Raw genomic sequence first — 114,938 nt, 5'->3', positions numbered from 1 at the left:
TACGCTGGAAGATGCCACCGAAATGGTCAACCTGTACCGCGATGCGCTGGATGCGGGTGAGTGTGTGGTCGCCGAATGGCGTCCGATGAATATGCACTCCTTTACCTGGTCGCCGTACCTCAACCACGAGTGGGATGAGAGCTACCCGAACAAGGTGGAAATGAAGCGCTTACAGGAGCTGGCAAAACGCATCAGTACGGTGCCGGAAGCCATCGAAATGCAGTCCCGCGTGGCGAAAATTTACGGCGACCGCCAGTTGATGGCGAGCGGCGAGAAATTGTTCGACTGGGGCGGCGCAGAAACGCTGGCGTATGCCACGCTGGTGGATGAAGGGATCCCGGTGCGTTTGTCCGGTGAAGACTCCGGCCGCGGCACCTTCTTCCATCGCCATGCGGTGATCCACAACCAGGCGAACGGTTCCACCTATACGCCGCTGAGCCATGTACACAATTCACAGGGGGCGTTCCGCGTATGGGACTCCGTGCTCTCTGAAGAAGCGGTACTGGCCTTTGAATATGGTTATGCCACGGCAGAGCCGCGCACGCTGACCATCTGGGAAGCGCAGTTCGGTGATTTCGCCAACGGCGCGCAAGTAGTTATCGACCAGTTCATCAGCTCCGGCGAGCAGAAATGGGGCCGTATGTGCGGCCTGGTGATGCTGCTGCCGCACGGCTATGAAGGGCAAGGCCCGGAGCACTCCTCCGCGCGTCTGGAGCGTTATCTGCAACTGTGTGCTGAACAAAATATGCAGGTTTGCGTGCCGTCTACGCCAGCACAGGTTTACCACATGCTGCGTCGCCAGGCACTGCGCGGTATGCGTCGCCCGCTGGTGGTGATGTCGCCGAAGTCGCTGCTGCGTCATCCGCAGGCGGTTTCCACGCTCGATGAGCTGGCGAACGGCACCTTTATGCCAGCGATTGGCGAAGTGGATGATCTTGATCCGCAAGGCGTTAAGCGCGTGATCCTGTGCTCTGGTAAGGTCTATTATGATCTGCTGGAACAGCGTCGTAAAAACGACCAGAAAGATGTCGCGATTGTGCGTATTGAACAGCTTTACCCGTTCCCGCACCAGTCGGTGCAGGAAGCGCTGAAACCTTACGCTCACGTACATGATTTTGTCTGGTGCCAGGAAGAGCCGCTTAACCAGGGCGCATGGTACTGCAGCCAGCATCATTTCCGTGATGTGATTCCGTTTGGGGCCGCTCTGCGTTATGCAGGTCGCCCGGCCTCCGCCTCTCCGGCGGTGGGATACCTGTCCGTTCACCAGAAACAGCAACAAGATCTGGTAAATGACGCGCTGAACGTCGATTAATTAAAGGATAAATAATGAGTAGCGTAGATATTCTTGTTCCCGATCTGCCCGAGTCCGTTGCTGACGCGACCGTTGCGACCTGGCACAAAAAACCAGGCGATAGCGTACGACGCGACGAAGTGTTGGTCGAAATCGAAACTGACAAAGTGGTACTGGAAGTACCGGCGTCGGCAGACGGTATTCTGGACGCGGTGCTGGAGGATGAAGGCACCACTGTGACTTCCCGGCAGATCCTTGGTCGCCTGAAAGAGGGCAACAGCTCTGGTAAAGAGAGCAGCGCCAAATCTGAAGAGAAAGAGTCCACGCCGGCACAGCGCCAGCAGGCCTCGCTGGAAGAGCAAAACAATGACGCCCTGAGCCCGGCGATCCGTCGCCTGCTGGCTGAGCACAACCTTGAAGCCAGCGCTATCAAAGGCACGGGCGTCGGTGGTCGTATCACGCGTGAAGATGTTGAGAAACATCTGGCGAAAGCGCCGGTGAAAGAAGAGAAACCGGCTGCTGCTCCGGCGAGCGCCCCGGTGGCACCGCTGGCTGGCCGCACCGAAAAACGCGTGCCGATGACCCGTCTGCGTAAACGCGTTGCTGAGCGTCTACTGGAAGCGAAAAACTCCACCGCCATGCTGACCACGTTCAACGAAGTCAACATGAAGCCGATTATGGATCTGCGTAAGCAGTACGGTGATGCCTTTGAAAAACGTCACGGTATCCGCCTGGGCTTTATGTCTTTCTACGTGAAAGCCGTGGTTGAAGCGCTGAAACGCTATCCGGAAGTGAACGCGTCCATCGATGGCGATGACGTGGTTTACCACAACTACTTTGATGTCAGCATGGCGGTTTCCACGCCGCGTGGTCTGGTTACACCGGTGCTGCGCGATGTCGATACGCTGGGCATGGCTGATATCGAGAAGAAAATCAAAGAGCTGGCGGTTAAAGGCCGTGATGGCAAACTGACCGTTGACGATCTGACCGGCGGTAACTTCACTATCACCAACGGTGGTGTGTTCGGTTCGCTGATGTCTACACCGATTATCAACCCGCCGCAGAGTGCGATCCTCGGCATGCACGCCATTAAAGATCGCCCGATGGCGGTTGATGGCAAGGTCGAGATCCTGCCGATGATGTACCTGGCGCTCTCTTACGACCACCGTCTGATTGACGGTCGCGAATCTGTTGGTTTCTTGGTAGCCATCAAAGAGCTGCTGGAAGATCCGACTCGCTTGCTGCTGGACGTCTAGTGTCCTTAGCCCGGCGGCGTCAGTTGCCGGGCCACTATAACGAACACCTGCTTTGTAGGCCGTCATCCGGCGTGACAAATTAAATGAAGGATGGATAGAACACATGAACTTACACGAGTATCAGGCGAAACAACTGTTTGCCCGGTCAGGTCTGCCGACTCCGGTTGGTTACGCCTGTACTACCCCGCGTGAAGCAGAAGAAGCGGCATCCAAAATCGGCGCAGGCCCGTGGGTGGTAAAATGCCAGGTCCATGCAGGCGGCCGTGGTAAAGCGGGCGGCGTAAAAGTCGTCAACAGCAAAGAAGATATTCGCGCCTTCGCGGAAAACTGGCTGGGCAAACGCCTGGTGACCTACCAAACAGACGCGAACGGCCAGCCGGTAAACCAGATCCTGGTTGAAGCGGCGACCGATATCGACAAAGAGCTGTATCTGGGCGCGGTGGTTGACCGTAGTTCTCGCCGTGTCGTGTTCATGGCTTCTACCGAAGGTGGCGTGGAAATTGAAAAAGTGGCGGAAGAGACCCCGCACCTGATCCACAAAACCACCATCGACCCGCTGACCGGCCCGATGCCGTATCAGGGACGCGACCTGGCATTCAAACTGGGTCTGGAAGGCAAGCAGGTTCAGCAATTCACCAAAATTTTCATGGGACTTGCGACCATTTTCCTTGAGCGCGATCTGGCGCTGATTGAAATCAACCCGCTGGTTATCACCAAACAGGGCGATCTGATCTGCCTCGACGGCAAACTGGGCGCTGACGGCAACGCCCTGTTCCGCCAGCCGGAACTGCGCGAAATGCGCGACCAGTCGCAGGAAGATCCGCGCGAAGCGCAGGCAGCACACTGGGAGCTGAACTATGTTGCGCTGGATGGCAACATCGGTTGTATGGTCAACGGCGCAGGTCTGGCGATGGGCACCATGGACATCGTGAAACTGCACGGTGGCGAACCGGCAAACTTCCTGGATGTGGGCGGCGGTGCGACCAAAGAGCGCGTGACCGAAGCGTTCAAAATTATCCTTTCCGATGAAAACGTGAAAGCGGTGCTGGTTAACATCTTCGGCGGTATCGTGCGTTGCGACCTGATCGCTGACGGTATCATCGGCGCGGTAGAAGAAGTGGGTGTTAACGTACCGGTGGTTGTGCGCCTGGAAGGTAACAATGCTGAACTGGGCGCGAAACGCCTGGCAGACAGCGGCCTGAATATTATTGCAGCGAAAAGTCTGACGGATGCAGCACAGCAGGTTGTTGCCGCAGTGGAGGGGAAATAATGTCTGTTTTGATTGATAAGAACACCAAAGTTATCTGCCAGGGCTTCACCGGAAGCCAGGGGACTTTCCACTCCGAGCAGGCAATTGCCTATGGTACGCAGATGGTTGGCGGCGTTACGCCGGGCAAAGGCGGCACCACGCACCTCGGTCTGCCAGTTTTTAACACCGTGCGCGAAGCGGTTGAAGCGACTGGCGCGACGGCTACCGTTATCTATGTTCCGGCACCGTTCTGCAAAGACTCGATCCTTGAAGCTATCGACGCGGGCATTAAACTGATTATCACCATTACTGAAGGTATTCCGACGCTGGATATGCTGACGGTGAAAGTGAAGCTGGACGAAGCTGGCGTGCGCATGATTGGCCCGAACTGCCCGGGTGTTATCACCCCTGGCGAGTGCAAAATCGGTATCATGCCAGGCCACATTCATCAGCCTGGTAAAGTTGGTATTGTTTCCCGTTCCGGTACGCTGACCTATGAAGCGGTTAAACAGACCACGGATTACGGTTTCGGCCAGTCCACCTGCGTGGGCATCGGCGGTGACCCGATCCCGGGTTCAAACTTTATCGATATCCTGAAACTGTTCCAGGAAGACCCGCAGACCGAAGCGATTGTCATGATCGGTGAGATCGGCGGCAGCGCGGAAGAAGAAGCGGCGGCGTATATCAAAGATCACGTGACCAAACCGGTGGTGGGTTATATCGCTGGCGTGACCGCGCCAAAAGGCAAACGTATGGGCCACGCTGGCGCCATCATTGCCGGTGGTAAAGGCACTGCGGACGAGAAATTCGCTGCTCTGGAAGCTGCAGGCGTGAAAACCGTGCGCAGCCTGGCCGACATTGGCGAAGCGCTGAAATCTGTTATTAAATAAAACCTCATTGCTCCTCCATGTAGGGGAGCAAGTATCCTTTCGACATGGTTGGCCGCTCCCGTAGCGGCCTTTTTTATGGCTGCAGTTTACGTACCTGCGTGTTTGCCGCACTCAGGATACGCCCGTCTGCCGCCTGCGGTTGCATCGGCGCAATAGCTTCGCCGCTTTGGCTATCAATCAACACGGAATGCGGTTCGTTCGGCGCGAAAAGATGCTGTTCGCCCCACTGGCGCAGCGCCACGACGACCGGAAACAACGACTCACCTCTTTTTGTCAGCACATACTCCTGATACGCCGTGCCGTCTGATGCCGGCTGCGTGGTGAAAATACCCGCTTCCACCAGTTTGCGTAGTCTGTCGGTAAGAATATTGCGCGCCACGCCAAGGCCACGCTGAAAATCGCCAAAACGGCGCGCACCATCAAAAGCGTCACGCACGATAAGGAGTGCCCAGCGATCGCCAATCAAATCGACAGAACGTGCGACGGGGCAAGGTTGAGTATTCAGTGGCATGGTGAATCTCCGGTTAAGGATTTTGGTTGCATTTTAAAACTGGATTGTCTACGCTTCAACCAGTTTCGTTTTGCAACCAGGTTGCTGCTATGAATAAAAATACACAGGCGACACCGCGCGCTTTAATCGCACTGTTTGCGGTCGCCAGCGGTTTATGTGTGGCGAATGTCTATTATGCGCAGCCGTTGCTGGATGCACTGGCGCAGAGCTTTGCTATCAGCCAGGCGGCTGTCGGCGGCGTGGTGACGGCCACACAAGTGGGATCGGCGCTGGCCTTATTGTTGTTGGTACCATTGGGCGATGTTGTTGAGCGACGCAGGTTATTGTTGGTGCAGTTGCTGGTGTTAGTGGTTGCGCTCGCCGTTGTCGCGCTGGCGCAATCGGCAACTGTGTTGCTTGTGGGTATGCTGGCGACGGGGTTACTGGGCACGGCGATGACACAAGGATTGATTGCCAGTGCGGCCAGCATCGCTAACGAACAAGAGCGGGGCAGGGTAGTGGGTGCGGCGCAAGGCGGCGTTTTTATCGGCCTGCTATTAGCACGAGTTTTTGCTGGTGTTATTAGCGATTTAGCGGGTTGGCGCGCGGTTTATGGCGTTTCAGCATTGCTGATGATGGTGTTATTGCTGCTGCTCTGGCGGCGGTTACCTGTGATGGGTAGCGCGATGATTTCTGTCAGCTGGTTACGTTTGATGGCCTCAATGCTGGGGCTGTTACGCACAGATCGCGTACTGCAAGTCCGCGGCGTATTGGCGTTGTTGATGTTTGCCGCTTTTAACATTTTCTGGAGCGCAATGGTGTTGCCGTTAAGCGCGGCACCGTTTGGTTTCTCCCATACGGCTATTGGCTTGTTTGCCCTGGCGGGTGTTGCGGGCGCGCTGGTGGCGGCAAAAGCCGGGCGCGAAGCGGATCGTGGCAATGCGCAGCGCACAAGTTTGCTGGCGCTTTTTTTGTTGCTGCTGGCCTGGTGGCCACTGTCACAGCTACAACACTCTCTGTTGTTGTTTATTTTTGGCGTTATTTTGCTCGATCTTGGCGGTCAGGCGCTACATGTCACCAATCAGAGCCTGATTTTGCGTACCGACGCATCTCAGCACGGCAGACTGGTGGCGTTGTATATGCTGTTTTACGCCCTCGGCAGCGGGTTGGGTGCGATGACAACGACGGCGGTTTACGCTGTTTTCGGCTGGCAGGGTGTTTGCTTACTTGGCGCAACAGTGACGTTGCTGGCGCTTATCGTCTGGGGCGCGACCCGGCGCTGGATGCTTGTCAGTAATAACCCATAAAATAAAAGGGTATTAGCGTGCCAGAAAATATAACGAATAATCACTGCGCGGTGTTAAGTATGATAATCGCGGAAGTGAAATAATTGTAAAATAAACAAGATAATCACCCGCTTTAATTTTACGTCCCTCTTTAGATGTAACGTGTGTCTCATTTTTTAGATGAATGCTAAACGTTAAATAAAGTCGCCATTATTTATCGTTACTCGCCGATTGATAACCATTGATAGCGTTAAAATGAACATGCTGTTAACAATGTTTTTACTGCAGTTATACACCGGATACAAAATTAACAATGCTGAATAAAATTGATTTAAATCAATATTTAAAAGCTTGGAAAAGATGTTGAAAATCGTTAAATTGTCGCCGATCAAATTGGTGCAAAAGTGGTAAATTCGCTATAAATTGATCACTGTCGAAAAACGTAAAACTAACTCAATAAAAACCTTTTTATTGTAAGGGTTTTGCGGAGTAATATATGCGTGAGATCAATTCGAGTTTTTTATTAACCTGGTTGTAACTTTTTTCATTCATTGTCACGCTTTATGTGATGTGAATAAAACAGTGCAGCAATTTTGTATTGGGGCATGCGTGTGAACCTTCGCTAACGGGGTTTACTCTCGGAGTCTTCATGCGATGAGCAAGGAGTCATAATGTTAGATATAGTCGAACTGTCGCGCTTACAGTTTGCCTTGACCGCGATGTACCATTTTCTGTTTGTGCCACTGACGCTCGGTATGGCGTTCCTGCTGGCAATTATGGAAACGGTCTACGTCCTCTCCGGCAAACAGATTTATAAAGATATGACCAAGTTCTGGGGCAAGTTGTTTGGTATCAACTTCGCACTGGGCGTGGCTACCGGTCTGACGATGGAGTTCCAGTTCGGGACTAACTGGTCTTACTATTCCCATTATGTTGGGGATATCTTCGGTGCGCCGCTGGCCATTGAAGGTCTGATGGCCTTCTTCCTCGAGTCTACGTTTGTAGGTCTGTTTTTCTTCGGTTGGGATCGTCTGGGCAAAGTACAGCACATGGCAGTGACCTGGCTGGTGGCTCTTGGCTCCAACTTGTCCGCACTGTGGATTCTGGTCGCAAACGGCTGGATGCAAAACCCGATTGCTTCTGATTTCAACTTTGAAACCATGCGCATGGAGATGGTGAGCTTCGCTGAGCTGGTGCTTAACCCGGTTGCACAGGTGAAATTCGTTCACACTGTGGCGTCTGGTTACACCTGTGGTGCGATCTTTATCCTTGGCATCAGCTCCTACTACCTGCTGCGCGGGCGCGACATCGCCTTTGCTAAACGCTCTTTTGCTATCGCTGCCAGCTTCGGTATGGCTGCGGTGCTGTCTGTTATCGTGCTGGGTGATGAATCCGGCTACGAAATGGGCGACGTGCAAAAAACCAAACTGGCTGCGATTGAAGCCGAATGGGAAACTCAGCCTGCACCGGCGGCGTTTACCCTGTTTGGCGTACCGGACCAGGATAAGCAAGAGAACAAATTTGCTATCCAGATCCCATACGCGCTGGGCATCATCGCCACCCGTTCTGTTGATACGCCGGTCATTGGTCTTAAAGATCTGATGGTGCAGCACGAAGAGCGCATCCGTAACGGTATGAAAGCGTATCAGTTGCTGGAGCAACTGCGCGCAGGCTCTACCGATCAGGCCATTCGTGACCAGTTCAATAACATCAAAAAAGATCTTGGTTATGGCCTGCTGCTGAAACGCTATACGCCGAACGTGGCAGACGCGACAGAAGCGCAGATCAAGCAAGCGACTAAAGACTCCATCCCACGCGTTGCACCGCTGTACTTCGCGTTCCGCTTGATGGTGGCCGCTGGCGTGCTGATGCTGCTGATTATCGGTGCCTCTTTCTGGACCGTGATTCGTAACCGCATCGGTGAGAAAAAATGGCTGCTGCGTGCTGCGCTGTATGGCATCCCGCTGCCGTGGATTGCTATTGAAGCGGGCTGGTTTGTTGCAGAGTACGGCCGTCAGCCTTGGGCGATTGGTGAAGTGCTGCCGACCGCAGTTGCGAACTCATCGCTGACCGTTGGCGATCTGCTGTTCTCCATGATTCTGATTTGCGGCCTTTATACGCTGTTTATGGTGGCGGAAGTGTTCCTGATGTTCAAATTTGCTCGCCTTGGGCCGAGCAGTCTGAAAACAGGTCGCTATCACTACGAGCAGTCCACCGTGGCTTCTCAGCCGGCACGCTAAGACAGGAGTCGTCAAATGATTGATTATGAAATATTACGTTTTATCTGGTGGCTGCTGGTTGGCATTTTGCTGATTGGTTTTGCGGTCACCGACGGCTTCGACATGGGCGTGGGTATGCTTACCCGCGTGCTGGGTCGTAGTGACACCGAACGCCGCGTGATGATTAACTCCATCGCGCCGCACTGGGACGGTAACCAGGTTTGGCTGATCACCGCTGGTGGCGCGCTGTTTGCCGCCTGGCCGATGGTTTACGCCGCCGCGTTCTCCGGTTTTTATGTGGCGATGATCCTGGTGCTGGCTTCACTGTTCTTCCGTCCGGTGGGTTTTGACTACCGCTCGAAGATTGAAGATATGCGCTGGCGCGGCATGTGGGACTGGGGCATCTTCATCGGCAGCTTTGTTCCGCCGTTGGTGATTGGTGTGGCATTCGGCAATCTGTTGCAGGGCGTGCCGTTCCACCTCGATAACGATATGCGTTTGTTCTACACCGGTAACTTCTTCCAGTTACTGAACCCGTTTGGTCTGTTGGCGGGCGTGGTAAGCGTGGCGATGATCCTGACTCAGGGCGCGACTTACCTGCAAATGCGCACCGTCGGCGAACTGCATCTGCGTGCTCGTGCCACGGTGCAGATTGCTGCGTTGGTTACGCTGGTTTGCTTCGCACTGGCTGGCGTGTGGGTGGTTTACGGTATCGACGGTTACGTGGTGACTTCCGTTATGGATCATCATGCTGCGTCTAACCCGTTGACTAAAGAAGTAGCGGTTCAGGCGGGTGCATGGCTGACTAACTTCAACAACATGCCTGTGCTGTGGCTGGTGCCGGCGCTGGGCGTAGTGTTGCCACTGCTGACCGTGCTGACGGCGCGTCTGGATAAAGCCGCGTGGGCGTTCGTGTTCTCTTCACTGACGCTGGCGTGCATCATCCTGACTGCTGGTATCGCGATGTTCCCGTTCATCATGCCGTCAAGCACTATGCTGAAAGCAAGCCTGACCATGTGGGATGCAACATCGACTCAGCTGACGCTGAACCTGATGACGTATGTGGCGCTGGTCTTTGTGCCGATCATTTTGCTGTACACCACCTGGTGTTACTGGAAAATGTTTGGTCGCATCACCAAAGAGCACATTGAAAGCAATACCCACTCTATGTACTAAGTAAGGAGCAGAATATGTGGTATTTCGCATGGATTTTAGGAACGCTTCTTGCCTGTGCTTTCGGAGTGATTACCGCGTTGGCGCTGGAACATGTTGAAGCGACCAAAGCCGGGAAAGAAGAACACTGATGGATAAAATTATCGCAAAACTGTATGCGGTAATGGATAAGGGCCCGTTAAGGGCCCTTTCCTTAATCATGGCATTACTGCTGGCGGGCTGTATCTTCTGGGATCCCTCCCGTTTCGCGGCTAAAACCAGCGAGCTGGAGATTTGGCACGGGCTGTTATTAATGTGGGCGGTGTGTGCCGGTGTGGTTCACGGTGTCGGCTTTCGCCCGCGCGCAATTCATTGGCAGGGTTTTTTCTGTCCGCCAGTCGCTTTTCTGGTCATGCTTGCGGGGCTTGTTTTTTTCTTCTTTTGAATAAGAAATATCCGTTATCCTCATGGGCTTGCAAAAGCCCATAAATTTTTACTCTCCGTTTACCTCAACCCATTCCAAAGCATCTTGCCCGCGCGTATAGTAGCGAAGTTTAAAAGCTCTAACTTTTTTTGCATTACCGGGATGTAAAGTGAATACAACGCTGTTTCGATGGCCGGTTCGGGTTTATTACGAAGATACCGATGCCGGTGGCATGGTTTACCACGCCAGCTACGTTGCTTTTTATGAAAGAGCCCGCACTGAGATGCTGCGCCACCATCACTTTAGCCAACAGGTTTTGTTGGCTGAGCGCGTTGCATTCGTGGTACGCAAAATGACGCTGGAGTATTTTGCACCCGCCAGACTCGACGACATGCTCGAAGTCCAAACGGAAGTTACATCAATGCGCGGAACCTCGATGGTTTTCTCGCAGCGGATTGTCAACGCAGAGAATAAAGTGCTGAACGAAGCTGAAGTGCTGATTGTCTGTGTTGATCCACTCTTAATGAAGCCTCGTGCGCTTCCCAAGTCTATTGTCGCGGAGTTTAAGCAGTGACTGACATGAACATCCTTGATTTGTTCCTGAAGGCTAGCCTTCTGGTCAAACTTATCATGTTGATTTTGATTGGTTTTTCTATCGCATCCTGGGCAATCATCATCCAGAGAACGCGCATCCTCAACGCAGCAGGGCGCGAAGCAGAAGCCTTCGAAGACAAGTTTTGGTCCGGCATCGAACTGTCTCGTTTGTATCAGGAAAGCCAGGGACGCCGCGATAATCTAAGCGGCTCGGAACAAATCTTTTATAGCGGTTTCAAAGAGTTTGCCCGCCTGCACCGCGCTAACAGTCATGCGCCAGAAGCGATTGTTGAAGGGGCATCAAGGGCGATGCGTATTTCGATGAACCGCGAGCTGGAAACGCTGGAAAACCATATTCCTTTCCTTGGGACCGTCGGTTCTATCAGCCCGTATATCGGCCTGTTCGGTACGGTATGGGGGATCATGCACGCCTTTATCGCGCTGGGTGCGGTGAAGCAGGCGACGTTGCAAATGGTTGCGCCAGGTATCGCCGAAGCGTTGATCGCAACAGCTATCGGTCTGTTTGCTGCCATTCCAGCGGTTATGGCTTACAACCGACTGAACCAGCGCGTGAACAAACTGGAACTGAATTACGACAACTTTATGGAAGAGTTCACGGCTATTCTGCATCGCCAGGCATTTGCCAGCAGCGACAGCAACAAGGAGTAAGCCATGGCCAGATCGCGTGGACGGGGCCGTCGTGACCTCAAGTCTGAAATCAACATCGTACCGTTGCTGGACGTGTTGTTGGTGCTGCTGCTGATCTTTATGGCGACGGCACCGATCATTACGCAAAGCGTAGAGGTTGATCTGCCGGATGCGACACAGTCGCAAACCGTCAGCACCAATGACGATCCTCCGGTCATTATTGAGGTTTCCGGTGTCGGACAGTACAGCGTGGTGGTGGAAAAAGATCGTATGGATCAACTGCCGCCGGAGCAGGTGATTGCGGAGGCGCAGCGTCGCCTGCAATCCAATCCGAAAACCGTGTTCTTAATCGGCGGGGCGAAAGATGTGCCGTACGATGAAATCATTAAAGCGCTGAACCTGTTACATAGCGCGGGTGTGAAATCAGTTGGCTTGATGACGCAGCCTATCTGATCACCGGCTTAACAGGCGGACAGTTTTTGGGAACCGAGAGTGTCAAAGGCAACCGTACAAAACGACAAGCTTAAGCGAGCAATAATCATTTCAGCTGTGCTGCATGTAATTCTTGTAGCGCTGCTGATCTGGAGCTCGTTTGATGAGCATATTGATGCTTCTTCAGGCGGTGGCGGTGGCTCTGCGATTGATGCGGTAATGGTCGATCCAGGCGCTGTGGTGGAAAATTACAATCGCCAACAGCAGCAGCAAGCTAGTGCGCAGCGCGCTAAAGAGCAGCGTGAAAAACAGGCGCAACAGCAAGCGGAAGAGCTGCGTGAAAAGCAAGCTGCCGAACAGGAGCATTTAAAACAGCTGGAGCAGGAGCGTTTGCAGGCGCAGGAAGCGGCGCGCGAACAGGCTGAACAGCAGAAAAAAGCGGAAGAGGCGGCAAAACAGGCTCAACAGCAGCAGAAACAAGCTGAAGAGGCTGCCGCGAAAGCCGCAGCTGACGCAAAAGCAAAAGCGGATGCGCAGGCAAAAGCAGCGGAAGAAGCGGCGAAGAAAGCCGCTGCTGACGCGCAGAAAAAAGCGGAAGCCGAAGCCGCTAAAGCTGCCGCAGACGCACAGAAAAAAGCCGAGGCCGAAGCGGCCAAAGCGGCTGCCGATGCGAAGAAAAAAGCCGAAGCCGAAGCCGCGAAGAAAGCGCAGGCTGAAGCGGCTAAACAAGCCGCCGCCGAAAAAGCGGCAGCGGAGAAAGCCGCAGCAGCCGAGAAGGCCGCCGCTGAAAAAGCAGCTGCCGAGAAAGCAGTGGCTGAAAAAGCGGCCGCTGAGAAGAAAGCCGCAGCGGCAAAAGCGGCAGCCGACAAAAAAGCGGCTGCAGAGAAGGCCGCAGCAGCCAAGAAAGCCGCAGCAGAGAAAGCGGATGCCGCTGGCGTTGACGATCTGTTTGGCGATTTAAGCTCCGGTAAGAATGCACCGAAAACGGGTGGTGGAGCGAAAGGGAATAATGCAGCTCCCGCTGGTTCTGGTAACACTAAGAACAATGGCGCGTCCGGTGCAGACATTAATAACTATGCAGGGCAGATTAAATCGGCTATCGAAAGCCGCTTCTATGACGCCTCCTCTTATGCGGGGAAAACCTGTACGTTACGTGTCAAACTGGCACCAGACGGTATGCTGTTAGATATTCAGTCGGAAGGTGGCGATCCGGCGCTTTGCCAGGCTGCGCTTGCTGCAGCCAGACAGGCAAAAATGCCGAAACCGCCAAGCCAGGCTGTATATGAAGTGTTCAAAAATGCGCCGCTGGACTTTAAACCTTAAGGTACACTTTCCTTCGCAATCTGCGGGGGAGATCGTGCAGAGGGTGTCCTGACGCGTGTAGTTTTGTCTTATTGAGTTTGTTAAAATTCTGCTAAATTATCGCGGGTTTTCCGCCCGGATAAGGGAGATATGATGAAGCAGGCATTACGTGTTGCATTTGGTTTTCTGATGCTGTGGGCAGCTGTGCTGCACGCAGAAGTACGTATCGAGATCACCCAGGGGGTGGACTCGGCGCGCCCGATCGGCGTCGTGCCTTTCCAGTGGGGTGGCCCTGGCGCTGCGCCTGAGGATGCTGGCGGTATCGTTGCTGCGGATCTGCGCAACAGCGGCAAATTCAATCCACTTGACCGTTCACGTCTGCCGCAGCAGCCTGGCAGCGCTCAGGAAGTGCAGCCCGCTGCATGGTCAGCACTGGGCATTGACGCAGTGGTTGTCGGCCAGGTGACCCCGAATCCTGACGGCAGCTACAATGTCGCTTACCAACTGGTGGATACCGGTGGCGCACCGGGAACCGTTCTGGCACAAAATTCCTTTAAAGTGAACAAACAGTGGCTGCGTTACGCCGCTCACGCTGCCAGTGACGAAGTATTCCAGAAACTGACCGGCATTAAAGGCGCGTTCCGTACCCGTATCGCTTATGTTGTGCAGACGGCTAACAGCCAGTTCCCGTATGAACTGCGCGTTTCCGACTATGACGGTTACAACCAGTTCCTGGTGCATAAATCTCCGCAGCCGCTGATGTCTCCGGCATGGTCACCAGATGGCTCCAAACTGGCATACGTTACCTTTGAAAGCGGCCGTTCTGCACTGGTTATCCAGACATTGGCTAACGGCAGTGTTCGCCAGGTTGCTTCGTTCCCGCGTCACAACGGCGCACCGGCGTTCTCACCGGATGGTTCTAAACTGGCGTTCGCACTGTCGAAAACCGGTAGCCTGAACATTTACGTCATGGACATCGGCTCTGGCCAGATCCGCCAGGTCACCGATGGTCGCAGCAACAACACGGAGCCAACCTGGTTCCCGGATAGTCAGACTCTGGCTTTCACCTCTGACCAGGCTGGGCGTCCGCAGGTTTATAAAGTAGGCATTAATGGCGGCGCAGCACAGCGTATCTCCTGGCAGGGTTCGCAGAACCAGGACGCAGATATCAGCAGCGACGGCAAATTTATGGTGATGGTTAGCTCTGACGGTGGTCAGCAGCACATCGCTAAACAAGATCTGGAAGCGGGTGGCGTACAGGTTCTGACGTCAACGTTCCTGGATGAAACGCCAAGTCTGGCACCTAACGGCACAATGGTAATCTACAGCTCTTCTCAGGGGATGGGATCCGTGCTGAATCTGGTTTCTACAGATGGGCGTTTCAAAGCGCGTATTCCGGCGACTGATGGACAGGTTAAATTCCCTGCCTGGTCACCGTATCTGTAATAATAAATAATTGATTATAAAGGAATCAAAGAAATGCAACTGAATAAAGTGCTGAAAGGCCTGATGCTGGCTCTGCCTGTAATGGCGATCGCTGCATGTTCTTCTCACAAGAATGCAAGCGACCAGAGCGGCGAAGGCATGATGGGTGCTGGCACTGGCATGAACGGTAGTGGCAACATGTCCTCCGAAGAACAAGCGCGTCTGCAAATGCAACAGCTGCAGCAGAACAACATTGTTTACTTCGATCTGGACAAGTATGACATCCGTTCTGACTTCGCAGCGATGCTGGATGCTCACGCTAACTTCCTGCGTAGCAACCCGTCCTACAAAGTTACCGTTGAAGGTCACGCTGACGAACGTGGTACTCCGGAATACAACATCTCCCTGGGCGAACGTCGTGCTAACGCCGTTAAAATGTACCTGCAGGGTAAAGGCGTTTCCGCTGACCAGATCTCCATCGTTTCTTACGGTAAAGAAAAACCTGCAGTACTGGGTCACGACGAAGCGGCTTACGCTAAAAACCGTCGCGCCGTACTGGTTTACTAAGAGAATTGCATGAGCAGTAACTTCAGACATCATCTGTTGAGTCTGTCGTTACTGGTTGGCATAGCGGCCCCCTGGGCCGCTAATGCTCAGGCGCCAATCAGTAGTGTCGGCTCAGGCTCGGTCGAAGACCGTGTCACTCAACTCGAGCGTATTTCCAATGCTCACAGCCAGCTTTTAACTCAACTCCAGCAACAACTTTCCGATAATCAGGCCGATATTGATACGCTTCGTGGGCAAATCCAGGAAAATCAGTATCAACTGAACCAGGTGGTTGAACGCCAACAGCAAATTTTGCAGCAGATAGGCAATCTTAGCAGTGGCGGTGCGACGGGGCAGACGCAGCAGACGTCCGGCGATCAGAGCGGTGCGGCAACGCAGACTCCGGTAGCGGATTCTGGTGACAACACGGGGGCGGCAAACACTGGCGCGCCCGTACAAAGCGGTGATGCCAATACCGATTACAATGCTGCGGTTGCGTTGGTACAGGATAAATCCCACCAGGATGAAGCGATCGCCGCATTCCAGAATTTCGTCAAAAAGTATCCTGATTCAACCTACATCCCGAATGCCAACTACTGGCTCGGTCAGTTGAATTACAACAAGGGTAAAAAAGACGATGCTGCTTATTATTTCGCTTCTGTTGTGAAAAATTTCCCAAAGTCGCCTAAAGCGCCAGATGCTATGTACAAAGTCGGTGTGATTATGCAAGACAAAGGAGATACAGCAAAAGCGAAGGCGGTTTACCAGCAGGTGGTCAGTAAATACCCTGGCACCGAAGGCGCGAAACAAGCGCAAAAACGTCTTGGTTCGATGTAATGCATAGCACATGACCAGAAATCGAGCTTTTTCTGGTCTTGTCGCATGAATCATAAGCAGTTAAGTGATATTCATCGAAATTGTTGTTGCGCTCAATTCTTAAATCAGTAATATATGCCGCCGTTGCCAAGGGATATCGCACAACCAGAAGCAGCGCAAAAGTGGGTCGTTAGCTCAGTTGGTAGAGCAGTTGACTTTTAATCAATTGGTCGCAGGTTCGAATCCTGCACGACCCACCACTTAAAGTAGTATCCAGCGCAGTATCGGGTGATTAGCTCAGCTGGGAGAGCACCTCCCTTACAAGGAGGGGGTCGGCGGTTCGATCCCGTCATCACCCACCACTCGGGTCGTTAGCTCAGTTGGTAGAGCAGTTGACTTTTAATCAATTGGTCGCAGGTTCGAATCCTGCACGACCCACCAATTTAACATCCTGCGATGGTGTTAAACGTGAAGGATAACGTTGCGTCAGCAGCATTCGGCTAAAAGCGAGCCATCCAGCACGATCAACCACTTAATGTGGTCACAATAAAATTATCTTCGAAGTCGCTACCCGTATGGGTCGTTAGCTCAGTTGGTAGAGCAGTTGACTTTTAATCAATTGGTCGCAGGTTCGAATCCTGCACGACCCACCAATTTAACATCACATTGGCGCCGGTTAACTTCGAAGTACAATCCTGAAAGGGGTCGTTAGCTCAGTTGGTAGAGCAGTTGACTTTTAATCAATTGGTCGCAGGTTCGAATCCTGCACGACCCACCAATGTAAAAAAGCGCCCTAAAGGCGCTTTTTTGCTATCTGCCCTATTTAAAGATTCGAATCTGCAGCAGGTTCGGTTCGAACGCAGTGAGACAACGGAGCCGCTTGCGGCGACGGCCCGAAGGGTGAGCGAAGCGAGTCATCCTGCACGACCCACCAATATAAAAATGGCGCTGGCGGCGCTTTTTTGCTTTCTGCTATTCCACACAAATTCCCCACGACATTTTTTGTCCAATCAGCTATCTTGTTTAGTATATAAAACACCGGTGCGCTAATGACGTCACGCATTTGCGTTGTTCTGGTAATTAAGTTAAGCAAGCAAAACGAGTAAGCATGATGAGCGTAATGTTTGATCCTGAAACCGCAATCTATCCGTTCCCGCCCAAACCCACACCGCTAAACCTGCATGAGAAGCAGTTTTACCGCGAGAAAATCAAGCGCTTGCTCAAAGAGCGAGATGCGGTGATGGTTGCGCACTACTATACCGACCCGGAAATTCAGCAACTGGCGGAAGAGACGGGCGGTTGTATCTCTGATTCGCTGGAGATGGCGCGTTTTGGTGCCAGACATTCCGCCTCAACGCTGCTGGTAGCAGGCGTACGTTTTATGGGGGAAACGGCCAAAATCCTCAGCCCGGAAAAAACCATCCTGATGCCGACATTGCATGCGGAATGCTCGCTTGATCTCGGTTGCCCGATCGAGGAGTTCAGCGCCTTTTGTGACGCGCACCCGGATCGCACTGTGGTGGTTTACGCTAACACCTCTGCGGCTGTGAAAGCGCGTGCCGACTGGGTTGTGACCTCAAGCATCGCGGTAGAGTTAATTGAGCATCTCGACAGCCTTGGCGAGAAAATTATCTGGGCGCCGGATCGCCATCTCGGTAACTATGTACAAAAACAGACCGGCGCGGATGTGCTGTGCTGGCAGGGCGCGTGCATCGTGCATGATGAATTCAAAACGCAGGCGCTGACGCGCATGAAAGCGCTCTATCCTGATGCTGCCATCCTCGTGCATCCTGAATCGCCGCAGGCAGTCGTGAATCTGGCCGATGCTGTCGGCTCAACCAGCCAGCTTATCGCAGCCGCAAAAACACTGCCGAATAAGCAACTTATCGTCGCGACCGACCGCGGTATCTTTTATAAAATGCAGCACGCCGTGCCAGAAAAAGAGTTGCTGGAAGCGCCTACCGCAGGTGAGGGAGCAACGTGCCGCAGCTGCGCGCACTGCCCGTGGATGGCGATGAACGGTCTGAAAGCGATCGCTGACAGCCTGGAAAACGGTGGCGCGGAGCATGAAATCCACGTTGATGCCGCGCTGCGAGAAGGCGCGCTGCTGCCGCTTAACCGTATGCTCGATTTTGCGGCTACACTACGTTCTTAGTGAATAATCAATGCGTAGCAATACGCTGTGGGGAAAGAATGGATTTTTTTAGTACACAGAACATCCTGGTGCATATCCCGATTGGCACCGGTGGGTACGATCTTTCATGGATTGAAGCCACAGGCACACTGGCAGGCTTATTGTGCATCTGGCTCGCCAGCCTTGAGAAGATCAGTAATTATGCGTTTGGTCTGATCAACGTGACGCTGTTTGCGATTATTTTTTTCCAGATCCAACTGTATGCCAGCTTATTGCTGCAGCTGTTTTTCTTTGCCGCCAACATTTACGGCTGGTATGCCTGGTCGCGGCAAACCTCGCAGAATGAAGCCGAATTGCATATCCGCTGGTTGCCGTTACCCAAAGCGATGAGCTGGCTGGCGGTATGTGTGGTCGCGATTGGCTTGATGACCTTCTTTATCGATCCGGTCTTTGCCTTTCTGACGAAAATCGCCGTTGCCGTCATGCAAGCGTTGGGGCTGAACGTGGTCATGCCGCAGTTACAGCCCGATGCGTTCCCGTTCTGGGACTCCAGCATGATGGTGCTCTCCATCGTGGCGATGATCCTGATGACGCGCAAATATGTTGAGAACTGGTTACTGTGGGTGGTGATTAACGTGATAAGTGTGGCGATCTTCGCACTGCAGGGCGTCTGGGCGATGTCGCTGGAGTATCTGATCCTGACCTTTATCGCGCTTAATGGCAGCAGGATGTGGATTAACAGCGCGCGTGAGCGGGGCTCTCACGCGCTTTCGCATTAATGCGAGTGTGAATGGTGGTGCTCAGGCTGCGTCTCGCCCAGATGGCAGTCTGGCCCGTTACAGGGCTGGTACTCCATCTGCACCGTCGCATGTTCAATCTCATAATGATGTGCCAGAAAGTGGTGGATCTCACCTAGCAGCTTGTCATGGTCGCGCGGAGGGATCACCTGCACATGCAGCGTCATGAGCGGTTTTTCACCGACCAGCCAGACATGCACATGGTGAACATCACGCACCTCAGGGATAGCGCGTCGCAGATGTCGCTGCAGCGCGCCAATATCCATCGAGCCCGGTGCACCTTCCAGCAACTCGTTAACGCTCTCTTTCATTAGCCGCCAGGCGCTACGTAATACCAGCGCGGAAACCAGCACCGAGAGTATCGGGTCAATTGGGGTCCAGCCGGTGAACAAAATCACCAGTGCCGCAGCGATGGCACCCACAGAACCGAGTAAGTCACCCAGCACATGCAACGCGGCGGCGCGAACATTCAGGTTCTTCTCTTCGCTCCCACGATGCAGTAACCAGAAGGCCAGCACGTTAGCCACAAGCCCGGCTATCGCAATCAGCATCATGGTTAAGCCTGCAACGGGCTGCGGATGGGTGAAACGCTGAATCGCTTCCCAGACAATCCACACGGTAATCAGCACCAGTGCTAGTGCATTGATAAATGCTGCAAGCGTAGTCAGACGCAGCCAGCCAAACGTCCGGCGAGTGCTGGGCGGCTGGCGCGCAAAATAGACCGCTAATAACGCAAAAAGCAGCGCGGCGGCGTCCGTCAGCATATGGCCGGCATCGGCAAGCAGCGCCAGAGAGCCGGAAATCAGGCCGCCGGCCACTTCGATGACCATAAAAACGGCGGTAACAATAAACGCCAGCAGCAGGCGGCGGGCGTTGGCATCTGCGGGAGTGTGCGAGTGTGAATGCGCCATAGGCGGGTCGTTCCTTGTAATTATTTTAACGCCTTACATCATTACAGATTTTTCAGTTTGCGGGGGAGATTGGAGAGAAAAAGTAAGGAGAGCCGAAGCTCTCCCTGATGATTAATGCACCGGATTTTACTGGGTTGTGCCGTCGGTTTTCTTATCGACGCTATGGTTGTTACCGCTTTCGGTTTCAACCTTTTTGTTCACATCCGGGCAGCGGCCATCTTTACACATGGTGTTTTTATGCACCTCATCTTTGCTCATATGCTGCTTGGAGTTGTGCTGAGTAGTGGAGTTGGTATTCATGCTACCGCTGTTGATCTGGCTGTTATCCACATTGTTTGGTGCAACATTCTGTTTTGCGTCCGGTGCCGGTTGACCAGCCGCTGCTGCGGCATTGGCATCGCCGTTACTGTCGCTGGAAGATGCTGCGTCGGCCGCGTAGGCTGCGCCACCTGCGAAAGTCAGCGTCGTCGTCAGTAAAAGTGTCGCTAATTTATTCATTTTCATCATGATGCTCCTGTTCCGGTCGTTTTTACCGCCGTTGAGGCCGATAAAAGCAGCGCGAACGAATTATCACGCTCAGTGGTTAAAGATACCATTCATGTGCGATATAGCAGCATGGAATAGCGATAAAATGAAAAATGGAAGTGTTAACAGTTAAAAAGTGTAGCGCTGATATCTCCGCTCGCTACTTTTTAACGCGATTTGACCTTAATCCAGGAATTATCCGGGCGAAGTGTAAAATCGCGTTTACACTTCGCCGCCGACGAGATAGATTGGAAAGATTGCATTCATCAAAAAAAGTATGGCCAGACTGGAACGAACATGAATTATCAGAACGACGATTTACGTATTAAAGAGATCAATGAGTTATTACCTCCTGTAGCACTCCTTGAAAAATTCCCCGCCACTGAAACCGCCGCCAAGACGGTATCTCATGCCCGTAAAGCGATTCATAAGATCCTGCGCGGAAATGATGATCGTCTGCTGGTGGTTATCGGTCCGTGTTCCATTCACGATCCTGCGGCGGCAAAAGAGTACGCTGCGCGTCTGCTGGCATTGCGCGAAGAGCTCAAAGACGATTTAGAAATCGTTATGCGCGTTTACTTTGAAAAACCGCGTACCACAGTGGGCTGGAAAGGGCTGATTAACGATCCGCACATGGATAACAGCTTCCAGATCAACGACGGTTTGCGTATTGCGCGTAAGCTGCTGCTGGAAATCAATGACAGCGGTTTACCGGCGGCGGGGGAATTCCTCGATATGATCACCCCACAATACATGGCCGATCTAATGAGCTGGGGAGCGATTGGCGCGCGTACGACTGAATCTCAGGTGCATCGTGAGCTGGCTTCCGGTCTCTCATGTCCGGTGGGGTTCAAAAACGGCACCGACGGCACCATTAAAGTCGCCATTGACGCGATTAACGCTGCAGGTGCGCCGCACTGCTTCTTGTCCGTTACCAAATGGGGCCACTCCGCCATTGTGAACACCGCTGGTAACGGTGATTGCCACATCATTCTGCGCGGCGGTAAAGAGCCAAACTACAGCGCGAAGCATGTCGCAGAAGTAAAAGTCGGCCTGCAAAAAGCTGGTCTGGAGCCGCAGGTGATGATCGACTTCAGTCATGCTAACTCCAGCAAACAGTTCAAGAAACAGATGGAAGTGGGCGCGGATGTGTGCCAGCAGATCGCCGGGGGTGAAAAAGCCATTATCGGTGTGATGATTGAAAGCCATCTGGTGGAAGGCAATCAGAGCCTGGAGAGCGGTGAACCGCTGGTGTACGGTAAAAGCGTTACTGACGCCTGCATCGGTTGGGGCGATACCGAAACGCTTTTACGCCAGCTCGCGGCGGCAGTGAAAGCGCGACGCAGTTAACGGTTGCACAAATGAAAAAGCGTGGACTGCTCCACGCTTTTTTTATGGGCGAAAACTTACTTCGCTTTACCCTGGTTTGCTACCGCAGCAGCTTTCGCGGCTATCTCGTCCGCGTTACCCAGATAGTAGTGTTTCAGCGGTTTGAAGTTTTCGTCGAACTCATACACCAGCGGTACGCCAGTCGGGATGTTCAGTTCAAGGATCTCTTCTTCGCTCATGTTATCGAGGTATTTCACCAGCGCGCGCAGGGAGTTACCGTGCGCGGCGATGATCACGCGCTCACCGCTTTTCAGGCGCGGCAGAATGGTGTCGTTCCAGTAAGGAATGACGCGATCGATGGTCAGCGCCAGGCTTTCGGTCTGCGGCAGCTCGGCATCGGTCAGTTTTGCGTAACGCGGATCGTGGCCCGGGAAACGTTCGTCATCTTTGGTCAGCGCCGGCGGTGTAACAGCAAAGCCGCGACGCCACTGTTTAACCTGCTCGTCACCGTATTTTTCAGCGGTTTCAGCTTTGTTCAGACCCTGCAACGCACCGTAATGACGCTCGTTGAGTTTCCAGCTTTTCTCTACCGGCAACCACGCCTGATCCAGCTCGTCCAGCACGTTCCACAGCGTATGGATGGCACGTTTCAGCACAGAGGTATAAGCAAAATCGAAGGTGTAGCCTTCCTCTTTCAGCAGTTTGCCTGCCGCTTTTGCTTCGCCAACGCCTTTTTCGGACAGATCAACATCGTACCAACCGGTGAAGCGGTTTTCGTTGTTCCACTGGCTTTCGCCATGACGAACCAGAACCAGCTTAGTAACAGCCATACACTTACTCCTGTGAGCCTGATTGAATGATAACAATTCTCATTATATTGCCGTGAAGGTGCTCCCGGCAACGGTTACCCATAACCATAGCGAAAATAGCCGCCGAGTGTAAGGTGCTTGTGAATCAGGGGTTATGGTTTTGTCGATAAGTGGCGCATATTTCAGCAAAACGGGTAAAAAAAGCCCTCCGGAAGGAGGGCGGGGGGATTTACTGCGCAATAAAGTGGTATTCCGTCAGGCTGACATAAACGTCGCCAGGCAATAAGAAGCAGTCTGGTTGCGGGAAATCCGGGCGGTTCGGGCTGTCGGGCAAAAACTCGCTCTCCAGCGCCAGTCCTTGCCACGCGTTATAGATTTTACCGCCGCGTGCTGGCGTTCCTTCCAGATAATTACCGGAATAGAACTGGAGCGCAGGCGCGCTGGTATACACCGTCATTTGCAGCTGTTTGTCCGCCGACCACAACTGCGCGGCGGGCTGACTGACGTCGCCTTTTGCCTGCAATAAAAACGCATGGTCGTAACCTTTCACCACGCGCTGGTCTTCTTCAGCCAGAAAATCCTGTGCCACGGTTTTTGGGATGCGGAAATCAAAACTGGTCTGCTCAACGTCTTTTAACCCGTCTGTCGGAATGCCCATCTCATCCACCGGCAGGTAAGCATCCGCCAGCAGTTGCAACGTGTGGTTGCGAACATCCGACTGCTCACCATCAAGGTTGAAATAAGCGTGGTTAGTCAGGTTGACCGGGCACGGTTTGTCGGTGGTTGCACGGTACTCAATAGCGAGCCGGTTATCATCGCCGAGGCGGAAATGCGCGCGGGTATGAACGTTTCCAGGGAAACCCTGGTCGCCATCCGCTGAATTCAGGACAAATACCACTTCGTTATCATTTTGACGTTCTATCAACCAGCGCCGCTTATCGAACCCATCCGGGCCGCCATGCAACTGGTTTTCACCCTGGCTTGGCGTCAACGTATAGGTGTGACCATCCAGCGTGAAACGACTTTTAGCGATACGGTTGGCGTAACGGCCTACCGACGCGCCCAGATACGCGGTCTGTTGCAGGTAGTGTTCCGGCGTGGCGCAGCCCAGCAGCGCTTCACGCACGGAACCATCTTTTAGCGGCACGCGCGCGGATAACAGCGTCGCGCCCCAGTCCATCAATGTCACCACCATCCCGGCGCTATTGCGCAGGGTGATCAGGCGAAAGGGCAGCCCGTCCGGGGCTGCTGCAGAAGCTTCGTTTAGCACTGTCCTGCTCCCTGTGAAGGTTTGCAAACATAGAAGGTTTCTTTGATACCGGTTTTGGCTTCGTACTGGCTTTCTACAGCTTGTTTCACCGCCGGTACCAGCGCTTCCGGCACCAGCGCGACGATGCAGCCACCGAAACCGCCGCCGGTCATGCGCACACCGCCCTGGTCACCAATGGTCGCTTTGACAATCTCGACCAGCGTATCAATCTGCGGGACGGTAATTTCAAAATCATCACGCATTGACGCATGGGATTCAGCCATCAGCACGCCCATACGCTGCAGATCGCCTTTCTCCAGCGCTGCCGCGGCCTCCACGGTACGGGTGTTTTCGGTCAGCACATGGCGTACGCGTTTGGCGACCAGCGGATCCAGCTCATGCGCCACCGCATTGAACTGATCGATGCTGACATCGCGCAGCGCTTTTTGCTGGAAGAAGCGCGCCCCAGTTTCGCACTGCTCGCGACGCGTGTTGTACTCGCTGCCCACCAGGGTGCGTTTAAAGTTACTGTTAATGATGACGATCGCCACGCCTTCCGGCATCGACACCGCTTTGGTGCCAAGCGATCGGCAATCGATAAGCAGTGCGCTGCCTTTTTTACCCAGCGCCGAGATAAGCTGGTCCATGATGCCGCAGTTACAGCCGACAAACTGGTTTTCCGCTTCCTGACCATTGAGAGCAATTTGCGCGCCATCCAGCGGCAGATGATAAAGCTGCTGGAACACGGTTCCGACCGCCACTTCCAGCGAGGCAGAAGAGCTCAGGCCTGCGCCCTGCGGCACATTACCGCTGATGACCAGATCCGCGCCGCCGAAACTGGCATCGCGTTTTTGCAGATGTTTTACCACGCCGCGCACGTAGTTCGACCACTGCTGACTGTCGTGGGTCACGATTGGCGCATCCAGCGAGAACTCATCGCTCTGGTTGTCATAATCGGCGGCAATCACCCGAACAATGCGGTCAGTACGCGGTGCGCAACTGATCACCGTTTGGTAATCAATAGCGCACGGCAGAACAAAACCATCGTTATAGTCGGTGTGTTCGCCAATCAGGTTCACACGGCCCGGTGCCTGGATTGTGTGGGTGGCAGGGTAGCCGAATTTTTCAGCAAACAGGGATTGTGTGTTCTCTTTCAGACTCATTGTTATTCTCCGGATTCGCGAAAATGGATATCACTGACCGCGCGCAGGCGTTCGGCGGCTTGCTCCGCCGTCAGGTCACGCTGGGTTTCGGCCAGCATTTCATAGCCGACCATAAATTTACGCACCGTGGCGGAGCGCAGCAGCGGCGGGTAGAAATGCGCGTGCAGTTGCCAGTGATCATTCTCTTCGCCGTTAAACGGTGCGCCGTGCCAGCCCATCGAGTAGGGGAACGAGCACTGGAACAGGTTGTCATAACGGCTGGTCAGTTTTTTCAATGCCAGCGCTAAATCACGGCGCTGTTCATCGCTTAAATCAGTGATGCGCTGCACATGCGCTTTCGGCAGCAGCAAGGTTTCAAACGGCCACGCCGCCCAATAAGGAACCACCGCCAGCCAGTGCTCCGTTTCCACCACGGTACGGCTGCCATCGTTCAGCTCGCGCTTTGCATAGTCCAGCAGCATAGGGGACTGATACTGAGCGAAATAGTCGCGTTGCAGGCGATCTTCACGATCCACTTCATTCGGCAGGAAGCTGTTGGCCCAGACTTGCCCGTGCGGATGCGGGTTGGAACACCCCATCGCCGCACCTTTGTTTTCAAACACCTGTACCCACGGGTACTGCTGACCCAGCTCAGCGGTTTGCTGTTGCCAGGTTTTTACTACTGATTCCAGCGCATCCACGCTTAGTTCCGGCAGCGTTTTGCTGTGATCCGGCGAGAAACAAATCACCCGGCTGGTGCCGCGCGCACTCTGGCTGCGCATCAGCGGATCGTCGCTCACCGGCGCGTCCGGCGTGTCGGTCATCAACGCGGCGAAATCATTAGTGAACACATAAGTACTGGTGTAATCCGGGTTTTTATCCCCGGTTACGCGGGTATTGCCCGGGCAGAGGAAACAGTCCGGATCGTGCGCCGGCAGGGTTTGTTTCGCAGGCGTCTCTTGCGCCCCCTGCCAGGGGCGTTTTGCGCGGTGCGGCGAAACCAGGATCCACTGGCCGGTCAGCGGGTTGTAACGGCGATGCGGGTGATCGACCGGATTAAATTGCGTCATTACCATTCCTTTAATCGGGATAGCCCTGCGGGTGGCGAGACTGCCAGCGCCAGGTATCTTCTGCCATTTCGTCAAGTGTGCGGGTTACGCGCCAGTTCAGCTCTTTGTCTGCTTTGCTGGCGTCTGCCCAGTAAGCCGGGAGATCGCCATCGCGGCGCGGCGCGTAGTGCCAGGCCACCGGTTTGCCACAGGCTTTACTGAAGGCGTTCACCACATCCAGCACGCTGCTGCCGACGCCCGCGCCGAGGTTATAGATATGTACACCTGGTTTACCGGCCAGTTGTTGCATGGCCGCGACATGACCGTCCGCCAGATCCATCACGTGGATGTAATCCCGCACGCCGGTGCCGTCTGGCGTCGGGTAATCACTGCCGAAAATTGCCAGCGAATCGCGGCGACCAACGGCAACCTGGGCGATATACGGCATCAGGTTGTTCGGGATGCCCTGCGGATCTTCGCCCATATCGCCTGACGGATGCGCGCCAACCGGGTTGAAGTAGCGCAGCAGCGCAATGCTCCACTCCGGCTGCGCTTTTTGCAGGTCGGTGAGGATCTGTTCCACCATCAGTTTGCTTTTGCCATAGGGGCTTTGCGGCGTGCCGGTTGGGAAGCTTTCCACATAAGGGATTTTCGGCTGGTCGCCGTAAACGGTGGCGGAGGAGCTGAAAATGAAGTTTTTAACATTCGCGGCGCGCATGGCGTTAATCAGGCGCAGCGTACCGTTAACGTTGTTGTCGTAATACTCCAGCGGCTTCGCGACGGATTCGCCAACGGCTTTCAGCCCGGCGAAGTGAATCACCGCTTCAATGGCGTGATCGTGCAGGATCTCTGCCAGCAGCGCTTCATCGCGAATGTCGCCTTCGACGAACAGCGCGCTTTTTCCGCCAAAGCGCTCGATCTCATTGAGCACGCTGCGCTTACTGTTACAGAGATTGTCGAGGATGATAACGTCGTGGCCGTTTTGCAGCAGTTGCACGCAGGTATGACTTCCAATGTAACCGCTACCACCTGTAACCAGAACTCGCATATTTCCCTCCATAAAGCATTTGATATGAACAAACCTTAGCATAACAGAGAGGTGAAAACTGTGACATGGGATAAATTAGTGGAATCGTTTACACTCAATTTTCTGCTAGCCGGTTTGTGGGGTAAACGCCAGAAAAACCCCGCAATAGCGGGGTTCATCCGACGCAAGTAAAAAGTCTTAAAAATGGTGTCACTGCGGTGCAGCAACGCAGGCGGCGTCAGCGAAAGCCGGATAACGCCTCGTGGAGGTTATAAGTCATCAGGGAGAGCCAGGCAATCAGCCCGAAGTACAAAAGCGTATATTCCAGACGTTTGCCAGGGGTCAGTGTGTCGAGATTCGGTTGATCATGGCGCCGCGCCCAGATTTGTGATGCCGCGAGAAAGCACACCAGCAGTAACAGCGGGCTCGGGTGAAGGTAAAAGAAACCCAGCAGTACGGGAATGCCCAGATACCAGATCTTGCGCGAGATGGCGACCGTAATGCGCCCGCCATCCAGCGGCGGCACGGGGATCAGGTTAAAAAGATTAAGGACAAAACCGGAATAGGCCACCGCCATCAGCAGCGAACTGTGGAAATACTCCGCCAGATAGTAGCAACCGAGGGCGGCAAGCGAACCGAGCAGCGGGCCGGCAATGCCGACCCAGGCTTCGGTTTCCGCATCTGGCAGCTCATCTTTCAACGCGATCCAGGCACCCACAAAGGGGATAAACATCGGTAATCCCGTCGCTAACCCGCGTTGACGCGCCGCCAGATAATGCCCCAGCTCATGGCAAAACAGCAGCACCACAAACCCGGTCGCATACGGCCAGCCGAAGGCAAGCGCGTAAGTGGCGATCGACAGCAGCATGGTGGCCCCGGAAAGGAAAAACTTCCCGAGGCTTGCCCCTTTAAGCAGCAGCAAGAGCATGCTCATGGCTTACTCGGCTTTTTTGCGAAACAGCATTTTTTTCACGCCCATACCGAATGCCGCCACGGCGATCAGGCCAAGTTTCCAGAACTTCAGCAACGTCACGCCGATAAGCGCCAGCAGGCCCAATTTTTTCGCCGCCAGACCACCAATCAGCGCCGCCAACCCATATTCGGCAATCTTGTCGGTAGAGGCATTAAAGTCGCTGTATTTTTTGCCGTCGTTAAAGGTCACGGCGTTGAGTAACGTTTTGGCGAGTGGTTTTTCCTGCTCAACGGCGCCGCGATCGGTCACCAGGTTTAACGACAGATAACCTTCCCGACCCAGCAGGTAGGTGTTGTAGTTAACCCCTTGTTCTTTTTCCGGCACGTTGCTGCCAATATCGCGGATTGCCGCAGACCAAATCAGGCGATGAGTGGCCGCCTCGTAGGTGGGTTTTTCTACCCAACCCAATACCTCAATTGGCGGGATACCTTTTTCGCTACGCTCTTTATTGCCCGCTTTGGTCCCTTCCTGCAAATTACTCAGCAGTTGGTCGGCGTCCCAGTCTTTGGCATCGTCATCTTTGATATAACCGGCGTCGGCATATTCAATAGAAACAAAGCCAGAAATATCATTGCTGAATATCAGACCATAAAATGAGTTGTTATCAACATGGTTGCCCAGCGCGCGCATAAATACCGCTGCCTGCTGCGACGGAATATAAGCGAAGCCTTCGGGCAGGTTCAGAATCGCCTGATTACCGAGATCAATTTTATGCGGGCCGTGAATACTGGCACGCTGCATATTTTCAACGGCTTGCTTTAATTGTGCTTCCTGCCCGGAAGCTGGTGTTTGCGCACTCTCATCGGCGAAAGCGACACTGCAGAAACCCAGTGACAGCGCCGCAACCAGAGAAATGGCGCGGGTCATGCGGAGGAATTGATTCATCATAGTCCCGTAATTTTTTACCCGGCGTCCATCGACGGGCTTTTTTCTTGCCATAACAAAAACTGGCCGCCGACAATTTTATGTTGCCAACTGACCAGTCAGAGATCGTTATTATGTTGCTTATTTAAAACAGTGCTATTACATCATATCCGGCGAAATGGAACCATCCCCCTAATTATTGTGGTGTAAGTTGATAACGATATCCGTCGCCCTCTGGTACAAATTCAAGCCGGTGGGTAATACACGCGGGCGCGTCTCCGGCATGATGCGAAACAAATAACAGTTGGGTTTCGCCTTCGCTAATTAATACATCAACAAAGCGGCGAATAAGCTGGCGGTTTAAAGGATCAAGACCTTGTAACGGTTCATCAAGAATGAGCAGCGTCGGGTGCTTGACCAGCGCACGCACAATCAGTGCCAGCCGCTGCTGACCCCAGGAAAGGCTACTAAACGGCGCGTCGGCGGTGCGTGCATCGAAACCTAAAATATCCAGCCAGCGCTGTGCCAGTTTGTGTTGTTTGTCCGATACCGCCTGGTAAATACCAATCGAGTCGAAATAACCAGAGAGGATGACATTGCGCACGTTGGTGCTGACGCGGTAATCCAGATGCAGGCTGCTGCTGACATAGCCAATATGCTTTTTGATATCCCAGATGGTTTCACCGCTGCCGCGACGTCGGCCAAACAGCGTCAAATCGTTGCTGTAGCCCTGCGGATGATCGCCGGTTATCAGGCTGAGCAGCGTGGATTTGCCCGCACCGTTCGGGCCGACGATCTGCCAGTGCTCGCCGGGATTTACCGTCCATGAAAGGTGGTCGATGATTGGCCGGTCGTTATAAGAGACGACGCCATCGTTCAGCACAATAAGCGGCGCGTCTGCGTTCAATGTTTCACGTGCGGGCGGCGCGTCCGGTTCTGGTAATGCGATACCAGATAATTTTTCGCTGTGGGCTAACTGGGCGATCAGCGCTTGTTGCAACAGGGCTGCTTTTTCTCCGGTCTCTGTGAGCGAGCAATCCACCAGAACCCCGGCGTGTTGCACAAAGTCCGGTATTTCATCAAAGCGGTTCAGCACCAGCACCAGCGTAAAGCCGTCGGCATTGAGGCGCGCGAGCAGCTCCGCCAGTTGCTGGCGTGAGTGAACGTCAAGCCCATCGAAAGGCTCATCCAGGATTAGTAAATCCGGTTCGGACATCAGGGCCTGGCACAGCAGTGTTTTACGGGTTTCGCCAGTCGAGAGGTATTTAAAGCGTCTCTCCAGCAGATGCGAGATGCCAAACTGCGCCGCCAGTTGCGCACAGCGCTGCGCGTCTTGCACTTCATCCTGAATAATCTCGGCGGTAGTTCGCCCGGTATCCTCTTCATCGGGGCTGAGCATATCGGTGTTATTGCGCTGCCACTCGTCGATGACCAGCTTTTGCAACTGCTCAAAAGAGAGGCGGGTGAGGCGGGTAAACTGACACTGGCGTTCACCTTTCAGTAAGGTCAACTCCCCCGCCAGCGCGCGAGCCAGCGCTGACTTGCCGCTGCCATTCGCGCCGACAAAAGCCCAGCTTTCGCCAGCGCGTAGCGCTAAGTGTTCAATATGCAGCGTTCGGGTGTCGCTAAGACGAAACGTACCTTGCGAAATTTGCAATGACGACATGATGTATCCCATTTTTTGCAGCGTAGAAACTCAGGGATACGTGCAATGGGCTAGCTTGTCAATGCGATTAGCATAACGTGGCGATAATCACGCGATCGGCATTAAAATATGCGGTCACTTCGCTCTGTTCCTGCAAATTATCCATCTCTTGCGTCGGCACGGTGGCGCAGAGCAACTGGCCGTCAGGCAGCGTCATCAGCACCTCACTTTGCTGCTCGCCGCGCTCAATATGGCTGATGCGCCCGGTAAGCTGGTTATCCGCCTGCGCGGCGCGTTTGGCATCCTGCGTAATGCTCACCCACGGCGCTTTCAGCAGCACCAGCACCTCTTTGCCTTCATCAAGGCCCAGGCGTTCGCCGCTTTGTGCGGTAATGGCGACTTTGAGACGTGTTTCACCGTCCGCCAGCAGCACGTCGACATGTTGCTGCACGTGGTTGTGGTCGCGCGCTGTGATGGTGCCAAACCACTGATTGCGCGCGCTGGTCTGCAACGAGAAACGTGAAATCGCCGCCAGCAGACTGTTTAACGGCAGGGCGTCATCATCACTTAACACGTCAAACGCTTTTTGCTGGATTTGCGCCAACAGATCGTAAAGCTGGATTAAGCGCTGCCCGTAACGCGTCACCACCGCACCGCCGCCGCCTTTACCGCCGGTCGCGCGGTCAACCAGCGTTTGTTCACTGAGTTGATTCATCTCATTAATGGCGTCCCAGGCGCTTTTATAACTGATGCCGGCGTTCTTCGCGCCCTGGCTGATAGAGCCGGTTTCAACAATCTGCTTGAGCAGGGAGATGCGGCGCGGATCGGCAAATAGGCGCTGCTGGAGTTTGAGTGTGAGAAGAATTTCAGCCTGCATTATGCAATGTCCTGGCAAAAGAACTATTGTGAAGGAAAACCGTCACTAAGCCTAGCCTGATGCGGGTGAATGCGCGTAAAGCTGCGAGGCGAATCGCACAAAAGGCGAGTGTTTTTCACCTGAATCAGGCTAGAATGCCCCGTTCACATTTTCTGGAGACGACTATGTTTGAGTTGTTGAAAAGCTTGGTGTTTGCCGTCGTCATGGTGCCTGTCGTGATGGCGATTATCCTGGGGCTGATTTATGGCCTGGGTGAAGTGTTTAATGTGTTTTCCGGCGTCGGTCGCCGCGACCAAAGCCGTCAGCAACGCTGATCCTCTCTTGCAAACGCCCGCTTTCGCGGGCGTTTATCTTTCAGATATTCAAGATTTCCCCACTTCCTGCCGATATATTTAAATAGGTCGCTAATTCTTGATGGGTATTACCTAACCGCCGGGAAACTCTGGTAATATCGTTATGTTTTTACGTATATAACGACACTCACAGGAGTTCCAAATGACACGTACAGGGTTACGCCTTTTTGCCGGGGCGACATTAATACTCTCCGTTGCCGGGCAAGTTCTGGCGGATGAAGGTAAAATTACCGTTTTTGCAGCAGCATCACTGACCAACGCAATGCAGGATATCGCGGCGGCCTATAAAAAAGAGAAAAACGTCGAGGTAGTCTCCTCGTTTGCTTCTTCTTCTACTCTGGCGCGCCAGATTGAAGCGGGGGCGCCGGCGGATCTGTTCATTTCTGCCGATCAGAAATGGATGGATTACGCGGTAGAGAAAAAATCTATCGATACCGCAACCCGCGCAACACTGCTCGGTAACAGCCTGGTGGTTGTGGCTCCTAAAAGCAGTGCGCAGGGCGATATCGTCATTAATGCTAAAACCGACTGGAACAGTCTGCTGAAAGGCGGACGTCTGGCCGTTGGCGACCCGGAACATGTTCCGGCGGGGATTTATGCCAAAGAAGCATTGACCAAACTGGGCGCATGGGAAACCCTGTCGCCGAAGCTGGCTCCGGCGGAGGACGTGCGCGGGGCGCTGGCGTTGGTGGAACGCAGCGAAGCGCCGCTTGGCATTGTCTACGGCTCTGACGCGGTTGCCAGTAAAGGGGTGAAAGTGGTCGGAACCTTCCCGGAAGATTCACACCAAAAAGTTGAGTACCCGCTGGCTATTATCGACGGTCATAAAAACGCGACGGTAACGGCGTTTTATGACTACCTGAAAGGCCCGCAGGCTTCTGAAATCTTTAAACGTTACGGATTTACAACGCACGAATGATATTGACGGATCCCGAATGGCAGGCGGTATTGCTGAGCCTGAAAGTCTCATCCCTGGCAGTGGTTTTCAGTTTGCCGTTTGGGATCTTCTTTGCCTGGCTGCTGGTGCGCTGCACGTTTCCGGGCAAAGCGCTGCTCGACAGTTTGCTGCATCTACCGCTGGTGCTGCCGCCGGTGGTGGTGGGGTATTTGCTGCTGGTGGCGATGGGGCGACGCGGTTTCATTGGTCAGTGGCTGTATGACTGGTTTGGCATCACCTTCGCCTTTAGCTGGCGCGGTGCAGTGTTGGCCGCAGCGGTGATGTCGTTCCCGCTGATGGTGCGCGCCATCCGTCTGGCGCTGGAGAGCGTTGATACCAAACTGGAGCAGGCAGCCCGCACGTTAGGTGCCGGGCGCTGGCGCGTTTTTCTGACCATAACGTTACCGCTTACCTTGCCGGGGATTATCGTCGGCACCGTGCTGGCCTTTGCCCGTTCACTGGGCGAATTCGGCGCGACGATCACTTTCGTTTCCAATATTCCTGGCGAAACCCGCACCATTCCCTCTGCAATGTACACCCTGATTCAGACGCCCGGCGGTGAAGGCGCGGCGGCGCGGTTATGTATTATCTCGATCGTACTGGCACTGGTTTCGCTGTTGGTTTCCGAATGGCTGGCTCGCATTAGCCGCGAAAGGACAGGGAGGTAAGTCATGCTGGAACTCAATTTCACCCAGACGCTGGGGACGCATCGCTTACGCATTGCTGAAAAGCTGCCCGCCAGCGGCATCACTGCGATTTTTGGCGTTTCGGGTGCCGGGAAAACCTCGTTAATCAACGCGATTGGCGGCCTGACTCATCCGCAGCAAGGGCGGATTGCGCTGAATAATCGCGTGCTGTTTGATACCGAAAGCAAGATTTGCCTGCCGCCGGAGAAGCGGCGTGTCGGCTATGTTTTCCAGGATGCGCGGCTGTTTCCCCATTACAAAGTGCGCGGCAACCTGCGTTACGGCATGGCCAAATCCATGGCTGGCCAGTTCGACAAGCTGGTGGCGTTACTCGGTATTGAACCGTTGCTGGATCGTTTACCTGGTGGGCTTTCCGGTGGCGAAAAGCAGCGAGTGGCGATTGGCCGTGCGCTGTTAACCGCGCCGGAACTGATGTTACTCGATGAACCGCTGGCGTCGCTGGACATTCCACGTAAGCGCGAACTACTGCCGTATCTGCAACGACTGGCGCGCGAGATCAATATCCCGATGCTCTATGTCAGTCACTCCCTGGATGAAATCCTGCATCTGGCGGATAAAGTGATGGTGCTGGAGGCGGGAGAAGTGAAGGCCTTCGGTAGTCTGGAAGATGTCTGGGGCAGCCGCGTGATGAACCCGTGGTTACCGGCGGAGCAGCAAAGTAGCGTGTTGAAAGTGGTGGTGCTGGAGCACCATCCGCACTATGCGATGACGGCGCTGGCGCTCGGCGATCAGCATATTTGGGTTAACAAGGTCGACCTTCCGCTGCAAAGTGTGTTGCGGATCCGTATTCAGGCGACCGATGTTTCGCTGGTGCTGCAACCGCCAATGAATACCAGTATCCGTAATATTCTGCGTGCGAAAGTGGCGCAATGTTTTGATATCGACGGCCAGGTGGAAGTGCAACTGGAAGTGGGCAGCCGCACCCTGTGGGCGCGCATCAGTCCGTGGGCCAGAGATGAGCTGGCCGTGAAGCCTGGCCAGTGGTTATATGCGCAAATCAAAAGTGTGTCGATAACCGCGTGATCGGCGGATTTGCCGCCTGCGATTCAGTGTGGACTGTTATCATCCCGCACTATGTATTAGCCCCTGCGTCAGGGGCGTCATCTTTTCACCAGTGAACCTGGGCAGGCGTTTACAGCAGTTCTTTGTAGATAAATTGCGCAATGCTGTCGACGGTGTTGTCGCCAATCACCACGTTAGCATGGGCTTTTACCGCGTCATCGGCATTGCCCATCGCCACGCCGACACCGGCGGCTTCCAGCATGCTGATATCGTTATAGTTATCACCAAATGCCACCACGTCTTTCATCGATAGCCCCTGTGACGCCACCCATTCGCGCAGACGTTTGCCTTTGCTGTTGCCCGCGCGGGCGATATCGACCTGATCATGCCATGACCATTCGCACTCCAGCCCTAGTGTTTGCTCCACATGGTGGGCAAAATTTTTCAGTTTCTGCGTGTCTTCATCGGTGAGCGCGAATTTCCAGATAGCCTCCACCTCCTGCGCCGCTGTGCGCAGGGACGTCACTTGCTGGAAGACCGGGCGCTGCTCTGGCGGTAACTGTTGCGCCCAGGTGTTGGTGCGCTCAACATGACCGGTTGGTTTTTCATACAGCATAGCGTTGTCGACATACATCAGGCCGTGAACCGCATGCTCATTAAGCAGTGTGATCAACTGCTGGGCCTGTAAAACCGGTAACGGATCGGCGCTTAACACTTTTTTTGCATGATAATCATACAAATAAGTGCCATTACAGCAAATTGCAGGTGTATCCAGCGCCAGTGCCTGATAAAAAGGGTGGATGGCAACATGATGCCGACCTGTCACGATAATGAGTTGATGTCCGGCGGCTTTTGCGCGAGCCAGTGCTTCAAGGGATGAGGGCAGAAGCGTTTTTTTCGGGGTCAGTAGCGTACCGTCTAAATCCAGTGCAATCACGCGCGAAGCCATATCGTATTCCGTGGTCGATGTTGAAATTCAAATGTCCGGGGATGGTACACCGGGTCACCGGCTGCGCAAAATCTCCGGGTAAAATTCAGCATCAACCAACAAAAGCAGCTATCCTGGTTACTTAATGCAAAAAAGAATTAGAGGAAAGGAGCGTTCATGAAACAAACCGTTTATACCGCCAGCCCGGAAAGCCAGCAGATCCACGTCTGGCGCCTGAACTCTGAAGGTAGCCTGACGCTTGTACAGGTGGTGGATGTGCCAGGCCAGGTGCAGCCGATGGTCGTCAGCCCGGATAAACGTTACCTCTATGTCGGGGTTCGCCCTGAATTTCGCGTTATCGCGTATCGCATCGCGCCGGATGATGGTGCCCTGACTTTCGCGGCGGAATCTCCACTGCCGGGCAGCCCGACGCATATTTCGACCGATCGCAGCGGGCGCTTCCTGTTCAGCGCATCCTACAACGCGGGCAGTGTGAGTGTCGTTCGTCTGGAAGATGGCCTGCCGACCGGGATTGTTGATGTGGTGGAAGGGCTGGAAGGGTGCCACTCAGCGAATATCTCCCCTGACAACCGTACGCTGTGGACACCGGCACTGAAACAGGATCGCATTTGCCTGTTTACCCTGGCCGATGATGGTAACCTGACGGCGCAGGAACCTGCGGAAGTCACCACCGTTGAGGGCGCTGGCCCGCGTCATATGGCGTTTCACCCGAACCAACGTTTTGCCTACTGCGTCAATGAACTCAACGGCTCAGTGGATGTCTGGCAGCTCAGCGACGCGCACGGCAACATTGAGTGTGTGCAGACGCTGGATATGATGCCTGCGGATTTCAGCGACACGCGCTGGGCGGCGGATATTCATATCACGCCGGATGGCCGCCATCTTTATACCTGCGATCGCACCGCCAGCATTATCACCGTGTTCAGCGTTTCGGAAGATGGTAGCGTGCTGGCTATCGAAGGTTTCCAGCCAACAGAAACGCAGCCGCGTGGCTTCAATATTGATAATCGCGGTCAATACCTGATTGCCGCCGGGCAGAAATCGCACCATATTGCGGTGTACGAGATTGGTGGCGAGCAAGGGCTGCTGACCGAAAAATCCCGTTATGCCGTAGGCCAGGGGCCGATGTGGGTGGTGGTTAACGCTTTCTGATGCTGCATTTCGCACATAAAAAAACCTCGCCGCGGCGAGGTTTTTTTATTATCAGGTGCGACTTATTTTTTCGGCATCGCCACAACCTGGCTACCCACGCCGCGGTTGTTGAACTCCCACATGCGGTTGAACTGCGGGTTGTTCAGCTCGCGCTGCACGTTGCCTTTATCGTCAACGGTTCCGGTGTTACCGGCATAAGCACGGCCGGAAACGGCGGCATCGGCCCACGGTTTCGCCACATTAAAGCCTTCGTTGATCACGCTATCGCGGATCACCACCTGGCCGTTGGTGTTGCCATCAACGTCCAGCGAACGGCCGAGCTGCGCAACACCGTTACCGGCGGCGTTAAAGCGGCTGTTCACGGCGAGGAAACCGTAATAAAGATTAGACAGGGTGGCGGGTGCGAACACGTAACCTTCCTGCTGGGTGCGCGAGTTCACCACGCGGAAGTCGGTATTATCAAATACCACCGCGCCGCGACCGGCCACGATATCGACATCGCCTTCAAGATAGCTGTTGGTCACCAGCGTACGGGTCTGACGATCGGTACGCAGGGCGTTATCCACGCCGCTGTTGGTGACAAAGAAGGTGTTCTGGCGGCCCAGAATATTAACGTTGTTGATCTGCACTTTATCGCCATCGCTGCGCAGTGCCACCGCCTGGTGGTTGCCCGCGTCAACGCTGTCACCCAGCGTATTTTCAATGGTCAGGTTTTGCAGTTGCAGGCCGTTATTCTGTGACCAGAAGACCGCAGAACACATTACGCCGACAGTTGCAGTACGTTTGCTCTGGCAGTTATCAAACATATACCACGCCGGTTTGCCCGGCATGTATTTGCCCGACGGATTGACCAGACGACGCCAGCTATTCGGATCCATTTCGGCATCAATAGCCTGTTTGATTTTCACATCCAGCGCTTTCTCGCCGGTACCGTAAATAGTCACGCTGCCGGACGCGGCAGGTACATACACCGTGCCTTCATATTCGCCCGGCATCACCGCGATGTACTGACGATCGCTGGCGTGTTTGTTGATTGCCGCATCAACCGCAGCCTGAATGGTGGTGTGCGTCACACCCGGCGTACCGGCAGGGCCAACCACGAAGTTCGCTTTTTCCGGCAGGCGGATGGCGACCGGTTTCCATGCCGCGTTATCCGGCGTCATGGCGGTAAAATAGCGGTCCGCTACAAAGTTTTTCGCTTCACCTGCGCTGAGGATTGGGCGCGCGGCGGTGCCAGGCGCTTTCTGTTCAGACGGACGTTCCGCTGGCGGGGTTGAGCTACAGGCGGTCAGTGTCACGCCAAAAGCGAGCGCCAGCGCCAGACGGGAAACCGATGATGTGTTCAAGGGGAGCTCCAGACTATGCAAAAGTTGAAAGAGGACTTCAAAGCCTGCTTTTTTATACTAAGTTGAGCGAAACGGGAAGCCGATTTGTACAATCGGCTGTAAATCCCGTGAATTTCAGCTAAAAAGGGCGGTGATCGAGGCGCTGGAAAGCGCATGGAAGTGGACATTAAAACCGACCATCGCGCCGCTGGCGTTTTCGTCGACCTCAATGCGCTCTACGTCCAGAGCATGTACGGTAAAAATATAACGATGGGTTTCACCTTTTGGCGGTGCCGCGCCGCCGTAACCGGCTTTGCCGAAATCGGTACGTGTCTGCACCGCGCCATCCGGCAAAGCCGCCAGACCGGAACCCGCGCCTTGCGGCAGAACGCGCGTATCGGCGGGAAGGTTCGCTACCACCCAGTGCCACCAGCCGGAGCCCGTTGGCGCATCCGGATCGTAGCAGGTCACAACAAAACTTTTGGTGCCGGCAGGAACCTCATCCCACGCCAGATGCGGGGAGATATTGTCGCCGTCGTAGCCCATACCGTTGAACACCTGGCGATGCGGCAGCTTTTCGCCGTCGCGTAAATCATGGCTGACCAACTTCATATGCACTCCTTCTGCGTTTCATGCGTGCCGGGAAGTGTAGCCGATCCCTGGCAAAATCTCAGGCAAAAAGCTCATCGCGCAGCACGGCGGCATTGACGGCGCGGGTCAAACGGGAGAGCTGCTCCGGGGTAATGATATAGGGCGGCATCAGGTAGATCAGCCGGCCAAACGGACGCACCCATACACCTTGTTCAACAAAGAAGCGTTGTAGCGCTGCCATATTGACTGGCGAACGGGTTTCCACCACACCGATGGCCCCCAGCACGCGCACGTCGACAACATTGACCGCTTCGCGCGCGGGTGCCAGCTCCGCGTTTAACTGCGTTTCAATCGCCGCCACCTGCGTTTGCCACGCGCCACTTTGCAAAATCCCGAGACTGGCGTTGGCGGCCGCGCAGGCCAGCGGATTACCCATAAATGTTGGCCCGTGCATAAAGCAGCCTGCTTCGCCGTTGCTGATGGTGTCGGCCACCTTACGCGTGGTGAGTGTTGCCGAAAGCGTCATTGTGCCGCCGGTCAGCGCTTTGCCAAGGCACAGAATGTCCGGGGCGATCCCGGCATGTTCACAGGCAAACAGCTTGCCGGTGCGGCCAAAGCCAGTGGCGATTTCATCAGCAATCAATAGAATGCCTTCCCGCTCGCACATTCTACGGATGCGCCTCAGCCATTCCGGATGATAGAAGCGCATGCCGCCCGCGCCCTGCACGACTGGCTCTACAATCACCGCCGCAATCTCATGGCGATGCGCTGCCATCAGACGCGCGAAGGCCACCATGTCACGTTCGTCCCACTCGCCGTCAAAGCGGCTTTGCGGCGCGGGGGCAAACAGGTTTTCCGGTAAATAGCCTTTCCACAGGCTGTGCATGGAGTTATCCGGATCGCAGACCGACATCGCGCCAAACGTGTCGCCGTGATAGCCGTTACGGAAGGTAAGAAAACGCTGTCGCGGCTCACCTTTCGCCTGCCAGTACTGCAGCGCCATCTTCATCGCCACTTCCACCGCCACGGAACCGGAGTCGGCCAGAAAAACGCACTCCAGCGGTTCTGGCGTCATCGCGACCAGCTTGCGGCACAGGTCAATCGCCGGCTGGTGGGTGATGCCGCCAAACATCACGTGGGATACCGCGTCGATTTGCGCTTTCATCGCCGCGTTAATCGCCGGATGCCCGTAGCCGTGGATTGCCGCCCACCAGGAGGACATGCCGTCTATCAAGTGTTCGCCGCTGCTGAGTATCAGCTCGCAACCCTGTGCGGACTGCACCGGGTAAACGGGCAGCGGGGAGGTTATGGAGGTGTAAGGATGCCAGATATGTCGCGTGTCAAAAGCGAGATCGTCCAGGGTCATAATCGACTTGTAAACCAAATTAAAAAGTTTTAGGTTTACGAGTCTACACCGAATAACGATTTAACAACACCTTTTGGAGACGCCCGATGGCTCACCACGCACGCTGGACAATGTCGCAAGTCACTGCGCTGTTTGAAAAACCCCTCCTTGAACTGCTGTTTGAAGCACAGCAGATCCATCGCCAACATTTCGATCCGCGCCAGGTTCAGGTCAGCACTTTGCTGTCGATTAAAACCGGTGCCTGCCCGGAAGATTGCAAATACTGCCCGCAGAGCGCGCGGTATAAAACCGGGCTGGAGTCCGAACGGTTAATGGAAGTTGAACAGGTGCTGGAGTCCGCCCGCCAGGCGAAACGCGCGGGATCGACGCGTTTTTGCATGGGCGCGGCGTGGAAAAATCCGCACGATCGCGATATGCCGTACCTCGAAAAAATGGTTGAAGGGGTGAAAGCGATGGGGCTGGAAGCCTGCATGACGCTGGGCACGCTTAATGAAAACCAGGCGCAGCGGCTGGCTTCCGCCGGGCTCGATTACTACAACCACAACCTCGATACCTCGCCGGAGTTTTACGGCAACATCATCACCACCCGCACCTATCAGGAGCGCCTCGACACGCTCGATAAAGTGCGCGACGCGGGCATCAAAGTTTGCTCCGGCGGCATTGTTGGTCTTGGCGAAACGGTCAACGATCGCGCCGGTCTGTTATTGCAACTGGCGAACCTGCCAACACCGCCGGAAAGCGTGCCGATCAATATGCTGGTCAAAGTAAAAGGGACGCCGCTGGCGGATAACGAGGACGTCGATGCCTTTGATTTTATCCGCACCATCGCGGTCGCGCGCATCATGATGCCGACTTCGCATGTGCGTCTCTCTGCCGGACGCGAGCAGATGAACGAGCAGACCCAGGCGATGTGTTTTATGGCCGGGGCGAACTCCATTTTCTACGGCTGCAAACTGCTTACCACGCCGAATCCGGAAGAGGATAAAGATCTGCAACTGTTCCGTAAGCTCGGCCTGAACCCGCAGCAGACGGCAGTGCTGAACGGCGACAACGAACAACAGCAGCAGCTTGAGCAACAGTTGTTACATGCCGATACCGACCAGTATTACAACGCGGCAGCCGTATGAGCTGGCAACAGCGTATAGACGCCGCATTGGATGAGCGCCGCGCGGCAGATGCGCTGCGCACACGGCGTGCCGTCTCGCAAGGCGCGGGGCGCTGGCTCACGCTTGGCGAGCAGCACTTTTGCAACTTCTCCAGTAATGATTATCTCGGTTTAAGCCAACATCCCGCCGTGATCCGCGCCTGGCAACAGGGCGCGGAGCGTTATGGCGTGGGCAGCGGCGGTTCCGGGCATGTGAGTGGTTACACCACCGCGCACCAGGCGCTGGAGGAGGAACTGGCCGACTGGCTCGGTTACTCGCGCGCGTTGCTGTTTATCTCCGGTTTCGCTGCTAATCAGGCGGTGATTGCTGCGCTGACGGGCAAAGAGGACAGGATTGTCGCCGACAAATTAAGCCACGCCTCGCTGCTGGAAGCCGCCAGCCACAGCCCGGCGCAACTGCGACGTTTCGCGCATAACGATGTCGGGCAACTGACCACGATGCTGGCAAAACCGCTTACCGGACAGCAACTGGTGGTGACCGAGGGCGTATTCAGCATGGATGGCGACAGCGCACCACTGGCGGCCATTGATAATGCCACGCGGGAAGCGCAGGCCTGGTTGATGGTGGATGATGCACACGGTATTGGCGTGGTGGGGGAGCAGGGGCGCGGCAGTTGTCATCTGCATAGCATCAAGCCGCAAGTGCTGGTGGTGACCTTCGGCAAAGGTTTTGGTGTCAGCGGTGCGGCGGTGTTGTGCAGTGACACGGTGGCGGATTATCTGCTGCAATTTGCCCGCCATCTGATTTACAGCACCTCGATGCCGCCGGCGCAGGCCGTGGCGCTGAGCGCGGCATTGCAGGTTATTCGTAGCGACGACGGTCATGCGCGGCGTGAAAAACTGGCGGCGCTGATTACCCATTTTCGCACTAGCGTGGCACACGCATCCGTCACGATGACGGATTCCATCAGCGCAATCCAGCCGCTGATTGTCGGTGAAAATAACCGCGCACTGCGACTGGCAGAACGCTTGCGTCAGCGCGGCTGTTGGGTGACTGCGATTCGACCGCCCACCGTACCGCCGGGTACGGCACGTTTGCGCCTGACGCTGACCGCAGAGCACCAGTTCGACGATATCGACCGTTTGCTGGAGGCCTTGCATGACAGTGAATAAACAGGCGGTCGCCGCTGCTTTTGGCCGCGCGGCACAGAGTTATGCGCAGCACGACGAATTGCAGCGCCGGAGCGCCAGTTTGCTGTTATCTAAGTTGGGTACTCTCACGCCTGGTCAGGTGCTGGACGCTGGTTCTGGGCCGGGCGCAATGAGCCGCTACTGGCGCGGGCAGGGCGGCGAAGTAACGGCGTTGGATCTCTCAGCGAATATGCTTGATGAAGCGCGCCGTCAGCACAGCGCGCAACGCTATGTCAGGGGCGATATTGAAGCCATGCCGCTGGCGGATGCGCAATTTTCACTGGTCTGGAGCAACCTGGCGGTGCAGTGGTGCGATGATTTGCGCCAGGCTGTCGGTGAGTTGTATCGCGTCACCCAACCCGGCGGTTGTGTTGCCTTTACGACACTGGTCGCGGCCTCACTGCCGGAGCTGAACGAAGCGTGGCGCGCGATTGATGACCATCCGCACGCCAACCGTTTCTTAACCTTGCCAACCATCAAACAGGCTTTGCACGGCTGGCGTCTGCGTAGTGGCGTCGAGACCATAACCTTGCATTTTGACGATGCGACCGCCGCGCTGCGTTCGCTAAAAGGTATTGGCGCAACACATTTACATGTGGGCAGGCAGCAGGGGCTGACACGCGGCAAACTGCAACGCTTGCAGCTGGCCTGGCCGCAGCAGCAGGGCAAATGCCCGCTGACATACCATCTTTTTTGGGGAGTGATCGTCCGTGATTGAACGCTATTTTGTGACCGGTACGGATACGGAAGTCGGGAAAACTGTCGCCAGTTGCGCGCTTTTGCAGGCGGCAAATCTGCGTGGTTTACGCAGCGCGGGTTATAAACCGGTGGCCTCCGGGAGTGAGATGACCGCAGAGGGGCTGCGCAACAGCGATGCGCTGGCACTGCAACACCACAGCAGCCTGCCGATGGCGTATAAGACCGTCAATCCGTATACCTTCGCAGAACCCACATCACCGCATATTGTGAGTGCAGATGTGGGTGAGCCCATTGACGCACAGGTAATGTCCGCCGGGCTGCGCACGCTGGAAGTACAAGCGGAGTGGCTGCTGGTTGAAGGTGCAGGGGGCTGGTTTACGCCGCTTTCAGAGACGTTCACTTTCGCCGATTGGGTGGTGCAGGAACAGCTGCCGGTGATTCTGGTCGTTGGCGTAAAACTTGGCTGTATCAACCATGCCATGTTAACCGCGCAAGCGGTTCGCCAGGCGGGGTTACGGCTGGCGGGCTGGATTGCCAACGATGTGGTGCAGCCAGGCAGACGACACCCGGAGTATCTGGCAACGCTTCGGCGCGTGATGCAGGCTCCGCTGATTGGCGAAATTCCCTGGTTTGCCCACGCACCGGAAAAAGAAAAAACGGGTCATTATCTTGATCTCAGTGTCCTGACTCCGGTGTCATCCACTTTGAGAGCAGCGGATCATCAAGCAGTTTAACGTCGCCCTGCGCGACATTGCGCCCGCGGTGCAGCAGGCAGAAACGGTCGGCGACCCGGCGAATAAATGACAAGTGCTGTTCAGCCAGCAGAATGGTCATGCCAAACTCCTGGTTGAGCCGCACGATCAAATTGCCAAGTTTATGAATAAAAGCCTGCCCCAGACCGCGCGTTGGCTCATCGAGGATCAACAGCCGTGGGTGCGTAACCAGCGCCCGCGCCATCGCTAACTGTTGTTGATTATCCTCTGACAACTCCGCGCCACGTACCTGGCGCAGCTCATACAGTTCGGGGAACAAATCGTAAATATCCCGCCGCACTGCGCTGCCCGGTTCACTGCCGGCGCGCATCGCGACGTGCAGATTTTCCTCAATGGTAAGTTGCGAAAAAATCCGCCTGTCCTGCGGCACATAGCTGATGCCGATGGCGCTGCGGTGTTCAGCTTGCAAAGAGAGCAAATCGCGCGGCGGTGCGCCCACGTCCTGCCAAATCATGCTGCCGCTTTCAATAGGTAAATAGCCAGTGATGCAATTCACCAGTGTCGTCTTGCCCATGCCTGGCAACCCAATAACTGATGTGCAGACCCCGGGGGATAAATCGAGGTCGACATTCCACAATGTATGCTGATTACCGTAATACTGGTTTACTGCCCGTAAGCTCAACATTGTCCGCTCCTTGTTTCGGATCTGATGACCACGATGATTCTGCAAAAGGCTTGCCAGAACATAAAAAAGGCTTTTTTTTCGGATGCCGCTGAGAAAAGTGGCTTTTAAAACGTGAGGAGGGAAGAAGCCAGGTAAAAATTCTGCACTTTGCCAGTGCTTGCAGTGTTGAGTTGTGGTGCAGCAATCGCTGGATCTGTGAGAATGATCTCATGCGGATCCTGCGTTTCGTTTGCCGATAATTATCAAAAAGAAAAGATAATAAATTTTTAGCGCCACCCGCCTGGGACAAAATGGGATTTGGCGGGAAGGCTAGGCATCCGGCCTGGCGGCAGTTATCCACTATTCCTGTGGATAACCTTGTGTATTAGAGTTAGAAAACATGCGGCAAGCGAGAGAGGACGCGGGTTGCGCCTGAATTGGTGTTAAACACGTCTTTTTGATATTAACTTTAATAATCAATTGGTTATATAAAAGCAATGCCTGTAAGAAAAGTGTCACCCGCTGCCACAAAACTTTCAAAGGCTTGCTTGACAAATGTTAAAAGAGGAAAAATTTTGGGGATAACCTGAAAGGGTTAGTGTTTTATCTTGTCCGCGCAGAAATTTGAGGGGAGAAGCGGTGCCCTAACGGGGAGTAGTACAGATTGCCTGTTTCGCTACTGTTTTTTCATCCAGTGTTATTTATTGGCAAAAGTGAACAGGGTGAGTAAAATGTGTTACCTGCCCGCTCATTCCTTCATCAGGTAGCCGTTCATGAGTAAACCGTTCAAACTGAATTCCGCTTTTCGTCCTTCCGGCGATCAGCCTGAAGCTATCCGCCGCCTCAAGGAAGGTCTGGAAGACGGCCTGGCGCACCAGACGCTGCTCGGGGTGACGGGTTCAGGGAAGACTTTCACCGTCGCCAATGTGATTGCCGATCTCCAGCGCCCGACAATGGTGCTGGCACCGAACAAAACGCTGGCCGCGCAGCTGTATGGTGAAATGAAAGAGTTCTTCCCGGATAACGCGGTGGAGTATTTTGTCTCTTACTACGATTACTACCAGCCGGAAGCGTATGTACCAAGCTCTGACACTTTCATTGAGAAAGATGCCTCGGTGAACGAACATATTGAGCAGATGCGTCTGTCAGCGACGAAGGCGCTGCTGGAGCGTCGCGATGTAATTGTGGTGGCCTCCGTTTCCGCGATCTACGGTCTGGGCGATCCGGATCTCTACCTGAAAATGATGCTGCACCTGACTAAGGGCATGATCATCGATCAACGCGCGATCCTGCGCCGCCTGGCGGAGCTGCAATATACCCGCAACGATCAGGCATTCCAGCGCGGCACTTTCCGCGTACGCGGCGAAGTTATTGATGTGTTCCCGGCAGAATCTGACGATCTGGCGCTGCGTATCGAATTATTCGATGAAGAAGTCGAGCGCCTGTCGTTGTTCGACCCTCTGACCGGTCATATTGAGTCGGGCATTCAACGCTTCACCATCTACCCGAAAACGCACTACGTGACGCCGCGCGAGCGGATCGTGCAGGCGATGGAAGAGATCAAAGTTGAGCTGGCAGAACGCCGTAAGTCGCTGCTGGAAAATAATAAACTGCTGGAAGAGCAGCGGCTCAGCCAGCGTACCCAGTTCGACCTGGAAATGATGAACGAGCTGGGCTACTGCTCGGGGATTGAAAACTACTCGCGCTATCTTTCCGGGCGCGGGCCGGGCGAGCCGCCGCCGACGCTGTTCGACTACCTGCCCGCCGATGGTCTGCTGGTAATCGACGAATCACACGTGACTATTCCGCAGATCGGCGGGATGTATCGTGGTGACCGCGCGCGTAAAGAGACGCTGGTGGAGTATGGTTTCCGTCTGCCGTCGGCGCTGGATAACCGACCGTTAAAATTTGAAGAGTTTGAAGCGCTGGCACCGCAGTCAATTTATGTTTCGGCAACGCCGGGCAATTACGAGCTGGAGAAATCGGGCAGCGAAGTGATTGATCAGGTGGTGCGCCCGACCGGTCTGCTCGATCCGGTGATTGAAGTGCGCCCGGTGGCGACCCAGGTGGACGATTTGCTCTCTGAAATTCGCCAGCGCGCCGCCATTAACGAACGTGTGCTGGTGACGACGCTGACCAAACGCATGGCGGAAGATCTCACGGAGTATCTGGAAGAGCACGGCGAACGGGTGCGTTATCTGCACTCGGATATCGACACGGTTGAACGTATGGAAATTATCCGCGATTTGCGCCTTGGCGAGTTCGATGTGCTGGTCGGCATCAACTTGCTGCGTGAAGGGCTGGATATGCCGGAAGTCTCGCTGGTGGCGATTCTGGATGCCGACAAAGAGGGCTTCTTGCGTTCTGAACGCTCACTTATCCAGACGATTGGCCGCGCGGCACGTAACATCAACGGTAAAGCGATTCTGTATGGCGACAAGATCACACCGTCGATGGCGAAAGCGATTGGCGAAACCGAGCGTCGTCGTGAGAAACAGCAACGCTATAACGAAGAGCACGGCATTACCCCGCAGGGCCTGAACAAGAAAGTGGTGGATATTCTGGCGCTTGGCGAAGGGCTAGCGAAGACGCGCGCGAAAGGGCGTGGTAAAACGCGTACACCTGCTCAGGTGGAAGCGGCTGAACTGGCGCTCACACCAAAAGCGCTGCAGCAGAAAATCCACGAACTCGAAGGCCAGATGATGCAGCATGCGCAGAACCTGGAGTTCGAAGAGGCGGCGAAAGTACGCGACCAGTTGCACCAGCTGCGCGATCTGTTTATTGCCGCATCCTGAAATCAGCGCGGTGATATGACCGCACAAAATAGCAAAAAAGAGAGCCTGTCCGGGCTCTCTTAATGTTGGCTTAACCTACGCCTGACACACTGCCCACCGGTATTCTGGAGGGCAATCTGATGCAACAATTTAAGGTTCGTGAGTTTTTCGCTGTCGCTTTCGTGCTGGCGCTAGTGATTGGTTTTGCCCGTCTGTGGGTGCTGACTTACTGATTTACGCCTGGCGGGCACCGGGGAGAAATTTTACCCACGCCCGTACGCCAGATTGCGTCAGCCGGTTGTGCAAAAAGAACTGCGCGTCATGCAGTTGTGCGATACGCGACACAATGCTTAATCCCAGGCCTGCGCCGCCGTAGCGGCTGTCCATACGCACGAAGGCTTTACTGAGCTCTCCGCTGCGGCTTTCATCAATACCCGGCCCTTCATCTTCCACCGCCAGTACCGGTGTTGCAGCGTTTTCGATACGTACGGTAATGGTCGATCCTGTCGGGCTATAGCGGTGGGCGTTTTCGACCAGGTTTCTCACCAGTAACCGCAGCAGCGTGGCATCACCGGCGACCGCAATGTCCTTTTCTGGCTCTGCAATTTCCAGCATCTGTTGGCGCGCGGTCAGCATCTGTTCCAGTTCACTGCGAATGGGTTGCACCACATCCTGCAACAGCATCACCTGCTGGTAACTACCGGCGGAGAATGACTGCCCGACGCGTGCCAGCAGCAACAATTGAGCAATGTTTTCCGTCATTTGCTCAAGTCGTTGCACCAGTGGGTCGACGTTGATACCGCTGGTTTTCGCCATCAATTCCAGATGCAGACGTAACCCGGCCAGCGGCGTACGCAGCTCATGGGCAACGTCGGCGGTAAACAATCGCTCCCTGTCGAGGGTTAGCGTCAGGCGGGAGACCAGCTCGTTAATCGATGAGGTCACAGCTTCCACTTCGCTGACGCTATTGTTCAGCGTGATGGGTTGCAGGTTGTTCGGCGTGCGTTTATTCAGTTCTTCCTGCAACTCAAGCAGCGGACGGGTAATGGTTTTTACCGCCTGCATACAGAGCAGCAGCGCCAGTCCGATGATCAGCAGGCTTGGTACCAGCAGGCTGGCCACCGCTTCGCGGACTTCATGCTCGATATGTTTGCGATTGTTGTGGTTATGAATGGCTGCCTGCACCAGCAGCTGTATTTGCTCTTCGCTTTCATGCCACAGCCAGAACACGCTGACCAGCTGGCAAAACACCAGAATGCCACCAATGGTGAGTAACAAACGGCGGCGCATACTCCAGCGCCTGAAGTTGAAGAGCGCCATCAATCAGCTCCGTTCCTGCGGTTGCACCAGCATATAACCAAACCCACGCACTGTGCGGATACGCGATTTGCCGATTTTGTCGCGCAAATTATGGATATGCACTTCCAGCGTGTTCGTCGACGGTTCGTTATCCCAGTTGTAAATATCGTTATAGAGGATCTCCCGGTGTACCGGGCTTTCGGCTTTCAGCATCAGGCGCGACAGCAGGGCGTACTCTTTTGGCGTCAGCTCCAGCAACTGTTCATCCAGCCACGCCTGGCGGCGTGTTACATTCAGCGTCAGATTACCGTGGCTGATTTCGTTATCGCCCTGATTATTATGGCGGCGCAGCAGCGCGCGAATGCGGGCGTTCAGCTCGTCCAGCGCAAAGGGTTTAACCAGGTAGTCGTCTGCACCGGTATCCAGCCCCGCAACGCGATCTTCAAGCGTATCGCGGGCGGTGAGGATCAATACCGGCAGCGTATATTTTTCGCGGCGCAATCGGGTGAGCAGATGTAAACCGTCTTCATCCGGCAGACCCAAATCGAGCACCAGCAGGCTGTAATGACCGTTCGCCAGACACAGCGCAGCTTCATGTGCGGTAGAAACGCCATCGCAGGCGTACCCTTCGCTTTGCATCGCCAGAATCAACCCCTGCAACAGCAGAGCATCATCCTCAACCACCAGAATCTTCATTTCAACTGCCCCCGGCACGCGGTTAAAAGATCGTCTTCAGCACGGTACTCTTTCGTGCTGACACCCAGTATACCCAACATCGTCGGGAAGAGGTTGTCCTGTGAAACCGCCTTCTCCCGCGCATTTTTTTGCAGACACTGGCTGTTCACGGCATAACGCGCTTGATACTCCTGCGACAGCCAAATCAGCAGCGGAACATGTTTTTGTGTTTCCGGCGCGATGGAGTACGGCAGGCCGTGTAAATAAACGCCATTTTCGCCAAGCGACTCACCGTGATCGGAGAGATAAACCAGGCTGGTGGTGAATTTATCCTGCTTCGATTGCAGCAATTTTATCGCTTTATCAACAATATAATCGACATACAAAATGGTATTGTCGTAGGTATTTATCAGCTGCTGCTGTGAGCAGGTCTGAATTTCATTGGTATCGCAGGTCGGTGTAAATTTACGGAACTGCGCCGGATAGCGGTTGTAATACGTCGGCCCATGGCTGCCAATGGTGTGTAATACAATCATCCCGTCGCCCTGCAATTTATCGATATAACTGGCGAGATCGTGGAATAAGATCTCATCCTGGCATTCGCCTTTAATACAGTAATCCGGCAAGTTTAATTGCGTCATATCCTGATGCGGAACACGATCGCACGCGCCTTTACAGCCGCCGTCGTTCTCATTCCATAGCACGTTAATTCCGGCGCGTTGGATAATATCCAGCAACCCTTCCTGATGCGCCGCCAGTTGATCGTCATAATGGGCGCGCGTCATGCCGGAGAACATACACGGTACGGAGACAGCGGTCGCGGTCCCACAGGAAGCCGTGTTCGGGAAGTAAATAACATTATCCTGTTTTAACAACGGGTTGGTTTCACGCTCATAACCGCCGAGCGAAAAGTTCGCTGCACGCGAGGTTTCACCCAGAACCAGAATGGTGAGATTTTTGTGCGGACCGTGCTGCATTTCCGGGCGTTGACGCGCATCTTCGCCAATTCTCACCAGCGGCAGGTTGGCGGTGCGGTTATGGGAATACCAGGAAAGTGACGCGGTAATTGAGTTTGACGGGCTGAGTGATTTCACCAGCTCTTTATTATTGCGAAACAGCGAGGCGTAATCTTTATAAAACAGCAACGCCACCGCCACGATAACCAGCACAGAAATTACGATGCTGGCAACGCGCAACATTACACTGCGTAACGCGGAGCGGGCCGGTTTTATTTTAATCCACCAGGCGATAGCTATCGCCAGAATGCCTGTCAGCAGCAGCGTCAGCACTAATTTTGTCGACAACAGGGCGAAACTTTCTGCCGGGGTGGTGTCCAGAATATTGGTGATCATCGAACGGTCGATAATAATGCCAAACGTCGAAATGAAATATTGCGCCGCCGAACTCACCAGCACAAAGAGTGAGATAACCAGGCGATCAAGACGCACAAACGACGCCAGAGACAACACAATATTAATGACGCTAAAAGCGACCAGCGGCATGGAGAGAAAAACCAGCCAGTTATGCAATGAGTTCACCGGCAATAAAATGAATGCCTGGTGATAAAACGTAATATTCAGGCCCAGCGCAATATAAGCGGCAAAGAGCAGAATAAAGTGGAGGCGGCTTAAGGTTGGCCGACGAAGGTGAAGCATACGCATACTCGGATCCAGCAATGAAAGTAGCGCTATGCTGACAGCCGATTTTTAAGACAACCTTAAGAAATTAAGCAAAGTGCTGGCGGGAGAAAAAATTCCCGCCGCCTGCGTTTTAACCCAGATGTTGCACCGCTTTTTCCAACGCTACGCGCAGCAGATGCCGGTCGTGGCGGTAGGGAATATCGCTGGCTTCCAGCACTTCCTGAATGATTAACCGATCGCTAACATCCCGCGTATCGACTTTCGGACCAACAATGGCGGCATCAATGATTTTTTTGCCGACGTACTGCTCCATAATCGCCAGTTTGTCTGCCAGCGTCAGGCTGGCGGCGGCGGGGCTGAGTTCTTTACCGAGGTTGCCAATGTAAACGACCGGTGCGGGTGTACGGCGTAATGCCTGCGCCAGATCGTCCAGCAGCAGTAACGGTAGCAGGCTGGTGTAAAAGCTGCCTGGACCGATGATAATCAAATCCGCTTCTGCGATAGCCTGTACCGCTTCGCGAGTGGCATGGACCTTTGGAAACAGCATTAATTCCTGGATTGGTGCATGAAGCTGGTCGATGTTGACCTCGCCATAAACCTGATGCCCTTCGCTGTCGGTAGCCATCAAATCGACCGGTTGCTCAGACATCGGGATTAAAAACGCGTCCACTTTTAATAAATTGCGAATTAAATTGATCGCTTCAAGAGGCCGCACACTGAGGTGATCGAGCGCCTTTAACATTAAATTTCCGAGGTTATGCCCGGAAAGTTCGCCATTACCGCTAAAACGGTACTCAAACATCGCCGAGGCTACGCTCGGTTCGGTAATGAGCTGGTTTAAACAATTACGCATATCGCCCCAGGCGATCCCGCCTTCAGAGCGGCGAATACGCCCGGTTGAACCGCCGTTATCGGTGGTGGTGACAATGCCGGTAAGCCGCGATCCCAACGAGGCCAGCGAAGACATCACTCGCCCGAGGCCATGCCCGCCGCCGAGGGCGACAACACGATCCAGGTCTGCAAGTGTGCGATTACGCATAATGGTTCCTTATGAAAATTTACCGCGCTACGTTAGCCTAAATACCACCAAAAGACGATGCCGCGCAGAGAGGAAAATGACACATATCAAAGCAAAAAGGCGATTTTCACGTACTCTGTAGCGAAAGTGCACGATCATGTCGCTATGTATGAGTTTATATAGCGATGATCGTGATAGCGAAAGCCCGACGTTCGCGCTACTATCGCTTAAGCAATTTTAGCGTTACTGACAAAACATACACTCAAGCCTAAGCAACCTAACTCTCACGACATGGTGCTTTGGCCGTAGCAAACCGAACGGTTCTGCTGCCAGGGTGCAGGAAGAAATGACTGCATCTCCCGTACTTGGAAAGGTGTACATGGCCTCACAACTTACCGATGCGTTCGCGCGTAAGTTCTATTACTTGCGTTTATCGATCACCGATGTGTGCAATTTCCGTTGCACTTACTGTCTGCCTGACGGCTACAAGCCGAGCGGCGTCAACAATAATGGCTTCCTGAGCGTCGAAGAAATTCGCCGGGTTACGCGCGCGTTTAGCGCCATGGGCACAGAAAAAGTGCGCCTGACCGGCGGGGAACCCTCCCTGCGCCGCGATTTCACCGACATCATCGCCGCAGTGCGTGAAAACAGCGCCATCCGCCAGATTGCCGTCACCACCAATGGCTACCGCCTGGCGCGCGACGCTAAACAGTGGCGCGACGCTGGCCTTACCGCCATCAACGTCAGCGTCGACAGTCTCGATGCGCGTCAGTTTCACGCTATTACCGGGCAGGATAAATTCCGCCAGGTGATGGACGGCATTGATGCCGCCTTCAGCGCCGGGTTTGCCAAAGTCAAAGTTAACACCGTGCTGATGCGTGACGTGAATCATCATCAGCTCGACACCTTTCTGGCGTGGATCAAATCGCGCCCCATCCAGCTACGCTTTATTGAATTGATGGAAACCGGCGAGGGCAGCGAGCTTTTCCGCAACCACCATATCTCAGGCATGGTGCTGCGCGATGAACTGCTTAAACGCGGCTGGATCCACCAGTTGCGCCAGCGCAGCGACGGTCCGGCACAGGTTTTTTGCCACCCGGATTACGAGGGTGAAATCGGCCTTATCATGCCGTATGAGAAAGATTTCTGCGCCAGTTGCAACCGTCTGCGCGTCTCCTCGACCGGTAAACTGCATCTGTGCCTGTTTGGCGATGGCGGCGTGAATCTGCGCGATCTGCTGCAAGACGATGCGCAGCAGGCGATGCTTGAACAGCGTATTGCAGTAGCGTTAACGCACAAAAAGCAGACGCACTTCCTGCATCAGGGCAATACAGGTATTACGCAAAATCTTTCATACATCGGCGGTTAAACCGCAAGGAGAATGACATGAGCCAGGTCAGCGCGGAGTTTATTCCGGTCAGGCTAGCTATTTTGACGGTCTCCAGCCGTCGCGGTGAAGAAGACGATACTTCCGGTCACTGGCTGCGCGACGCCGCGCATGAAGCCGGTCACCAACTGGTCGATAAAGCCATCGTCAAAGAGAACCGTTACGCCATTCGCGCCCAGGTTTCCGCGTGGATCGCAAGCGATAATGTGCAGGTTGTATTGATCACCGGCGGTACCGGTTTAACGGAAGGCGATCAGGCACCGGAAGCGTTATTGCCGCTGTTCGATCGCGAAGTCGAAGGGTTTGGCGAAGTGTTCCGCATGCTCTCTTTTGAAGAAATAGGCACCGCGACGCTGCAATCCCGCGCGGTTGCCGGTATAGCGAATAAGACATTAATTTTTGCCATGCCCGGTTCGACCAAAGCCTGTCGCACCGCATGGGAAAATATTATTGCGCCGCAGCTGGATGCGCGTACGCGCCCGTGTAATTTCTACCCCCATCTTAAGAAATAAGTTATGTCACAACTGACCCATATTAACGCCGACGGCGAAGCGCACATGGTGGATGTCTCCGCCAAAGCGGAAACCGTCCGTGAAGCACGCGCTGAAGCGTTTGTCACCATGCTGCCGCAAACGCTGGCGATGATCGTCGACGGTAGCCACCATAAAGGCGATGTCTTTGCCACCGCGCGTATCGCCGGGATCCAGGCGGCGAAACGCACCTGGGAATTGATCCCCCTGTGCCACCCGCTATTGTTGAGTAAAGTCGAAGTGCTGTTGCAGGCGGAGCCGGAACATAACCGTGTGCGCATCGAAGCTGTGTGCCGCCTGAGCGGCAAAACCGGCGTGGAGATGGAAGCGCTGACCGCCGCTTCGGTGGCCGCGTTAACTATTTACGATATGTGCAAAGCGGTACAAAAAGATATGGTGATTGGCCCGGTGCGCTTGCTGGCGAAAAGCGGCGGCAAATCCGGTGATTTCAGGGCGGATAGCAATGATTAAAGTCCTTTTTTTCGCGCAGGTGCGCGAGCTGGTCGGCTGCGACAGCACTACCATCGATACCGTTTTCCCTTCCGTTGAGGCGCTACGCCAGCATCTGACCGCACAGGGCGATCGCTGGGCGCTGGCGCTGGAAGAAGGCAAATTGCTGGCGGCGGTCAACCAGACGCTGGTCAGCTTTGATCATCCGTTGCAAAGCGGCGATGAGGTCGCTTTCTTCCCGCCGGTCACCGGGGGCTGAAATGAGCGAAACGCGAATTTGCGTCGATCATGCGACCTTCTGCGTCGGTGATGAGTACGCCTGGCTGGCGGCGCGCGATGAAGACGGCGCGGTAGTGACGTTTACTGGTAAAGTGCGTAATCACAATTTAGGTGACAGCGTCAGTGCGTTAACGCTGGAGCACTATCCGGGCATGACGGAAAAATCGCTGGCGGAGATCGTTGATGAAGCGCGCAGCCGTTGGCCGCTCGGGCGCGTCACCGTCTATCACCGCGTGGGCGAATTGTGGCCAGGTGACGAAATTGTCTTTGTTGGCGTAGCCAGCGCGCACCGTAGCAGCGCGTTTGACGCCGGGCAATTCATTATGGATTACCTGAAAACCCGCGCGCCGTTCTGGAAACGCGAGGCGACGCCGGAAGGCGATCGTTGGGTGGAAGCCCGCGACAGCGACAAGCAGGCGGCGGAACGTTGGTAATCCGTTGAGCAGAGATGTGTTAACCTTAAAAGGCTAACCCATCAATCTGGAGTGATTATGGACCGTTTCCCTCGTTCTGATTCTATTGTTCAGCACAGCCGTACCGGCTTACAAACGTATATGGCGCAGGTTTATGGCTGGATGACCTGCGGCCTGCTGCTGACGGCGTTTGTCGCCTGGTACGCCGCGCGCAGCGAAGCCATCATGTCGTTTGTGTTTTCCAGCCAAATAACCTTCTTTGGCCTGGTGATTGCGCAACTGGCGGTGGTATTTGTGCTTTCCGGGCTAATTCATAAGCTGAGCGCCGGGCTGGCAACCACGCTGTTTATGCTCTATTCGGCGCTAACCGGGCTGACGATTTCCAGTATTTTGCTGGTCTATACCGCGCAATCTATCGCCGCCACCTTTGTTGTCACCGCCGGGATGTTTGGCGCGATGAGCCTGTATGGGTACACTACCAAACGCGATCTCAGCGGTCTCGGCAGCATGCTGTTTATGGGGCTGATTGGTATTCTGCTGGCCTCACTGGTCAACTTCTGGCTGAAGAGTGAAGCGCTGATGTGGGCGGTGACCTATATCGGGGTGGTGATTTTTGTTGGTCTGACCGCCTATGACACGCAGAAGCTGAAAAATATCGGTCAGCAAATCGATGTTCGCGACGCGTCGCAGCTGCGTAAATCCTCCATTCTCGGCGCGCTGACGCTGTACCTCGACTTCATCAACCTGTTCCTGATGCTGTTGCGTATTTTCGGCAACCGCCGTTAATATCCCGCTTCACGATCCCGGCATTTGCCGGGATTTTTTTGCCTTGCGGACAGCCGCTATTCAGGGAGGAACCCGGTGAAACCCTTTGGCTGGATCCAGCCTGCACAGGTCGCGCCTGCCGAGTTGATGGTCAATATTTGCTTATGGCTGGCGGCAGGGATGGCGCTGAGTATCGCAACGGCCTGGCTGGTGCTGGATGTCATGGCGCTCCGCACGTTTACCGAACACAGCGCGATCATTGTGCTGCTGGCGATCCTCTGGTTTGTCGTCGCCCTGGTGCTCAACGTTCTTTTTGACCGCTTCAATACTTGGTCGGCGTTAGCCGGTCTGGCGCTGATGAGTATCCTCTCGGGCTTGCTGCTCGCCAGCCTGTTTCCACTCGGCGGGATCGTCGTGCATCTGGCGATAACCGACGGCATGTATCTACTTGGCGCGGCGATTGCCCATTTTGCCGGTTCATCCCTGCGCGGCAGCGGTTACTACTGGCTGATGGCGCTGGCGGGTCTGTTACTGGCGATAGCGGTAAACAGCCTGCGTCACAGCGGTCCGCTGCTGTGGTTCGGTAGCATAATGGCGGTGCTGTTCTTTAGCGCGGTAAGCGCCTACAAAAGCAAATCCATTGCTGTGAGCGCGCGTAAGCTCTACGCCCGCGACTTTACCACCGTGCAGAGCAGTGCGATCCGTGGCGCACTGGCTATCTGGCTTGGGGTCATCACCGCCTTTTTCAGAACGCTGGAACTGCTGTCGTATCTCTTGCCGGGCACCAACTCGCGCTAAAAACTTACTGCTGCGCCAACGCTTTTTCGTTTTTCGCCCGCAGCTTTTTCGCCCGGCTTTCCAGCAACAGGTAGCAAACCAGCGCCAGCAGCAGTGGCAAGAAGTAGTAAAGTACACGGTAGGCGAGCAGGGCGGCGATAATCATGCCTTGTGAAACGTGTTCGCTGGCGAGCAGGGCGATGAACACCGCTTCGAGCACGCCGATCCCCGCCGGAATATGCACAATGACGCCCGCGATACTGCTGACCAGCAACACGCCAAGCACGAAGAAGAAATCGGCCTGCATGCCCATCAGCAGCCAGATAATCGCCCCCATGGCTATCCAGTTGGCGCTGGAAATAGCCAACTGTGCAACGGCAAATTTCCACGATGGCAGCACCAGCTTGTGGCCTTTAATCGTCAGATGACGGCGTTTGGCGAACGCGCAACCCCACAGGTAGACCGCAATCACCAGCAGCAACACCACGCCAACGATGCGCAGCGTCGTGTCGTCGATATACCAGTGCGCCGGGATCTGCACCACGCCGAAGGTAAAAATCACCCCGCCAAGCAAAATGTAGCCCAGCCAGTTGGTGGTAATACTCAGCGAGAAAATGCGCGTAATCGTGCTGCCCGGCAGACCAAGACGTGAGTAAAGCCGATAGCGCATACCGATGCCGCCCACCCATGTACTGAGCGTCAGGTTAAAGGCATAACAGATAAATGACACCAGCATCACCTGGCGTTTTGCCAGCTTGTGCCCGCAATAAGCGCGGCCGAGCAAGTCATAGCAGCCGTATAACAGGTAACTTACCACCACCAGTGCGACGGCGCTAAGCAGCGCGGTGCGGTTATAGTCGCGAATGACTTTCCAGACATCATCCCAATTCACTTTTTGTGCATACAGCACCAGCAGCACTGCAACAGCAACAAAAAACAGTACCGTGAGGATCCTTTTGGCCAGCCGCCAGCGCGGATGTGAGCGTGATGTCATGGTTTCACCCCTGAGTGCTGCGCTTCAGTCCGATCCTGGGTTTCGATTTCGGGCTGAACGGGCGGCTCCACCTCGGCCAGCCTTGGCGTGTGTGCCGGTAACCAGCCGACCATTGCCGGGAAGTGGCGTAAAAAGTGGAACACCACCACGCTTTTTCCGAGGTTCCACCACGTTCGTTTCGGCGCCATTGACTCATTTACCCGCACACAGTCGTTATTAATCAGCCCCAGCAAATTGTCGCGCAGCGTCTGGTTAAACACACGGTCATGAATAATCAGATTGGCTTCGAGATTGAGTGACAAACTTAGCGGGTCAAGATTGCTGGAGCCGATAGTGGCCCAGTGATCATCCATCAGCGCCACTTTGCCATGCAGCGGGCGGCGGCGATATTCATACACCTGAACCCCGCCCTTCAGAAGATAGTTATAAAGCAGCTCCGCACCGACTTTCACAATCGGCATATCCGGTTCACCCTGCACAATCAGTTTCACCGTGACGCCCCGCCGTGCGGCGCTGCGCATGGCGTGCAGCAAACGGTAGCCGGGGAAAAAGTAAGCATTGGCGATAATCACTTCGCGGCGCGCGTTCGCCAGCATTTTCAGGTAGTGGCGTTCAATGTCGTCGCGGTGATCATCATTGTCGCGCCAGACAAACAGCGCCTGCGCTTCGCCTGGTTTGCGGTTTTCCTCCGGGCGATGGCGACGCTTGCGCCACCAGCGTTTAACCGGTGCGTTATCCGGCAAGTTCTCCAGTTCAAATTGCAAAATATCGAGCACCACCGGGCCTTCAACCCGCACGGCGTAATCTTGTTTCGCTTCCGGGCCGTAGCTGGTGACGTGCTCTGCCGAGTAGTTAATGCCGCCAACAAACGCCACCGTATTATCGATCACCACGATTTTGCGGTGCATACGTCTAAAGAGATTGGTGCGCATACCGAACAGCCGTGGGCCGGGATCGTAGTAACGGAAAATTACCCCGGCTGAGGTCAACGCACTGACAAACGGTTCGCTCAGATCCGGCGAACCGTAGCCGTCCAGCAGCACTTCGATGCTGATCCCGCGCTGGGCGGCGCGCAACAATACCTGCTGCAACTGACACCCGACATCGTCTTCAAACCAGATAAAGGTTTCCAGAATAACGCGCTGTTTTGCATGATCGATGGCGTCAAACAGCGCGGGGTAATAGTTATCCCCGTTTTCCAGCAACTGAATGCGATTACCTTCCCGCCAGCTACATTTCATAGATGGATCTCCGCGCTCAGTGGGGCATGATCGGACAAATGACGCCAGTTACGCAGCGGCAACGCGGTCGGTGCGCTGGCGTTCGCGTTTTTCACATAAATACGATCGAGGCGCAGCAGCGGCAGGCTTACCGGAAACGTACGGGCAGGGCGGCCATGCGCGCGGGTGAAGATCTCCTCCAGCCCGGCCTGCGTTTTCAACGGGTGATTGGCTTTTTGCCGCCAGTCGTTAAAGTCGCCAGCGACCACCACCGGTTCGTTTTCCGGCAGTGAATTGACCCACTCCGCCAGCATCGTCAGTTGTGCCTGGCGGTGCGCTTCCCGCAGCCCCAGGTGGACACAAATCACATGCAAAGCGTGACCGAGATCCGGCGGCACAATCCGGCAGTAGAGCAGGCCGCGTTTTTCGCTGCCGTCAACGGAGACATCGCGGTTTTCATAGTGCTCAATCGGAAAGCGGGAGAGCACCGCATTACCATGATGCCCTTCCGGATAAACCGCATTGCGCCCGTAGGCGTAATCGCTCCACATAGTATCGGCAAGGAATTCGTAATGGGTGGTGTCCGGCCAGTTTTCCACATGCAACGGGTGAACTTCATGCGCGCCCATCACCTCTTGCAGGCAGACGATATCAGCGCTAACGGTGCGCACTGCGTCGCGCAGCTCGGGCAAAATAAAGCGGCGGTTAAACGCGGTGAAGCCTTTATGGGTATTAATGGTGAGTACTTTTAATGAAAAATTTCGCGCGTGTTGGGTCATAACTCTCCTGCCAGCGTCACTCTCCTCGTGAAAATAAATTGTAGTCCCTGTCACAAAAAAGGGCGGGTTACGGAATTTTCCGTAAATACGAGTACGCTTCATACAGATAAAAATCCTCCAGGAGAGAAACCATGAAGTGGCAACAACGTGTTCGTGTCGCGACTGGCCTGAGTTGCTGGCAGATTATGTTGCACGTACTGATTGTAACGTTGCTGGTGATGGGCTGGATGAGCGGCACGCTGGTGCGTGTTGGCTTAGGGCTGTGCGTACTGTATGGCATTTCCGTGTTGCTGATGCTGTTTCTCCAGCGTCACCATGAAGCGCGCTGGCGCGAGTTCGGCGATGTACTGGAGGAGTTGACCACCACCTGGTATTTTGGCGCCTCGCTGATTGTTATCTGGCTGCTCTCCCGCGTATTGCAAAATAACTATTTGCTGGCGGTGGCCGGGCTGGCGATCCTTGCGGGACCGGCGGTGGTGTCGCTGCTCACCAAAGAGAGAAAACTTCCCGCTAAATCTTTCGGTCTGCATCAACGCAGCAGAGCAGCCAGTCCGCACGATCACCGCTAATGCAGTAAAACAGACGGGCAAACAAACCTGCCCGTACGCCAGCCGAAAAACGAATCACATGATTTTGCGTCTGAACAGCGCATACGCCGCTGAACCGGTGGTCGCCGCGATCACCAGTAGTGGCCACAAACTCTGCCAGACAATCGTAAAGCTGGCGTCCTTCAGGTAAATCTGCTTGGTAATATCGGTAAAGTGGCGGATCGGATTCGCCCAAGTGAGATCCTGCAACCAGACCGGCATATTCTCCACCGGCGACACATAACCGGAGAGCAAAATCGCTGGCATCATAAAGACAAACACGCCAATAAACGCCTGCTGCTGGGTCGAGCAGAGCGACGAAATCAGCAAGCCAAAACCGACCAGCGACAAGCCATACACCAGCATGGTGAAATAGAACAGTAGCAGCGAACCGGCAAAGGGGATTTTGTACGCCAGAATGCCCACGCCAAGCACAATCGTTGCCTGGAATGTGGCGACAATCAGCGCCGGCACCGCTTTACCGACAAAGATTTGCCACGTTGCCAGCGGTGAAACCAGCAGTTGATCGAGCGTACCTTGTTCACGTTCACGCGCCACCGACAGCGAGGTGACAATCATCACGCCAATGGTGGTAATCATCGCGATCAGCGACGGCACCACAAACCATTTGTAGTCGAGATTTGGGTTATACCAGTTGCGCACGACCAGCTCGCTGTTGTTCGGTTTTTCCCGTCCGCTGAGCAGCTCCTGTTGATAATCTTTGACGATCTGCTGCAAATAATTGGCGGCGATTTGCGCGCTGTTCGAGTTACGCCCATCCAGAATCAACTGCATCGGCGCGGTAACGCCGCTGTCGAGATTGCGCGAGAAATCCGCCGGGAAGCGCACCAGTAACAGCGCTTTTTGCGTGTCGATGATTGGGCGAATTTCTTGCGGGCTGTTCAGCAACAAAACGTGGGTAAAGGCTTTCGCACGGGCAAAACGCTGGGTCAGTTCGACGGCGTGTTTGCCGTTATCTTCGTTGTAGATAGCGATGGTGGCGTTGGTCACTTCCAGCGTGGCGGCGAAAGGAAACAGCAGCACCTGAATCAGCACCGGCAGGATCAAAATGGCGCGGGTTTGCGGCTCGCGCAGCAGCGATTGCAACTCTTTGCGGATAAGCGTCAGTAAACGGTAAAACATGGCTTTTCCTTAATCCAGTCTGCGTTTGGTTTTCAGCCACGTCAGGCCAATAAACATCACCGCCGAGGCAACTAAAAACAGCACGTTCACTACCAGCACTATCGGGATATTGCCCGCCAGAAACAGGCTTTGCAGGGTGCTGACAAAGTAACGTGCCGGAATAATGTACGTCACCACGCGAATAATGGCGGGCATGCTGTCTATCTGGAAAATAAAACCGGACAGCATAATCGACGGTAAAAACGCGGCGTTAAGCGCCACCTGCGCGGCGTTAAATTGATTACGTGTGACGGTGGAAATCAACAGCCCCATGCCTAAGGTGCTCAGCAAAAACAGGCTGGTAATTAAAAAGAGGATCAGCAGCGAGCCGCGATACGGCACACCGAGAATAAACACCGACACCAGCATGCACAGCCCCATCGCCAGCATGCCAAGAAAGTAATAGGGAATGAGTTTGCACAGCAGCAGTTCCGCACGGGTGATCTCGGTGGAGAGCAGCGCTTCCATGGTGCCGCGTTCCCATTCGCGCGCCACCACCAGCGAGGTGAGGATCGCGCCAATCACCGTCATGATAATGGTCACCGCACCAGGGATAATAAAATGCTGGCTGATAGCCGCCGGGTTAAACCAGTAGCGCGTCTGCACATCAATCAGCGGCTTAAACGTTTCTCCGTTATCTTCCGCGCGTTGCTGTTGCCAGAGTTGCCAGATGCCTTCGACATACCCCTGCACAAAGTTGGCGGTGTTCGGTTCGCTGCCATCGGTTATCACCTGAACCGGCGCGCTGTCGCCAGGGCGTGCCATTTGCGCGGCGAAGTTCGCCGGGATCACCACCAGCCCGCGAATGCGCCCGGCCTGCATCATCTGAATCAGTTGCTGGCGGTTATCGCTGATGGTGGCATCAATATAGGGCGAACCGGTCAGCGTATGGGTAAAATCCAGCGCCTCTTCGCTGTGCTGTTCAAGCAGTACGCCAACGCGCAGTTTGCTGGAATCGAGGTTAATACCGTACCCGAAAATAAATAGCAGCAGCAGCGGGATCACCACCGCAATCAACCAGCTACTCGGGTCACGCACAATCTGGCGCGTCTCTTTCACGCATAACGCGCGCACGCGCCGCCAGGAGAGGGCTTTAACGCTCATCGTGATGCTCCTTATCCCAGTTATGGATAAGCGTGATAAACGCGTGCTCCATGGTCGGGTCCGGGTGATCCGCATCGGCGGTTTGCGCTTTCAGCGCGTCCGGCGTACCGCTGGCGATTAACTTCCCGCGATAGACCAGCCCAATGCGATCGCAATACTCCGCTTCATCCATAAAGTGGGTGGTCACCATCACGGTGACCCCTTTTTCCACCATGCTGTTGATATGCAGCCAGAACTCGCGGCGCGTTAGCGGATCAACACCGGAAGTCGGCTCATCCAGAAACAGAATGTCCGGTTCATGCATCAGCGAGCAGGCCAGCGCCAGCCGCTGCTTAAAGCCGAGCGGCAGTTCGTCGGTGGCATGACTGGCGATACTTTTCAGCCCAAAAGCCTCGCTCATGCGGTCGATTTTCTCGTTCTGCGCCCGCCCGCGCAGGCCGTAGACGCCGGAAAAGAAGCGCAGGTTTTGTTCCACCGTCAGGTTGCCGTAAAGGGAGAACTTCTGCGCCATATACCCCAGGTGCTGGCGCGCTTTGCCGGAGCTGACTTTCAGATCCATATTCAACACCAGCGCCTGGCCATCAGTCGGCACCAGTAAACCGCACATCATTTTGAAGGTAGTGGATTTCCCCGCCCCGTTCGGGCCGAGCAGGCCAAAAATCTCTCCGCGTTTGACGGCGAAATTGACATTATCGGTCGCGGCGAAATCGCCAAACTTTTTGGTCAGAGATTTGGCTTCAATTACCGTCTCTTGCGCGCTGCCTTCCACCGTATGCAGAATCGCCCCCAGCGGTGATTCGGAGGTGCCCGCGCCGCCAAGCAGGTCGATAAAAGCATCTTCAAAGCGCGGCGCAGTCTCCTCGATCTCCAGAGCGGGCATCTTTTCTGCCTGTCGCAGATCCTCGGGCTGCGCCCCTTTTTTCAGGATCATACGCACCGAGCGGCCCTGGATCATGCCGTCGCTGACCTGCGGCTGCCGCAGGATACGCCGCAGCAGACGGCGGTTGTTCTCCTCTGAACTGGTGACGAGGAAGCTACGCCCGGCCATGGTTTGCGTCAGTGCTTTCGGCTCGCCCTGATACAGCAGTTCGCCTTCGTTCATCAACAACACATCGCGGCACTGCTCGGCTTCATCAAGATAAGAGGTGCTCCAGAGGATCAGCATGCCGTCGCCTGCCAGCTCATGCACCATCTGCCACAGTTCGCGGCGGGAAATGGGATCAACACCGACGCCCGGCTCATCCAGCAACAGCACTTTCGGTTCACCCACCAGCGTGCAGGCCAGCCCCAGCTTCTGTTTCATACCGCCGGAGAGTTTCCCGGCCAGTCGCCCGGTAAACGGGCCGAGGGCGGTGAACTCCAGCAGCCGCGCAAACGTCTGGCGGCGCTGCTCACCGGTAACGCTGCGCAAATCGGCATACAGATTGAGGTTTTCCATGACCGTTAAATCTTCATACAGGCCAAACTTCTGCGGCATATAGCCGAGCATGGCATGCAGTTCGCTGTCATTGGCGACAGGATCGAGACCCATCACCTGTGCGCTGCCTTCATCCGGGCGCATCAACCCGGCGAGCATGCGCATCAACGTGGTTTTTCCGGCGCCATCCGGCCCGACAAGGCCGGTGACATATCCCGCTTTGATCTCACAATCCAGTCGCGCGACGGCGGGTTTTTCCATGCCGGCAAAGCGCTTAACTAGGCCGTGCAGGTGGATAGCCGCTTCACTCATGGCGCGCCTCGCCGCTAAAGCGCAGCGTAACGGGCATGCCCTGGCGCAGGCTGTCATCGGCATCGGTCACAATAATGCGCAGGCGATAGACCAGATCGGTACGCAAATCCGGGGTTTCGACGGTTTTTGGCGTAAATTCGGCGGTGGGTGAAACAAAGCCAATTTTACCGTGATAAGGCTTATCCGGGCGGCCATCGGTATACAGCAAAATTTCTTGCCCCGGCTGCGCCTGGTGCAAATTGCGCTCACCCACATAGGCGCGAACCCATACCGGGCGCGTCAGAGAAAGGGTTAATACGGTGCTTCCGGCGTTGAGCATGCTGCCGGGTTCGACGGCGCGCGTCAGCACTGTGCCATTACTTGGCGCGATAAGCGTGGTGTCATGCAGATCCAGTTGTGCCTGTGCCAGCGCGGCTTCGGCCTGCTCAAGGCTGGCTTTTGCCTGGGCGATTTCCTGCGGGCGATTACCGGCACGGTACTGGCTCAATTTATCTTGTGCCGATTTCAGCGTGGCCTGGGCCTGATCCCGTGACGAGCGGGCATTTTCCAGATCGTTTGCCGAAATCGCCCGGCTTTTCATCAGCCCCTGCTGGCGCTGAAAGAAGTTCTGCGCGTAATCGTACGCCGCTTGTGCCTGACGCACGGCGGCGACGGCCTGGGCTATCTCTTCATCGCGGTAACCGGCGGTCGCCAGCGAGTATTTTGCCTGCGCGGTGGCGACATTGGCTTGTGCCTGCAACAGCGCGTTTTCATACGGCGCTTTGTCTATTTCGCCCAGCGTTTGCCCGGCGCGGATCGCATCCCCTTCATCCACATTCAGCGCAGAGAGCCGCCCGCCAACGCGGAAACTTAAATTCACCGTGCGGATGTCGACATTCCCGTACAGGGTGAGCGTGCGGTCTTGTTTGCTTTGATACCACAGCCAGCCGCCGCCCAGCGCGGCCAGTACCACCACAACTATCACTACCACGACGATGGGTTTTTTCATCACGTTGAACTCCTGTTCGTTAATCCTTGCAAGATAAGATCGATATGACAGGTGATGACCTGATAAATCTGTGTCGCTTTCTCTTCATCAAACTGCGTCCATCCTGCGCGCAGCAAAATGGTTTCCCGCCCGAGGCGAAAGGCGAGGATCTGACCGATAAGCGCATGGGTATGAATAATGGTTTGTATATCTTTGGCGTCGCGCCCGGTGTAGGCCGCGAGCAGCGCCGTAAAGTGGCTGTGCAGCGGCGCAATCACCTGGTCATGCACCAACTGGTAAGCGCGCGTCGGAGAAAGCTGCTCGCGGGAGATAAATTTGCTTAGGTTGAGCGTCTCGTCATGGGTGAGCAGCACAATCATATTTTTACAGGCGCGGTGGATCAGCTCGCGAATGGCGGCTTTATCCGGCGTGGGCTGGGCGAATAACTCTTCGGCGGCCTGCACATGCGGGCGAAAATTGTCGCTGATAAAATCGGCAATCCACTGTGCGCAGGCAAGATATAAATCCTCTTTTGAGCCAAAATAGTAAGTGATCGCGGCGATGTTCTGCCCGGCTTGTGCGGCGATATCCCGCGTGGTGGCATGCAAGCCATATTCACCAAACTGTGCCAGCGCGGCGGCAATCAGCTGGTTTCGGGCCTGTTCACCCCGGCTGGTGGTCGGTGTTGTATGCATGGCGGTGATGAAAGTTAATCAATCGATTGATTAACTTTATGGCTAAAATTTAGGCTTGTCCAGTTAGCGGTGCGTTAATATCGCGCATTCCGCTCCCGAAGGGATATTTTATGCGTGTGATCACAAAAGCTGATACACTCCGCCCCTTCATGACATTGTGGTTTTTGTCATCAGCCAAATTATTATCTCCTCGAAAACTACACCTGTTCACAGGTCGGGGCGGTGTGGAGTTGTTATGTCTTTTGATGCCCTTGGCCTGAACCCGGAAATCCTGCGCGCTGTTGCCGAGCAGGGTTATCTTCAGCCGACCCCTATTCAGCAGCAGGCTATCCCGGCGGTGCTGCAAGGCCGCGATCTGATGGCAAGCGCCCAGACCGGCACCGGTAAAACGGCCGGTTTTACGCTGCCGCTGTTGCAACGCCTGATTCAAAACGAGCCGCACGCCAAAGGCCGTCGCCCGATCCGTGCGCTGATCTTAACGCCAACCCGTGAGCTGGCGGCGCAGGTGGGTGAAAACGTTCAGGCGTACAGCAAATACCTGAATATCCGCTCACTGGTGGTGTTCGGTGGCGTCAGTATCAATCCGCAGATGATGAAGCTGCGCGGCGGCGTGGATATCCTGGTGGCGACACCGGGACGTCTGCTGGATCTGGAACACCAGAACGCGCTGAAACTCGATAGCGTGGAAATCCTGGTGCTGGACGAAGCCGACCGCATGCTGGATATGGGCTTTATCCACGATATTCGCCGCGTGCTGGCAAAACTGCCGCCGAAGCGTCAGAACCTGCTGTTCTCCGCGACCTTTTCCGATGAGATCAAACAGCTGGCAGAAAAGCTGCTGCGTAATCCGCTGGAGATCGAAGTGGCGCGCCGCAATACCGCCTCTGAGCAGGTCACCCAGCATGTGCATTTTGTCGATAAAAAACGCAAACGGGAACTGCTGTCGCAGATGATTGGCGAGGGCAACTGGCAGCAGGTGCTGGTTTTCACCCGTACGAAACACGGGGCTAACCACCTGGCGGAGCAACTGAATAAAGACGGCATCACCAGCGCGGCGATCCACGGTAATAAGAGCCAGGGGGCGCGTACGCGTGCGCTGGCAGATTTCAAATCTGGCGACATTCGTGTGCTGGTAGCGACCGACATTGCTGCGCGTGGGCTCGACATCGAAGAGTTGCCGCATGTGGTGAACTATGAACTGCCGAACGTGCCGGAAGATTACGTGCACCGTATTGGCCGTACCGGCCGGGCAGCGGCGACTGGCGAAGCGCTGTCACTGGTATGCGTTGACGAACATAAACTGCTGCGCGATATCGAACGCCTGCTGAAAAAAGAGATCCCGCGCATTGCCCTTGACGGTTATGAGCCGGATCCGTCGATCAAAGCCGAGCCGATTCAGAATGGTCGTGGCCAGGGTGGCGGCCGTCAGGGCAGTGGTCGCGGGCAGGGCGGCAGTGGTCGTGGTCAGTCTGCGCCGCGCCGCAGTGAAGGCGAAGGACAAAAACCGCGCTCCCCGCGCCGCGCCGAAGGTGGCACTGCGAAGCAAGAGGGTGGACGCCGTGCTGAAGGCGGCGCGAAGCCGACCGGTGGTCGTCGTCTTGATGGCGGCGCTGCGAAACCAACCAGTGGACGCCGTCTTGATGGCGGCGCGGCGCCGGCGGGCAACCCGTCTCGCCGTCGTCGCCCGCGCAAACCTTCCGCCGCCGAGTAATTAGCGGTTAAAACGCGCCAGCCAGTTCTGGCGCGTCTCTCTGGCCCGCTGTGCGATGCTCGCCTGCGGGTCGGAATTAAAACCGTGATACGCCCCCGGCCAGACATTCAGCTCCACCTCGACTCCCGCACGTATTAACCGCTGCGCGTACACCATATCTTCATCAAGAAACAGATCCAGCGTACCAACGCCAATCCATGTCGGCGGTAGCCCTGCCAGGTCATCGGCGCGCGCCGGAGCGGCATACGCCGATACGTCAACGCTTCCGGGTTCACACCCAAGCAGCGCACGCCAGCCAAACGCATTGTTTTCCCGCGTCCAGATAAATTCGCCTGTTACCGGGTTTCGTTCCGCCTCCACCACCGTACGATCATCGAGCATCGGGAACATCAGGTTCTGAAACGCCAGTTGCGGCCCACCGCGATCGCGCGCCAGCAGCGCCAGCGCGGCAGCCACACCTGCGCCTGCGCTGTCGCCCATCAGGCCGATATTGTTGACATCAATGCCTAATTGCGCCGCGTTTTCCGCCATCCACACCAGCGCGGCATAGCCGTCATTAAGCGAACCGGGAAAGCGGGTTTCCGGCGACAAGCGGTAATCGACAGAGACCACGACGCAGTCATGGCGCGCGGCTGTCGGGCGGGTGAGCGACAAAGATTGTTCGGGGCTGCCAAACAGATGACCGCCGCCGTGCAGATGCAAAATTCCCATCCGGTTGGCGCGACGTGTCGTTGGGGCGATCACGACTACGCGCACGGCGGGTTCACCGCTGGCACCCGCAATGTGCTTTTCGTGCATCATCAGTGAAAGCCCATCATCCAGATGCATGGCCTGCAGCGCGGCTTGCTGGCGCTGCTCGCGGATGGCGGGAAGTGCGTCGGCGTTCAGCGTGGAAGGTGTCCAGGATTGCAGGGCGGGGCGAAGCTCGGGGTCAACCAGATGCCATGTACTCATGCGTAAACCTTATCGTCAACAGGCCAAAATAAGAGAAGCGCCGCAGCGCTTCCCGGTTTTAACCTTACAGCACTTCGCCATTGCTGGCGATAACCTGTTGATACCAGATAAAACTCTTCTTCTTACTGCGCGTGAGCGTACCTCGGCCGTCGTTGTCCTTGTCGACATAGATAAAGCCGTAGCGTTTTTTCATCTCACCCGTCCCGGCGCTGACAATGTCGATTGGCCCCCACCACGTGTAGCCCATAATGTCGCAGCCATCGTCAATCGCTTGCGCCATGGCCTCGATGTGTCGCCGACCATAATCGATGCGGGCGTCATCGTTAATTTGCCCGCTGGCGTCCGGTTCATCCACGCCGCCATAACCGTTTTCAACAATGAACAGCGGCTTACGGTAGCGATCCGCCAGCTCATTACAGACGATGCGAAAACCTTGCGGGTCAATTGGCCAGCCCCATTCGGTTTTCTCCAGATAGGGGTTGTCCAGCCCGGCGGTGCCGCCGGTATCAATGCGGAACTGACCGCCCGCCTGGTGCAGCACGCTGCGGTAGTAGCTAAAGCCAAGATAGTCTGAAGGGTAATCGGCCAGCAGTTGCAGATCGCCTTCGGCAATTTCCAGTTTTACGCCCAGTTCGCGGAACAGACGCGGCGCAAACGCCGGGTATTGCCCGAACATCATCACATCGGAGAAGAACAGCGAACGGCGGCGCAACTGCATGGTGGAGAAGATGTCTTGCGGATTGCTGGTTGCCGGGTAGACGGTGCTCAGCGACAACATGCAGCCGATTTTCGCCTCAGGGATAATCTCGTGGCACAACTTGTTGGCCAAGGCGTTAGCGACAAACTGGTGATGATTGGCCTGCCAGATCGCCTGCGCACCGGCATCGGCATCCACCGCGCCGGTGGCGAAAGGCATACGGTTCATGTTATTCAGTTCGTTGAAGGTCATCCAGTATTTGACCTTGCCTTTGTAGCGGCGAAATACCGTTTCGCAGTAGCGGCTAAAAAAGTCAATCAACTGGCGGTTCTGCCAGCCGCCATACTCCTGATACAGCGCCAGCGGCGTTTCGTAGTGCGAGAGGGTGATAACCGGCTCAATGCCATACTTTCGCAGCTCATCGAACAGCGAATCATAAAACGCTAAACCCGCTTTGTTGGGCGTGGTTTCATCGCCGCGCGGGAAAATGCGCGACCAGGCAATTGATGTGCGAAAGCATTTAAAACCCATTTCGGCGAACAGCGCCACGTCCTCTTTGTAGCGGTGATAGAAATCTATCGCTTGATGGCTGGCATAGTAAAGATTGGGATCAATCACCGCATCATGTTTGCCGGAGGCGATGCCGCCGCGTACCACATCGGCGATAGACGGCCCTTTGCCGTCTTCGTTCCACGCCCCTTCCGCCTGGTTGGCGGCAATCGCGCCGCCCCATAAAAAATCTTTGGGAAAAACAGACATATCTACTCCTTAATCGGCTAAGTCTTCGCCGTTCGAGGCGATCAGTTTTTTATACCAGTGGTAGCTTTTCTTCAGCGAACGCGCCTGCGTGCCGTTGCCCATATCATCCTGGTCGACATAGATAAAGCCGTAGCGTTTGGAGATTTGCGCCGTGCCCGCGCTAACCACATCAATGGGCCCCCACCAGGTGTAACCGAAGAGATCCACGCCATCGACGATGGCCTCTTTCATCTGCTCAACGTGCTGGCGCAGATAATCGATGCGGTAATCGTCATCGATGGATCCATCCGGGTTAACGGTGTCCACCGCGCCGAGGCCGTTTTCGGCAATAAACAGCGGTTTCTGGTAACGGTCATAGAGCTGATTGAGCGCCAGGCGCAGCCCTTTCGGATCGATTTGCCAGCCCCACTGGCTGGTGGGCAGATGCGGGTTGCGAATGCCGCCGGTGACCAGGTTGCCTTCTGTGCCTTCCAGCGTTTCCGGATGTGCGCTGACGGTGCTCGACATGTAGTAACTAAAGGAGACGAAATCCACCGGGTGCTGGCGCAGGATCTCATCATCGCCGACCACTTTTTGCAGCGTTACGCCTTTTTCGGCCAGCATGCGGTCGGTGTAGGCGGGGTAATAACCATGCGCCTGCACATCGCTGAAGAACAGCGACACGCGCTGCATTTCTTCGCACGCCTGCAAATCATCCGGGTGGCAGGTGTGCGGGTAGAGCATCTGGTAGCTGATCATGCAGCCGACCTGCGAGCCGGGGATAATGTTATGGCAGGCTTTGGTTGCAAGGGCACTGGCGACAAACTGATGATGCGCGCCCTGGTATTTCTCCTGCTCCAGATGCGGGTTGTCCTCTTCGATCACGCCCACGCTGACATACGGGTGATGCTTCACGCAGTTGATCTCGTTAAAGGTCATCCAGTACTTCACTTTCTTCCGATAACGGGTAAATACCGTGGTAGCGAAACGCACATAGAAATCTACCAACTGGCGGTTCGGCCAGCCGCCGTAATCGGTCACCAGCGCCAGCGGCATTTCATAGTGCGAGAGTGACACAATCGGCTCTATGCCGTGCGCCAGCAGCGTGTCGAATACCTCATCGTAAAATTTAAGCCCCGCTTCGTTAGGCGTGGTTTCATCGCCGCGCGGGAAGATGCGCGTCCAGGCGATAGACATGCGGAAGCATTTGAAACCCATGCCGGCAAACAGCGCGATATCTTCTTTAAAACGGTGGTAAAAGTCGTTGCCTTTGCGCTTCGGATAATATTTTTGGCTGTGCGGATCCTGCGCTTCCCGTATCTGCGCGTGGGTCATTCCCAGCCACTGATCGAGCCAGCGCTCACGCGGCGTGCTGCTATCAAAAGTGTAAACATCCGAGACGGAAAGCCCTTTGCCGCCTACATTCCACGCGCCTTCCAGTTGGTTGGCGGCGGTTGCGCCACCCCATAAAAACCCTTCCGGAAATGCTTTCGAAAATGCCATGCCTCTGCTCCTTACGCCGCGCTTGCGGTCAGTGTGAGAAATGCGTCCCGGCTGGCGACATCGCCATTGGCTTTTACCGGGCTGATATCGCCGTATTGTTCGCTGTTGGTGACCACCACAATCACGCTGGGATCGATGCCTGTGGCCTGCAATGCCGCCAGATCGAAGCTCACCAGCAAATCACCGACTTCCACGTTTTGCCCGGCAGTTATGTGGCTGGTGAAGTGTTTGCCGCCGAGTTTCACCGTATCGATGCCGATATGAATCAGGATCTCTGCCCCGGTATCGCTTTGCAGCGCCAGCGCGTGATGCGTTTCAAACAGGGATTCCACCGTGCCGTTGACCGGAGAACGCAGCTCGCCGCTGGTGGGATAAATGGCGATCCCTTTACCGAAAATTTCATCGGCAAATACTGGATCGCTCAGAGTATTAAGCGGTTTCAGTTCGCCGCTGACCGGCGCGAAGAGTTTCTCTTCGCTGCGTGCCACCGGCATTGGGCTAACGCCTGCCACGACGGTTTCTTCAAAACCCAGTACCACGGTGACAACCGCCGCGCAGACAAAAGAGATGGCGATGCTGACCAGCGCCCACATAAACGTCGGGCCAACCAGCGCCGGCAGACCGGGCAAACCGCTCAGCGCGAAGGCGTAGGTTTTGACACCCATCGCCATGGCAAAACCGCCGCCGCAGGCACCGCCAATAAGCGCTGCGGCAAATGGGCGTTTATAGCGAATGTTGATGCCGTACATCGCCGGTTCGGTAATGCCCATCACGGCGCTGAAACTGGTACTTAATGCCAGTGATTTCAGCTTCTTATCGCGGGCGCGCAGGAACACGCCAAATGCCGCGCCCGCCTGGCCGAGGTTGGCGACATAGAAAAGTATTTTGAACGGGTCAAAACCCATGGTGCTGATGTTGTTGATCATAATGGGCACCAGCACGTAGTGCATACCGGTGATGATGATCATCGACAGCGTGCCGCCAACCACCACGCCCGCCACAACGCCTGCGTTTTCCACCAGCCAGATAATGCCGCTGGAGAGCGCGTTCCCGGCGAAAATACCCAGCGGGCCGATGGCAATCAAGGTAATGGGCGTGACGATAACCAGGCTTAACAACGGCACAAACATGGTTTTCAGCACGCCGGGCATCAGGCGATCTATCAGCTTTTCCACCCGGCTAAGCAGCCAGACAGCGAGCAGAATCGGGATTACCGTGGAGGCGTAGTTCACCGTTGGTACTGGCAGGCTCATGAAGGTGACCGCTGCGCCGGATTTAAACAGTGTCTGAATCGCCGGGTGGAAGAGGGCGGCAGCCAGCGCAATGGCCACATAGGGGTTCGCGCCAAACTTACCCGCCGCGCTGAAGGCCAGCGCCAGCGGCATAAAGTAGAACACGCCATCGCTGATGGCGAGCAGGATTTGATACGTCTGATTACTGGTTTCCAGCCAGTGCATGGCCACCATCAGTGCCAGCACGCCTTTTAAGATACCAGCTCCGGCAATCGCCGGAATGATTGGCGAGAAGATACTGGATAACCCCTCCAGTACCACCGACACCGGGTTGCGGCGTTTTTCGGATTTTGCTGCGCTGGTGGCGGAAACACCCGGTAATTTCGCCAGCAAGGCGTCGCACAGCGGTGCGACATCATTGCCGATGATGAGCTGATACTGATCGCCGGAAATGTTTACGCCAATCACGCCATCCAGCGCTTCCAGCGCGGCGCGATCGGCTTTGTCCTTATCTTTCAGTAAGAAACGCAAACGGGTGATGCAGTGAAACAGTGACAGAATATTGCCCTTGCCGCCGATCTTGTTGATTATCTGCTGCGCGGTATCCTGATAGTTCATGGTCATTCCTCCAGACTGACACCTGCGAGGCAGGCGCCATAACAATTACCGGTTATCCACCGGCGCTTTGTTCTTCTGGGGTTTGCCTGATTTAACAGTAACAAGCCTGGAAAGAATTGATACTTTGGGTCGCAGGTGCGACGTGGTTACCTTACGACTCTATCCGTTGCACTACATTTTCGATATGCACGGTCAGGTAGAGTTTTTCCGAATTGCTCATCGTGTGGTGATAATTTTTGCCGACAAATTCGTTAATCGCGTCAACGCATTTCAGGGTGGTTTGATAACGACGCTGCACCATCGCGAATAACTCTTCGTCGTCATTATTTAACACCACGCCATCAATTACCCGTTGGGCAAAAAACTTTAAATGGGTAATGAAACGCTGGTAATTCAGACTGTGCTCGTCGAGCGGCAGGGTGAAAAAGTACTTAACGATATTCTGTAACTGATAAATAAGCCGTGTGATTTTTGTGGTTTTACCCATCGTATCGTTCAGCCCGGCATTCACAATATGTAGCGCAATACTACAGGCTTCGCTGTCGGGTAATAGTGTGCCGGTACGCGCGACAATCATACCGAGAGCCTGGCGGCCAATGGCGTACTCGTCGGTATAGAAATGGCGCACTTCCCACTCTAACGGATTGGGTAAAACTTCATTTTTTTCTGTGCGTTGCAGGGCAAAGTGCAAATGATCAGCCAGCGTCACGTACAGGCCTTCACTTAATTTATGCGCAAGCGTAGAACGCGCAAGCGCGACGATATCGGCGGTGAGTTGCACTATTTCCACCGGCACTTCACTGACCAGATCTTTAAAACGTGCGGAGACTTGTGAGTCCTGCAAATGGAATATTTTTTCGATGGCTTGCGCATCGACGCGCGCACCGCTTTGAGTATTAAACCCTAAGCCGCGCCCGGTCAGAATAACCTCAAAGCCATGCTCATCAATGGCGCTGACAACGTTATTATTTAATATTTGTTTGACCAGCATCGCCAACTCCTGCAAACAAAAACGGGCAAAACGTAAATACAGCAGCGAGCGGATGTCGCCCTCATTCTCTGCATTTAGGTTTTGCCCGATATTCGGTAACAAGCGTAATGCAGGTAAAAACTAGCATTGCCTGAATAAATGTTCAACGCGGCCTGAACGGCAATGGTGAATGGATCTGCCAATTTGTGATCGGCGTTATGAAAAATATCCTGTATCAGAATGATGACGCACAGGATATGCGGGCGCGCTTCCGGCATGGCAAAAAGGGTTACCCTACGGGCGCTAAAAATGCCACAATGGTGGCTGTTTATACAGTATTTCAGGTTTCCTCATGGCCCTTACCGCCGCGCTAAAAGCGCAGATTGCCGCCTGGTATAAGGCGTTGCAACAACAGATCCCGGACTTTATTCCCCGCGCGCCGCAGCGGCAGATGATTGCTGACGTGGCGAAAACGCTGGCGGGGGATGAAGGGCGTCATCTGGCGATCGAAGCGCCAACCGGCGTGGGGAAAACGCTCTCTTATTTAATTCCGGGCATCGCCATCGCGCGTGAAGAGCAAAAAACGCTGGTAGTCAGCACCGCGAACGTGGCGTTGCAGGATCAGATCTTCAGTAAAGATCTGCCGCTGCTGCGCAAAATTATCCCGGATTTACGCTTTACCGCCGCGTTTGGCCGCGGGCGCTATGTCTGTCCACGCAACCTGGCGGCGCTGGCAAGCAGCGAGCCGAACCAGCAGGATCTACTGGCATTTCTGGACGATGAACTGACGCCGGGTAACCAGGAGGAGCAGAAACGTTGCGCGGCGCTGAAAGCGGATCTCGACAGCTACAAGTGGGACGGCCTGCGCGATCACACCGACAAGGCGATTAGCGATGATTTGTGGCGACGGCTCAGCACCGATAAAGCCAGTTGCCTGAACCGTAATTGCCACTACTACCGCGAATGTCCCTTTTTTGTCGCGCGCCGCGAAATCCAGGAAGCGGAAGTGGTGGTCGCCAACCATGCGCTGGTGATGGCGGCAATGGAGAGCGAGGCGGTGCTGCCGGAGCCCAAAAACCTGCTGCTGGTGCTGGATGAAGGCCACCATTTGCCGGATGTGGCACGTGATGCCCTGGAAATGACGGCGGAAATCACCGCCCCCTGGTATCAGCTTCAGCTCGATCTGTTCACCAAACTGGTGGCGACCTGCCTTGAGCAATTTCGCCCGAAAACGCTGCCGCCGCTGGCGACACCGGAGCGGCTCAACGCCCATTGCGAGGAGCTTTACGCGCTTATCGCGTCGCTTAACAACATTCTCAACCTTTATCTTCCGGCGGGTCAGGAAGCGGAATATCGCTTCGCGATGGGTGAGCTGCCCAATGAAGTGATGGAGATTTGCCAGCGGCTGGCAAAACTGACGGAGATGCTGCGCGGACTGGCTGAACTGTTCCTGAATGATTTAAGCGAGAAGACGGGTAGCCACGACATCGTGCGTTTGCATCGGGTTATTTTGCAGATGAACCGCGCGCTGGGCATGTTCGAAAGCCAGAGCAAACTCTGGCGGCTGGCTTCAATGGCGCAGGCGTCCGGCGCGCCGGTGACCAAATGGGTCACCCGTGAGGCGCGTGACGGGCAGTTGCATCTGCTGTTCCACTGCGTGGGGATTCGCGTGAGCGATCAACTGGAAAAGCTGCTCTGGCGCAGCGTTCCGCACATCGTGGTGACCTCGGCGACGCTACGTTCGCTGAACAGTTTTAATCGTCTGCAAGAGATGAGCGGTTTAAAAGAGAAAGCCGGGGATCGCTTTGTCACGCTTGATTCGCCGTTCAACCATGTTGAGCAGGGAAAAATTGTTATTCCGCAGATGCGCTACGAGCCGCTGATGGAAAACGAAGAGCAGCACATTGCGGAAATGGCGACCTGGTTTCGCGAACAGGTTGAGAGTAAAGCGCATCCCGGGATGCTGGTGCTGTTCGCCAGCCAGCGCGCGATGCAGCTGTTTTTAACTTATGTCGCGGACTTGCGTTTATTGCTGCTGGTGCAGGGCGATCAGCCGCGCTATCGGTTGGTGGAACTGCACCGCAAACGTATTGATAACGGCGAGCGCAGCGTGCTGGTGGGGTTGCAGTCATTCGCCGAAGGGTTAGATCTCAAAGGTGATTACCTGACGCAGGTTCACATCCATAAAATCGCTTTTCCACCTATCGACAGTCCGGTGGTGATCACCGAAGGCGAGTGGCTGAAAAGCCTGAACCGCTATCCTTTTGAAGTGCAGAGCCTGCCCAGCGCGTCGTTTAACCTTATCCAGCAAGTAGGAAGGCTTATTCGTAGCCACAGTTGCCGTGGCGAAGTGGTGATTTACGATAAACGGCTGCTGACCAAAAACTACGGTAAACGGCTGCTCGACGCGCTACCTGTGTTTCCTATTTCACAACCGGCAATGCCGGACGTTATAGTGAAGAAACCTGTGAAAAAAGCAGAACAGAAGCGTCGCAAGCGCCGTTAACGATGTGAGCCCGCAAGGAGTCGCTATGGATTACCGCAAAATTATTAAAGAAATTGGTCGTGGGAAAAACCACGCCCGCGATCTGGATTTCGATACCGCTCGTGGTCTGTACTCGCAGATGCTGAAGGGGGAAGTGCCGGATCTGGAGATGGGCGGCATTTTGATTGCCCTGCGTATTAAAGGTGAAGGGGAAGCGGAAATGCTCGGCTTTTACGAAGCGATGCAGCAGCACACTCTGAAACTGACGCCGCCGGTCGCGAAGCCGATGCCGATTGTGATCCCCAGCTATAACGGCGCGCGCAAGCAGGCGAACCTGACGCCACTGCTGGCCATTTTGCTCAACAAACTCGGTTTTCCGGTCGTGGTCCATGGCGTTACTGAAGATCCGACGCGCGTGGTGACGGAGAGCATTTTCAAATTGCTGGGGATTGACGCCACGCTGCACGCCGGCCAGGCGCAGGCGAAGCTGGAGGGACATCACCCGGTCTATATTCCTGTGAGCGCACTCTGCCCACCGCTGGAAAAACAGCTGGCGATGCGCTGGCGGATGGGGGTGCGTAACAGCGCGCATACGCTGGCGAAGCTGGCAACGCCGTTTGAAAAAGGCGCCGCGCTGCGTTTGTCCAGCGTTTCGCACCCGGAGTACATCACGCGGGTGGGGAAATTCTTTGCCGATATTGGCGGACGCGGCTTGCTGATGCATGGCACGGAAGGGGAAGTTTATGCCAACCCGCAACGGTGCCCGCAAATCAACCTGATTGATGCGCAGGGTGAGCGCGTGCTCTATGCGCGTGACGATGCGGCAACCCCGGTAAGTGAGGGGGCCGCGAAAGATGCGGAAAGTACTGCGCGCTGGACAGAGCGCTGCCTTGCGGGAAGTGAAGCGGTGCCGGAGTCGCTCAAAATTCAGATCGCCTGCTGTCTGGTGGCGACGGGTGAAGTGGCGACACTGGAAGAGGGTCTGGCGCGGGTGGCGCAAAGTTTCTGACGAAAAAAAGCCCGTCACATTTCTGGACGGGCAAAACAGGGTAACAACAGGGTTAATGAGGGTGGAGCACCCAGGCAGAGGGTTAATTTGCCGGGGGTAAAACACGGGTTTCGGTTATTTGTAGATAACCGCGGTGCCGCTCAGTTTGTTATTGCCTGTCGCGGACGTGATGCTGTAGCCCGTTGCGCCAGCGGCTTGTGCTTTCTCTGCCAGTTTGGCTTCCAGTCCGTCCAGCGTGGTCGCGCCTTCAGCGGAAACAACACCAACTTTATTCAGATTCTCTGCCTCGGCAGCGGTGACTGATTGTGCCGCGAAAGTACCGAAAGAGAGAGTAGACAGCGCGATAGCTGCAACAGCATATTTGATGGTTTTCATGGTTAATTTCTCGCAGGTTATTCTGTATAGGTGACAATGTTCCGTCGATGTGATGAGTATCACGGTTTTTGGCGAGAGATAAAATCTAAGAGAATTGACGGCCTTGTTCTAAAAAATTGAATAAAGGCTAATTTATTGAATTTAAATATTTTTAAGGACGAAACTAATGCCATTTGCCGCCGCTCGGGCTGGCACCCATTTTCGCGGCACATTTTGCTACGTTCAGGGCGGGGTTTTGTGGATGTAAAGGCAACCGCTTGCGCTGGTTGAATACGTCAGGAAAGGTCAACGTAGCTGGCTGTCTTTCGATCCTCTGCGATTATATCCTGTAAATGTAGAGTTATGTAAATCTTTCTCCTGCTGGCAGATAATGCATAAGCGTACGCCGGGAATCGCTTTACGCCGAGCTTCCGGGATCGGTTCTCCGCACTCTTCGCAAGCCTTCAAACTTTCGCCGGACGGTAAGCTGCTGCGTGCACGCGCAACGGCATCGTCAATGGTGCTGTCGATTTGCTGCTGCACTGCGCCATCATTTGCCCAACCTGAAGCCATAATCTGATCTCCCGGACTAAAACCATCATTATAGTAAACTGCCCGGCGGCGCTGATGTCGGGCCGGGCAAACGGTAAAATTATTGCCCGGCGAAGAGGGCTAGCGGTTATCCGGGCGCGTCAAATCGAAACGCTGTGCTTCGCTAATGCCGTAATAGGCTGAAGGGCCGCCTGCGCGTAACACCGGCTGCGCCTTTGCTGTCTGGTAGATACCGTTTTCCAGTAGCGTTTCATCGATATGCACGGCAACCACTTCACCGAGCACCAGCCAGCTATCGACCGGTGTACCGTCTGCGGCGGTCAGTTGAATACACTGCGAGAGGCGGCATTCGAAGTTGACCGGGCTTTCCGCGACGCGGGGCGTCTTGATGATTCGGCTGGCGACGGGCGTCAGGCCTGCGCGAGCAAACTCATCTTCGCCGTGCGGCAAAGAGGCGGATGTTTCGTTCATTGGCACCGCCAGCGCACGCGTTGTCAGGTTCCAGACAAACTCTTTGGTTTCGCTAATATTGCGCACGCTGTCTTTCCAGCCGCTGCTGGCGAAGCCGATAATGGGCGGGCGATAATTGAAGCAGTTAAAAAAGCTGTAAGGGGCGAGATTCCGTCGACCCTGCCCATCCAGCGAGGCGATCCAGCCGATGGGGCGCGGGCCAATAATGGCATTTAGTGGATCATGGGGTAGACCATGGCCTTTTGCAGGTTCATAAAAATACATAGCGCTTTCCGGTCGTTAAAAACAGATTCTTCAGCCTCACTTATTTACCCGACCATCGTCAACGGGTATCTTACGCCGCTGCTAACAGGAGAATGCCATGAATGCCCAGAAGCCGGGTCTGCACCCGCGTAACCGCCATCACAGCCGCTATGATCTCGACGCGCTGTGCGCCGTGAACCCGTCACTGCGCGCGTTTCTTACCACGAATCCGAATGGTGAGACGACCATCAATTTTGCCGAGCCGCAGGCAGTTAAAGCCCTGAATAAAGCGTTGCTGGCGCAATTTTATGGCGTGCGCGAGTGGGATATCCCGGACGGTTTTCTCTGCCCACCAGTACCAGGGCGTGCAGATTACGTACACCATCTGGCGGATGTGCTGGCGGAAAGCAACGACGGCAAGGTGCCGACGCAGGCCAGCGTGCTGGATATTGGCACTGGTGCAAACTGTATCTATCCGCTGATTGGTGCGCATGAATACGGCTGGCGTTTTACCGGTAGCGAAGTTAACGATCAGGCCTTTGCCAGCGCACAGGCGATCATCAACGCCAACCCTGGGTTGAGCCGCGCGGTGCGGTTGCGTCGACAGAAAGATCCGGCGTCTGTTCTCACCGGCATTATTCATAAAAATGAGCAGTACGATGCGGTGCTCTGCAACCCGCCGTTTCACGACTCCGCGCAAAGTGCGCAGGCCGGAAGTGAGCGTAAGCGTCGCAACCTCGGGCAATCAGCCAGCGACGCCGCTAACTTTGGCGGTCAGCAACAGGAGTTGTGGTGTGAAGGCGGCGAAGTGACTTTTATCAGCAAGATGATTGCTGAAAGCCAACAGTTTGCGCGCCAGGTGTTGTGGTTTACCTCGCTGGTGTCTCGTGGCGATAACTTGCCCGACCTGTATCGCGCGTTGACCCAGGTCGGCGCCGTGAAAGTAATGAAAAAAGAGATGGCGCAGGGCCAGAAGCAGAGCCGTTTTATCGCCTGGACGTTTCTCGATGAGGCCCAGCGTAAACGCTGGGCGCAGACGCGTTTTAAAGGGTAGGTTCTGTCGGCGGTGGCGGGCTGGCGGGTGACGCTGGCTGTGCTGCACTTTCCGCTGCCGGTAACATCTGGTATGTCTGCACCGGCGGGCGCACGCCCGCGCGGTCGAAATGCTTTTTCACCATCGTGTCGAGGGCAAAACGCACCGTCCACTGTTTCAGCGGCAGGGTAGTGCAGGTGACGCGAAGCGTGAAGGCCGTGTTGGTAAGCCCAACCAGCCCGGCAAACGATGGTTCGCCAATAATCAAGCCGCGGATCTCCTCCTGCTCCATCAGTTCCGCCACGGCATCTTTTAACGCCTGATTCGCTTTATCGGTGTCCTCCTGGCGATTCACGTCATAATTCGCTACCACGGAGCCAATGCCGCGCACAAAGTTGGCGAAAGTGGTTATCGAGGACCACGGAATGATGTGGTACGCGCCGGTATCCTGACGTACGCCAACGGAGCGAATCGACATTCGTTCTACCGTTCCGGTTAGCGGGCCGATAGTGACCAAATCCCCGGTATTCATACCGTTTTCAAACTGGATAAAAATGCCGGTGATAATATCTTTCACCAGCGTCTGCGAACCAAAGGAGATAGCCAGCCCGAGCGCCCCGGCCCCGGCCAGCAATGGCGCAATGTTGACGCCAATTTCCGACAGCACAATCATCACCGTGATGGTACTTATCACGACTGCCAGCGCATTGCGAAACAGCGTCAGCAATGTGCGGGTGCGCGCGCTTGGCAGCGGGCGGCCGTGAATATCCGACGCCAGCCGGTTTTCAATAATACTGGCGAGCAGCGTCCAGCCAACGGCGGAGAAGAAGAGGATCAAGGCAATCCGGATCAGGATATCGACGGTTTTCTCCCCAGCGCCGTAATTCAGCCAGTGCCAGACATCAAACAGCCCCCAGGCGTTCAGCAGCAGCATGATGGTTGCGCAGACCACCAGAATACGAGCGGCTTTTAACGACGCGGAGAGCCAACCATTGAGCCGTTTTTGCAGTTCGGGATAGTTGCGTTGTACCGGTGGTGACAGGGTAATGGTCTTATTCAACCATCGCGATAACACGCCAGAAAGAAATGCGGCAATGCTCAGGATCGCCAGACTATTGACCGTGGCGCCCATCATGAATTTCAGGCTGTTGCCGGGATCGAACAGTGAAAAGAAGAACAACACAATAAAGTAAGCGCTGGCGAGCCAGTGCCAGATCAACGCAAAGGCGCGTATAAACAAGCTAAAAAAGGCCAGCGAGTGATCCGCCAGGACAATCAAGTTGTGCTGAATTTGTCGCTTATTATGAAAAATAAGGTACAGCGCCCATACGGTAATGCAGAGCATGATCACCACATTCGCTAGTGCGCCAAACTGCACGTTGACCTGGTTGGAAATAATCGGTACGGCAACCAGCAAACCGTAACCAATCAGGCTGCTCAGCGCACTCAGGCGCAGATGCCAGTAGCGGGCGGTTTCGTCGGTAATACGAAATGGACGCAGATCTGCAATACGCGGGCAGAAAACCAGCCGCAAAATTGCTTTAAAAAACTCAATCAGCGCAAAGGCATTCAGAAACAGGCTTTGTTGGAAGGCAATGGTGCTGTTGCCAGCGTTAAGGTTGGCGCTAAGCAACTGACCGACAAATATCGTCAACGCCAGCAGCATCAGGTCAATAATAAACGCGCCGATAATCATTGAAGGCAGTTGCAACCAGTTACTGCGTTCGCGGTTTTTACGCCGTCCCCAGGCGCCCATTTTGCGATACAGCGGCAATACCGCTAAGCGAACAAGAAACCAGAAAGCAAAAACCAGCGCGGCTAATAGCAGAAAATGGCTGGCGGCGTTGCTGAAGGTCTGCGGGTTAAAAGCTTTGTGAGGCGAACCGGTGATATTGCGATACAGCTGAGCAAAACGCGATGCCAGTGCGTTGCCATAATGTTCACTCACCTCGGTCACGTTTTCCAGTACCGTTTTTTGTTCTTTCACCTCCGGCGGGGTGAGTTCCGGCACAGGCTCCTGCGCTGGCTCTGTGGCAACTTTACGTAGCTGATCAATCAGTTCCTTGCGCGACTCATCGTTTTCCAGCACGTCCGCAAGCGCGGCATAAGCGGCCTTTTTCTGCTCGACATTAGGCTCACTCGTTTGTGTCGCAGGCGCAGGCGTGGTTGCCGCAGAGGTAATGCCGGGTATCGTCGCAGCCTGTAACGGTGCGCACCACAACCCAATCAATAGCAGGATCCACGGCATGTGCTCCTCCGGTGAGAAAGTCCAGCAAAATGATAAGTATAGATGCCGTACCGCGGCCGCGATGAATTGAGAAGAATCTGGGGGAGTGCCCCTCCGCAAGGAGGGGCGGGGTAAATCAGGAGACGTGTTGCAGGAACTCCTGCAGGCGCTGGCTCGGCGGATTTTCGATCAGCTGCTGAGGGTTGCCATCTTCGGCAATGCGGCCTTTATCGATGAAAATCAGACGTGAGGCCACTTTCTCGGCGAAGCCGATTTCGTGGGTCACGATCACCATGGTCATGCCTTCTTCGGCCAGGTCCTGCATCACTTTCAACACTTCATGGCGCAGCTCCGGGTCGAGTGCAGAGGTTGGCTCATCAAACAGCATCATTTTCGGTTTGACTGCCAGCGCGCGGGCAATCGCCACACGCTGCTGCTGACCGCCGGAAAGCTCAGACGGATAGTGGTGGCCTCGCTCGGCGAGCCCGACTTTCGCCAGCAGATCTTTCGCCAATTTTTCTGCGTCTTCTTTCTTTGCGCCGCGTACACGAATCGGACCAAACATGACGTTTTCCAGCGCGGTCAGGTGCGGGAACAGGTAAAACTGCTGGAACACCATACCCGCTTCCTGGCGGATCAGGCGTTCGTCCACTTTCGGATCGTTAACTTTCAGACCGTCGACAATCAGATCGCCGCTGGTGATCTCTTCCAGCTTGTTAATACAGCGCAGCAGCGTCGATTTCCCGGAGCCGGACGGCCCGATAATCACCACCACTTCACCCTGAGTAATGTTCAAGTCGATATTGTGTAGCACCTGGGTTTGACCGAAGTGCTTGGAAACGTTTTTAAATTCAATCACAGGATTTTCATCCTTTTTTCAAGACGGCGGAGCACGATGTTCAGCGCCTGGGTAATGATCAGATAAATCACCCCGACGGCGGTCCAGATTTCCAGCGCACGGAAGTTACCGGCAATGATTTCCTGGCCCTGACGGGTTAATTCGGCTGCGCCGATAACAATAAACAGCGACGTATCTTTGATGCTGATGATCAACTGGTTACCCAGCGGCGGCAGCATGCGACGCAGCGCCAGCGGCATGATCACATGGCGGATAGTTTCAACGCGGGAAAGCCCCAGCGCCTGGCCCGCTTCGCTGAAACCTTTATGGATGGACAGCACGGAGCCGCGTGTGATTTCGGCGATATACGCCCCGGAGTTGATCATGATGGTGATCACTGCGGCGCTGAAGGTGTCGATACGGATATCGGGGAAGGCCATCGGCAAGGCGAAGTAAATATACATCACCTGAACGACGATTGGCGTACCGCGAATAACTTCGATGAAAACCAGTGCGATGTGGTTAGAAATCCAGCCGCCATAGGTACGGGCTAAACCGGCCAGCAGGCCGATAACGATGCCGCCAGCCAGACCCAGGATCGAGATCCATAAGGTCATTTTGGCCCCGTCAAGCAAAAGCGGAATGGCGGGCCAGATGGCGCTCCAGTCAAACTGCATGATGTGTTCCTGTATACCGTGGTTTTAACAAAAAGCATCGGAGGCGAAAGCTGCCTCCGAGGTGTAACGCTTTATTTTTTAATAATTATTTAGGTTCGGTGCCGAACCATTTTTTGTAGATTTCGTTGTACGTGCCGTTGTCGTGCAGCGTTTTCAGCGCACCGTTCACTTTCTCGCGCAGTTCATCGCTGCCTTTCGGGAAGGCGATACCGTACTGCTGCGCTTCCAGAGAGTCGCCGACAGCTTTGAACTTGCCGTTGCCAGCGGTTTTGATGAAGTACAGGATGTTCGGCGTGTCGTGCAGTACCGCGTCAGCGCGACCAGTGCCCAACTCCATATACGCGTTATCGATATTCGGGAACTGACGCAGGTCTTTGGTTTTGATGTTCGCTTTCGCGTAGTCAACAGAACCGGTGCCGCTCTTCACTGCCAGCACTTTACCATCAAGGTCTTTCACACTTTTCACGTCGTTGTTGTTGGCTTTCACCATCACCAGCAGGCCGCTTTTGTAGTAGCCGTCAGAGAAATCGATGGCTTTTTTACGTTCTTCCGTAATAGTGATACCCGCCAGCGCCAGATCGATATTTTTGGTTTGCAGCGCAGGGATGATGCCGCTGAAGTCCATCGGCTTCAGTTCGTAATCCAGTTTCAGTTCTTTGGCGATTGCTGCCCACAGATCCACGTCGAAACCAACATATTGGTTACCTTGTTTGAATTCGAAAGGAACGAACGCAGTGTCGGTGGCGACAACCAGTTTTTTGTCAGCAGCCTGAGAAGAAACGGCAAAAGCGAGAGCGAGTGCAGCCAGGGAAAATTTCAATACAGACTTCATAGTTTTTCCTTTTGTATCCAGGGAACGAACCCCTGCGAGAATGAACGCAGTATGAAAAAATCATGCCAGGTTTACAACCTATTGTTTTGTAAAGGTGAACCTTTACCCGGTTGCACAATAAGTGTAGCAACAATAGCCGTATGCACCATTTTGAGTCACTGTTTTGGTGCATTCTGGCGACGTGGCCTGTTTTGCTTTTTTTTAGCGCAGTTCGTGGGGTAAAAACAATCACTTGATAACAATTTTGTGATGAGATAATTACGAAGTGGTAACTTTGTGCGTGGGAGGGGAGAAAATGCGCACTGTAATAGTGCAAAACCCTGCGCGGGATGCGCAGGGCGTATAGGCAAAACTTATGGATTACTCAATGTTGGACTCAATGAACCATAAGAATTTGTCAAGGTCGCGGGAAGCGGCGGTAAAGATATCAGCGGTATCTTCGTCTTTCGCTTCGCCAATCGCTTTACGTACATCGTTGGCGACCACCGCGTAACGATCGGCCAGTTCTTTGAGATGATCCTGCACGCTATGAATATCCAGCGGATAGCTTTTCAGCGCGGTTTTGCTGTTAATCACCTGCGTGGTGCCCAGTGCGACACCGCCCAGCTGTACGGCGCGTTCTGCCATGGTATCAAGGTGGGTTACCAGCGCTGTACGGAAGCCATCCAGCATTTCATGTACGGCAATGAAGTTAGCACCGCGCATATTCCAGTGGGCCTGTTTAGTGATCAGCGACAGGTCAATAAACTGGATCACCTGGCGATTCAGCAGCTCAATGGTCGCTTTTTTATCGCTATCCGATACATCGTTACGGGTATAAAGCAGATTAGACGCTTTCGTTTTAACCAGTTTAGCGGTACTCATAATCTCATATCCTCTTGATGTTTGTGTCCCAGGAAATTACCGAAACTAAGTATAGCACCAGATTTTTGCTGCCAGTCTTGGCTGTGCCTATCAGTTCGATAGCGAATATAAAATATAGGAAAGAATTTCAGGATGACGCAACTAATCAAATGAAATGTAAGATAATTCTAATGACTTATTATTTCTAAAATGCGAATGATTCTATTTAATGCAGGATGCTGGGAAAAGTAAGAAATAATGTCTGCTATGTGGGGGGAATATTTGGCATAAGAAGCATCTCATGCCAAATAATAGTTATTTAGCCGATATCAATTTCTTTGACTGTCGCTTCCCGACGCAGCGTGAGTGTCGAGCCCATCGACGCGATAATAATCGCCGCCAACGCTAGCGCTTGCTGGAAGGTGAGCGTTTCACCGAGGAAGATCATGCCGGAAATTGCCGCCATCGCCGGTTCCATACTCATCAATGTGCCGAATGTACGAGTCGGTAAGCGCGTCAGGGCGATCATCTCCAGCGAGTAAGGCAGGGCGGTGGATAAAATCGCCACGGCGATCCCCAGCGGCAGAACAGACCAGTGCCACAGCACTTCGCCCGCCTGGAACGCGCCAAGCGGCACAAAAACTACCGCCGCAATTAATGAACCCAGCGCTACTGTTGCCGGGCCATGCTCTTCCCCGGCGCGCTGCCCGGAAAGGATATAGATTGCCCAGCACGCGCCGGCACCAAGGGCAAACGCCGCGCCAGTGAGATCGACATGTGAGACATTTTCGCCTAGCGGCAGCAGATACCAGAGGCCAAGTACCGCCAGGATCACCCAGATGAAATCCACCGGGCGGCGTGAGGCGAAAAGCGCCACCGCCAGCGGGCCGGTAAATTCCAGCGCCACCGCAACGCCGAGCGGTATCGTCTGGATCGATAAATAGAACATATAGTTCATGGCGCCGAGCGACAGGCCGTAAAACAGCAGCGGCAGGCGTTGTTCACGGGTAAAACGTAAACGCCAGGGCTTGAACACTACGACCAAAATAAGGGTGCCAAGTGCGAGACGCAGCGCGGTGACGCCGGGTGCGCCAACAATCGGAAACAGTGATTTCGCCAGCGACGCGCCTCCCTGAATGGACATCATCGCGACAAGCAATATTAATACCGGCAACCACACCGGCAATTTACGAGACTGCGCAGGCATCCTTTCTCCCGTCAATTTCTGTCAAATAAAGTAAAAGAGGCAGTCTACTTGAATTACCCCCGGCTGGTTGAGCGTTTGTTGAAAAAAAGTAACTGAAAAATCCGTAGAATAGCGCCACTCTGATGGTTAATTAACCTATCCAATTAAGAATTATCTGGATGAATGTGCCATTAAATGCGCAGCATAATGGTGTGTTGTGTGGGAAAACTGCTTTTTTTTGAAAGGGTTGGTCAGTAGCGGAAACTTTCTGTTACATCAAATGGCGCTTTAGACCCCAATTCCCGCAAAGAGTTTCTTAACTAATTTTGATATATTTAAATGCGTAGGACGTAGGATTTACTTGAAGCACATTTGAGGTGGATTATGAAAAAAATTGCATGTCTTTCAGCACTGGCCGCACTTCTGGCGGTTTCTGCAGGTTCCGCAGTAGCAGCAACTTCAACCGTAACTGGCGGCTATGCTCAGAGCGACGCTCAGGGTATTGCTAACAAAACTAACGGTTTCAACCTGAAATATCGCTACGAGCAGGACAACAACCCGCTGGGTGTTATCGGTTCCTTTACTTACACTGAAAAAGATCGCACCGAAAGCAGCGTTTATAACAAAGCGCAGTACTACGGCATCACCGCAGGTCCGGCTTACCGCATCAACGACTGGGCGAGCATCTACGGTGTTGTGGGTGTAGGTTACGGTAAATTCCAGCAGACTGTAGACACCGCTAAAGTGTCTGACACCAGCGACTACGGTTTCTCTTACGGTGCCGGTCTGCAGTTCAACCCGATGGAAAACGTTGCTCTGGACTTCTCCTACGAGCAGAGCCGTATCCGTAGCGTAGACGTTGGCACCTGGATTGCTGGCGTTGGTTACCGCTTCTAATCGCTTCGGCGATAATAAAAAATCCGCCCACTGGGCGGATTTTTTTTGCCTGCAATCTGCTTCAGAAATTACCGCGTACTACGCGTATCGAAGAGATCCGTGCCGAGATGGTTGTAGTCAACTTTCTGTAACTTAAAGTTGGTAATGTACGCTGGCCCGGCTTTTTGCTCGGACATAAAACGGTAAGGATTTTTAATCTGCTCTGCGCTGATCCCCGTCCACTGCGAAAAGAAGCTCAAAAAGTCGTTCGCTGAACGGCGCGCTTTAATTACCCGATGTTTAGTATCGTCGCTGGAAAGCACCATAAACGGCACCTGGAAGTCCTGTTGAAAAGTATCGGCATGTGCCAGGTACTGCACTTCTTTTCCGCGTTCTTTAATCGCCAGCCCGTGATCCGAGAAATAAACCATCGAGAAACTTTCGCCGGTATTGACCAGCTGCGAATACATTTTTCCCAGGAAATCATCGGTCTGCGTGATGGAATAGAGGTAGCAGGAGGTCTCTTTTGACTGTACAAACTCGTTGTATTTGCCGCCGGTGCGATCGCAGGCCTGCGGGTGCGAGCCCATCAAATGCAGCACAATCAGCTGCGGCTGGGTGCGTTTAGTGCTCAGCACCTGGTTAGTGAGTTTTAACAGATCCTCGTCGCGCGTATTCTTATCTGCTTCGAAGTCACCACGTTTCAAAAACTGCACTTCATCGGCACGCTTAGCGATACTGGCGATGGCTGTGTCGTATTCACCAATCTGTCCCTGATTAGAAAACCACCACGTCTGGAAACCGGCACGGTTAGCCAGCGTGACAAAATTATCCTGATACTGCGGTTGGTCTTCCACCACGCGATTTAACGTCAGCCCAAGGGATTTTTGTGTTGAACCGCTTGCGGAAATGTAATCCGTAAACAGCGTGCCGTTTACCTGGCTGGCAAACGGGGTATTGTTCCAGTGGCCGCCAAAGGCGCCCAGCGCGTCGCGACGTGCACTTTCGCCAATCACCACCACGTAAGTATGGTATTTCGGTTTCACCGCCAGCACAGTCCATGTGTCTTTCACACTGGCGAGCGCGGCCATATTTTTCTGTTCTTCTTTGACTACATAGTAGTTAAACGCCACGTCGCGCACGAAACGAAGCACCGGAACACCGGTATCAATGATCCTGAATTCGTAACCTTTGAAGTGGTTTTGCACCGGGCCAATAAAATAAGAAGCGATGCACACAATCGTGCCCAGCGTGTCCCATTTCAGCCATGGCGTGGAACGCACGATAATCCGACGGCGCAGCGAAATCACGCCCAGTGCAAAAATGAATACGCCAATAGCGTAGTGATACCACGGGAAGATAGTCAGAATTTCCGTCGACTCTTCCATATTGGTCGACAGCAGTGCCAGCAGCGTGTTGAAGTTCGGCGCGCCGTATGCCCGGCCAAAGGGGAAATAACAGGCGGCAACCAGCGAGATAATCCCGAGAACGGTTTTCTGCGCGCGAGGCGCATGACGCCAGAGGATCAGCAGCGCGCAGGTTAAAAGTACCGCATACATCACGCTAAATTCATAACCCAGAGCGAAGTTAATCAACATCGATTGTAAAAAGTAGAAACCCGTCCACGGGTTGAGCGTCTGGCTGCGAAAGGCAACGGATTCTTTAAGGATTAAGCTCATAGATTACTGTCATGAAAACGCCATGTGCTCACCCTGGCGTTAAGGGTCAAAACCTGCCGGACAGTGCGTGTGAAGAGGGGAGGGGGTCCGCATCTGCGAGCCGCAATTTGTGCAGGGCAGCGCAAAGATAGAGCGAGGCGCGTCGAAGGTCAACAGGGGCTAAGCGGTTGTTTTGAGAGAATGATTGCAAATCCAGCAAAAATACGCTGATTTTTAGACTAACTGTTCAGTATGACGGGGGATTGTGACAGAAAAATGAAGCGGCGTACCGCGACGCCGCATTAGTGAGAAGATTTGTCGGAGTCCTGCTGAGGTTTGCCGGTAATGATATCGGACAACATATTCAGCAGCATTAAACGGACTTTAAAGGGAGAGTGACTAAACACGCGCATACACCTCTTGAACTCATTCATCGTTACCTCCTGCCATTTTCAGGCCCTTCGTTCCATGAAGGGTGAACGCATTACATACAGATATAGCACAGGCTATGTTCTATAGCTATGGCTAAGACGTTAATTTTTTGTGCTGATTCACGGATGGTTTACAATGGCGCTTCTCTTATATGATGCTGCACAGGTGTCACACCTTCAGAGGAAGCACAATGAACCGTCGCGCAGGTAAGCAAACAATAAAAAAAGTGACGCTGGTAAATGTAGAAGAGCACGTTGAAGGCTTTCGTCAGGTGCGTGAAGCGCATCGTCGCGAGCTGATTGATGACTATGTTGAACTGATTTCGGATTTGATCCGCGAAGTGGGCGAAGCCCGCCAGGTGGATATGGCCGCCCGTCTTGGCGTTTCACAACCGACGGTTGCGAAAATGTTAAAAAGACTGGCGACAGTCGGCTTAATTGAACAGATCCCCTGGCGCGGCGTTTTTTTGACTGCGGAAGGTGAGAGGCTGGCGCAGGAGAGCCGCGAGCGTCATCAAATCGTAGAGAGCTTCCTGCTGGTGCTGGGCGTGAGTCCGGAGATTGCGCGCCGCGACGCCGAAGGTATGGAACATCACGTTAGCCAGGAGACGCTCGACTGTTTCCGTCGCTTTACTCTGCAACACGAGCAACCATCTGAATGACTATGCCCCTCATGCGCGCCCTGGCGCGCGACCGTTTCCTGCATCTGTTACTGATTATCGGTGTCATGCTGTGTTTTTTCGTCCCGTTTGCGCCCAAAACCTGGCCGGGTGCGATTGACTGGCACACCATTATTACCCTTAGCGGGTTGATGTTGCTGACCAAAGGCGTTGAGCTGAGCGGTTATTTTGATGTGATTGGGCGGCGTATGGTGCGCCGTTTTCATCATCAGCGTCGGCTGGCGATGTTTATGGTGCTGGCGGCGGCGCTCCTCTCCACGTTTCTCACCAATGATGTGGCGCTGTTCATTGTGGTGCCGCTGACCATCACGCTGAAGAAACTGTGCGAAATCCCGGTTAACCGGCTGATCATTTTTGAAGCGCTGGCGGTCAATGCCGGGTCGTTATTAACGCCTATCGGAAACCCACAAAACATTCTTATCTGGGGACGCTCTGGCCTCTCTTTCCCGGCTTTCATCTGGCAGATGGCGCCGCTGGCGCTGGCAATGATGGTTACGCTGTTGGTGGTGTGCTGGTTCTGTTTTCCGAAAAAGGCGCTTAACTATCACAGCGGTGTACAAACGCCGGACTGGCAACCCCGTTTGGTGTGGAGCTGCCTCGGTTTCTACGTAATCTTTATTACCGCGCTGGAGTTGAAACAGGAGCTGTGGGGGCTGGCAATTGTCGCCATCGGGTTCTTGCTGCTGGCGTGGCGGGTAGTGCTTAGCGTGGACTGGACGCTGTTGCTGGTCTTTATCGCCATGTTTATTGATGTCCACCTGCTGATTCAGTTGCCTGCGCTGCATTCGGTGTTGAACAGTGCCAGCCAGTTGTCACCTTCAGGGTTGTGGTTGACGGCCATTGGCCTGTCGCAATTTATCAGTAATGTGCCCGCGACCATTTTGCTACTCAATTATGTACCGCCGGATACGCTGCTGGCATGGGCGGTGAACGTTGGCGGCTTTGGTTTGCTGCCCGGTTCGCTGGCCAATCTTATCGCGCTGCGTATGGCAAACGATCGCCGCATCTGGTGGCGCTTTCATCTTTATTCCATGCCGATGCTGCTGTGGGCGGCGCTGGTGGGATACGGATTACTCTTATTCAGATAGTGCTGATTTGTCAGTTTATCCTGGCAAATGTATAGCAACCGCCTAACTTTAGTTAACGGCGCATCCCTGGCGCCGTTACCTGACAGGACTGTTGCGAAACTATGGCAGAAAACACAACGCATCCTGACGATGTTCAGGACGATAACAACCAAAATCCACGTAAACGCCCCGGAAAGAAGCCACTGATTATCCTCGCCATCGTTGTCGGCGTGATGGTGATTGTTGCGCTGGTGTGGTGGTTTTTAACCCGTAATGAAGAGACCACTGACGACGCTTTTACCGATGGCGACGCGGTGACGATTGCGCCGAAGGTGGCAGGTTATGTCACTGAGTTGCGGGTGAAAGATAACCAGCGCGTCAAGAAAGGGGATTTGCTGGTCACGATTGACCCGCGCGATGCCACCGCGCAGCGCGATCAGGCGCAAGCGCAACTGGGGCTGGCAATCGCACAGCTTCACCAGGCGCAGGCGCAACTGGACTTATCAAAAGTGCAGTATCCCGCACAGCGTGATGAAGCGCGCGCGCAGGTGCTGAAAGCAAAAGCCGATCTGGCAAACGCCGAAGCCGCTTATCGCCGTCAGCGTGGTGTCGATCCTCGCGCCACCACACAGCAAAATATCGATAGTGCTAATGCCCAGTTGCGTAGCGCGCAGGCACAACTTGCCAGCGCGCAGGCACAGCTGGAAGTCGCCGACCAGGTGCAGTTGCAAATCCGTCAGCAGGAAACCAATGTCGAAGCGCGCCAGCAGCAAGTGGCGCAGGCAAAAGCGCAGCTGGAAACCGCGAATCTGAATTTATCCTGGACGGAAGTGCGCGCCCCATTCGATGGCTTTATCACCAAACGCAATGTGCAAAACGGAACCTTGGTACAGGCAGGCACCGCGCTGTTTTCGCTGGTCTCACCAGACGTGTGGGTGGTGGCGAACTTTAAAGAGTCGCAGCTTGAGCGTATGCGTCCGGGGAATAAAGTCAGCGTCAAAGTGGATGCGTGGCCAGATCTGGAACTGGAAGGGCATATCGATAGTATCCAGCAGGGCAGCGGGTCGAAGTTCGCCGCGTTTCCTTCAGAAAATGCGACCGGCAACTTTGTCAAAATCGTCCAGCGCGTACCGGTGAAAATCGTTATCGATAAAGGTCTGGATCCCAACAAACCGTTGCCGTTAGGCCTTTCCGTTGAACCGAAGGTGACGCTGGAATGACAGATCACAGCCACGAGAACTGGAAACCCGCCAGTAACCCGTGGGCGGTGGCGTGGGTCGTCACCCTCGCGGTGTTTATGGAGATCCTCGATACCACGATTGTTAACGTGGCGCTGCCGCACGTCGCCGGTTCGCTCTCCGCCAGTTATGACGAATCAACATGGGTGCTGACCAGCTACCTGGTGGCGAACGGTATCGTTCTGCCGATCTCGGCTTTTCTCAGCCGCACCTTCGGGCGCAAGCAGTTTTTCCTGATCTGCATTGTGATGTTTACCGTCTGTTCATTTCTGTGCGGCATCGCCACTGAGCTTTGGCAAATCATCCTGTTTCGTATTTTGCAGGGCTTTTTTGGCGGCGGTTTGCAGCCCACGCAGCAATCGGTGTTGCTGGATTACTTCAAACCGGAAGATCGCGGCAAAGCGTTTGGTTTGTCCTCTATCGCCATTATTGTTGCCCCGGTGCTGGGGCCAACGCTGGGCGGCTGGATAACCGATAACTACTCCTGGCGTTGGGTCTTTTTTATCAATATTCCGGTGGGTATTGTCACGGTTCTGGCGATTTACCAGTTGCTGGAAGATCCGCCCTGGGAGCGCAAATCGAAGCAGAAATTGTCTATCGACTGGCCGGGCATTGGCCTGATTGCGCTGGGGCTGGGCTGCCTGCAAGTGATGCTCGATCGCGGTGAAGATGAAGACTGGTTCAACTCTGATTTCACCCGTATTTTCGCCGTTCTCACCGCAATTGGTATTGTCGGCGCTATTTACTGGCTGATGTATGCGAAAAAACCGGTGGTCGACTTGCGCTGCATGGCGGATAAAAACTTTACGGTTTCCAGCTTGCTGATGGCTGGCATGGCGATGATCCTCTACGGCAGCTCGGTGGTGATCCCACAGCTGGCGCAGCAGGATCTGGGCTACACCGCCACCTGGTCCGGGCTGGTGCTGTCGCCCGGCGCAGTATTGATTGTGCTGACTATTCCGCTGGTGCTGAAACTGATGCCAGTGGTGCAGACGCGCTGGATAATCGCCTTCGGCTTTTTCTGCCTGGCGGCCTCATTCTGGTGGTCGCGTACGCTGGCTCCGGATATCGACTTTGAAACGCTGATGTTGTTTCGCAGTGCGCAGTCGATTGGGCTGGGTTTCCTGTTCGTACCGTTGACGACCATCGCCTTCATCTCGATCCCGCGCCAGCTTAATGCCGATGCGGCGGCGCTGTTTACCATGTTCCGTAACGTGGCGGGTTCGGTTGGTATTTCGCTGTCAACAGCGGCGATCACCGAGCGCTCGCAGGCGCATATGTCGCACTTATCAGAGCATACGTCTCCCTTTAATGAGCAATTTCAGCAGGCTTTGCGTGAGTCTGCCGAGGCGATTCGTAACTTCACCAGCCTTGTCGGCGATCCGCTGAGTAGCGCCACCGGGCAGATGTACAAAGCGATGATCGCCCAGTCGCGTTTTCTGGCCTATATCGACGTTTTCACCGTGCTCAGCCTGGTGGCGATGTTGCTGATCCCCTTTTGTTTATTGCTTTCGCCGATCAAAAGCGAAGGCAGCGCAGGAGCACATTAATATGACGTGGTGTCGTTTTCCCGTAACCCTGTTGTCGCTGTGGCTTGCAGGCTGTGCTGTCGGGCCGGATTACCAGGCGCCCAAACCGCAAACGCCTGCGCGCTGGAACGATCCGGGTGACAAAGCGGTTAAATCGCAGACCTCTTCGCAGGCGGTGAATCCGCGCTGGTGGACAACCTTCCAGTCGCCGCAGTTGAACAGCCTGATTGAGCGGGCGATTAAAGATAATCTCTCGCTCCAGCAAACCGTCCTGCGCATTGCCGGTGCGCGCGAGCAGATTAATCAGGCGGGTGGCGCGTTTCTGCCAGCGGTTAACGGTTCGCTGAAAGCGACTCGCCAGCAACTGGGTATTGAAGGCGAGCTGAAATCCCATAACGTGGATGGCCAGTTGCAGGACGCCGACCCGGCGATCAGCGGGGCCCTCGGGGCGCTTACCCAACCGGTGAACCTCTATCAGGGCAGTTTTGACGCCCAGTGGGAACTGGATCTGTGGGGTAAAGTGCGACGCCAGGTAGAAGCGGCATCGGCGCAGCAGCAGCAGGCAATTGAACAACGTAACGATGCGCTGGTATCGCTGGAAGCCGAAGTGGCGCGCGCGTGGCTGCAACTGCGCGGTGCGCAGAACATCATCAGCACACTGAAAACACAAATCGACAGCGCGCAGCAGACATTTACGCTGACCGAAAACAGGCAAAAAGGCGGCCTTTCACCTCAACTGGATGTGGAAAACGCCCGCGCGCAGGTCGGCAATCTGGAAGCGCAACTCCCGCAATATGAAGCGCAGGAGCGTCAGGCGATGAACGCGTTAGCGATCCTGCTCGGTAAACCGCCCGGTGCGCTGGACAGCGAATTGCGTAATGCGCAGCCGTTACCCGCGCTGCCGGACATTATTCCAACCGGAATTCCGTCGACGCTGGCGCGCCGTCGCCCCGACGTTCGCGAAGCGGAAGCCAGCCTGCATGCAGCGACGGCACAGATTGGCGTTTCGGTTGCGCAGTTGTTCCCCAGCTTGTCATTGAGCGGCCAGTTTGGTCTGCGCAACAGCGAAACCAACTGGCTTACCGACTGGAGCAGCCATTTTTATAGCTTCGGCCCGCAGATTTCGATTCCCATTTTCCAGGGCGGGCGGCTGGTATCGAGCGTCAAGCTGGCGCGCGCAGAGCAGGGCGCTGCGGTGCTGAACTACCGCCAGACGGTGCTCAGCGCACTGGGCGATGTGGAAAATGCGCTGGTCAGTTACCGCGCCGATCAGCAGCGGGAAGCGGGGCTGGATAAAACGCTCAGTGCGCTGCAAAACGCCTTCTCACTTGCCACCGACAGCTATCGTCAGGGAATTGCCAGCTTTATCGATGTGCTGGATGCCCAGCGCCAGCTGGCGCAGGCCAGCCAGCAGCGTGAGCAGGCGCGGGTGCAAAGTAGCCTCGATCTGGTGGCATTGTATAAAGCGCTCGGCGGCGGTTGGGAACCGTATCAGAATGTGCAACTCCCTGATTACAAAGTGTTTGGTGATGCACCGCGCGGATAGTCAGAGAATTGGGCAAGAAACAGGCAGGATCCTCACATTCGCCGCCGCAGAGGATTGCGTATAACTGTCTGCGTCAACTAAACAGATGAGGAGACGCCATCATGCGCTACAAAAAACTGGGCAATACCGGACTGTTTGTTTCTGAACTGTGCCTCGGCACCATGACATTTGGCGGTGACGACAGCGAGAGCATGTGGAGCAAAATCGGCCAGTTGCAACAGGCGCAAGCCGAGCAACTGGTCGGCAGCGCGCTCGATGCCGGCATTAACTTTATCGACACCGCGAACGTCTATTCCGACGGGCGTTCGGAGGAGATCACCGGCCAGGCGCTGAAAAACCTGAAAGTGCCGCGAGAAAATGTCATCGTCGCCACCAAAGTGTTTGGCGAAACCGGCACCGCCGGGGTGAACTCGCGTGGCAGTTCGCGTTATCACATCATGAATAGCGTGAAAGAGAGCCTCAAGCGCATGCAACTGGATCATATTGATCTCTACCAGTTGCACGGCTTTGATCCGGCCACACCCATCGAGGAGACGCTTTACGCGCTGGATAACCTCGTTCAGCACGGGCATGTGCGCTATATCGGCGTCTCTAACTGGGCGGCATGGCAAATCGCCAAAGCGCTGGGAATTTCGGAGCGTCTTGGGCTGGCGCGTTTCGCCTCGCTACAGGCTTACTACACCATTGCCGGTCGCGATCTGGAACGTGAACTGGTGCCGATGATGCAGAGCGAAGGCGTGGGGCTGATGGTCTGGAGCCCGCTGGCGGGCGGCTTGCTGAGCGGTAAATATAGCCGCGACGGTCAGGCACAAGCCGGTGGACGCCGCCTGGCGTTCGATTTCCCGCCGGTGAATAAAGACCGCGCCTTTGATTGCGTGGACGTTATGCGCACCATCGCCGACAGCAAAGGGGTTTCCGTGGCGCAGATCGCGCTGGCCTGGCTGCTGCATCAACCGGTAGTCAGCAGCGTGATTATCGGCGCGAAACGCCCGGAACAACTGGACGATAACATTGCGGCGACGGCGATTCGCCTGAGTGATGACGAACTGCAACAGCTGGATGCGGTGAGCGCCCTGCCGCGAGAATATCCCGGCTGGATGTTTGAGCGCCAGGGTGAATATCGCCGTAACCAGTTAAAACAACAGTAATTATCCTGCCTCTCAAACGCGACGCTCACCCCGTCGCGTTTTTCTTTTCTTTCGAATAGCGTCACAAAATCGCATCGTCCCTTTTGCCCATTTTTTCACCGTTATCTATATGACTAGTCATATATTAAAAATGACTAGTCATGGAGAAGCGAGATGAACAAAACGTTACCGGGCGGCTTTTTATGGGGCAACTCTGTATCCAGCATGCAGACCGAAGGCGCGTGGAATGAGGGCGGGAAGGGGATGTCGGTCTACGATATTCGCGAAGCCAGCGAATTTGCCTCCGACTGGAAAGTCGCCACCGATTCGTACCACCGCTATCAGGAAGATTTCGACCTGATGCAGGATCTCGGCATGAACTGCTACCGCTTTCAGATTTCCTGGAGCCGCGTTTGCCCGCAGGGCGATGGCGAGTTCAACGACGAGGGCATCGCCTTTTATGACCGCTTTATCGACGATCTACTGGCGCGCGGCATTGAACCGATGATCTGCCTCTATCACTTTGATATGCCGCTGGCGTTGGCCGAGCAGTACAACGGTTTTGCCGACCGGCGCGTGCAGGATGCTTTTGTGCGCTACGGCAAAAAGATGATCGACTGCTTTGGTAGCCGGGTGAAGTACTGGCTGACGTTTAACGAGCAGAATATTTACCACATGCCAGGCGCCTTTCAGGTTGGTGGCTATCTGCAAGGTGAGAAAACCCTGCGCGAGCTTTATCAGATTCAGCACCATGTGATGATGGCGCATGTGCTGCTGACCCATTACCTGCACGCTACCCAGCCCGGAAAATTAATGGGCGGCATGCTGGCGCACCAGTTGGTTTACCCGGCGACCTGCAAACCGCGCGATGTGTTCTGCGCACTGCAATATGACGAATTCCTCAATCAGAACCTGCTGCGAGTCTATGCCGGGCAGGGTTACAGCCCGGAAGTGATGGCGGTGGTCGACAGGGAAGGTTTTCGCGATATCTACCGTGATGAGGATTTGGCGGAAATCGCGCGGGTCAAAAACGACTTTATGGCGTTTAGTTACTACGCCAGCAAAACCCTCGACAGCGATGCCATTGTGCCGGGAACCCCGGTCAATTATTTCCTGCAACAGGGCGATAAAGCGAACCCGTATCTTGAGGCGACCGAATGGGGCTGGCAAATCGACCCGCTTGGTTTCCGCGCCATTATTACTCGCTATTACAACGACTGGCGTTTGCCGGTGTTCCCGATTGAAAACGGCATCGGCGTGATTGAAGCGTGGGACGGCGTTAATCCGATCGAGGACGATTACCGCATTGCTTATCACCGCGACCATATCCAGGCGATGCAGGAAGCCATCTTTGAGGACGGCGCACTGGTGTTGGGCTACCTCGGCTGGGGCTTGATCGACATTCTCAGTTCCCAGGGCGATATGCGTAAGCGCTACGGCGTGGTGTACGTCAATCGCGAAAACCACGACCTGAAAGATTTAAAACGCGTACCGAAAAAGAGCTATCGCTGGCTGCAACAGCTGATTCGCAGCAACGGCCGCGACATGTAAGTAACGATTGAGAGGGTAGCCGCAATGTCTGACAGCAACATCACGCCGAAAATGCAGTCATTCGTCGATAAATTTGTCGAGTTCTCCGCCCGGCTGGCAAACCAGGTGCATCTGCGATCGCTGCGTGACGCGTTCGCGGCGGTGATGCCGATTTTTATCCTCGCCGGGCTGGCGGTATTGATTAATAACGTGGTTTTCCCCTGGGTGCTGGAAGGGGAGACGCTGGCGCGTTTTAAAGTCTGGGGCGAGGCGGTGATCAACGGCACGCTGAATATCGCCGCGTTATTAATTGCGCCAATGACCGCCTGGTCGCTGGCGCGCAATAAGAACTTTGACAACCCGGTGTCGGCGGTGGTCATTGCGCTCTCCAGCTTTATTATCATGATGCCGATGCAACTGGATGTGGTGCCCGTTGGCGGGAAAGCGACGGTGAGCGTGACGCAGATGCTGGCGTTTACCAACATTGGCACGACAGGGATTTTCGCCGGGGTGATCATTGGCTTGCTCTCCACGGAGCTGTTTATCCGCGTTGCCAGCGTGAAGAGATTCGCTATTTCGCTCGGGGAAAATGTGCCCTCGGCGGTGGGGCAATCTTTCTCCTCGCTGATCCCGGCGATCATTACGTTATCGCTGTTCGCCATTGTCGCGGCGCTGTTGGCGAACCTGTTGCATACGGATTTGATCCACCTCATCACCACACTTATCCAGCAGCCGCTGCGGCAGATTAATACCAGTTTACCGGGCACACTGTTTATCTACAGTTTTGGTAACTTTCTGTTTACGCTCGGGATTCACCAGACGGTGGTTAACGGCGTGATCCTCGAACCACTGCTGTTGATTAACACCAACGAGAACATGTTGGCGTTTGCTAACGGGCAGCCCATTCCGCATATCATCAACAGTATTTTTGTGCCCACGTTCGGCATGATTGGCGGCACCGGCAGCACTCTCTCGTTGCTTATCGCCATCTTTATCTTCGCGAAGCAGCAGTCGGCGAAGCAGGTGGCGCGGCTCGCCATCTCGCCTGGCTTATTCAATATTAATGAACCGGTGATTTTTGGTCTGCCCATCGTCTTTAACCTGCCGCTGATGATCCCGTTTGTGCTGCTTCCGGCGCTGGGTATCTGGTTTGCCTGGCTTTGTACCTCGCTCGGTTGGATTTCGCGCTGTGTGGTGATGATCCCGTGGACAACGCCGCCGATTTTAAGCGCCTGGCTGGCCACCGCAGGCGACTGGCGGGCGGTGGTGGTTCAGTTGATAATCATCATCTTTGGTGTATTCTTCTACCTGCCTTTCCTCAAAATAGCCGAGAGAGTGGCCTTAAGAAACAACGGGATAGACTAAAAATGAAGGAAGGCTATGGCGGCAAAATACATCACTATCGCGCGGGAAATTAAGCGGCGCATTCTTAGCCAGCAGTACGCCGCCAGCGCGCCCCTGCCGGATCAGTTCGCGCTCGCGGCAGAGTTTGCCACCAGCCGGATGACCATTCAGCAGGCGATGCGCCAGCTGATTGTTGAAGGGCTGGTTTATACCCGTCAGGGCCAGGGCACGTTTATCCGTAAGAATTTCCTGCAACTGTCGCGCTGGGATCTGCCGGGCAGCGACTATTTCGGTGCGACCAAGACCTGGGAAAATGTCGGCGAAGTCACCAGTAAAATCATCCGCTTTGAGTTGCGTTTCCCCACGGAAAAGGAACAGGCCTCGCTGCTGGTGGGGCCGGATGACCCGGTGTATGACTTTATTCGCCTGCGGTTGCTGGAAGGTGAACCGATGTCGCTGGAATTTACGTTGATGCCGGTGAATCTGGTGCCGGGATTAAACCGCGGGCATCTGGAAAGCTCGGTGTTTCGCTACGTGCAAGACGATCTGGCGCTGAAGATCATGGGCTCATACCGCATTGTGCGCGCGTTAAAACCCTGGGCGGAAGATAAGCAGTATCTGAACTGTGAAGAGACCGACCCGGTGCTGGAAGTGGAGCAGGTAATTTATCTGGAAGATGGCACACCGCTGGAGTATGCCCATTGTCATTATCGCTACGATCACGGCGGCATTATTGTGGTGAATCACGGATAAAAAAAGCGGAGCCATTGCTCCGCTTTTCTATGCTATCAACCGTAATCAGTTCAGACGAACCGGCATACCGGAACGGTTCTGAATCGCCTGATCAACCACGTTTGAATCAACATCAGACTGGTTAGTCACGGCCTGCACCGCTTTGGTCAGCGCAATCGGCACAATCTCACCACCAGTGAACTGCGCTTCCGTGGTGGACAGCGGGTTGTGAACTTCGATGTAACGGCTGCCATCCGGCTCGGTGGTCGCTTTTACCGGCTCATCAATAAACTGTACGCGCGTACCGACCGGCACGTTTTCGAACAGGAATTTGATGTCGTCGTTACGCAGACGCACACAGCCGTGGCTCACGCGCAGGCCGATACCGAAGTTAGCGTTGGTGCCGTGAATGGCGTACAGGCGGCCGATATAGAGCGCGTACAGACCCATCGGGTTATCCGGGCCTGCCGGCACAACCGGCGGCAGCGGTTGACCCATTGCCGCGTATTCCGCGTGCATTTTCGCCGTCGGCGTCCATGTCGGACCCGCTTTTTTACGTTCTACTTTGGTGGTCCAGGCAATCGGGGTGTCTTTACCCAACTGGCCGATACCGATTGGCAGCACGATCACCGTGTTGGTGCCTTTCGGATAGTAGTAGAGGCGCATTTCCGCACTGTTGATCACGATCCCTTCGTGAACCGTATCCGGCAGGATCAGCTGCTGTGGAACGTTCATCACAGTGCCGCCTTTCGGCAGGTAGGCATCAATGCCCGGGTTTGCTTCCAGCATGTTGGACAGACCCATTTGGTATTCAGCCGCAAAATATTCCAGCGGCTGGTTATTGCCTTCCGGAATAGTGACGACCTGGTTCTGACCGATCAAACGACTGCCATCAGTCGGCAGCGGATATGTAACAGCAGACGCGCTTTTGCAAAATCCCACGACAGCAAACGCCGCCGCTAAAAGGGTTGTTAATTTCATGTTCATCTTATGCAAGACTTATTGCCACACAGGCCGTTGGGTTGAGAATGCAGGAAGCGCATTATATGTGCATTCCACCGTCCAGGGAATTCAGATGTGTACGAAATCACACTTTTTTCCCTTTGCTTGCAGTTTAGTGGGCTGACGTCAGGCAGGAATCTAATTCGGAATTGTGGCATAATAGGGTGTTTGTCACATATTTCAGGATACCTCTGTGTTAGTCACCAGCAACGTCACCATGCAATTCGGCAGCAAGCCGCTGTTCGAAAATATCTCCGTCAAATTTGGCGGCGGCAACCGTTACGGCCTGATCGGGGCTAACGGGAGTGGTAAATCCACCTTTATGAAAATCCTCGGCGGCGATTTAGAGCCGACGTTGGGTAACGTCTCTCTCGATCCGAATGAGCGTATCGGTAAGTTGCGCCAGGATCAGTTCGCCTTTGAAGAGTTCAGCGTGCTCGACACGGTGATCATGGGCCATGCAGAACTGTGGGAAGTGAAACAGGAACGAGACCGTATTTATGGCCTCGCGGAAATGAGCGAAGAGGACGGCTACAAAGTGGCCGACCTCGAAGTGCAGTACGGCGAAATGGACGGTTACTCGGCGGAAGCGCGCGCGGGCGAACTGCTGCTCGGCGTCGGCATTCCGGTTGAGCAGCACTACGGCCCAATGAGCGAAATCGCCCCCGGCTGGAAACTGCGTGTGTTACTGGCGCAGGCGCTATTTGCCAATCCGGACATTCTGCTGCTCGATGAACCAACCAACAACCTGGACATCGACACCATCCGCTGGCTGGAGCAGGTGCTGAACGAACGTGACAGCACCATGATCATCATTTCGCACGACCGCCACTTCCTTAACATGGTCTGTACGCACATGGCGGATCTCGACTACGGCGAGCTGCGCGTTTATCCGGGCAACTACGATGAATACATGACGGCGGCGACCCAGGCGCGCGAACGTCTGCTGGCGGATAACGCCAAGAAAAAAGCGCAGATCGCCGATCTGCAATCGTTCGTCAGCCGTTTTAGCGCGAACGCCTCCAAATCTCGCCAGGCGACGTCACGCGCGCGCCAAATTGACAAAATCAAGCTGGAAGAAGTTAAGGCTTCCAGTCGTCAGAACCCGTTTATCCGCTTCGAACAGGACAAGAAATTGTTCCGCAACGCGCTGGAAGTGGAAGCCCTTACTAAAGGTTTTGATGAAGGCCCGTTGTTTAAAAACTTCAACATGCTGCTGGAAGTGGGCGAGAAGATCGCCATTCTGGGTGCGAACGGCGTGGGTAAATCCACCATGCTGAAAACGCTGGTGGGCGAGCTTGAGCCTGATAACGGCACGGTGAAATGGTCTGAAAACGCCCAGATCGGTTACTACGCGCAGGATCACGCCGAAGATTTTGATAACGATCTGACCGTCTTCGACTGGATGAGCCAGTGGAAACAGGAAGGTGATGACGAACAAGCGGTGCGCAGCATCCTCGGTCGCCTGCTGTTCAGCCAGGACGATATCAAGAAACCGGCGAAAGTGCTGTCCGGTGGTGAAAAAGGCCGCATGCTGTTCGGCAAGCTGATGATGCAAAAACCGAACATCCTCGTTATGGACGAACCGACCAACCACCTGGATATGGAATCCATCGAATCGCTGAACATGGCACTGGAGATGTACCAGGGCACGCTGATCTTCGTTTCCCACGACCGTGAATTTGTCAGCTCGCTGGCAACCCGCGTGATTGAGATTACGCCGCAGCGCGTCATCGACTTCAGCGGGAACTATGAAGATTATCTGCGTAGTCAGGGTATCGAATAAATTTACCGTCGTCTTTCACGCGACAGGTGCGTTGGCTGCACCCTCATCCCCCAGTCACTTACTTGTGTAAGCTCCCGGGGATACTCAGGTTTGCCGCCTTCCTGTAGTGCGAAATACTTAGGTAAATCATTTACCGTCCTCCCCCACGTCACAGGTGTGTTGGCTGCACCTTCGTCCCCCGGTCACTTACTTGTGTAAGCTCCCGGGGCAACTCAGGTTTACCGCCTTCCTGTCGCGCGAAATACTTAGGTAAATGCTTTACCGTCCTCCCCCACGTCACAGGTGTGTTGGCTGCACCTTCGTCCCCCGGTCACTTACTTGTGTAAGCTCCCGGGGCTACTCTGGTTTGCCGCCTTCCTGTTGCGCGAAATGGCCCGGTAAATAAGTGAAGCAAGCCCGGTAAGCACATGGCTACCGGGCTTTTCACATTAAGCAAAGGTCCACTCGCTGGCCGCAACGCCATTAATTAACAGCTGGCGTTTTTCACCTGTAGGCAGCGTCACTTTCAGCGCCTGCCAGGCCGGGCGATAGTCGCCGCGTGTTTGTACCTGCAAATCAATGGTGCTGCCCGTGCAGACCATTTCCCACTCCAGCCACAGCGCGTTGCCCTCTTTATAACCCCAGGATTCACCATCGTCCTCAAACAGCAAGCCACCTGAACGCCCGGTGCCTTTTATCGGGAAGAGTTGCAGCTCACGCGTGGTGTCCGCGTTGGTATCCACATGCCTGATGCGATCGCTGAGCGGCAGACCGGCACCGGCGCGCACCAGCAGCGGCAGCGTTTCCAGTGGCGCATCCAGCGTCACCCACTGGCCAGGCGCATACCAGCAACCGGTGTAAAAATCGTACCAGCCGGTGTCGTTGGCAGGCAGCCAGACGCGGCGCTCGCGCTGGCCGGGTTCGACGACACTTGCCACCAGAAGGTCGCGGCCAAGCAGGAAGTCGTCGCACTCTTCAAACGTCTGCTCGTCATGTTCGTGATCGAGGAAGGTCGGACGCAGCATCGGTTCGTCGTCAACATGCGCCTGCCACAGCAGCGTATAGAGATAGGGCAGCAGGCGGTAGCGCAGCTCAATCGCACTGCGGATCGACGGTGTGATCGCCGGGTACATCCACGGCTCATTCACCGTGTGATCGTCGTTCCACGAATGGATGGTGAAACGCGGATGCATCACCCCGTTTTGCACCCAACGCACAAACAGCTCCGCATCCGGCTTATCGCCGGAAAAACCACCGACATCGTGACCGACGTTATACAGGCCAGACAAACTCATGCCTACGCCCATGCGGATGTTGTAGCGCAACGTCTGCCAGTTGGTGCGGTTATCGCCGCTCCAGGTCTGCACATAACGCTGCATCCCGGCGCAGCCGGAACGGGAAATCAGGTACGGGCGCTTGTGCGGAGCAAATCGCTGCTGCGCTTCCATCGAGGCACGCATCATGAGCAACGGCATCACCGGGCGAATATGCTTGATGGCTATTTCCTGGCCAAAACCGTGGCAGCGCGCTTCGCCGTCCCAGACTTCAAATTCGTTGTTATCGTTCCAGGTCGAATCGATCCCCATCTCCAGCAACTGGGTGGACACGCCTTCCTGCCACCAGGTGACAGTCTGCGGGTTGGTAAAGTCGAGGTGTGAGCCTTCGTCATCCCAGAAACTGGAACGTTCCGGCGCATCGGTTTCGGAATCGCGAATAAACAGACCACGCTCCGCCACTTCGCTATAACGCGGATGATCCTGCAACAAACAGGGTTTGATATTTGCCGCCAGTTTCAGGCCCGCATCGTGAAACGCCTGGCTCATCACTTTCGGCTGCGGCACTTTGTCGTAGTTCCAGTTAAAGACGTAGCGCTTGCCGTTAATGGAGGTGTAGCCGGATGAGAGCTGGAACGAATCGCACGGAATGGCGTGTTCTTCGCACAGACGAATAAAATTCATCAGCTGGTTTTGCGCATCCGGCGCATCGGTGTAATGCATGGTGGAGCCGCTATAACCGAGGCTCCACTTCGGGCCGAACAGCGTTTTCCCGGTGAGGCGTACAAACGCTTTGGTGACATCCAGCGCACGCGCGCCGGTAAAAATGTAGTAATCAATATCGCCCGCTTCCGCCTGCCAGCGGCGATAGGCGGTGTGATAGTTATCGATCTCGTTACCCAGATCCAGCCAGCAACTGCTGAGGTTGTCATAAAACAGCCCGTAGCTGATATCGTCGCGGCGGGTGAGGGTAAACGGAATATGCTTGTACAGCGGGTCGGTGCTGGCAGCGCTATAGCCCATCGCATCAAGGTTGCGCATCTCATAGCGTTGACCATTGCGTTGCAGGTTGCCCGCTTTTTCGCCGAGGCCGTAGAAACGCTCCTCTTTTTTACGACTGAGATAGTGCGCCACGCCGTCGCCATGGGCGTTAACCAGATATGCGCTGGTCGGGCGATCGCTCGCCAGCCATTGCCACTCACCTGCGTCGTTGCGGTAGTGCCACTCCAGCCACAGCGGCTGATGCACGGTAACGCGCAGTTTTGCGCTCTCAATGGTTACTGTCTCGTGCTGTTGCGCTAACGACCATTGCGGCAGGCTAAAACCCGACAGATCGTCACGCGAGCGACCTTCCCACGGCACATCATCTTTCGGCGCGATGCTCCAGGTTCTGTCCAGCGCCAGCTCGCCTTTACGCTTGAGCAGCACGCGAAACAGGTTTTCTTCCAGCACATACAGACACAAGGTGTGTTGTCCGTCCACCAACAGCTCAACATGGTGAGCTGCCTGTTTTTGTAACGTCCAGTTCTTCAGGGTTTTCATATCAGACATCCACAATCAGGCGCGTTTTGCGCGTCGTTCAGCAATAAATGCCACCAGGAAACAAGCGCCAATCAGGTCAAAGAAACCCATGGCAATAAACAGCGGGTTGAAACCAATTTTGTCGGCGGTAACGCCAATCAGCAGTGAGAAGAGGAAGCTGGCGATCCACGCCGCCGAGCCGCGCATGCCATTTACTGTTGCCATCTGGCCTTTATCGAAGGACTCCACCACCAGCGCGCTCAACATGCAGGAGATGATCTGATGGCCAAAACCGCCAATCGAAATCAGCACAATGGTGATGTACGGGTCGCGAGTGATGGCGACAATGGCGAGCGAAATCATCAAAAATGCGCCGGTCACCGAGCTGGCAACCACCGAGTTCACGCGGGAGCAGCCAAACCAGCGGGTATAGAGTTTGGTGAGATAACCACTGGCGACGCTGCCGAGATCGGCGGCGAGGAACGGCAGCCAGGCGAACATGGCGATCTGTTTCAGATCCATACCGTGTTCTTTTGCCAGGTAGAGCGGCACCCAGAAGCTCAGCACCGCCCAGGCCGGTTCCGCCATAAACGCCGGGATGGCGATACCGTAAAAGCGTTTGTTTTTCGAGACAGTTTTCAGGGCGGTAAAGAAGGGCAGTTTGACCGCTGGTGGTTCATTATCCTGCTGAATAAATGCCAGCTCGTCTTTACTGAGATTGGGGTGTTTGTCCGGGTTGTGGTAAAACGCCCACCACAAAATCACCCACAGCAGCGCCAGCACACCGGTAAACATAAACGCTCCCTGCCAGCCAAATGAGGCATGAGCGAAGTAGATAATCGGCGGAGCCAGCATGGCGCCAATCGAGAAGCCAACGCCTGCCCAACCGGCAGCTACCGGGCGTTCTGATTTCGGGAACCATTCGCCGATGGTTTTGGCGTTAGCGGGTGTCGCTGCCGCTTCCGATGCGCCCATGGTGAAACGCAAAATCGCCAGATGTACCCAACTGCCTGCGCCGGCGTGGAAAATGCAGGCCAGCGCCCAGATGATGGCGCACACCATAAAGCCGACTTTCAGGCCAATCACGTCAATCAGCCAGCCACACAACGGCTGGAAAATGGTGTAAGCCAACTGAAACGCGCCGACAATCCACGAATATTGTTCGGTGGTGATGCCGAGGCTGGTTTTTAATTCCGGTGCCAGAATCCCCAGCGAGTTACGGGTGATGTAGTTCACCGTTACGCCGAATAAGAACAGCACTAACATCCACCAGCGTAATTTTTTGACTATCCGGCGGCTCTTGCTGGCCGCCATTTCATTGTTGATCCCCTGGCTCATTCTTTTCTCCGCATATCTTCTTGTAGGGAAGTCGGGGCAAACTCTTGCGGAGTTGTTATACCGCACAGGTTTGCGTGATGATTTATCTGCGTTTTTTTGGTTATTGTTCCTACAACTAGTATGGAAGTTGTATGACACGTTTACGTTAGGCGAGAAAAATCGGCAGCTAAAGTGGATTTTGTGCAAGGATTCTCATCAATCAGCGGCGACATGCGGCAAACTCATATTCATGCCATGAATATCAGGCTTTTCGATTCATGAAAATTTTCCCATTTCGGAAACGGAGCAAGATCACAGAATGGATAAAAAGCTCAAAATCAACGAAATTGCCCTGCGCACCAACCTGTCGACCAGCACGGTTTCCCGTGTGCTGGCAGGTAAAGCCAACACCAGTGAAAAAGCGCGTACCGCAGTGCTGGCCTGCGCACGTGAGTTGGGGGTGATGGAGGGGATTGCCGCCGGGCGACTGCTTCTGAATAACCTGACTGTTTTCGCACCGCAGCGGGCCTTTGATGAGCGCTCCGATATCTTCTATTACCGTGTGATCCAGAGCATTAACAAAGCGTTGGCACCCCATGAAGTGCGGCTGCGCTACTGCGCACTGGAAGAGCTGGACAGCGACGCCAACGAATTTCTCGCGCGCATGAACGCACCGGAAACCCAGGCGGCGATCCTGCTGGGCATTGATGATCCCCACATTCATGACCTGGCGGCCGATATGGGTAAACCCTGCGTGTTAATCAACTGCCGTGACGGGCGTATGCGCTTGCCTTCCATCGCGCCGGATCACCGCACGATCGGCGAGTTTGCTGCCAATTATCTCTTTGATATGGGCCACCGCGAGGTGGTGAATGTGATGTGTCTGCGCCGCTACACCATGGATCTGCGCCTTGCGGGCATAAAAGAGGCCTGGCAGCGGCGCAATCTGCGTTTTCAAAGTAAGCGGGATCTGATCACCGTTCCCAGTTTTAGTGCCAAAGAAGCGGGGATGCGGGTAGGGGAGTGGCTTGATGATCCGGCGCATAAATCACCGCCTACCGCGTTTCTCGTCGGTGGCGATTTTATGGCGGAAGGCACGGTTCATGCGCTCCAGCAGCGAGGGCTGCGCGTACCGCAGGATGTGTCGGTGATGAGCATTGATGCGTTTAACCTGGCGGCGATCCAGGATGTTCCGCTCACCGCAGTGCATGTCCCGCGTGATGAACTGGGTGTAGAGGCGGTACACCTGCTGCAACAGCGCTTGATCCGCCCGCAGGCCACCACCGGTTCGCTGTTACTCAACGGCACGCTTGCGGTGCGCGAATCGGTACGGCGGATACGTCCGGGACAACAACGTACCGCCGTGGAGCGTGAAGGGTTGTACGATGCTTAAACTTCAATACCCAGCGCGCGCTTACCATGAATATTCAGGTCGTCCAGCGTAAAGCGGCCTGACCAGTCGCTTTCGTAGTTCTCACGCGGGAAATCGCCCGGCGAAGCGCCTTGCTCAAGCGCCACTTTCACTTTGCGCGCATACGCGAGGTTTTTCGCGCACAGCGGCGCGGCGGGAATGTACATCACATTGCCCCAGCCTTGCTGGTTTTCCACCGGCGCAACCGAGTGGATCACATCGCAGTGCCACCACACGGAATCTCCGGCTTCCAGCGCCGGAATGCTGCTCAGGGCTTCCATCAGCAGCGGATGCCACTTCTCCGAAACCGGTAATACCCGCCCTGGCGCCACGCCGCACAATTCATCTTCCGGCACATCGTCCAGCAATGGGCGCAGCAGTATATATGCCATCGCTTCCGGGATCGGCACCACGTGCAGCAACCCCTGGCCGGGGATCATATCCGACAACGCCGTCCAGCCCTGAAAGGTGCGGAACACCGAACATTTGGTGGTGTTATCCACCGTGTACTCTTCCACCTCGGTGCGGTGCGCCGCGTTCCACGGGTCATATTCATCAAATTTGCCGCTAAACACGCTGGCAAACACACGCTGGTAAGCGGGCAGAAGCCAGCGCTCCAGCGCGCCGGAATCCGTATGTGCGCCGAGGCCTTTTGAGGTGGTTCCCGGCAGGCGGCGGCGGATACGATCCGGGTAGATAACGCTCACATCCGGGTCAAACCACTGCTGGCCTTCACTTTCGAAGCGCCACAGGCGGTTGAGGAAGGCTTGCACGGCGGCCATTTCCTTACTCTGGCGCGCCTGCATCTGCGCCTGCGACCAGTAAATAGGGTAGATTTCCGGGCGCGAGGCCTCCAGCGAGCCAAAGAAGCTGTCGCCAGGCCCTTTGTACACCTCATCAAAATGGTTCTGGTCGAGATAATCCAGCATGGAGCGATCCCAGTCCAGCGCCTGCTCACGCGGGAAATGCCCCTTAATGACAGCACAACCGCGCCGCTTGATCAGCGCCCGCTGCGCCTCGCTGACCTTGCCTTGCGCAATGTCGCTGTAGGCAATTTGTGGCCACACGGATTTGCCTTGAGCTTTAAGGGCATTAATATCGGCTACGCGAGCGGCAATCTGCTCACTCAGGCGGTTAAATACCTGCTGTACATCGCCGATCTGCGCACGCAGTTGCTGTTTCATCTGACGGATCGATGCTTTGTGATCGATGGGCAGCGTTTCACTGGTAAAAGCCATGTTGAACCTCGCATTCTTTCATTCGAAAGTTATTTTACTTACAAGTGATAAAATAAGTTAAAAATAAGTTAATGCAAGTTTAAAAACTTGATGCGGAGCACAAAGCGGAAAAGTAGCCACAAGAACGGCCGGAGCGGGCGCTCCGGCGAGGGATCAGTGATTGAATGGTGCGGTGTTATCAAGCACGGCCTGAATCACATTCAGCGCGCCCTGGTGGTTATTATCATCGGTCTGATGACGGGCAATGGATTTAATGGCGTCGCTGGCGTTGCCCATGGCGAACGATAAATCGGTCATGCGCAGCATTTCCGCGTCGTTACCGCTGTCGCCAATGGTGACGCACTGTTGCGGTGAGATGCCCCAGCGTTTAAGCAGACGCGTAATGCCGTTGGCTTTATGCAGACCCGGGATTATCAAATCGACAAAACCAAAGCCGCTGGTGACCGGCTTCATGATGCCGTCGAGCGAGACATGCAGAGCGTCGATCAGTTGCGGGATGTCGCTGTCCGGCAAGTTCAACGAAAACTTGAACAAGGTATCGTCAATGTGCTGAAAATCGCGCACCGGCTTTAAACGGTAATAGTGTTTCGACATCAGATCGACGAACTCTGCCGGGGCGTTTTCGCTTACGTACGCGCTTTCCAGGCCGCAGGCAACAAAATTGAGGCTGCTGTCTTTTAACAGTTCGCCAATCACCACTTGCGCTTCGTGGCGGGTCAGCTCACCGTGGAACAACTGTTGACCGTGCTCATACACCAGCGCGCCGTTTTCCGCGACGAACGAAATGGTCTCTTTCAGCTCCGGGAAGAAGGAGATCAGCTGGTAATACTGGTTGCCACTGGCGACAACGAACTCAATATTCCGCTGACGAAGCTGCTCGAATTGCGCCAAAAATCGCGTGCGATCGTACTGCTTGGCGTCATCAAGGAAGGTTCCGTCCATATCGGTAACGATAACTTTGACGGTCATACATAAAACTCCTGAATGTAACTGCGACGAGAAACATTCTAGAGATAATGTGAGGGGAAGCACAAATTTTATTTCATTCGAAAGTAAATCTGTCGTCTTTTCTCAGGGTAGATGTTTAACCGTCGTCTTTCGAACCGCAGGTGCGTTAGCTGCGGCGCCGCACCCCGGTCACTTACTGATGTAAGCTCCCGGGGACTTACCGCCTTGCCGCCTTCCTGCAATCCGAAATCCATAGGTTAAACAGCTCGGAAAAGCGAAAAAGTCATTTTGGGTTGCAGGAGTGGGGCTGGAAAGTAACTGATGGAGCTTCTGTTTTCGGCAGACGAAAAGTAGACCGGGCTTTGCGGGGAAGCCCGGCCATCGTTTTATAAGGTATGTTCAGTGCGGGCGATAATGTCGTCCTGTGCATCTGGCGACAGGGCGGTGAAGAACGCCGAATAACCGGCGACGCGCACCACCAAATCGCGATACTGATCCGGGTGTTTCTTCGCCTCAAGCAGCGTTTCGCGCGACACAATGTTGTACTGAATATGCCAGCCTTTATGCACCTCGAAGAACGTGCGCAGCAGCACCATCAGCTTTTGCTTATCGCTCTCATTTTCCAGCGTCGACGGATTCAGTTTCTGGTTCAGCAACACGCCACCGAGAATCGCTTCCACCGGCAATTTACCCACGGAACTTATCACCGCCGTCGGCCCCAGATGATCGGTGCCGGACGCCGGGCTTGCACCCTCTGCCAGCGGCGTATGCGCTTTGCGACCATCCGGTGTTGCCATGGTTGCTGCGCCAAACGGCACGTTCGCGGAAATAGACGAGGTTCCGGCGTAGTAATTACCGCCGATCGGGCCGCGACCGTAACGCGGATTGTGATACTGCTTCAGCTCATCAATATAGGTTTGATAGGCACGCACCAGCAGCGTATCCACGCTGTCATCGTCGTTGCCGTATTTCGGTGCGCTGTTGACCAGCCGCTGACGCAACTGTTCCTGCGTCAGACCGTCGAAATCCTCTGCCAGCGCCTGTGCCAGTTGTTGTTGCCCGATAACACCCTGGTCAAAGACCAGCTTTTTCACCGCCGCGAGGCTGTTACCCAGGTTGGCAATCCCCACCTGCAAGCCGGATACCCAGTCATACTTCGCGCCGCCTTGTTTAATGCTCTTCGCCCGCTCAATGCAGTCATCGACCAGCGCGGAGCAGAGAATATCCGGCACGTTCTCTTCCAGCATGGTGTCGACCACATACTCAATCTCAATCGATTTACGGGTGTAATAACGAATCTGTCGGTCCCAGGCGTGCATGACCTCATCGAACGTGTTGAAATTACCCGCCGACAGCGCCTGGGTTTGCGGCAGAAAGATTTTGCCGCTGGTGGCATCGCGACCACCTTCCAGCGCCGCCAGCATCACGCGGGCAAAATTGATAAAACTCATGCCGGTGCAGCGGTAGCCCCATTTGCCGCCAACGGCGGTTTCAATGCAGCCAATGGCCGCGTAATCGTAGGCGTCCGCGGGTTCGACACCGAGTTTGATAAATTCCGGAATAACAATTTCATCGTTATTGAACGCGGGCATGCCGAAGCCGCAGCGGATCACCTGCACGCAGGCGTCGAGAAAGTCGTTGCTCATGCCGGCGTGGTAACGCACGCTCAGGTTCGGCTGGGTGGAACGCAGGCGTCCGCAGGATTCCAGAATCGCGTAAGAGAGCGGGTTAACCGCATCGCGCGCTTCACCGTTATGCCACTGTTGACCGCCGATGGTGACGTTCTGATACAGCGGGCTGCCCGCCGAGGCTTTCGAATGCGAGCCGGAGCGAATTTTGTTCACTTCCAGCAGTTTCAGCCAGCAACTGTGCAGCAGCTCAATGGCCTGTTCGCGGGGCAGCGACTGGTGCAGTTCAACATCGCGGCGATAGTACGGATACAAATACTGATCCATGCGTCCAAAAGAGACCGAATGCCCATTGGATTCAATCTGCAAAATCAGCTGGATAAAGTAGCAAAGTTGCAATGCCTGCCAGAAGGTACGCGGCGGTTCGTGGGCGATAATCAGGCAATTTTCCGCCATCGCCAGCAACTCATCGCGGCGGTTTTGCCGCGTCTCTTCCCCGGCCATCTGGCGTGCCAGATCGGCAAAACGTTCAATATGCAGGCTGACGGCTTCCAGCACGATATCAATCGCTTTTAAGAACTGATCGCCATGCAGATCGTTGAGCACCGTCAGGTTGATGCGTGTCCGGCGCTCATCCACTTTGTGGCGCAGCCCGTCGAGACCCAATTCCAGCAGCAGCGGGAAGTTCACCGCCAGGTGCGCGTCGCCAGACGTCATGTTGCCTTCGGCTTTAATAATGCCGGTTTCCAGCAGCGCTTTTTGTTCGTCGGTAAACATACCGTAACAGCGATCCTGCACCGTCTGGCCGCGCCACCACGGGCAGATCTCATGCAGCACGTGTTTGTTCTGTTCGCTAACCGCAAAGCCAGCACCGGGGCGGTCTGCGAGCGCGTCGATCTCTTTTTCGATCCATGAAACGGTGTATTCCGGGAAGATCGGCGCGGCGCGCACTTCGCTGGCCTGGTTACCGATAATCAGTTCGTCATGTTTGATCCAGATAGTGCGCTCGGCCAGGTGATGCGCCAGCGCCAGCGCGCGGCGTACCGGCAGCGGTTTGTCCATATTTTGCTGGTAAACCTGCGTGTAATGACGGGCACGCTCGGTGCAAACCGGTGGCTTCACAATATGCACCAGCGCGGTTTTATGGGCTTTTATACGATCGGTCAGGGTGTTGAGTTGCAGCGTGGTCATGGTTCTATCCTCGTAATGTCGCCGTCAGCCCTTTGCGCCGGGCACAATCCTGCGCAAACGCCAGCAGTTGCGGGGCATCAAGCGGCTTCTCTGGGGCGGTGTAGGGTTCGCCGAGCAGGTGGTACTTGTTCATGCCCAGCGTGTGGTAAGGCAAAAAATGAATATCGCTGACCTTCAGCTCATCGGCGGCGAAGGCGGTAATGGCGCTTATGGCGTCTTTATCGGCATTAAAACCGGGGATCAGCGGCACGCGGATAGTGAGTTTTTTCCCCGCCTGCGCCAGCCGTTTTAGGTTATCCAGCACGCGTTTTGCCGAGCCGCCGGTCCACTGGCGAAAGGCGGCATCATCGACATGTTTCAAATCTGCGAGAAACAGATCCACAAAGGGCAGGGATGGTTCGATATAGCGCCACGGCACATGCAGGCAGGTTTCCACTGCCGTATGAATGCCGTGTTGATGGCTGGCCTGAAGCAGTTGCTGCGCCAGTTGCGGGTTCATAAACGGCTCGCCGCCGGAAAGGGTGATGCCACCGCCGCTGCGATCATAAAAGGGTTTATCACGCAAAACGGTATTCATGATATCGCGCACATCGGGTGTTTCACCGCAGACGCTCAGCGCCTGCGTTGGGCAACAATCGGTGAGCGCATCAAGCTGCGTATCATCAAGTTTTTCGCGGTGGATAACCAAACCGTTCACCGCACGTTCAATCACCTTTGGCGTGGCGTGCTGGCATAACTCACACCCGGCAAGGCACAGACGGTTGTCAAACAGCAGATCCCGTGTGCGGCTGCGGCTCTCCGGGTTCTGGCACCAGCGGCAGCTTAGCGAGCAGCCTTTCAGGAACACAACGGTACGAATACCTGGGCCGTCGTGAGTGGAATAGCGCTGGATGTTGAAGATCATAATTTATCTCCATATATTTCATATGGAGATTAAATTACTTTCGAATGAAGGTTTCCGTGACGAAAGTCGACCTTTTATCGCGATGCCGGATGACGTTGCGCCATCCGGAAAAAGAGGCGGGAGATTAACGCCCGCAGACGTCGCAGTCAGGATTGCGCAGCAGTTTCATTTCGCGGAACTGGCAGGTCATTGCATCATACATGACGATTTTTCCCGCCGCCGGCGTACCGTAATGCGCCAGCACTTTGATGGCTTCCATCGCCTGCAACGAACCAATCACCCCGACCAGCGGCGCCATGACACCCGCTTCGACACAGGTCAGCGCGTTATCGCCAAACAGCCGGCTCAGGCAGCGGTAGCACGGGGCGTTTTCGCCCCAGGTAAAGACGCTGATCTGGCCTTCCATGCGAATAGCCGCACCGGAAACCAGCGGCACGCG

Annotated in this window: 106 protein-coding genes, 5 tRNA genes, 1 other RNA gene and 1 riboswitch (2 of these 113 running past the window's edge); of the genes, 59 read left to right on the top strand and 53 right to left on the bottom strand. The window is 54.8% G+C overall.

Going from position 1 to position 114,938, the window contains the following annotated elements:
- The 4 genes from sucA to sucD all read left to right on the top strand — a co-directional run.
- Positions 1–1,312, top strand: partial view of a 2-oxoglutarate dehydrogenase E1 component gene (sucA, locus tag C813_RS39075; protein ID WP_017455941.1) — the 3' portion only. Its footprint begins 1,496 nt before the window's first position; 1,312 of the gene's 2,808 nt are visible here — the last part of the coding sequence; the start codon falls outside the window, past its left edge; its stop codon occupies positions 1,310–1,312.
- A gap of 14 nt (positions 1,313–1,326) precedes the next feature.
- Positions 1,327–2,547, top strand: a complete 1,221-nt coding sequence (gene odhB / locus C813_RS39070) for a 2-oxoglutarate dehydrogenase complex dihydrolipoyllysine-residue succinyltransferase (RefSeq protein ID WP_017455942.1) — start codon at positions 1,327–1,329, stop codon at positions 2,545–2,547.
- Between the two features lie 103 nt (positions 2,548–2,650).
- Positions 2,651–3,817: an ADP-forming succinate--CoA ligase subunit beta gene (gene sucC / locus C813_RS39065; protein WP_017455943.1), complete on the top strand. Its 1,167-nt coding sequence runs from the start codon at positions 2,651–2,653 to the stop codon at positions 3,815–3,817.
- Positions 3,817–4,686: a succinate--CoA ligase subunit alpha gene (gene sucD / locus C813_RS39060; protein ID WP_017455944.1), complete on the top strand. Its 870-nt coding sequence runs from the start codon at positions 3,817–3,819 to the stop codon at positions 4,684–4,686. Before sucC ends, sucD begins: the two co-directional genes overlap by 1 nt.
- Positions 4,687–4,759: 73 nt before the next feature.
- Here sucD and C813_RS39055 read toward each other — a convergent pair whose 3' ends face one another.
- Entirely contained in the window at positions 4,760–5,197 is a 438-nt protein-coding gene (locus C813_RS39055) for a winged helix-turn-helix transcriptional regulator (protein WP_017455945.1), read from the bottom strand.
- 89 nt (positions 5,198–5,286) lie between these two features.
- Between C813_RS39055 and C813_RS39050 the strand changes: the two genes are divergently transcribed.
- From C813_RS39050 to pnuC, 20 genes are all read left to right on the top strand, one after another.
- Entirely contained in the window at positions 5,287–6,483 is a 1,197-nt protein-coding gene (locus tag C813_RS39050; RefSeq protein ID WP_017455946.1) for an MFS transporter, read from the top strand.
- A 650-nt stretch (positions 6,484–7,133) separates the two neighbouring features.
- A complete protein-coding gene (gene cydA / locus C813_RS39045; protein WP_017455947.1) occupies positions 7,134–8,702 on the top strand; it encodes a cytochrome ubiquinol oxidase subunit I in 1,569 nt (522 codons plus the stop codon).
- A 15-nt stretch (positions 8,703–8,717) separates the two neighbouring features.
- On the top strand, positions 8,718–9,857 hold the full coding sequence (gene cydB / locus C813_RS39040; RefSeq protein ID WP_017455948.1) for a cytochrome d ubiquinol oxidase subunit II: 1,140 nt from the start codon (positions 8,718–8,720) through the stop codon (positions 9,855–9,857).
- Positions 9,858–9,871: 14 nt separating this feature from the next.
- Complete coding sequence (gene cydX / locus C813_RS39035; RefSeq protein WP_004100325.1) at positions 9,872–9,985, top strand: cytochrome bd-I oxidase subunit CydX; 114 nt, start codon at positions 9,872–9,874, stop codon at positions 9,983–9,985.
- On the top strand, positions 9,985–10,278 hold the full coding sequence (gene ybgE, locus C813_RS39030) for a cyd operon protein YbgE (RefSeq protein WP_017455949.1): 294 nt from the start codon (positions 9,985–9,987) through the stop codon (positions 10,276–10,278). Before cydX ends, ybgE begins: the two co-directional genes overlap by 1 nt.
- A 148-nt stretch (positions 10,279–10,426) precedes the next feature.
- Complete coding sequence (ybgC, locus tag C813_RS39025; RefSeq protein WP_017455950.1) at positions 10,427–10,831, top strand: tol-pal system-associated acyl-CoA thioesterase; 405 nt, start codon at positions 10,427–10,429, stop codon at positions 10,829–10,831.
- Positions 10,828–11,520 carry a Tol-Pal system protein TolQ gene (gene tolQ / locus C813_RS39020; protein ID WP_017455951.1) on the top strand — a complete coding sequence of 231 codons (693 nt, stop codon included), beginning with the start codon at positions 10,828–10,830 and terminating at the stop codon, positions 11,518–11,520. The genes ybgC and tolQ overlap by 4 nt, the downstream gene beginning before the upstream one ends.
- A gap of 3 nt (positions 11,521–11,523) precedes the next feature.
- Entirely contained in the window at positions 11,524–11,952 is a 429-nt protein-coding gene (gene tolR, locus C813_RS39015; protein ID WP_017455952.1) for a colicin uptake protein TolR, read from the top strand.
- A gap of 39 nt (positions 11,953–11,991) precedes the next feature.
- Positions 11,992–13,254, top strand: a complete 1,263-nt coding sequence (gene tolA, locus C813_RS39010) for a cell envelope integrity protein TolA (protein WP_017455953.1) — start codon at positions 11,992–11,994, stop codon at positions 13,252–13,254.
- A gap of 132 nt (positions 13,255–13,386) precedes the next feature.
- A complete protein-coding gene (gene tolB / locus C813_RS39005) occupies positions 13,387–14,679 on the top strand; it encodes a Tol-Pal system beta propeller repeat protein TolB (protein WP_017455954.1) in 1,293 nt (430 codons plus the stop codon).
- Positions 14,680–14,712: 33 nt separating this feature from the next.
- Positions 14,713–15,225: a peptidoglycan-associated lipoprotein Pal gene (gene pal, locus C813_RS39000; RefSeq protein ID WP_017455955.1), complete on the top strand. Its 513-nt coding sequence runs from the start codon at positions 14,713–14,715 to the stop codon at positions 15,223–15,225.
- Positions 15,226–15,234: 9 nt separating this feature from the next.
- Entirely contained in the window at positions 15,235–16,041 is an 807-nt protein-coding gene (gene cpoB / locus C813_RS38995) for a cell division protein CpoB (protein ID WP_017455956.1), read from the top strand.
- Positions 16,042–16,204: 163 nt separating this feature from the next.
- A tRNA-Lys gene (locus C813_RS38990) sits at positions 16,205–16,280 on the top strand.
- A 26-nt stretch (positions 16,281–16,306) separates the two neighbouring features.
- Positions 16,307–16,382: transfer RNA gene (locus C813_RS38985), tRNA-Val, on the top strand.
- Between the two features lie 3 nt (positions 16,383–16,385).
- A tRNA-Lys gene (locus C813_RS38980) sits at positions 16,386–16,461 on the top strand.
- A 136-nt stretch (positions 16,462–16,597) separates the two neighbouring features.
- Positions 16,598–16,673 (top strand) — tRNA-Lys (locus tag C813_RS38975).
- 49 nt (positions 16,674–16,722) lie between these two features.
- Positions 16,723–16,798 (top strand) — tRNA-Lys (locus C813_RS38970).
- 33 nt (positions 16,799–16,831) lie between these two features.
- A non-coding RNA gene (locus tag C813_RS38965) (RtT sRNA) lies at positions 16,832–16,954 on the top strand.
- Positions 16,955–17,131: 177 nt separating this feature from the next.
- Positions 17,132–18,175: a quinolinate synthase NadA gene (nadA, locus tag C813_RS38960; RefSeq protein ID WP_025263686.1), complete on the top strand. Its 1,044-nt coding sequence runs from the start codon at positions 17,132–17,134 to the stop codon at positions 18,173–18,175.
- Positions 18,176–18,213: 38 nt separating this feature from the next.
- Positions 18,214–18,933 carry a nicotinamide riboside transporter PnuC gene (gene pnuC / locus C813_RS38955; RefSeq protein WP_017455958.1) on the top strand — a complete coding sequence of 240 codons (720 nt, stop codon included), beginning with the start codon at positions 18,214–18,216 and terminating at the stop codon, positions 18,931–18,933.
- On the opposite strand, the gene zitB is transcribed toward pnuC, so the two are convergent.
- Positions 18,930–19,862, bottom strand: a complete 933-nt coding sequence (zitB, locus tag C813_RS38950; protein WP_017455959.1) for a CDF family zinc transporter ZitB — start codon at positions 19,860–19,862, stop codon at positions 18,930–18,932. The genes pnuC and zitB overlap by 4 nt on opposite strands.
- A 126-nt stretch (positions 19,863–19,988) precedes the next feature.
- Entirely contained in the window at positions 19,989–20,366 is a 378-nt protein-coding gene (locus C813_RS38945; protein WP_017455960.1) for a protein YbgS, read from the bottom strand.
- 318 nt (positions 20,367–20,684) lie between these two features.
- Here C813_RS38945 and aroG point away from each other — a divergent pair, with 318 nt between their 5' ends.
- Positions 20,685–21,737, top strand: a complete 1,053-nt coding sequence (gene aroG, locus C813_RS38940; RefSeq protein WP_017455961.1) for a 3-deoxy-7-phosphoheptulonate synthase AroG — start codon at positions 20,685–20,687, stop codon at positions 21,735–21,737.
- A 56-nt stretch (positions 21,738–21,793) separates the two neighbouring features.
- On the opposite strand, the gene gpmA is transcribed toward aroG, so the two are convergent.
- From gpmA to modE, 9 genes are all read right to left on the bottom strand, one after another.
- Positions 21,794–22,546 carry a 2,3-diphosphoglycerate-dependent phosphoglycerate mutase gene (gpmA, locus tag C813_RS38935; protein WP_017455962.1) on the bottom strand — a complete coding sequence of 251 codons (753 nt, stop codon included), beginning with the start codon at positions 22,544–22,546 and terminating at the stop codon, positions 21,794–21,796.
- 208 nt (positions 22,547–22,754) lie between these two features.
- The gene (gene galM / locus C813_RS38930) at positions 22,755–23,795 is read right to left on the bottom strand and encodes a galactose-1-epimerase (protein ID WP_017455963.1); all 1,041 of its coding nucleotides are present in this window, start codon (positions 23,793–23,795) and stop codon (positions 22,755–22,757) included.
- Positions 23,789–24,937 carry a galactokinase gene (galK, locus tag C813_RS38925; RefSeq protein ID WP_017455964.1) on the bottom strand — a complete coding sequence of 383 codons (1,149 nt, stop codon included), beginning with the start codon at positions 24,935–24,937 and terminating at the stop codon, positions 23,789–23,791. Before galK ends, galM begins: the two co-directional genes overlap by 7 nt.
- A gap of 2 nt (positions 24,938–24,939) precedes the next feature.
- Positions 24,940–25,986, bottom strand: coding sequence for a galactose-1-phosphate uridylyltransferase (gene galT / locus C813_RS38920; protein ID WP_017455965.1), 1,047 nt, complete (start codon positions 25,984–25,986; stop codon positions 24,940–24,942).
- A gap of 10 nt (positions 25,987–25,996) precedes the next feature.
- Positions 25,997–27,013, bottom strand: a complete 1,017-nt coding sequence (galE, locus tag C813_RS38915; RefSeq protein WP_017455966.1) for a UDP-glucose 4-epimerase GalE — start codon at positions 27,011–27,013, stop codon at positions 25,997–25,999.
- A gap of 217 nt (positions 27,014–27,230) precedes the next feature.
- Positions 27,231–27,926 (bottom strand): site-2 protease family protein, encoded by a 696-nt coding sequence (locus C813_RS38910; RefSeq protein WP_025263685.1) that lies wholly within the window; start codon positions 27,924–27,926, stop codon positions 27,231–27,233.
- A gap of 3 nt (positions 27,927–27,929) precedes the next feature.
- Positions 27,930–28,850 carry a DUF2167 domain-containing protein gene (locus C813_RS38905; RefSeq protein ID WP_017455968.1) on the bottom strand — a complete coding sequence of 307 codons (921 nt, stop codon included), beginning with the start codon at positions 28,848–28,850 and terminating at the stop codon, positions 27,930–27,932.
- 175 nt (positions 28,851–29,025) lie between these two features.
- Positions 29,026–30,495, bottom strand: a complete 1,470-nt coding sequence (modF, locus tag C813_RS38900) for a molybdate ABC transporter ATP-binding protein ModF (protein WP_017455969.1) — start codon at positions 30,493–30,495, stop codon at positions 29,026–29,028.
- Positions 30,496–30,562: 67 nt separating this feature from the next.
- Complete coding sequence (modE, locus tag C813_RS38895; RefSeq protein WP_017455970.1) at positions 30,563–31,351, bottom strand: molybdenum-dependent transcriptional regulator; 789 nt, start codon at positions 31,349–31,351, stop codon at positions 30,563–30,565.
- 164 nt (positions 31,352–31,515) lie between these two features.
- On the opposite strand from modE, the gene C813_RS38890 reads away from it, so the two are divergent.
- The 4 genes from C813_RS38890 (at position 31,516) to modC (ending at position 34,371) form a co-directional block, all read left to right on the top strand.
- The gene (locus C813_RS38890) at positions 31,516–31,665 is read left to right on the top strand and encodes an AcrZ family multidrug efflux pump-associated protein (protein ID WP_017455971.1); all 150 of its coding nucleotides are present in this window, start codon (positions 31,516–31,518) and stop codon (positions 31,663–31,665) included.
- Positions 31,666–31,846: 181 nt separating this feature from the next.
- Positions 31,847–32,623, top strand: a complete 777-nt coding sequence (gene modA / locus C813_RS38885) for a molybdate ABC transporter substrate-binding protein (RefSeq protein ID WP_017455972.1) — start codon at positions 31,847–31,849, stop codon at positions 32,621–32,623.
- Positions 32,620–33,309 carry a molybdate ABC transporter permease subunit gene (gene modB / locus C813_RS46860; protein ID WP_017455973.1) on the top strand — a complete coding sequence of 230 codons (690 nt, stop codon included), beginning with the start codon at positions 32,620–32,622 and terminating at the stop codon, positions 33,307–33,309. Before modA ends, modB begins: the two co-directional genes overlap by 4 nt.
- Before the next feature lie 3 nt (positions 33,310–33,312).
- A complete protein-coding gene (gene modC, locus C813_RS46855) occupies positions 33,313–34,371 on the top strand; it encodes a molybdenum ABC transporter ATP-binding protein ModC (RefSeq protein ID WP_017455974.1) in 1,059 nt (352 codons plus the stop codon).
- Between the two features lie 109 nt (positions 34,372–34,480).
- On the opposite strand, the gene C813_RS38870 is transcribed toward modC, so the two are convergent.
- A complete protein-coding gene (locus C813_RS38870) occupies positions 34,481–35,299 on the bottom strand; it encodes a pyridoxal phosphatase (protein WP_017455975.1) in 819 nt (272 codons plus the stop codon).
- A gap of 156 nt (positions 35,300–35,455) precedes the next feature.
- Here C813_RS38870 and pgl point away from each other — a divergent pair, with 156 nt between their 5' ends.
- Complete coding sequence (gene pgl, locus C813_RS38865) at positions 35,456–36,451, top strand: 6-phosphogluconolactonase (RefSeq protein ID WP_017455976.1); 996 nt, start codon at positions 35,456–35,458, stop codon at positions 36,449–36,451.
- 62 nt (positions 36,452–36,513) lie between these two features.
- On the opposite strand, the gene C813_RS38860 is transcribed toward pgl, so the two are convergent.
- From C813_RS38860 to bioA, 3 genes are all read right to left on the bottom strand, one after another.
- Positions 36,514–37,797 (bottom strand): putative acyl-CoA thioester hydrolase, encoded by a 1,284-nt coding sequence (locus C813_RS38860; protein WP_017455977.1) that lies wholly within the window; start codon positions 37,795–37,797, stop codon positions 36,514–36,516.
- 114 nt (positions 37,798–37,911) lie between these two features.
- Positions 37,912–38,388: a kinase inhibitor gene (locus C813_RS38855; protein ID WP_017455978.1), complete on the bottom strand. Its 477-nt coding sequence runs from the start codon at positions 38,386–38,388 to the stop codon at positions 37,912–37,914.
- A gap of 58 nt (positions 38,389–38,446) precedes the next feature.
- Positions 38,447–39,733 carry an adenosylmethionine--8-amino-7-oxononanoate transaminase gene (gene bioA / locus C813_RS38850; RefSeq protein ID WP_017455979.1) on the bottom strand — a complete coding sequence of 429 codons (1,287 nt, stop codon included), beginning with the start codon at positions 39,731–39,733 and terminating at the stop codon, positions 38,447–38,449.
- Between the two features lie 86 nt (positions 39,734–39,819).
- On the opposite strand from bioA, the gene bioB reads away from it, so the two are divergent.
- From bioB to bioD, 4 genes are read left to right on the top strand one after another with little or no spacing between them, the layout of a single operon-like run.
- Positions 39,820–40,860 carry a biotin synthase BioB gene (bioB, locus tag C813_RS38845; protein WP_017455980.1) on the top strand — a complete coding sequence of 347 codons (1,041 nt, stop codon included), beginning with the start codon at positions 39,820–39,822 and terminating at the stop codon, positions 40,858–40,860.
- Positions 40,857–42,011, top strand: coding sequence for an 8-amino-7-oxononanoate synthase (gene bioF / locus C813_RS38840; protein WP_017455981.1), 1,155 nt, complete (start codon positions 40,857–40,859; stop codon positions 42,009–42,011). Before bioB ends, bioF begins: the two co-directional genes overlap by 4 nt.
- Entirely contained in the window at positions 41,998–42,747 is a 750-nt protein-coding gene (bioC, locus tag C813_RS38835; RefSeq protein ID WP_017455982.1) for a malonyl-ACP O-methyltransferase BioC, read from the top strand. The genes bioF and bioC overlap by 14 nt, the downstream gene beginning before the upstream one ends.
- The gene (bioD, locus tag C813_RS38830; RefSeq protein ID WP_017455983.1) at positions 42,740–43,462 is read left to right on the top strand and encodes a dethiobiotin synthase; all 723 of its coding nucleotides are present in this window, start codon (positions 42,740–42,742) and stop codon (positions 43,460–43,462) included. Before bioC ends, bioD begins: the two co-directional genes overlap by 8 nt.
- Here bioD and C813_RS38825 read toward each other — a convergent pair.
- On the bottom strand, positions 43,404–44,126 hold the full coding sequence (locus C813_RS38825; protein WP_017455984.1) for an ABC transporter ATP-binding protein: 723 nt from the start codon (positions 44,124–44,126) through the stop codon (positions 43,404–43,406). The two genes, bioD and C813_RS38825, sit on opposite strands and share 59 nt — an antisense overlap.
- Before the next feature lie 752 nt (positions 44,127–44,878).
- Between C813_RS38825 and uvrB the strand changes: the two genes are divergently transcribed.
- On the top strand, positions 44,879–46,900 hold the full coding sequence (uvrB, locus tag C813_RS38820; protein ID WP_017455985.1) for an excinuclease ABC subunit UvrB: 2,022 nt from the start codon (positions 44,879–44,881) through the stop codon (positions 46,898–46,900).
- A 213-nt stretch (positions 46,901–47,113) separates the two neighbouring features.
- Here uvrB and pmrB read toward each other — a convergent pair whose 3' ends face one another.
- From pmrB to yvcK, 4 genes are all read right to left on the bottom strand, one after another.
- Complete coding sequence (pmrB, locus tag C813_RS38815; RefSeq protein ID WP_017455987.1) at positions 47,114–48,199, bottom strand: two-component system sensor histidine kinase PmrB; 1,086 nt, start codon at positions 48,197–48,199, stop codon at positions 47,114–47,116.
- Positions 48,200–48,202: 3 nt separating this feature from the next.
- Positions 48,203–48,874 carry a two-component system response regulator PmrA gene (gene pmrA, locus C813_RS38810; protein ID WP_017455988.1) on the bottom strand — a complete coding sequence of 224 codons (672 nt, stop codon included), beginning with the start codon at positions 48,872–48,874 and terminating at the stop codon, positions 48,203–48,205.
- Entirely contained in the window at positions 48,871–50,514 is a 1,644-nt protein-coding gene (eptA, locus tag C813_RS38805) for a phosphoethanolamine transferase EptA (protein ID WP_017455989.1), read from the bottom strand. Before eptA ends, pmrA begins: the two co-directional genes overlap by 4 nt.
- 109 nt (positions 50,515–50,623) lie before the next feature.
- The gene (yvcK, locus tag C813_RS38800) at positions 50,624–51,532 is read right to left on the bottom strand and encodes a uridine diphosphate-N-acetylglucosamine-binding protein YvcK (RefSeq protein WP_017455990.1); all 909 of its coding nucleotides are present in this window, start codon (positions 51,530–51,532) and stop codon (positions 50,624–50,626) included.
- Positions 51,533–51,758: 226 nt separating this feature from the next.
- Positions 51,759–51,903, top strand: a riboswitch (molybdenum cofactor riboswitch).
- Between yvcK and moaA the strand changes: the two genes are divergently transcribed.
- The 7 genes from moaA (at position 51,891) to C813_RS38765 (ending at position 56,133) form a co-directional block, all read left to right on the top strand.
- A complete protein-coding gene (gene moaA / locus C813_RS38795) occupies positions 51,891–52,880 on the top strand; it encodes a GTP 3',8-cyclase MoaA (RefSeq protein ID WP_017455991.1) in 990 nt (329 codons plus the stop codon). It overlaps the preceding riboswitch by 13 nt.
- A 17-nt stretch (positions 52,881–52,897) precedes the next feature.
- Positions 52,898–53,410, top strand: a complete 513-nt coding sequence (gene moaB / locus C813_RS38790; RefSeq protein WP_017455992.1) for a molybdenum cofactor biosynthesis protein B — start codon at positions 52,898–52,900, stop codon at positions 53,408–53,410.
- A gap of 3 nt (positions 53,411–53,413) precedes the next feature.
- Positions 53,414–53,899 (top strand): cyclic pyranopterin monophosphate synthase MoaC, encoded by a 486-nt coding sequence (gene moaC, locus C813_RS38785; RefSeq protein WP_017455993.1) that lies wholly within the window; start codon positions 53,414–53,416, stop codon positions 53,897–53,899.
- Positions 53,892–54,137: a molybdopterin synthase sulfur carrier subunit gene (gene moaD, locus C813_RS38780; protein ID WP_017455994.1), complete on the top strand. Its 246-nt coding sequence runs from the start codon at positions 53,892–53,894 to the stop codon at positions 54,135–54,137. Before moaC ends, moaD begins: the two co-directional genes overlap by 8 nt.
- Position 54,138: 1 nt before the next feature.
- The gene (moaE, locus tag C813_RS38775; RefSeq protein ID WP_017455995.1) at positions 54,139–54,591 is read left to right on the top strand and encodes a molybdopterin synthase catalytic subunit MoaE; all 453 of its coding nucleotides are present in this window, start codon (positions 54,139–54,141) and stop codon (positions 54,589–54,591) included.
- Between the two features lie 57 nt (positions 54,592–54,648).
- Positions 54,649–55,356 (top strand): Bax inhibitor-1/YccA family protein, encoded by a 708-nt coding sequence (locus C813_RS38770; RefSeq protein WP_017455996.1) that lies wholly within the window; start codon positions 54,649–54,651, stop codon positions 55,354–55,356.
- A 75-nt stretch (positions 55,357–55,431) separates the two neighbouring features.
- Positions 55,432–56,133: a Bax inhibitor-1 family protein gene (locus C813_RS38765; protein ID WP_017455997.1), complete on the top strand. Its 702-nt coding sequence runs from the start codon at positions 55,432–55,434 to the stop codon at positions 56,131–56,133.
- 4 nt (positions 56,134–56,137) lie between these two features.
- Here the strand turns inward: C813_RS38765 and C813_RS38760 are convergent, their stop codons facing one another.
- From C813_RS38760 to C813_RS38750, 3 genes are read right to left on the bottom strand one after another with little or no spacing between them, the layout of a single operon-like run.
- On the bottom strand, positions 56,138–57,106 hold the full coding sequence (locus C813_RS38760) for a lysylphosphatidylglycerol synthase domain-containing protein (protein ID WP_017455998.1): 969 nt from the start codon (positions 57,104–57,106) through the stop codon (positions 56,138–56,140).
- On the bottom strand, positions 57,103–58,347 hold the full coding sequence (clsB, locus tag C813_RS38755) for a cardiolipin synthase ClsB (RefSeq protein WP_017455999.1): 1,245 nt from the start codon (positions 58,345–58,347) through the stop codon (positions 57,103–57,105). The genes C813_RS38760 and clsB overlap by 4 nt, the downstream gene beginning before the upstream one ends.
- Complete coding sequence (locus tag C813_RS38750; RefSeq protein ID WP_017456000.1) at positions 58,344–59,105, bottom strand: endonuclease/exonuclease/phosphatase family protein; 762 nt, start codon at positions 59,103–59,105, stop codon at positions 58,344–58,346. The genes clsB and C813_RS38750 overlap by 4 nt, the downstream gene beginning before the upstream one ends.
- A 131-nt stretch (positions 59,106–59,236) precedes the next feature.
- Here C813_RS38750 and C813_RS38745 point away from each other — a divergent pair, with 131 nt between their 5' ends.
- Positions 59,237–59,674, top strand: coding sequence for a YbhQ family protein (locus C813_RS38745; protein WP_017456001.1), 438 nt, complete (start codon positions 59,237–59,239; stop codon positions 59,672–59,674).
- A gap of 54 nt (positions 59,675–59,728) precedes the next feature.
- Here C813_RS38745 and C813_RS38740 read toward each other — a convergent pair whose 3' ends face one another.
- Genes C813_RS38740 through cecR form a run of 5 tightly spaced genes read right to left on the bottom strand, consistent with a single transcriptional unit; the run spans position 59,729 to position 65,369 of the window.
- A complete protein-coding gene (locus C813_RS38740) occupies positions 59,729–60,835 on the bottom strand; it encodes an ABC transporter permease (protein WP_017456002.1) in 1,107 nt (368 codons plus the stop codon).
- Between the two features lie 9 nt (positions 60,836–60,844).
- Positions 60,845–61,978, bottom strand: a complete 1,134-nt coding sequence (locus C813_RS38735; protein WP_017456003.1) for an ABC transporter permease — start codon at positions 61,976–61,978, stop codon at positions 60,845–60,847.
- The gene (locus C813_RS38730) at positions 61,968–63,707 is read right to left on the bottom strand and encodes an ATP-binding cassette domain-containing protein (RefSeq protein WP_017456004.1); all 1,740 of its coding nucleotides are present in this window, start codon (positions 63,705–63,707) and stop codon (positions 61,968–61,970) included. The genes C813_RS38735 and C813_RS38730 overlap by 11 nt, the downstream gene beginning before the upstream one ends.
- Positions 63,700–64,695, bottom strand: coding sequence for a secretion protein HlyD (gene hlyD, locus C813_RS38725; protein WP_017456005.1), 996 nt, complete (start codon positions 64,693–64,695; stop codon positions 63,700–63,702). Before hlyD ends, C813_RS38730 begins: the two co-directional genes overlap by 8 nt.
- Entirely contained in the window at positions 64,695–65,369 is a 675-nt protein-coding gene (gene cecR, locus C813_RS38720; RefSeq protein ID WP_017456006.1) for a transcriptional regulator CecR, read from the bottom strand. Before cecR ends, hlyD begins: the two co-directional genes overlap by 1 nt.
- Positions 65,370–65,604: 235 nt before the next feature.
- On the opposite strand from cecR, the gene rhlE reads away from it, so the two are divergent.
- Positions 65,605–67,080, top strand: coding sequence for an ATP-dependent RNA helicase RhlE (rhlE, locus tag C813_RS38715; RefSeq protein ID WP_017456007.1), 1,476 nt, complete (start codon positions 65,605–65,607; stop codon positions 67,078–67,080).
- Here rhlE and C813_RS38710 read toward each other — a convergent pair whose 3' ends face one another.
- From C813_RS38710 to licT, 5 genes are all read right to left on the bottom strand, one after another.
- Positions 67,081–68,034: an alpha/beta hydrolase gene (locus C813_RS38710; protein ID WP_017456008.1), complete on the bottom strand. Its 954-nt coding sequence runs from the start codon at positions 68,032–68,034 to the stop codon at positions 67,081–67,083. It abuts the gene before it with no gap.
- A 64-nt stretch (positions 68,035–68,098) separates the two neighbouring features.
- A complete protein-coding gene (locus C813_RS38705) occupies positions 68,099–69,490 on the bottom strand; it encodes a glycoside hydrolase family 1 protein (protein WP_017456009.1) in 1,392 nt (463 codons plus the stop codon).
- 9 nt (positions 69,491–69,499) lie between these two features.
- Entirely contained in the window at positions 69,500–70,972 is a 1,473-nt protein-coding gene (locus C813_RS38700; protein ID WP_017456010.1) for a glycoside hydrolase family 1 protein, read from the bottom strand.
- 11 nt (positions 70,973–70,983) lie between these two features.
- Entirely contained in the window at positions 70,984–72,822 is a 1,839-nt protein-coding gene (locus C813_RS38695; protein WP_017456011.1) for a beta-glucoside-specific PTS transporter subunit IIABC, read from the bottom strand.
- 151 nt (positions 72,823–72,973) lie between these two features.
- On the bottom strand, positions 72,974–73,813 hold the full coding sequence (gene licT / locus C813_RS38690) for a BglG family transcription antiterminator LicT (protein ID WP_017456012.1): 840 nt from the start codon (positions 73,811–73,813) through the stop codon (positions 72,974–72,976).
- 331 nt (positions 73,814–74,144) lie between these two features.
- Between licT and dinG the strand changes: the two genes are divergently transcribed.
- Positions 74,145–76,298 carry an ATP-dependent DNA helicase DinG gene (gene dinG / locus C813_RS38680; protein WP_017456014.1) on the top strand — a complete coding sequence of 718 codons (2,154 nt, stop codon included), beginning with the start codon at positions 74,145–74,147 and terminating at the stop codon, positions 76,296–76,298.
- A 25-nt stretch (positions 76,299–76,323) separates the two neighbouring features.
- On the top strand, positions 76,324–77,286 hold the full coding sequence (ybiB, locus tag C813_RS38675; RefSeq protein WP_017456015.1) for a DNA-binding protein YbiB: 963 nt from the start codon (positions 76,324–76,326) through the stop codon (positions 77,284–77,286).
- A 114-nt stretch (positions 77,287–77,400) separates the two neighbouring features.
- Here ybiB and ybiJ read toward each other — a convergent pair whose 3' ends face one another.
- From ybiJ to C813_RS38660, 3 genes are all read right to left on the bottom strand, one after another.
- Complete coding sequence (ybiJ, locus tag C813_RS38670; protein ID WP_017456016.1) at positions 77,401–77,661, bottom strand: DUF1471 family protein YbiJ; 261 nt, start codon at positions 77,659–77,661, stop codon at positions 77,401–77,403.
- A 285-nt stretch (positions 77,662–77,946) separates the two neighbouring features.
- Positions 77,947–78,213: a DksA/TraR family C4-type zinc finger protein gene (locus C813_RS38665; protein ID WP_017456017.1), complete on the bottom strand. Its 267-nt coding sequence runs from the start codon at positions 78,211–78,213 to the stop codon at positions 77,947–77,949.
- A 99-nt stretch (positions 78,214–78,312) separates the two neighbouring features.
- Positions 78,313–78,927 (bottom strand): flavin reductase family protein, encoded by a 615-nt coding sequence (locus C813_RS38660; RefSeq protein WP_017456018.1) that lies wholly within the window; start codon positions 78,925–78,927, stop codon positions 78,313–78,315.
- 97 nt (positions 78,928–79,024) lie between these two features.
- Between C813_RS38660 and rlmF the strand changes: the two genes are divergently transcribed.
- Positions 79,025–79,960: a 23S rRNA (adenine(1618)-N(6))-methyltransferase RlmF gene (gene rlmF / locus C813_RS38655; RefSeq protein WP_017456019.1), complete on the top strand. Its 936-nt coding sequence runs from the start codon at positions 79,025–79,027 to the stop codon at positions 79,958–79,960.
- On the opposite strand, the gene ybiO is transcribed toward rlmF, so the two are convergent.
- The 6 genes from ybiO to rhtA form a co-directional block, all read right to left on the bottom strand.
- The gene (gene ybiO / locus C813_RS38650) at positions 79,950–82,187 is read right to left on the bottom strand and encodes a mechanosensitive channel protein (RefSeq protein ID WP_017456020.1); all 2,238 of its coding nucleotides are present in this window, start codon (positions 82,185–82,187) and stop codon (positions 79,950–79,952) included. The two genes, rlmF and ybiO, sit on opposite strands and share 11 nt — an antisense overlap.
- A gap of 115 nt (positions 82,188–82,302) precedes the next feature.
- Positions 82,303–83,025, bottom strand: a complete 723-nt coding sequence (gene glnQ / locus C813_RS38645) for a glutamine ABC transporter ATP-binding protein GlnQ (RefSeq protein WP_017456021.1) — start codon at positions 83,023–83,025, stop codon at positions 82,303–82,305.
- Entirely contained in the window at positions 83,022–83,681 is a 660-nt protein-coding gene (gene glnP / locus C813_RS38640; RefSeq protein ID WP_017456022.1) for a glutamine ABC transporter permease GlnP, read from the bottom strand. The genes glnQ and glnP overlap by 4 nt, the downstream gene beginning before the upstream one ends.
- 85 nt (positions 83,682–83,766) lie before the next feature.
- Positions 83,767–84,513 (bottom strand): glutamine ABC transporter substrate-binding protein GlnH, encoded by a 747-nt coding sequence (gene glnH, locus C813_RS38635; protein WP_017456023.1) that lies wholly within the window; start codon positions 84,511–84,513, stop codon positions 83,767–83,769.
- Between the two features lie 360 nt (positions 84,514–84,873).
- Complete coding sequence (dps, locus tag C813_RS38630) at positions 84,874–85,377, bottom strand: DNA starvation/stationary phase protection protein Dps (protein WP_017456024.1); 504 nt, start codon at positions 85,375–85,377, stop codon at positions 84,874–84,876.
- 298 nt (positions 85,378–85,675) lie between these two features.
- Complete coding sequence (gene rhtA, locus C813_RS38625; RefSeq protein ID WP_017456025.1) at positions 85,676–86,563, bottom strand: threonine/homoserine exporter RhtA; 888 nt, start codon at positions 86,561–86,563, stop codon at positions 85,676–85,678.
- A 363-nt stretch (positions 86,564–86,926) separates the two neighbouring features.
- Between rhtA and ompX the strand changes: the two genes are divergently transcribed.
- Positions 86,927–87,439, top strand: a complete 513-nt coding sequence (ompX, locus tag C813_RS38620) for an outer membrane protein OmpX (protein WP_017456026.1) — start codon at positions 86,927–86,929, stop codon at positions 87,437–87,439.
- 68 nt (positions 87,440–87,507) lie between these two features.
- Here ompX and C813_RS38615 read toward each other — a convergent pair whose 3' ends face one another.
- Both C813_RS38615 and mntS read right to left on the bottom strand, forming a co-directional pair.
- A complete protein-coding gene (locus C813_RS38615) occupies positions 87,508–89,097 on the bottom strand; it encodes a phosphoethanolamine transferase (protein ID WP_017456027.1) in 1,590 nt (529 codons plus the stop codon).
- Between the two features lie 281 nt (positions 89,098–89,378).
- Positions 89,379–89,510 (bottom strand): manganase accumulation protein MntS, encoded by a 132-nt coding sequence (mntS, locus tag C813_RS38610; RefSeq protein WP_017456028.1) that lies wholly within the window; start codon positions 89,508–89,510, stop codon positions 89,379–89,381.
- Between the two features lie 188 nt (positions 89,511–89,698).
- Here mntS and mntR point away from each other — a divergent pair, with 188 nt between their 5' ends.
- The 9 genes from mntR to C813_RS38565 all read left to right on the top strand — a co-directional run bounded on the left by mntR (position 89,699) and on the right by C813_RS38565 (position 100,321).
- Positions 89,699–90,169, top strand: a complete 471-nt coding sequence (mntR, locus tag C813_RS38605) for a manganese-binding transcriptional regulator MntR (protein WP_017456029.1) — start codon at positions 89,699–89,701, stop codon at positions 90,167–90,169.
- Positions 90,166–91,275, top strand: a complete 1,110-nt coding sequence (locus tag C813_RS38600; protein WP_017456030.1) for an anion transporter — start codon at positions 90,166–90,168, stop codon at positions 91,273–91,275. Before mntR ends, C813_RS38600 begins: the two co-directional genes overlap by 4 nt.
- Positions 91,276–91,376: 101 nt before the next feature.
- Entirely contained in the window at positions 91,377–92,474 is a 1,098-nt protein-coding gene (locus tag C813_RS38595; RefSeq protein WP_017456031.1) for an HlyD family secretion protein, read from the top strand.
- The gene (locus C813_RS38590) at positions 92,471–94,042 is read left to right on the top strand and encodes a DHA2 family efflux MFS transporter permease subunit (protein ID WP_017456032.1); all 1,572 of its coding nucleotides are present in this window, start codon (positions 92,471–92,473) and stop codon (positions 94,040–94,042) included. The genes C813_RS38595 and C813_RS38590 overlap by 4 nt, the downstream gene beginning before the upstream one ends.
- Position 94,043: 1 nt before the next feature.
- Positions 94,044–95,567: an efflux transporter outer membrane subunit gene (locus C813_RS38585; protein ID WP_017456033.1), complete on the top strand. Its 1,524-nt coding sequence runs from the start codon at positions 94,044–94,046 to the stop codon at positions 95,565–95,567.
- Positions 95,568–95,668: 101 nt separating this feature from the next.
- The gene (locus C813_RS38580) at positions 95,669–96,715 is read left to right on the top strand and encodes an aldo/keto reductase (protein ID WP_017456034.1); all 1,047 of its coding nucleotides are present in this window, start codon (positions 95,669–95,671) and stop codon (positions 96,713–96,715) included.
- Between the two features lie 153 nt (positions 96,716–96,868).
- Positions 96,869–98,245: a glycoside hydrolase family 1 protein gene (locus tag C813_RS38575; RefSeq protein WP_017456035.1), complete on the top strand. Its 1,377-nt coding sequence runs from the start codon at positions 96,869–96,871 to the stop codon at positions 98,243–98,245.
- 24 nt (positions 98,246–98,269) lie between these two features.
- The gene (locus C813_RS38570; protein WP_017456036.1) at positions 98,270–99,589 is read left to right on the top strand and encodes a PTS sugar transporter subunit IIC; all 1,320 of its coding nucleotides are present in this window, start codon (positions 98,270–98,272) and stop codon (positions 99,587–99,589) included.
- Between the two features lie 15 nt (positions 99,590–99,604).
- Entirely contained in the window at positions 99,605–100,321 is a 717-nt protein-coding gene (locus C813_RS38565; RefSeq protein WP_017456037.1) for a GntR family transcriptional regulator, read from the top strand.
- Positions 100,322–100,366: 45 nt separating this feature from the next.
- Here the strand turns inward: C813_RS38565 and ldtB are convergent, their stop codons facing one another.
- Positions 100,367–101,287, bottom strand: coding sequence for a L,D-transpeptidase (ldtB, locus tag C813_RS38560; protein ID WP_017456038.1), 921 nt, complete (start codon positions 101,285–101,287; stop codon positions 100,367–100,369).
- Positions 101,288–101,495: 208 nt separating this feature from the next.
- Here ldtB and C813_RS38555 point away from each other — a divergent pair, with 208 nt between their 5' ends.
- Entirely contained in the window at positions 101,496–103,088 is a 1,593-nt protein-coding gene (locus C813_RS38555) for an ABC-F family ATPase (protein ID WP_017456039.1), read from the top strand.
- Positions 103,089–103,516: 428 nt separating this feature from the next.
- On the opposite strand, the gene C813_RS38550 is transcribed toward C813_RS38555, so the two are convergent.
- The gene (locus C813_RS38550) at positions 103,517–105,883 is read right to left on the bottom strand and encodes a glycoside hydrolase family 31 protein (RefSeq protein ID WP_017456040.1); all 2,367 of its coding nucleotides are present in this window, start codon (positions 105,881–105,883) and stop codon (positions 103,517–103,519) included.
- 15 nt (positions 105,884–105,898) lie between these two features.
- Positions 105,899–107,200 carry an MFS transporter gene (locus tag C813_RS38545; protein WP_017456041.1) on the bottom strand — a complete coding sequence of 434 codons (1,302 nt, stop codon included), beginning with the start codon at positions 107,198–107,200 and terminating at the stop codon, positions 105,899–105,901.
- A gap of 298 nt (positions 107,201–107,498) precedes the next feature.
- Between C813_RS38545 and C813_RS38540 the strand changes: the two genes are divergently transcribed.
- On the top strand, positions 107,499–108,572 hold the full coding sequence (locus tag C813_RS38540) for a LacI family DNA-binding transcriptional regulator (RefSeq protein WP_017456042.1): 1,074 nt from the start codon (positions 107,499–107,501) through the stop codon (positions 108,570–108,572).
- Here C813_RS38540 and C813_RS38535 read toward each other — a convergent pair.
- The 5 genes from C813_RS38535 to moeB form a co-directional block, all read right to left on the bottom strand.
- Positions 108,569–109,828: a DUF1479 domain-containing protein gene (locus C813_RS38535; RefSeq protein ID WP_017456043.1), complete on the bottom strand. Its 1,260-nt coding sequence runs from the start codon at positions 109,826–109,828 to the stop codon at positions 108,569–108,571. The two genes, C813_RS38540 and C813_RS38535, sit on opposite strands and share 4 nt — an antisense overlap.
- 153 nt (positions 109,829–109,981) lie before the next feature.
- Entirely contained in the window at positions 109,982–110,797 is an 816-nt protein-coding gene (locus tag C813_RS38530) for a Cof-type HAD-IIB family hydrolase (protein ID WP_017456044.1), read from the bottom strand.
- A 365-nt stretch (positions 110,798–111,162) separates the two neighbouring features.
- Positions 111,163–113,595, bottom strand: a complete 2,433-nt coding sequence (locus C813_RS38525) for a formate C-acetyltransferase/glycerol dehydratase family glycyl radical enzyme (protein ID WP_017456045.1) — start codon at positions 113,593–113,595, stop codon at positions 111,163–111,165.
- A 4-nt stretch (positions 113,596–113,599) separates the two neighbouring features.
- The gene (locus C813_RS38520) at positions 113,600–114,499 is read right to left on the bottom strand and encodes a glycyl-radical enzyme activating protein (protein WP_017456046.1); all 900 of its coding nucleotides are present in this window, start codon (positions 114,497–114,499) and stop codon (positions 113,600–113,602) included.
- Positions 114,500–114,623: 124 nt separating this feature from the next.
- Positions 114,624–114,938: the final stretch of a molybdopterin-synthase adenylyltransferase MoeB gene (gene moeB / locus C813_RS38515; protein ID WP_017456047.1), read on the bottom strand. Its footprint extends 438 nt past the window's final position; only the last 315 of its 753 coding nucleotides appear in the window; its start codon lies off the right edge, out of view; the stop codon is at positions 114,624–114,626.

Origin of the sequence: Kosakonia sacchari SP1 (assembly GCF_000300455.3) — a bacterium.
GTDB classification, from domain to species: Bacteria; Pseudomonadota; Gammaproteobacteria; order Enterobacterales; family Enterobacteriaceae; genus Kosakonia; species Kosakonia sacchari.
This window is presented reverse-complemented; position numbering and strand designations above follow the sequence as displayed.

Coding starts and splice junctions, on each gene's coding strand:
- C813_RS38575 (WP_017456035.1), top strand. CDS start 96,869: ATGAACAAAACGTTACCGGGCGGCTTTTTATGGGGCAACTCTGTATCC.
- C813_RS38530 (WP_017456044.1), bottom strand. CDS start 110,797: ATGACCGTCAAAGTTATCGTTACCGATATGGACGGAACCTTCCTTGAT.
- moaD (WP_017455994.1), top strand. CDS start 53,892: ATGATTAAAGTCCTTTTTTTCGCGCAGGTGCGCGAGCTGGTCGGCTGC.
- glnP (WP_017456022.1), bottom strand. CDS start 83,681: ATGCAGTTTGACTGGAGCGCCATCTGGCCCGCCATTCCGCTTTTGCTT.
- pgl (WP_017455976.1), top strand. CDS start 35,456: ATGAAACAAACCGTTTATACCGCCAGCCCGGAAAGCCAGCAGATCCAC.
- C813_RS38580 (WP_017456034.1), top strand. CDS start 95,669: ATGCGCTACAAAAAACTGGGCAATACCGGACTGTTTGTTTCTGAACTG.
- bioA (WP_017455979.1), bottom strand. CDS start 39,733: ATGACCCTGGACGATCTCGCTTTTGACACGCGACATATCTGGCATCCT.
- C813_RS39055 (WP_017455945.1), bottom strand. CDS start 5,197: ATGCCACTGAATACTCAACCTTGCCCCGTCGCACGTTCTGTCGATTTG.
- sucC (WP_017455943.1), top strand. CDS start 2,651: ATGAACTTACACGAGTATCAGGCGAAACAACTGTTTGCCCGGTCAGGT.
- dinG (WP_017456014.1), top strand. CDS start 74,145: ATGGCCCTTACCGCCGCGCTAAAAGCGCAGATTGCCGCCTGGTATAAG.
- C813_RS38525 (WP_017456045.1), bottom strand. CDS start 113,595: ATGACCACGCTGCAACTCAACACCCTGACCGATCGTATAAAAGCCCAT.
- C813_RS38590 (WP_017456032.1), top strand. CDS start 92,471: ATGACAGATCACAGCCACGAGAACTGGAAACCCGCCAGTAACCCGTGG.
- moaA (WP_017455991.1), top strand. CDS start 51,891: ATGGCCTCACAACTTACCGATGCGTTCGCGCGTAAGTTCTATTACTTG.
- C813_RS38710 (WP_017456008.1), bottom strand. CDS start 68,034: ATGAGTACATGGCATCTGGTTGACCCCGAGCTTCGCCCCGCCCTGCAA.
- gpmA (WP_017455962.1), bottom strand. CDS start 22,546: ATGGCTGTTACTAAGCTGGTTCTGGTTCGTCATGGCGAAAGCCAGTGG.
- C813_RS38700 (WP_017456010.1), bottom strand. CDS start 70,972: ATGGCATTTTCGAAAGCATTTCCGGAAGGGTTTTTATGGGGTGGCGCA.
- mntR (WP_017456029.1), top strand. CDS start 89,699: ATGAACCGTCGCGCAGGTAAGCAAACAATAAAAAAAGTGACGCTGGTA.
- bioC (WP_017455982.1), top strand. CDS start 41,998: ATGACAGTGAATAAACAGGCGGTCGCCGCTGCTTTTGGCCGCGCGGCA.
- uvrB (WP_017455985.1), top strand. CDS start 44,879: ATGAGTAAACCGTTCAAACTGAATTCCGCTTTTCGTCCTTCCGGCGAT.
- C813_RS38585 (WP_017456033.1), top strand. CDS start 94,044: ATGACGTGGTGTCGTTTTCCCGTAACCCTGTTGTCGCTGTGGCTTGCA.
- pmrB (WP_017455987.1), bottom strand. CDS start 48,199: ATGGCGCTCTTCAACTTCAGGCGCTGGAGTATGCGCCGCCGTTTGTTA.
- tolB (WP_017455954.1), top strand. CDS start 13,387: ATGAAGCAGGCATTACGTGTTGCATTTGGTTTTCTGATGCTGTGGGCA.
- C813_RS38695 (WP_017456011.1), bottom strand. CDS start 72,822: ATGAACTATCAGGATACCGCGCAGCAGATAATCAACAAGATCGGCGGC.
- modA (WP_017455972.1), top strand. CDS start 31,847: ATGACACGTACAGGGTTACGCCTTTTTGCCGGGGCGACATTAATACTC.
- pnuC (WP_017455958.1), top strand. CDS start 18,214: ATGGATTTTTTTAGTACACAGAACATCCTGGTGCATATCCCGATTGGC.
- C813_RS38705 (WP_017456009.1), bottom strand. CDS start 69,490: ATGTCTGTTTTTCCCAAAGATTTTTTATGGGGCGGCGCGATTGCCGCC.
- ybiJ (WP_017456016.1), bottom strand. CDS start 77,661: ATGAAAACCATCAAATATGCTGTTGCAGCTATCGCGCTGTCTACTCTC.
- galT (WP_017455965.1), bottom strand. CDS start 25,986: ATGACGCAATTTAATCCGGTCGATCACCCGCATCGCCGTTACAACCCG.
- zitB (WP_017455959.1), bottom strand. CDS start 19,862: ATGGCGCATTCACACTCGCACACTCCCGCAGATGCCAACGCCCGCCGC.
- nadA (WP_025263686.1), top strand. CDS start 17,132: ATGAGCGTAATGTTTGATCCTGAAACCGCAATCTATCCGTTCCCGCCC.
- C813_RS38945 (WP_017455960.1), bottom strand. CDS start 20,366: ATGAAAATGAATAAATTAGCGACACTTTTACTGACGACGACGCTGACT.
- modB (WP_017455973.1), top strand. CDS start 32,620: ATGATATTGACGGATCCCGAATGGCAGGCGGTATTGCTGAGCCTGAAA.
- C813_RS38595 (WP_017456031.1), top strand. CDS start 91,377: ATGGCAGAAAACACAACGCATCCTGACGATGTTCAGGACGATAACAAC.
- C813_RS38615 (WP_017456027.1), bottom strand. CDS start 89,097: ATGAGCTTAATCCTTAAAGAATCCGTTGCCTTTCGCAGCCAGACGCTC.
- C813_RS38905 (WP_017455968.1), bottom strand. CDS start 28,850: ATGAATCAATTCCTCCGCATGACCCGCGCCATTTCTCTGGTTGCGGCG.
- cydX (WP_004100325.1), top strand. CDS start 9,872: ATGTGGTATTTCGCATGGATTTTAGGAACGCTTCTTGCCTGTGCTTTC.
- hlyD (WP_017456005.1), bottom strand. CDS start 64,695: ATGAAAAAACCCATCGTCGTGGTAGTGATAGTTGTGGTGGTACTGGCC.
- dps (WP_017456024.1), bottom strand. CDS start 85,377: ATGAGTACCGCTAAACTGGTTAAAACGAAAGCGTCTAATCTGCTTTAT.
- C813_RS38660 (WP_017456018.1), bottom strand. CDS start 78,927: ATGTATTTTTATGAACCTGCAAAAGGCCATGGTCTACCCCATGATCCA.
- C813_RS38665 (WP_017456017.1), bottom strand. CDS start 78,213: ATGGCTTCAGGTTGGGCAAATGATGGCGCAGTGCAGCAGCAAATCGAC.
- galK (WP_017455964.1), bottom strand. CDS start 24,937: ATGAGTCTGAAAGAGAACACACAATCCCTGTTTGCTGAAAAATTCGGC.
- C813_RS38750 (WP_017456000.1), bottom strand. CDS start 59,105: ATGACCCAACACGCGCGAAATTTTTCATTAAAAGTACTCACCATTAAT.
- yvcK (WP_017455990.1), bottom strand. CDS start 51,532: ATGCGTAATCGCACACTTGCAGACCTGGATCGTGTTGTCGCCCTCGGC.
- cydA (WP_017455947.1), top strand. CDS start 7,134: ATGTTAGATATAGTCGAACTGTCGCGCTTACAGTTTGCCTTGACCGCG.
- C813_RS38825 (WP_017455984.1), bottom strand. CDS start 44,126: ATGTTGAGCTTACGGGCAGTAAACCAGTATTACGGTAATCAGCATACA.
- bioF (WP_017455981.1), top strand. CDS start 40,857: ATGAGCTGGCAACAGCGTATAGACGCCGCATTGGATGAGCGCCGCGCG.
- ompX (WP_017456026.1), top strand. CDS start 86,927: ATGAAAAAAATTGCATGTCTTTCAGCACTGGCCGCACTTCTGGCGGTT.
- cydB (WP_017455948.1), top strand. CDS start 8,718: ATGATTGATTATGAAATATTACGTTTTATCTGGTGGCTGCTGGTTGGC.
- sucD (WP_017455944.1), top strand. CDS start 3,817: ATGTCTGTTTTGATTGATAAGAACACCAAAGTTATCTGCCAGGGCTTC.
- C813_RS38870 (WP_017455975.1), bottom strand. CDS start 35,299: ATGGCTTCGCGCGTGATTGCACTGGATTTAGACGGTACGCTACTGACC.
- galE (WP_017455966.1), bottom strand. CDS start 27,013: ATGCGAGTTCTGGTTACAGGTGGTAGCGGTTACATTGGAAGTCATACC.
- C813_RS38770 (WP_017455996.1), top strand. CDS start 54,649: ATGGACCGTTTCCCTCGTTCTGATTCTATTGTTCAGCACAGCCGTACC.
- bioB (WP_017455980.1), top strand. CDS start 39,820: ATGGCTCACCACGCACGCTGGACAATGTCGCAAGTCACTGCGCTGTTT.
- C813_RS38520 (WP_017456046.1), bottom strand. CDS start 114,499: ATGATCTTCAACATCCAGCGCTATTCCACTCACGACGGCCCAGGTATT.
- moaE (WP_017455995.1), top strand. CDS start 54,139: ATGAGCGAAACGCGAATTTGCGTCGATCATGCGACCTTCTGCGTCGGT.
- rhlE (WP_017456007.1), top strand. CDS start 65,605: ATGTCTTTTGATGCCCTTGGCCTGAACCCGGAAATCCTGCGCGCTGTT.
- pal (WP_017455955.1), top strand. CDS start 14,713: ATGCAACTGAATAAAGTGCTGAAAGGCCTGATGCTGGCTCTGCCTGTA.
- ldtB (WP_017456038.1), bottom strand. CDS start 101,287: ATGAACATGAAATTAACAACCCTTTTAGCGGCGGCGTTTGCTGTCGTG.
- C813_RS38760 (WP_017455998.1), bottom strand. CDS start 57,106: ATGACATCACGCTCACATCCGCGCTGGCGGCTGGCCAAAAGGATCCTC.
- C813_RS38735 (WP_017456003.1), bottom strand. CDS start 61,978: ATGAGCGTTAAAGCCCTCTCCTGGCGGCGCGTGCGCGCGTTATGCGTG.
- C813_RS38545 (WP_017456041.1), bottom strand. CDS start 107,200: ATGAGCCAGGGGATCAACAATGAAATGGCGGCCAGCAAGAGCCGCCGG.
- odhB (WP_017455942.1), top strand. CDS start 1,327: ATGAGTAGCGTAGATATTCTTGTTCCCGATCTGCCCGAGTCCGTTGCT.
- ybiB (WP_017456015.1), top strand. CDS start 76,324: ATGGATTACCGCAAAATTATTAAAGAAATTGGTCGTGGGAAAAACCAC.
- ybiO (WP_017456020.1), bottom strand. CDS start 82,187: ATGCCGTGGATCCTGCTATTGATTGGGTTGTGGTGCGCACCGTTACAG.
- modE (WP_017455970.1), bottom strand. CDS start 31,351: ATGCAGGCTGAAATTCTTCTCACACTCAAACTCCAGCAGCGCCTATTT.
- C813_RS38570 (WP_017456036.1), top strand. CDS start 98,270: ATGTCTGACAGCAACATCACGCCGAAAATGCAGTCATTCGTCGATAAA.
- cecR (WP_017456006.1), bottom strand. CDS start 65,369: ATGCATACAACACCGACCACCAGCCGGGGTGAACAGGCCCGAAACCAG.
- eptA (WP_017455989.1), bottom strand. CDS start 50,514: ATGCGTATGCTTCACCTTCGTCGGCCAACCTTAAGCCGCCTCCACTTT.
- tolR (WP_017455952.1), top strand. CDS start 11,524: ATGGCCAGATCGCGTGGACGGGGCCGTCGTGACCTCAAGTCTGAAATC.
- C813_RS38550 (WP_017456040.1), bottom strand. CDS start 105,883: ATGAAAACCCTGAAGAACTGGACGTTACAAAAACAGGCAGCTCACCAT.
- C813_RS38600 (WP_017456030.1), top strand. CDS start 90,166: ATGACTATGCCCCTCATGCGCGCCCTGGCGCGCGACCGTTTCCTGCAT.
- C813_RS38910 (WP_025263685.1), bottom strand. CDS start 27,926: ATGAGCATGCTCTTGCTGCTGCTTAAAGGGGCAAGCCTCGGGAAGTTT.
- C813_RS38740 (WP_017456002.1), bottom strand. CDS start 60,835: ATGTTTTACCGTTTACTGACGCTTATCCGCAAAGAGTTGCAATCGCTG.
- glnH (WP_017456023.1), bottom strand. CDS start 84,513: ATGAAGTCTGTATTGAAATTTTCCCTGGCTGCACTCGCTCTCGCTTTT.
- ybgE (WP_017455949.1), top strand. CDS start 9,985: ATGGATAAAATTATCGCAAAACTGTATGCGGTAATGGATAAGGGCCCG.
- C813_RS38540 (WP_017456042.1), top strand. CDS start 107,499: ATGGATAAAAAGCTCAAAATCAACGAAATTGCCCTGCGCACCAACCTG.
- licT (WP_017456012.1), bottom strand. CDS start 73,813: ATGCTGGTCAAACAAATATTAAATAATAACGTTGTCAGCGCCATTGAT.
- moaB (WP_017455992.1), top strand. CDS start 52,898: ATGAGCCAGGTCAGCGCGGAGTTTATTCCGGTCAGGCTAGCTATTTTG.
- C813_RS38855 (WP_017455978.1), bottom strand. CDS start 38,388: ATGAAGTTGGTCAGCCATGATTTACGCGACGGCGAAAAGCTGCCGCAT.
- C813_RS39050 (WP_017455946.1), top strand. CDS start 5,287: ATGAATAAAAATACACAGGCGACACCGCGCGCTTTAATCGCACTGTTT.
- C813_RS38745 (WP_017456001.1), top strand. CDS start 59,237: ATGAAGTGGCAACAACGTGTTCGTGTCGCGACTGGCCTGAGTTGCTGG.
- rlmF (WP_017456019.1), top strand. CDS start 79,025: ATGAATGCCCAGAAGCCGGGTCTGCACCCGCGTAACCGCCATCACAGC.
- C813_RS38535 (WP_017456043.1), bottom strand. CDS start 109,828: ATGGCTTTTACCAGTGAAACGCTGCCCATCGATCACAAAGCATCGATC.
- clsB (WP_017455999.1), bottom strand. CDS start 58,347: ATGAAATGTAGCTGGCGGGAAGGTAATCGCATTCAGTTGCTGGAAAAC.
- C813_RS38730 (WP_017456004.1), bottom strand. CDS start 63,707: ATGAGTGAAGCGGCTATCCACCTGCACGGCCTAGTTAAGCGCTTTGCC.
- aroG (WP_017455961.1), top strand. CDS start 20,685: ATGAATTATCAGAACGACGATTTACGTATTAAAGAGATCAATGAGTTA.
- pmrA (WP_017455988.1), bottom strand. CDS start 48,874: ATGAAGATTCTGGTGGTTGAGGATGATGCTCTGCTGTTGCAGGGGTTG.
- C813_RS38890 (WP_017455971.1), top strand. CDS start 31,516: ATGTTTGAGTTGTTGAAAAGCTTGGTGTTTGCCGTCGTCATGGTGCCT.
- cpoB (WP_017455956.1), top strand. CDS start 15,235: ATGAGCAGTAACTTCAGACATCATCTGTTGAGTCTGTCGTTACTGGTT.
- modC (WP_017455974.1), top strand. CDS start 33,313: ATGCTGGAACTCAATTTCACCCAGACGCTGGGGACGCATCGCTTACGC.
- rhtA (WP_017456025.1), bottom strand. CDS start 86,563: ATGCCTGCGCAGTCTCGTAAATTGCCGGTGTGGTTGCCGGTATTAATA.
- mntS (WP_017456028.1), bottom strand. CDS start 89,510: ATGAATGAGTTCAAGAGGTGTATGCGCGTGTTTAGTCACTCTCCCTTT.
- C813_RS38565 (WP_017456037.1), top strand. CDS start 99,605: ATGGCGGCAAAATACATCACTATCGCGCGGGAAATTAAGCGGCGCATT.
- moaC (WP_017455993.1), top strand. CDS start 53,414: ATGTCACAACTGACCCATATTAACGCCGACGGCGAAGCGCACATGGTG.
- modF (WP_017455969.1), bottom strand. CDS start 30,495: ATGTCGTCATTGCAAATTTCGCAAGGTACGTTTCGTCTTAGCGACACC.